This is a genomic window from Pseudomonas sp. BMS12 (assembly GCF_001592875.1).
Lineage (GTDB): Bacteria > Pseudomonadota > Gammaproteobacteria > Pseudomonadales > Pseudomonadaceae > Aquipseudomonas.
The window spans coordinates 55,629-170,971 of the sequence record NZ_LSOF01000014.1 but is presented as its reverse complement, the minus strand read 5'-3'; the positions used below and the strand labels follow the sequence as shown (position 1 = coordinate 170,971).

General features: G+C 64.4%; 101 protein-coding genes, 1 pseudogene and 1 riboswitch (1 of these 103 only partly in view). Of the genes and pseudogenes, 34 read left to right on the top strand and 68 right to left on the bottom strand.

Going from position 1 to position 115,343, the window contains the following annotated elements; translation table 11 throughout:
* Nucleotides 1–74, bottom strand: partial view of an AraC family transcriptional regulator gene (locus tag AYB31_RS14480; protein WP_068829400.1) — the start only. The gene continues 970 nt to the left of window position 1, outside the view; the window shows 74 of its 1,044 coding nt (coding positions 1–74); its start codon is at nt 72–74; the stop codon falls past the left edge of the window.
* Between the two features lie 109 nt (nt 75–183).
* Here AYB31_RS14480 and AYB31_RS14475 point away from each other — a divergent pair, with 109 nt between their 5' ends.
* A complete protein-coding gene (locus tag AYB31_RS14475; RefSeq protein WP_068829399.1) occupies nt 184–1,017 on the top strand; it encodes a metal-dependent hydrolase in 834 nt (277 codons plus the stop codon).
* On the opposite strand, the gene AYB31_RS14470 is transcribed toward AYB31_RS14475, so the two are convergent.
* The 4 genes from AYB31_RS14470 to AYB31_RS14455 form a co-directional block, all read right to left on the bottom strand.
* A complete protein-coding gene (locus tag AYB31_RS14470; RefSeq protein WP_068829398.1) occupies nt 1,010–3,733 on the bottom strand; it encodes a LuxR C-terminal-related transcriptional regulator in 2,724 nt (907 codons plus the stop codon). The genes AYB31_RS14475 and AYB31_RS14470 overlap by 8 nt on opposite strands.
* A 131-nt stretch (nt 3,734–3,864) precedes the next feature.
* A complete protein-coding gene (locus AYB31_RS14465) occupies nt 3,865–5,232 on the bottom strand; it encodes a DUF1329 domain-containing protein (protein WP_068829480.1) in 1,368 nt (455 codons plus the stop codon).
* Between the two features lie 31 nt (nt 5,233–5,263).
* Nucleotides 5,264–7,198 (bottom strand): DUF1302 domain-containing protein, encoded by a 1,935-nt coding sequence (locus AYB31_RS14460; RefSeq protein WP_068829397.1) that lies wholly within the window; start codon nt 7,196–7,198, stop codon nt 5,264–5,266.
* A 219-nt stretch (nt 7,199–7,417) separates the two neighbouring features.
* Entirely contained in the window at nt 7,418–9,100 is a 1,683-nt protein-coding gene (locus tag AYB31_RS14455) for a fatty acid--CoA ligase (RefSeq protein ID WP_068829396.1), read from the bottom strand.
* A 172-nt stretch (nt 9,101–9,272) separates the two neighbouring features.
* Between AYB31_RS14455 and AYB31_RS14450 the strand changes: the two genes are divergently transcribed.
* Complete coding sequence (locus tag AYB31_RS14450) at nt 9,273–10,448, top strand: thiolase family protein (protein ID WP_068829395.1); 1,176 nt, start codon at nt 9,273–9,275, stop codon at nt 10,446–10,448.
* A gap of 54 nt (nt 10,449–10,502) precedes the next feature.
* Here the strand turns inward: AYB31_RS14450 and AYB31_RS14445 are convergent, their stop codons facing one another.
* Nucleotides 10,503–11,132, bottom strand: a complete 630-nt coding sequence (locus AYB31_RS14445) for a LysE family transporter (protein WP_068829394.1) — start codon at nt 11,130–11,132, stop codon at nt 10,503–10,505.
* An 80-nt stretch (nt 11,133–11,212) separates the two neighbouring features.
* On the opposite strand from AYB31_RS14445, the gene AYB31_RS14440 reads away from it, so the two are divergent.
* From AYB31_RS14440 to AYB31_RS14425, 4 genes are all read left to right on the top strand, one after another.
* Entirely contained in the window at nt 11,213–12,181 is a 969-nt protein-coding gene (locus AYB31_RS14440; RefSeq protein WP_068829393.1) for a 2-hydroxyacid dehydrogenase, read from the top strand.
* A gap of 33 nt (nt 12,182–12,214) precedes the next feature.
* Nucleotides 12,215–13,213 carry a class I SAM-dependent methyltransferase gene (locus AYB31_RS14435; protein WP_068829392.1) on the top strand — a complete coding sequence of 333 codons (999 nt, stop codon included), beginning with the start codon at nt 12,215–12,217 and terminating at the stop codon, nt 13,211–13,213.
* A gap of 33 nt (nt 13,214–13,246) precedes the next feature.
* A riboswitch (yybP-ykoY riboswitch) is annotated at nt 13,247–13,362 on the top strand.
* Nucleotides 13,363–13,459: 97 nt separating this feature from the next.
* A complete protein-coding gene (locus AYB31_RS14430) occupies nt 13,460–14,041 on the top strand; it encodes a TMEM165/GDT1 family protein (protein ID WP_162493008.1) in 582 nt (193 codons plus the stop codon).
* Between the two features lie 102 nt (nt 14,042–14,143).
* Nucleotides 14,144–14,587, top strand: a complete 444-nt coding sequence (locus tag AYB31_RS14425) for an ester cyclase (protein ID WP_068829391.1) — start codon at nt 14,144–14,146, stop codon at nt 14,585–14,587.
* 32 nt (nt 14,588–14,619) lie between these two features.
* Here AYB31_RS14425 and AYB31_RS14420 read toward each other — a convergent pair whose 3' ends face one another.
* Nucleotides 14,620–15,435 (bottom strand): M48 family metallopeptidase, encoded by an 816-nt coding sequence (locus AYB31_RS14420; protein WP_068829390.1) that lies wholly within the window; start codon nt 15,433–15,435, stop codon nt 14,620–14,622.
* Nucleotides 15,436–15,545: 110 nt separating this feature from the next.
* On the opposite strand from AYB31_RS14420, the pseudogene AYB31_RS22345 reads away from it, so the two are divergent.
* A pseudogene (locus tag AYB31_RS22345) lies at nt 15,546–16,889 on the top strand (HAMP domain-containing protein); the annotation flags it as partial.
* 15 nt (nt 16,890–16,904) lie between these two features.
* Nucleotides 16,905–17,747 (top strand): methyl-accepting chemotaxis protein, encoded by an 843-nt coding sequence (locus tag AYB31_RS22340; RefSeq protein WP_442961820.1) that lies wholly within the window; start codon nt 16,905–16,907, stop codon nt 17,745–17,747.
* Between the two features lie 94 nt (nt 17,748–17,841).
* Here the strand turns inward: AYB31_RS22340 and ispD are convergent, their stop codons facing one another.
* The 23 genes from ispD to rpsB form a co-directional block, all read right to left on the bottom strand.
* Nucleotides 17,842–18,552 (bottom strand): 2-C-methyl-D-erythritol 4-phosphate cytidylyltransferase, encoded by a 711-nt coding sequence (ispD, locus tag AYB31_RS14410; protein ID WP_068829388.1) that lies wholly within the window; start codon nt 18,550–18,552, stop codon nt 17,842–17,844.
* Complete coding sequence (ftsB, locus tag AYB31_RS14405) at nt 18,549–18,830, bottom strand: cell division protein FtsB (RefSeq protein ID WP_068829478.1); 282 nt, start codon at nt 18,828–18,830, stop codon at nt 18,549–18,551. The genes ispD and ftsB overlap by 4 nt, the downstream gene beginning before the upstream one ends.
* 59 nt (nt 18,831–18,889) lie before the next feature.
* Nucleotides 18,890–20,179, bottom strand: coding sequence for a phosphopyruvate hydratase (eno, locus tag AYB31_RS14400; protein ID WP_068829387.1), 1,290 nt, complete (start codon nt 20,177–20,179; stop codon nt 18,890–18,892).
* Nucleotides 20,180–20,262: 83 nt separating this feature from the next.
* Nucleotides 20,263–21,108: a 3-deoxy-8-phosphooctulonate synthase gene (gene kdsA, locus AYB31_RS14395; RefSeq protein ID WP_068829386.1), complete on the bottom strand. Its 846-nt coding sequence runs from the start codon at nt 21,106–21,108 to the stop codon at nt 20,263–20,265.
* Between the two features lie 10 nt (nt 21,109–21,118).
* Entirely contained in the window at nt 21,119–22,747 is a 1,629-nt protein-coding gene (locus tag AYB31_RS14390; protein ID WP_068829385.1) for a CTP synthase, read from the bottom strand.
* 154 nt (nt 22,748–22,901) lie between these two features.
* The gene (gene tilS, locus AYB31_RS14385; RefSeq protein WP_177332299.1) at nt 22,902–24,221 is read right to left on the bottom strand and encodes a tRNA lysidine(34) synthetase TilS; all 1,320 of its coding nucleotides are present in this window, start codon (nt 24,219–24,221) and stop codon (nt 22,902–22,904) included.
* A gap of 58 nt (nt 24,222–24,279) precedes the next feature.
* Entirely contained in the window at nt 24,280–25,230 is a 951-nt protein-coding gene (accA, locus tag AYB31_RS14380) for an acetyl-CoA carboxylase carboxyl transferase subunit alpha (protein ID WP_068829384.1), read from the bottom strand.
* Nucleotides 25,231–25,343: 113 nt separating this feature from the next.
* Entirely contained in the window at nt 25,344–28,874 is a 3,531-nt protein-coding gene (dnaE, locus tag AYB31_RS14375; RefSeq protein WP_068829383.1) for a DNA polymerase III subunit alpha, read from the bottom strand.
* Between the two features lie 78 nt (nt 28,875–28,952).
* Nucleotides 28,953–29,555 carry a ribonuclease HII gene (gene rnhB, locus AYB31_RS14370; protein ID WP_068829382.1) on the bottom strand — a complete coding sequence of 201 codons (603 nt, stop codon included), beginning with the start codon at nt 29,553–29,555 and terminating at the stop codon, nt 28,953–28,955.
* Nucleotides 29,555–30,688: a lipid-A-disaccharide synthase gene (gene lpxB / locus AYB31_RS14365; protein WP_068829381.1), complete on the bottom strand. Its 1,134-nt coding sequence runs from the start codon at nt 30,686–30,688 to the stop codon at nt 29,555–29,557. The genes rnhB and lpxB overlap by 1 nt, the downstream gene beginning before the upstream one ends.
* A 2-nt stretch (nt 30,689–30,690) precedes the next feature.
* Nucleotides 30,691–31,467, bottom strand: coding sequence for an acyl-ACP--UDP-N-acetylglucosamine O-acyltransferase (gene lpxA, locus AYB31_RS14360; protein ID WP_068829380.1), 777 nt, complete (start codon nt 31,465–31,467; stop codon nt 30,691–30,693).
* Entirely contained in the window at nt 31,464–31,904 is a 441-nt protein-coding gene (fabZ, locus tag AYB31_RS14355; protein WP_068829379.1) for a 3-hydroxyacyl-ACP dehydratase FabZ, read from the bottom strand. Before fabZ ends, lpxA begins: the two co-directional genes overlap by 4 nt.
* 46 nt (nt 31,905–31,950) lie before the next feature.
* Nucleotides 31,951–33,009 (bottom strand): UDP-3-O-(3-hydroxymyristoyl)glucosamine N-acyltransferase, encoded by a 1,059-nt coding sequence (gene lpxD, locus AYB31_RS14350; RefSeq protein WP_068829378.1) that lies wholly within the window; start codon nt 33,007–33,009, stop codon nt 31,951–31,953.
* A gap of 4 nt (nt 33,010–33,013) precedes the next feature.
* Nucleotides 33,014–33,517: an OmpH family outer membrane protein gene (locus AYB31_RS14345; RefSeq protein WP_068829377.1), complete on the bottom strand. Its 504-nt coding sequence runs from the start codon at nt 33,515–33,517 to the stop codon at nt 33,014–33,016.
* Nucleotides 33,518–33,553: 36 nt separating this feature from the next.
* Complete coding sequence (bamA, locus tag AYB31_RS14340; RefSeq protein ID WP_068829376.1) at nt 33,554–35,944, bottom strand: outer membrane protein assembly factor BamA; 2,391 nt, start codon at nt 35,942–35,944, stop codon at nt 33,554–33,556.
* A 74-nt stretch (nt 35,945–36,018) separates the two neighbouring features.
* On the bottom strand, nt 36,019–37,371 hold the full coding sequence (rseP, locus tag AYB31_RS14335) for a sigma E protease regulator RseP (protein ID WP_068829375.1): 1,353 nt from the start codon (nt 37,369–37,371) through the stop codon (nt 36,019–36,021).
* A gap of 16 nt (nt 37,372–37,387) precedes the next feature.
* Nucleotides 37,388–38,578, bottom strand: coding sequence for a 1-deoxy-D-xylulose-5-phosphate reductoisomerase (ispC, locus tag AYB31_RS14330; protein ID WP_068829374.1), 1,191 nt, complete (start codon nt 38,576–38,578; stop codon nt 37,388–37,390).
* Nucleotides 38,575–39,390 (bottom strand): phosphatidate cytidylyltransferase, encoded by an 816-nt coding sequence (locus tag AYB31_RS14325; protein ID WP_068829373.1) that lies wholly within the window; start codon nt 39,388–39,390, stop codon nt 38,575–38,577. Before AYB31_RS14325 ends, ispC begins: the two co-directional genes overlap by 4 nt.
* Entirely contained in the window at nt 39,384–40,145 is a 762-nt protein-coding gene (gene uppS, locus AYB31_RS14320; RefSeq protein WP_068829372.1) for a polyprenyl diphosphate synthase, read from the bottom strand. The genes AYB31_RS14325 and uppS overlap by 7 nt, the downstream gene beginning before the upstream one ends.
* Before the next feature lies 1 nt (nt 40,146).
* Nucleotides 40,147–40,704 carry a ribosome recycling factor gene (frr, locus tag AYB31_RS14315; protein WP_068829371.1) on the bottom strand — a complete coding sequence of 186 codons (558 nt, stop codon included), beginning with the start codon at nt 40,702–40,704 and terminating at the stop codon, nt 40,147–40,149.
* A complete protein-coding gene (gene pyrH / locus AYB31_RS14310) occupies nt 40,701–41,444 on the bottom strand; it encodes a UMP kinase (protein ID WP_068829370.1) in 744 nt (247 codons plus the stop codon). Before pyrH ends, frr begins: the two co-directional genes overlap by 4 nt.
* A gap of 164 nt (nt 41,445–41,608) precedes the next feature.
* On the bottom strand, nt 41,609–42,472 hold the full coding sequence (gene tsf / locus AYB31_RS14305) for a translation elongation factor Ts (RefSeq protein ID WP_068829369.1): 864 nt from the start codon (nt 42,470–42,472) through the stop codon (nt 41,609–41,611).
* Nucleotides 42,473–42,598: 126 nt separating this feature from the next.
* Entirely contained in the window at nt 42,599–43,342 is a 744-nt protein-coding gene (gene rpsB / locus AYB31_RS14300) for a 30S ribosomal protein S2 (protein WP_068829368.1), read from the bottom strand.
* 267 nt (nt 43,343–43,609) lie between these two features.
* Between rpsB and map the strand changes: the two genes are divergently transcribed.
* The 3 genes from map to dapC are packed head-to-tail and all read left to right on the top strand — an operon-like array spanning nt 43,610 to nt 48,364.
* Entirely contained in the window at nt 43,610–44,410 is an 801-nt protein-coding gene (gene map / locus AYB31_RS14295) for a type I methionyl aminopeptidase (protein ID WP_068829367.1), read from the top strand.
* 27 nt (nt 44,411–44,437) lie between these two features.
* Nucleotides 44,438–47,140, top strand: coding sequence for a [protein-PII] uridylyltransferase (locus tag AYB31_RS14290; RefSeq protein ID WP_068829366.1), 2,703 nt, complete (start codon nt 44,438–44,440; stop codon nt 47,138–47,140).
* Between the two features lie 30 nt (nt 47,141–47,170).
* Nucleotides 47,171–48,364, top strand: coding sequence for a succinyldiaminopimelate transaminase (dapC, locus tag AYB31_RS14285; RefSeq protein WP_068829365.1), 1,194 nt, complete (start codon nt 47,171–47,173; stop codon nt 48,362–48,364).
* A 1-nt stretch (nt 48,365) separates the two neighbouring features.
* Here dapC and AYB31_RS14280 read toward each other — a convergent pair whose 3' ends face one another.
* Nucleotides 48,366–49,031 carry a polysaccharide lyase family 7 protein gene (locus tag AYB31_RS14280; protein WP_068829364.1) on the bottom strand — a complete coding sequence of 222 codons (666 nt, stop codon included), beginning with the start codon at nt 49,029–49,031 and terminating at the stop codon, nt 48,366–48,368.
* Nucleotides 49,032–49,265: 234 nt separating this feature from the next.
* Between AYB31_RS14280 and AYB31_RS14275 the strand changes: the two genes are divergently transcribed.
* The 5 genes from AYB31_RS14275 to AYB31_RS14255 all read left to right on the top strand — a co-directional run bounded on the left by AYB31_RS14275 (nt 49,266) and on the right by AYB31_RS14255 (nt 53,221).
* Nucleotides 49,266–49,613 carry an ArsC family reductase gene (locus AYB31_RS14275; protein WP_068829363.1) on the top strand — a complete coding sequence of 116 codons (348 nt, stop codon included), beginning with the start codon at nt 49,266–49,268 and terminating at the stop codon, nt 49,611–49,613.
* Between the two features lie 58 nt (nt 49,614–49,671).
* A complete protein-coding gene (gene dapD, locus AYB31_RS14270) occupies nt 49,672–50,706 on the top strand; it encodes a 2,3,4,5-tetrahydropyridine-2,6-dicarboxylate N-succinyltransferase (RefSeq protein ID WP_068829362.1) in 1,035 nt (344 codons plus the stop codon).
* Between the two features lie 296 nt (nt 50,707–51,002).
* Nucleotides 51,003–52,208, top strand: coding sequence for an aminotransferase class V-fold PLP-dependent enzyme (locus AYB31_RS14265; protein ID WP_068829361.1), 1,206 nt, complete (start codon nt 51,003–51,005; stop codon nt 52,206–52,208).
* Nucleotides 52,205–52,627: a SufE family protein gene (locus AYB31_RS14260; RefSeq protein WP_068829360.1), complete on the top strand. Its 423-nt coding sequence runs from the start codon at nt 52,205–52,207 to the stop codon at nt 52,625–52,627. The genes AYB31_RS14265 and AYB31_RS14260 overlap by 4 nt, the downstream gene beginning before the upstream one ends.
* A gap of 48 nt (nt 52,628–52,675) precedes the next feature.
* On the top strand, nt 52,676–53,221 hold the full coding sequence (locus AYB31_RS14255) for a hypothetical protein (RefSeq protein WP_068829359.1): 546 nt from the start codon (nt 52,676–52,678) through the stop codon (nt 53,219–53,221).
* Here AYB31_RS14255 and AYB31_RS14250 read toward each other — a convergent pair.
* The 3 genes from AYB31_RS14250 to tcdA form a co-directional block, all read right to left on the bottom strand.
* Nucleotides 53,124–53,993, bottom strand: coding sequence for a substrate-binding periplasmic protein (locus AYB31_RS14250; RefSeq protein ID WP_236715560.1), 870 nt, complete (start codon nt 53,991–53,993; stop codon nt 53,124–53,126). The genes AYB31_RS14255 and AYB31_RS14250 overlap by 98 nt on opposite strands.
* A gap of 94 nt (nt 53,994–54,087) precedes the next feature.
* Nucleotides 54,088–54,549: a DUF1456 family protein gene (locus tag AYB31_RS14245; RefSeq protein WP_068829357.1), complete on the bottom strand. Its 462-nt coding sequence runs from the start codon at nt 54,547–54,549 to the stop codon at nt 54,088–54,090.
* A 102-nt stretch (nt 54,550–54,651) separates the two neighbouring features.
* The gene (gene tcdA / locus AYB31_RS14240) at nt 54,652–55,461 is read right to left on the bottom strand and encodes a tRNA cyclic N6-threonylcarbamoyladenosine(37) synthase TcdA (RefSeq protein WP_068829356.1); all 810 of its coding nucleotides are present in this window, start codon (nt 55,459–55,461) and stop codon (nt 54,652–54,654) included.
* 95 nt (nt 55,462–55,556) lie between these two features.
* Between tcdA and AYB31_RS14235 the strand changes: the two genes are divergently transcribed.
* The 5 genes from AYB31_RS14235 to AYB31_RS14215 all read left to right on the top strand — a co-directional run bounded on the left by AYB31_RS14235 (nt 55,557) and on the right by AYB31_RS14215 (nt 61,870).
* Nucleotides 55,557–56,690 (top strand): iron-containing alcohol dehydrogenase, encoded by a 1,134-nt coding sequence (locus AYB31_RS14235; RefSeq protein WP_068829355.1) that lies wholly within the window; start codon nt 55,557–55,559, stop codon nt 56,688–56,690.
* Between the two features lie 152 nt (nt 56,691–56,842).
* Nucleotides 56,843–59,440, top strand: coding sequence for a glycosyltransferase (locus tag AYB31_RS14230; RefSeq protein ID WP_068829354.1), 2,598 nt, complete (start codon nt 56,843–56,845; stop codon nt 59,438–59,440).
* A 104-nt stretch (nt 59,441–59,544) separates the two neighbouring features.
* On the top strand, nt 59,545–60,684 hold the full coding sequence (dapE, locus tag AYB31_RS14225; protein WP_068829353.1) for a succinyl-diaminopimelate desuccinylase: 1,140 nt from the start codon (nt 59,545–59,547) through the stop codon (nt 60,682–60,684).
* Nucleotides 60,681–61,493: a putative RNA methyltransferase gene (locus AYB31_RS14220; protein ID WP_068829352.1), complete on the top strand. Its 813-nt coding sequence runs from the start codon at nt 60,681–60,683 to the stop codon at nt 61,491–61,493. The genes dapE and AYB31_RS14220 overlap by 4 nt, the downstream gene beginning before the upstream one ends.
* A gap of 5 nt (nt 61,494–61,498) precedes the next feature.
* Nucleotides 61,499–61,870 (top strand): hypothetical protein, encoded by a 372-nt coding sequence (locus tag AYB31_RS14215; protein ID WP_068829351.1) that lies wholly within the window; start codon nt 61,499–61,501, stop codon nt 61,868–61,870.
* A gap of 88 nt (nt 61,871–61,958) precedes the next feature.
* Here the strand turns inward: AYB31_RS14215 and AYB31_RS14210 are convergent, their stop codons facing one another.
* The 5 genes from AYB31_RS14210 to AYB31_RS14190 all read right to left on the bottom strand — a co-directional run bounded on the left by AYB31_RS14210 (nt 61,959) and on the right by AYB31_RS14190 (nt 66,939).
* Entirely contained in the window at nt 61,959–62,168 is a 210-nt protein-coding gene (locus AYB31_RS14210; RefSeq protein WP_068829350.1) for a cold-shock protein, read from the bottom strand.
* Nucleotides 62,169–62,386: 218 nt separating this feature from the next.
* On the bottom strand, nt 62,387–63,367 hold the full coding sequence (locus AYB31_RS14205; RefSeq protein ID WP_068829349.1) for a DUF4340 domain-containing protein: 981 nt from the start codon (nt 63,365–63,367) through the stop codon (nt 62,387–62,389).
* 85 nt (nt 63,368–63,452) lie between these two features.
* A complete protein-coding gene (locus AYB31_RS14200) occupies nt 63,453–65,285 on the bottom strand; it encodes a GldG family protein (protein ID WP_068829348.1) in 1,833 nt (610 codons plus the stop codon).
* Between the two features lie 2 nt (nt 65,286–65,287).
* Complete coding sequence (locus AYB31_RS14195; RefSeq protein WP_068829347.1) at nt 65,288–66,019, bottom strand: ABC transporter permease subunit; 732 nt, start codon at nt 66,017–66,019, stop codon at nt 65,288–65,290.
* Complete coding sequence (locus tag AYB31_RS14190) at nt 66,016–66,939, bottom strand: ABC transporter ATP-binding protein (RefSeq protein WP_068829346.1); 924 nt, start codon at nt 66,937–66,939, stop codon at nt 66,016–66,018. The genes AYB31_RS14195 and AYB31_RS14190 overlap by 4 nt, the downstream gene beginning before the upstream one ends.
* Before the next feature lie 235 nt (nt 66,940–67,174).
* Between AYB31_RS14190 and plsB the strand changes: the two genes are divergently transcribed.
* The 9 genes from plsB (at nt 67,175) to AYB31_RS14145 (ending at nt 78,794) form a co-directional block, all read left to right on the top strand.
* Nucleotides 67,175–69,661 (top strand): glycerol-3-phosphate 1-O-acyltransferase PlsB, encoded by a 2,487-nt coding sequence (gene plsB / locus AYB31_RS14185; protein ID WP_068829345.1) that lies wholly within the window; start codon nt 67,175–67,177, stop codon nt 69,659–69,661.
* Nucleotides 69,662–69,830: 169 nt separating this feature from the next.
* Nucleotides 69,831–70,742, top strand: coding sequence for a LysR family transcriptional regulator (locus tag AYB31_RS14180; protein ID WP_068829344.1), 912 nt, complete (start codon nt 69,831–69,833; stop codon nt 70,740–70,742).
* Between the two features lie 134 nt (nt 70,743–70,876).
* The gene (locus tag AYB31_RS14175) at nt 70,877–72,331 is read left to right on the top strand and encodes a gamma-aminobutyraldehyde dehydrogenase (protein ID WP_153020721.1); all 1,455 of its coding nucleotides are present in this window, start codon (nt 70,877–70,879) and stop codon (nt 72,329–72,331) included.
* Between the two features lie 72 nt (nt 72,332–72,403).
* Nucleotides 72,404–73,555: a putative ABC transporter substrate-binding protein YdcS gene (gene ydcS / locus AYB31_RS14170; RefSeq protein ID WP_068829342.1), complete on the top strand. Its 1,152-nt coding sequence runs from the start codon at nt 72,404–72,406 to the stop codon at nt 73,553–73,555.
* A gap of 315 nt (nt 73,556–73,870) precedes the next feature.
* Nucleotides 73,871–74,899 carry an ABC transporter ATP-binding protein gene (locus AYB31_RS14165; RefSeq protein ID WP_068829341.1) on the top strand — a complete coding sequence of 343 codons (1,029 nt, stop codon included), beginning with the start codon at nt 73,871–73,873 and terminating at the stop codon, nt 74,897–74,899.
* Between the two features lies 1 nt (nt 74,900).
* Entirely contained in the window at nt 74,901–75,842 is a 942-nt protein-coding gene (locus AYB31_RS14160) for an ABC transporter permease (protein ID WP_068829340.1), read from the top strand.
* Nucleotides 75,832–76,641: an ABC transporter permease gene (locus tag AYB31_RS14155; RefSeq protein ID WP_068829339.1), complete on the top strand. Its 810-nt coding sequence runs from the start codon at nt 75,832–75,834 to the stop codon at nt 76,639–76,641. Before AYB31_RS14160 ends, AYB31_RS14155 begins: the two co-directional genes overlap by 11 nt.
* A gap of 85 nt (nt 76,642–76,726) precedes the next feature.
* The gene (locus tag AYB31_RS14150) at nt 76,727–78,151 is read left to right on the top strand and encodes a gamma-aminobutyraldehyde dehydrogenase (RefSeq protein ID WP_068829338.1); all 1,425 of its coding nucleotides are present in this window, start codon (nt 76,727–76,729) and stop codon (nt 78,149–78,151) included.
* A 166-nt stretch (nt 78,152–78,317) separates the two neighbouring features.
* Nucleotides 78,318–78,794 carry an ester cyclase gene (locus tag AYB31_RS14145; RefSeq protein WP_068829337.1) on the top strand — a complete coding sequence of 159 codons (477 nt, stop codon included), beginning with the start codon at nt 78,318–78,320 and terminating at the stop codon, nt 78,792–78,794.
* 116 nt (nt 78,795–78,910) lie between these two features.
* Here AYB31_RS14145 and AYB31_RS14140 read toward each other — a convergent pair whose 3' ends face one another.
* From AYB31_RS14140 to putA, 9 genes are all read right to left on the bottom strand, one after another.
* Nucleotides 78,911–79,579 (bottom strand): TIGR04211 family SH3 domain-containing protein, encoded by a 669-nt coding sequence (locus tag AYB31_RS14140; RefSeq protein WP_068829336.1) that lies wholly within the window; start codon nt 79,577–79,579, stop codon nt 78,911–78,913.
* A 230-nt stretch (nt 79,580–79,809) separates the two neighbouring features.
* Nucleotides 79,810–80,025: a DUF2256 domain-containing protein gene (locus AYB31_RS21180; protein WP_082805308.1), complete on the bottom strand. Its 216-nt coding sequence runs from the start codon at nt 80,023–80,025 to the stop codon at nt 79,810–79,812.
* On the bottom strand, nt 80,022–81,536 hold the full coding sequence (locus tag AYB31_RS14135) for a cryptochrome/photolyase family protein (RefSeq protein WP_236715559.1): 1,515 nt from the start codon (nt 81,534–81,536) through the stop codon (nt 80,022–80,024). The genes AYB31_RS21180 and AYB31_RS14135 overlap by 4 nt, the downstream gene beginning before the upstream one ends.
* Before the next feature lie 23 nt (nt 81,537–81,559).
* Nucleotides 81,560–81,865, bottom strand: a complete 306-nt coding sequence (locus AYB31_RS14130) for a DUF6482 family protein (protein WP_068829334.1) — start codon at nt 81,863–81,865, stop codon at nt 81,560–81,562.
* Between the two features lie 10 nt (nt 81,866–81,875).
* On the bottom strand, nt 81,876–82,568 hold the full coding sequence (locus tag AYB31_RS14125; protein WP_068829333.1) for an SDR family oxidoreductase: 693 nt from the start codon (nt 82,566–82,568) through the stop codon (nt 81,876–81,878).
* Nucleotides 82,568–83,113: a DUF3833 domain-containing protein gene (locus tag AYB31_RS14120; protein WP_068829332.1), complete on the bottom strand. Its 546-nt coding sequence runs from the start codon at nt 83,111–83,113 to the stop codon at nt 82,568–82,570. Before AYB31_RS14120 ends, AYB31_RS14125 begins: the two co-directional genes overlap by 1 nt.
* Nucleotides 83,110–83,625 carry a chalcone isomerase family protein gene (locus AYB31_RS14115; protein ID WP_236715558.1) on the bottom strand — a complete coding sequence of 172 codons (516 nt, stop codon included), beginning with the start codon at nt 83,623–83,625 and terminating at the stop codon, nt 83,110–83,112. The genes AYB31_RS14120 and AYB31_RS14115 overlap by 4 nt, the downstream gene beginning before the upstream one ends.
* Nucleotides 83,626–84,105: 480 nt before the next feature.
* A complete protein-coding gene (gene proC / locus AYB31_RS14110; protein ID WP_068829330.1) occupies nt 84,106–84,897 on the bottom strand; it encodes a pyrroline-5-carboxylate reductase in 792 nt (263 codons plus the stop codon).
* Between the two features lie 124 nt (nt 84,898–85,021).
* Nucleotides 85,022–88,957 (bottom strand): trifunctional transcriptional regulator/proline dehydrogenase/L-glutamate gamma-semialdehyde dehydrogenase, encoded by a 3,936-nt coding sequence (putA, locus tag AYB31_RS14105; protein ID WP_068829329.1) that lies wholly within the window; start codon nt 88,955–88,957, stop codon nt 85,022–85,024.
* Between the two features lie 292 nt (nt 88,958–89,249).
* On the opposite strand from putA, the gene AYB31_RS14100 reads away from it, so the two are divergent.
* On the top strand, nt 89,250–89,927 hold the full coding sequence (locus AYB31_RS14100) for a DUF4197 domain-containing protein (RefSeq protein ID WP_068829328.1): 678 nt from the start codon (nt 89,250–89,252) through the stop codon (nt 89,925–89,927).
* Nucleotides 89,928–90,084: 157 nt separating this feature from the next.
* Here AYB31_RS14100 and AYB31_RS14095 read toward each other — a convergent pair whose 3' ends face one another.
* A complete protein-coding gene (locus AYB31_RS14095; RefSeq protein WP_068829327.1) occupies nt 90,085–93,159 on the bottom strand; it encodes an efflux RND transporter permease subunit in 3,075 nt (1,024 codons plus the stop codon).
* Nucleotides 93,160–93,162: 3 nt separating this feature from the next.
* Nucleotides 93,163–94,266, bottom strand: a complete 1,104-nt coding sequence (locus AYB31_RS14090; RefSeq protein WP_068829326.1) for an efflux RND transporter periplasmic adaptor subunit — start codon at nt 94,264–94,266, stop codon at nt 93,163–93,165.
* 94 nt (nt 94,267–94,360) lie between these two features.
* Between AYB31_RS14090 and AYB31_RS14085 the strand changes: the two genes are divergently transcribed.
* Nucleotides 94,361–94,999, top strand: coding sequence for a TetR/AcrR family transcriptional regulator (locus AYB31_RS14085; RefSeq protein ID WP_068829325.1), 639 nt, complete (start codon nt 94,361–94,363; stop codon nt 94,997–94,999).
* A 16-nt stretch (nt 95,000–95,015) separates the two neighbouring features.
* On the opposite strand, the gene AYB31_RS14080 is transcribed toward AYB31_RS14085, so the two are convergent.
* Nucleotides 95,016–95,795, bottom strand: coding sequence for a class I SAM-dependent methyltransferase (locus AYB31_RS14080; RefSeq protein ID WP_068829324.1), 780 nt, complete (start codon nt 95,793–95,795; stop codon nt 95,016–95,018).
* Between the two features lie 107 nt (nt 95,796–95,902).
* Here AYB31_RS14080 and AYB31_RS14075 point away from each other — a divergent pair, with 107 nt between their 5' ends.
* A complete protein-coding gene (locus AYB31_RS14075) occupies nt 95,903–96,670 on the top strand; it encodes a hypothetical protein (RefSeq protein WP_153020720.1) in 768 nt (255 codons plus the stop codon).
* 86 nt (nt 96,671–96,756) lie between these two features.
* On the opposite strand, the gene AYB31_RS14070 is transcribed toward AYB31_RS14075, so the two are convergent.
* From AYB31_RS14070 to ppc, 5 genes are all read right to left on the bottom strand, one after another.
* Nucleotides 96,757–97,617 carry a DUF72 domain-containing protein gene (locus tag AYB31_RS14070; RefSeq protein ID WP_068829323.1) on the bottom strand — a complete coding sequence of 287 codons (861 nt, stop codon included), beginning with the start codon at nt 97,615–97,617 and terminating at the stop codon, nt 96,757–96,759.
* The gene (locus AYB31_RS14065; RefSeq protein WP_068829322.1) at nt 97,617–97,961 is read right to left on the bottom strand and encodes a hypothetical protein; all 345 of its coding nucleotides are present in this window, start codon (nt 97,959–97,961) and stop codon (nt 97,617–97,619) included. Before AYB31_RS14065 ends, AYB31_RS14070 begins: the two co-directional genes overlap by 1 nt.
* Nucleotides 97,962–98,055: 94 nt before the next feature.
* Nucleotides 98,056–98,736, bottom strand: coding sequence for a tRNA (adenosine(37)-N6)-threonylcarbamoyltransferase complex dimerization subunit type 1 TsaB (tsaB, locus tag AYB31_RS14060; RefSeq protein WP_068829321.1), 681 nt, complete (start codon nt 98,734–98,736; stop codon nt 98,056–98,058).
* 86 nt (nt 98,737–98,822) lie between these two features.
* On the bottom strand, nt 98,823–99,470 hold the full coding sequence (gene adk / locus AYB31_RS14055) for an adenylate kinase (RefSeq protein WP_068829320.1): 648 nt from the start codon (nt 99,468–99,470) through the stop codon (nt 98,823–98,825).
* Nucleotides 99,471–99,633: 163 nt separating this feature from the next.
* Nucleotides 99,634–102,270, bottom strand: coding sequence for a phosphoenolpyruvate carboxylase (ppc, locus tag AYB31_RS14050; protein WP_068829319.1), 2,637 nt, complete (start codon nt 102,268–102,270; stop codon nt 99,634–99,636).
* A gap of 194 nt (nt 102,271–102,464) precedes the next feature.
* Here ppc and AYB31_RS14045 point away from each other — a divergent pair, with 194 nt between their 5' ends.
* Complete coding sequence (locus AYB31_RS14045) at nt 102,465–102,809, top strand: pilin assembly protein (RefSeq protein WP_068829318.1); 345 nt, start codon at nt 102,465–102,467, stop codon at nt 102,807–102,809.
* 13 nt (nt 102,810–102,822) lie between these two features.
* On the opposite strand, the gene AYB31_RS14040 is transcribed toward AYB31_RS14045, so the two are convergent.
* The 12 genes from AYB31_RS14040 to AYB31_RS13980 form a co-directional block, all read right to left on the bottom strand.
* Nucleotides 102,823–103,326 carry an O-acetyl-ADP-ribose deacetylase gene (locus AYB31_RS14040; protein ID WP_068829317.1) on the bottom strand — a complete coding sequence of 168 codons (504 nt, stop codon included), beginning with the start codon at nt 103,324–103,326 and terminating at the stop codon, nt 102,823–102,825.
* Between the two features lie 25 nt (nt 103,327–103,351).
* Complete coding sequence (locus AYB31_RS14035) at nt 103,352–103,681, bottom strand: hypothetical protein (RefSeq protein ID WP_068829316.1); 330 nt, start codon at nt 103,679–103,681, stop codon at nt 103,352–103,354.
* A gap of 12 nt (nt 103,682–103,693) precedes the next feature.
* Nucleotides 103,694–104,572 carry an alpha/beta hydrolase gene (locus AYB31_RS14030; protein WP_068829315.1) on the bottom strand — a complete coding sequence of 293 codons (879 nt, stop codon included), beginning with the start codon at nt 104,570–104,572 and terminating at the stop codon, nt 103,694–103,696.
* Entirely contained in the window at nt 104,572–105,318 is a 747-nt protein-coding gene (locus AYB31_RS14025; RefSeq protein ID WP_068829314.1) for a TIGR00266 family protein, read from the bottom strand. Before AYB31_RS14025 ends, AYB31_RS14030 begins: the two co-directional genes overlap by 1 nt.
* A gap of 90 nt (nt 105,319–105,408) precedes the next feature.
* Nucleotides 105,409–106,689, bottom strand: a complete 1,281-nt coding sequence (locus AYB31_RS14020) for a flavohemoglobin expression-modulating QEGLA motif protein (protein WP_068829313.1) — start codon at nt 106,687–106,689, stop codon at nt 105,409–105,411.
* A 9-nt stretch (nt 106,690–106,698) separates the two neighbouring features.
* Nucleotides 106,699–107,253 (bottom strand): hypothetical protein, encoded by a 555-nt coding sequence (locus tag AYB31_RS14015; protein ID WP_068829312.1) that lies wholly within the window; start codon nt 107,251–107,253, stop codon nt 106,699–106,701.
* Nucleotides 107,254–107,320: 67 nt separating this feature from the next.
* Nucleotides 107,321–108,034, bottom strand: coding sequence for a TetR/AcrR family transcriptional regulator (locus AYB31_RS14010; RefSeq protein WP_068829476.1), 714 nt, complete (start codon nt 108,032–108,034; stop codon nt 107,321–107,323).
* Between the two features lie 130 nt (nt 108,035–108,164).
* The gene (gene lysS / locus AYB31_RS14005; RefSeq protein WP_068829311.1) at nt 108,165–109,667 is read right to left on the bottom strand and encodes a lysine--tRNA ligase; all 1,503 of its coding nucleotides are present in this window, start codon (nt 109,665–109,667) and stop codon (nt 108,165–108,167) included.
* A gap of 61 nt (nt 109,668–109,728) precedes the next feature.
* Nucleotides 109,729–110,824 (bottom strand): peptide chain release factor 2 gene (gene prfB / locus AYB31_RS14000; protein WP_153020719.1). Its coding sequence is split into 2 segments (ribosomal slippage): nt 109,729–110,751 and nt 110,753–110,824, totalling 1,095 coding nucleotides; the frame shifts between segments, so codons are not numbered across the junction.
* A gap of 188 nt (nt 110,825–111,012) precedes the next feature.
* The gene (locus AYB31_RS13990) at nt 111,013–111,936 is read right to left on the bottom strand and encodes an autotransporter outer membrane beta-barrel domain-containing protein (RefSeq protein ID WP_068829309.1); all 924 of its coding nucleotides are present in this window, start codon (nt 111,934–111,936) and stop codon (nt 111,013–111,015) included.
* A 29-nt stretch (nt 111,937–111,965) separates the two neighbouring features.
* Nucleotides 111,966–113,318: an exosortase Q gene (xrtQ, locus tag AYB31_RS21890; protein ID WP_068829308.1), complete on the bottom strand. Its 1,353-nt coding sequence runs from the start codon at nt 113,316–113,318 to the stop codon at nt 111,966–111,968.
* Nucleotides 113,308–115,305, bottom strand: a complete 1,998-nt coding sequence (locus AYB31_RS13980) for a VIT and vWA domain-containing protein (protein WP_068829307.1) — start codon at nt 115,303–115,305, stop codon at nt 113,308–113,310. Before AYB31_RS13980 ends, xrtQ begins: the two co-directional genes overlap by 11 nt.
* Nucleotides 115,306–115,343 lie beyond the last annotated feature (38 nt).

Here is a 115,343-nt window from a genome sequence, read left to right as displayed (position 1 = left end):
TCGGCCAGTTGCAGCAAAGCCTCGGCATAGGCTTGCGGCGCCAGCTCGGCGGTAAGAATCGAAGATCTGCTCATGTCATGCGCTGGCCGGATATGACCTGAATATTGGCTGAAGATAACCTTGTCCGTAAAAAGCCGGCAAGACCATAGTCCAGGCAAAGCATAACAACGACCGGGAGGCCGCATGCCCAGCACGACCCCGCAGGACTTGCAGATCAAGCCACGTCAGCCGGAGTTCAGCCTGCCCTCGCCCTGGGCTCGGCACTGGCACGGCGACAATGCCTTCAAGAGCCACTTCTTCGACGCCATGTCGCTGCTATTCCCCGATGGCGAACGCTTTTTCATCGACTCGGTACGCGCCTATCGCGATCAGGTAACCGATCCGCAGCAACAGGCGCAGATTCGCGGCTTTATCGGCCAAGAAGCCCACCACAGTCGCGAGCACGAACATTACAGCGACGCCCTGCGCGCCAGCGGTTACGACCTCGATTACCTGGAGCGCCGCCTGAAGCAGCGTCTGGCCTTCGTGCGCAAGCACCTGCCGCCCAAGGTGCACCTGGCAGCCACGGTGGCCGTGGAACACCTGACTGCGATCATGGCCGACGCCATTCTGCAGAACCCGGCCTGGCTGACCGGTGCCGACCCGCAGATGGCCCGCCTGTGGCGCTGGCATGCCCTGGAGGAAAGCGAGCACAAGGCGGTGGCCTTCGACCTGTACCAGCAGGTCTGCGGCGATGTCTGGCTGCGCCGCAGAGCAATGCTGCAAAGCACCTTCTTCTTCAGCCTGGATACCTTCAAAGGATTGGTGCACATGCTGCGCCGCGACGGCCAGCTGTGGCGCTGGCGCACCTGGAGCGACGGCCTGGCCTGGCTGTGGGGCAGTCGTGGAATCCTGCGGCCGCTGGTGAAGGTCTACTGCGACTTCTATCGCGCCGACTTCCATCCCTGGCAACACGACAACCTGCAGCTGATCCACTCCACCCGTCGTGAATTCGACCAGCCGGCAGAGGTCAGCTGAGCAGGCCCAGGCTCTTGGCCCGCGCCACTGCCTGCGTGCGGCGCTCCACGCCGAGCTTGCCGTTGATATGGCGGGCATGGGTCTTGACCGTGTGCAGGGAGATGAACAGCTTGTCGCTGATTTCCTGGTTGGAGCAGCCCAGGGCGATCAAGCGCAGTACCGCCAGCTCGCGACTGCTCAGGGACTCGGTGAGCCCGGTCAACGGCGCGGTCACCTCGACATCCTGAGGCAGTTGCTCACGCAGTGCCTCGGTGAGCGCCGTGCGTGGCGCGCTCAGCAGTTGTTCACGTAACCAGGCGGGTTGATGCATCAGCAACTCGTGGAATGGCAGCAGAGCACCGCCTGCCGCCGCCTCGAAGGCCGCATGCAGCTGGATTTGCGCCTCACGCTCGCGACCGGCGGCATACAGCAGCAGACTCAACTGTACCTGGGCGAAGCCGCCCAGCAGCTGCCCACCCTGGGCCTGGGCACGCAGGATCAGGGCACGCAGGCGTCGTTCGGCGGCCTCGCTTTCACCCTGACGACGTTCCAGAGCGGCACGCTGCAACTCGATATGCAATGACAGCTGCGGATGGAATTCCGGCGCTGTCGCCGGCTGCTCGCCACCATAGGTGTCGGCCAGGCGCTGCAACCAGGCATTGGCCAGCTCGGTCTGGCCCTGGCCAAGCCAAAGCTCGCACTTGGTCAGGGTAATCATCGACAGGTAGTAGACCGGCGGCACGTCCCAGATATGCATCAGCCGCTCGGCTTCAGCCAACAATGCGAATGCTTCATTGAGGCGCCCGGCACGTCCTTCCTGACTGGCCAGCAAGCAGTAGCCAACCAGCAGACTGATATCGCGGCAGCTGCGGGCCTCGGCGATACCGGCCTGCAGACGCTTGCGTGCCTCCTGCGGATGCAGACGCAGGGCCAGCAGGAAGCCCTCGTAGAGCACCAGGCGTGCCCGCACCGCGTAGACCCGTTGCGCAGGCAGAGTTCGCAGGCGCTCCAATCCGGCCTGCACCTCCTCCTGGGCACGCAGTATTTCGCCGCGCACCAGCAGCACACGGCCACGATCGTAGTGACAGAAAGACTCGAACAATGGATTGGCCTGGCGCTGGGCCAATTCCAGCGCTTCACGATTGAGCCCGCGTGCGCGCCACAAGTCGCCGCGTACCATCGCCAGATTGGCCAGGGTAGACAGGCACAGCAGACGCGAGCCGTAGTGCTCGCTCGGCATCGCCGCCAGCGCCTCGCCGCAATAGGCCTCCGCTCGCGCGCTATCGCCACGGCCGCGGGCAATCACACCGCTGACCGACAACCACTGGGCCAGCAGGGACTGCTGTTCAGCCTGAGTCGGCGCTGGCAGGAAGCGCGCCAGCTGATTGGCCAGGTCCTCCGCCGCATCCAGCTGGCAGGCCAGAGCCAGGGCCCAGCTGTACAGCAGAATCAGCCGCGGCGTGCTGCTCAGCAGACTGTCCGGAAGGTCCATCTTCCAGCGCAGCAGCAGCGCCACGTTCTGCTCGGCCAGCAGGTGCTCCTCGGAAAAGTTCTGCACCAGACTGGCGGCCACATCCGGCTGACCGGCACGCAACGCCTGCTCTACCGCCTCGTCTAACAGCCCCTGTTCGCTGAACCAACGACAAGCGCGCAGATGCAAGCGTGACGCCGGTTGCGACAGACGAGCGGGTGAGCTGGCACGTAACAGGTCGGAGAACAGATGGTGGTAACGAAACCAGCGGCCCTGCTCGTCGAGCGGGACCAGGAATACCTGGTGGGCCTGCAGATGCTGAAGCACGGCAGCGCTGTCATGACTGTCGCGCAAGGCGTCGCACAGCTCGGCGCAGAAGCGTTCCTGACAGGCGGTCTCGTAGAGAAAGGCCTGCAGCTCCTCCGGCTGACGCTCAATCACCTCCTCCAGCAGATAGTCGCGAATCATGCCCTGAGCACCATGCAGGTTGCCCTCACCCGCCCCCTCTGCAGCGGTCAGCAGCCACAGGCGCAAACCAGCGACCCAGCCTTCGCTGCGCTCCAGCAGGTTGTCCAGTATTTCATCGGGAAGATCGGCGCCCTGGGCCTCCAGCAGCTCGCGGGTTTCCTCGGCGCTCAACCGCAGATCCTGTTCCTGCAATTCGAGCAACTGCCGCGACAGGCGCAGGCGCGCCAGATGCCAGTCCGGCCGTTGCCGACTGGTGACCAGCACCAGCATGCCCGTGGGTAGATGGTTGAGGAAAAACTGTAGGCAGCGATCCAACACCGCGCCTTGGGCCAGGTGATAGTCGTCCAGCACCACGAGTAATGGCCGTTCGGGGTCGAGGCGCTCATTCAGCTCATCGAGCACGACGCCGAGCCACTCCTCGAAAGCGAAAGGCTGATGGCGCTGCCGCATCTTGAGCATGCCCATGGCCTCTTCACCGAGCCTCGGGAAGTGCTCGCGCAGGCCTTCGAGCAGGCGTTCGAGAAAGCGCCCAGGGTCACAGTCGCGGCGGCTCAAGCCCAGCCAGAGGCTCTGCCAATGCTCAGGCAGGCGCTCGCAGAACTCCACTGCCAATGAGCTCTTGCCAAAACCAGCTGGGGCACTGATCAACAGCAAGCGCCCAGACATGCCTTCTTCCAGACGCGCGCACAGACGTGGCCTGCAGACATGGCCGACAGGCAGGGGCGGACGATAGAAGCGAGCGTCGCCGGATGAGCCGGGACTTGCGGGGAACTGGGATGAGCGAGAGAGATCGGTCACAAGCAGGAGGAGTCTTCGACGGGTGCGAAATGATCGCAGCCTATCCCCTCGTCACCATTAAAAGAAGCCCACCAGGCCTGCGGAAACAAAAAAGCCGGCACAAGGCCGGCTTCTTCGTGGTGACGCAGAGCTTAGCGAACGCCAGCCTGACGCAGAGCGGCAGGGGTGTAGTCGCTGGTCGAGGCCTTGTAGTTGAAGTCGTAGGACTGCTTCTCCTCGTTTTTCAGGCCCAAAGTGAGGTAGCGACCAGAGATGATGTCGTACAGAGTCTCGGCGGTGTACCACGGCACTTGCTTGTCGTAGTAGTACTGCGAGTGAGCCTCAGCGACACGCCACAGGGAACCACGACCGTCATAGTGGTCGATAACCGCGGCTTGCCAGGTATCCTCATCGATGAACACATCACGCTTGGCATAGATGTGACGCTCGCCGGCTTTCAGGGTACCGGTCACGTGCCACACACGGTGCAGCTCGTAGCGGGTGAAGTCCGGATTCAGGTGGCCTGCCTTGATGATGTCGGCGTACTTGGCCTTCGGCGAGTCCATACGGTAGGAGTTATACGGGATGTAGATCTCCTTCTTGCCGTTCAACTTCCAGTCATAGCGGTCAGGTGCACCGTTATACATGTCGAAGTTGTCGGAAGTCCGCAGGCCGTCGGCAGCAGTACCCGGACCATCGTAGGAAACCTGCGGCGCACGACGCACGCGGCGCTGACCGGCGTTGTACAGCCAGGCCAGGCGCGGCTCCTTCACCTGGTTCAGGGTTTCGTGAACCAGCAGAACGTTACCGGCCAGACGCGCCGGAGCAGTCACACGCTGCTTGAAGTAGAACAGGATGTTGCCAGCCTTGCCCGGATCGTAGTCGGTCAGGTTGGTCGGGAAGGTGAACTCGTCCTGGAAGTACACCAGGCTGTAGGAGCCATTAGCCTGCGGCGTGGCCTGGGTGACCAGGCGACGCACGCTACCACCGCGATAGCGAGTGATCTGGTTCCAGATCGCCTCAAGACCGTTCTGCGGCATCGGGAACGGGTTGGCGGTCTTGAAATCCTCTAGACCGTTACCGCCCTCGACCAGCTTGGTGTGAGTAGCGTTGTACTTGGTGTCATCCAGTACGTTCTGCGGAAGGCTGGCCGAACGATGGGTGGTGTACACCGGCATCTTGAAGCTGTCCGGGTAACGCTTGAACATCGCCTGCTGACCTGGGGTCAGCTTGTCCTTGTACTGGTCGACGTTCTGCGCGGTGATGGTGAACAGCGGCTGCTCGCTCGGGAATGGGTCAGACAGGAAACCACGGTCATCCGCAGTTCCCGCATTCTTCGGCAGGCCACCGGTCCACTCTGGGATGGAGCCATCGGCGTTACCGGCCTTCTCTGCACCGACCGGAGTCAGGCTGGTGCCCAGCTTTGCAGCCTCATCGGCGGAAACGGCTGCCATGACGCTGGTGGCCAGCATGGACAGCGCTAGCACACCCGATTGCAACAATGCTTTTTTAGCTTTCATCTGCATAGTCATCCTTATTCTTGTTCTGCGCTTAGAAGCTCATGCCAACGCTAAAGGCCAGGAAGTCACGATCATCAACGGTGGTGTACTTACCATCGAAGAAGTTGGTGTACGACAGACTGGCGGTGTAGGTGTTCTGATACTCGGCGTCCAGCCCCAGACTGATAGCTTTACGACCTTCTTCAAAGTTGCCCCCCGGACCAGGCGAGTAGCCATCCACGTCATGCGACCAAGCCAGGTTCGGCTTGAGGTTCACACCGGCAAATACATCTGGATATTCCCAGATAGCACGAGCGCGATAGCCCCAAGAATCAGTGGTTGTGAAGCCATCTTTGTCGCACGCTTTGCCGAGCATGCTGTTACTGGCCAGACCATTGCTGGTACTTGCGTTAACAGCAGTGCACATATCGCCGGCAGTGCCAAAGATCGGATCACGACCGTAGCGAACGTCCTTGCTGCTCTCCAGGCCACCAACATGCGTCCAGCCGACCTCACCAACCAGAGTCAGGCGAGATGCACCCATGACCTGATCAAAGAAGTGGGTGAAGGTGGTCTGCAGCTGGGTGACTTCCTTGCGGCGATAACCATGCAGCAAGCCTTCGGAGTCGGCGCCGAGCGGCGAGATGTTAGCGTACGGGTTAACCACTACACCTGGAGCAACGGTCAACCCCAGATCTTTCAAGCCCGCATACAGGATATCAGTGGTATTAAGTTGTATCGGTGCATTCGGGCGATAGCTGATCTCACCCTGCCAGGCAGTACCAGTAGGAAGAGTCGTTGAGAAACTCAAGCCATACAGCTTGATGTCTTCCGGATACTCCATGAAGTAGCCGCCGTTGGCAGCCAAAACAGCAGCACCTGCACCTGCTGCAGCTGTCGCACCAAGCCCCAGAGAACCTGTCGCAATTTGGTTCGCCGTCGCAATGGCGCCAGCACTTGGAGAGACACCACTGAAGATAGGAGCGCGGCTGTGGTAGTTCATGAAGTAAGCGCCGAATTCAGTATCCAGCGGCTCAAACATATAGCGCAACGCCAAGCCCCATTGCCCATCGTCACGTGCATCACTGTCACCACGACGAGGAACAATAATTCCCTCATTGGTAGCAGTGATCAGATCAACGTTACGTCCGGGAATAGCATTTAGCGCAGTAATGGACCCGTTGAGGGTAGCCAGGTTCGCCCCTGGATTTCGCAACACATTCAGGTTGGTATCACAACCATCGGCAACGACATCCGCCTGTGCGAAGAAAGTACCGCAGTTGTCGGCAACCGTTTGATCCCACTCCAGCTGGTAGAAGGCCTCAGCGGAGAGGTTGTCGGTCAGGCTCTGCGATACGTAGAACATGTTGACCGGAATCAGGCCTTCTTTGATTTCCGCGCCAGGACGTCGAAAAGCGGCCACATCAACCGGGTTGACGGCGTTGATGCCGTTCTGAATGAACGTACTTTCACCCCAGCTCACCACCTGTTTGCCCAAACGTACAGAGCCTGGTTGCTCGCCGATTGAGTAGTTGTGGTAAACGAATGCGTCGAGAATCTCCGCGCCGGAAGCCTGGGCAGCTTCCTTACGATTGTGATCGTCGATGTCTTTGAACAGGCGACTTTCATCCTTCAGCTCAAAGTCATACCAGTACTTGCCGCGAACGAACACGCCCGTATCGCCGTAGCGCAGCTCAAGGTCGTGAATGCCTTTGAAAATCTTCGAGAAGGTCTCGCCTTTCTTGAAGTTCAGACGACCGTCGTCCGAGGTCTGGGATAAACCGCGACCGCCGTTATTGACACCGATCAGGTCCTTGTCTGCGTCAGCAGTGGACCAACTAGCGCCGACAGACAGGGAAGAGTCGAACTGACCTTCGATCTCGCCGATATCGAACGAGACAGCGAAGGCCGGGGCAGCGATGGTGGAGGCAAGGCTGACTGCCAGGGGCAGTTTGGCCAGTTGCCAGAATGGGTTGGTTTTTGTCATCGACGCTACTCCATGTGTTTTTTGTTATGGATGCGGCGGACTATAGTCACCCCCCTTTAGTGCTTGATCCCCCTAAAGTGTGATTTCAAGCCCGCAACCCCTCTAGACCGGCCAGTCACGAAAGCGCGCGACTGACTGGACGCACCTGGAACAGCAATTAACAAGCCAAGCGTTTGCTTGGCACAGGGGATTTACCCCCCGTACCAGCCCCTGCTAGCCCTAAAGAGTGGAAAGAAATGCGCTACCGGCCGCCTGCCACTGAGCGATATCCAGACGTATACGTTTCTTGTCCAGCTTCCCCACACTGGTCTTGGGAACTTCGGTAACAATCGCGATCTGACTGGGTATCGCCCACTTGTTGATGTTGCCCTGCTCGACGAATGGCTTGAGGTGCTCCTTCAACCCCCTGGCGTCCAGCTCATGGCCGTCGCGCAATACCAGCAGTGCAAATGGGCGCTCGCCCCATTGCGGGTCGGGAATCCCTACCACAGCCACCTCGCGCACGGCCGGATGACGGCTGATCAGGTCCTCGAGCTCTAGTGAGGACAGCCACTCACCGCCGGTCTTGATGACATCCTTGATGCGGTCGCGAATATCGATGAAGCCGAAGTCGTCCAGGGTGGCAACGTCACCTGTATGCAACCAGCCGTGCTCCCACAGTTCCGCGCTCTTCTGCGGCTCGTTGAAGTAACCCATGGTCAACCAGGGCGCGCGTAGCACCAGCTCACCCTGAGTCTCTCCGTCTGCCGGTAACAGCTGACCATCCGGTCCCATCAAAGCGGTTTCCACCAGCGGCACCGGCACACCGGCCTTGATGCGGTAGGTAGTGCGTTCATCCTCGCTACCTGCCAGCAGCTCTTCGTTGATATGGGCACAGGAGATCAGCGGACAGGTCTCGGACATGCCGTAAGCAGCGGTAAGCTGAATGCCACGGGCCTTGGCAGCCTCATACAAGGCACGGTTCAGGGCACTACCACCGATGATGACCTTCCAGCCGCCGAAATCGATGTTCTGCGCACTCTTGCAGTTGAGCACCATCTGCAGAATGGTCGGCACGCAGTGAGAGAAAGTGACCTTCTCGGTCTGCCACAGCTTGACCAACATGTCCGGCTCATAACGCCCCGGATAAACCTGCTTGATCCCGAGCATGGTGGCCACGTAGGGAATGCCCCAGGCATGCACGTGGAACATCGGCGTGATCGGCATGTACACATCGTTGGTGCCCAACAGGCGCACACTGTCCACGCTACCCAACACGCTGGCCTCGGCCAGGGTGTGCAGCACCAGTTGGCGATGGGTGAAGTACACGCCCTTGGGGTTGCCGGTAGTACCGGTGGTGTAGAAGGTAGTGGCCACCGAGTTCTCGTCGAAATCGGGAAAGTCGTACGCCGGGCTGGCCGCCGCCAGCAGGCCCTCGTATTCGCCCACCAGATTGGCCAGGTCGGCAGTTTTACTGGCCTCGTCAGTCAGCAGCAGGGTCTTTTCCACCGTAGTTAGCTGACCCTCGATGCTCTTGTACAACCCCACGAACTCGCTGTTGACCAGAACGAATTTGTCCTCGGCATGATTCATGGTGTAGAGGATCTGGTCGGCGGACAGGCGGATGTTGATGGTGTGCAGCACGGCGCCGATCATGGGGATGGCGAACATGCACTCAAGGTAACGATGACTGTCCCAGTCCATTACCGCTACGGTGTCACCCGCTTTTACACCAGCGGCCGTGAGCACATTGGCCAGGCGCGCCACGCGCTCGTTGAACGTCGCGTAACTGAAGCGCAACTGGTCACGATAGACGATCTCCCGGGTCTTCTCGTAGCGACTGCCCGAGAGCAGTAGGCGCTTGATCAGCAGGGGAGCCTGATTGGCGTTTTCGGTTGGCGGAATGACGCGAGTCTGCAGCATGGCGGTAACCTGATTGTTCGAAATAATTGTGGTTGCCAATCTAGAACCGCTCTGGCATCCACTTAATCAACCCAAAGAATGATTTTCCATATGACTCTTTGGCCACTTTTGGTCACGCAGTAGAATCGAGTCGTACCAGCCGTTCCGGCTTCATCAGTTAGAGGTAATACCGATGTCCGATATCGTCATCGTCAGCGCCGCCCGCACCCCCATGGGCGGTTTCCAGGGCAGCCTGTCCGGGATTCCCGCCGTCGACCTGGGCGCCGCCGCCATTCGCGAGGCCGTGGCCCGCGCCGGCATCCAGCCCGAAGACGTGCAGGAAGTGATCATGGGCTGCGTGCTGCCCGCCGGCCTCAAGCAGGGCCCGGCTCGCCAGGCCTCGCTGAATGCGGGCCTGCCAGCCGCCACGGGCTGCACCACCATCAACAAGCTGTGCGGTTCCGGCATGAAGGCCGTGATGCAAGCCTTTGACGCCCTCAAGGCCGGTAGCAACGAAGTGATGGTCGCCGGCGGCATGGAAAGCATGTCCAACGCCCCCTACATCATCGAGAAGGCCCGCACCGGCCTGCGCATGGGCCATGGCGAGATCAAGGACCACATGTTCTTCGACGGCCTGGAAGATGCCCGTACCGGCCGCCTGATGGGCTCCTTCGCCCAGGAAACCGCCGACAAGTACGGCATCACCCGCGAGGAGATGGACGCCTACGCCATCGAGTCACTCAAGCGCGCCCAGGCCGCCATCCAGAGCGGCGAGCTGGCCAGCGAAATCGTTCCGGTCACCGTTACCAACCGCAAGGGTGAGGTGGTGGTAAAGGATGACGAACAGCCGCTGACCGCCAACCTGGAGAAGATTCCCGGCCTCAAGCCGGCCTTCAAGAAGGACGGCACCATCACCGCGGCCAACGCCAGCTCGATCTCCGACGGCGCTAGCGCCCTGGTCCTGATGACCGCCGAGGAAGCCTCCAAGCGCGGCCTCAAGCCACTGGCCAAGATCGTCGCCCACGCCACCCAGAGCCAGGACCCGAGCGAGTTCACCATTGCCCCGATCGGCGCCATGAGCAACCTGTTCAAGAAAACCGGCTGGAGCAAGGACGACGTCGACCTGTTTGAAATCAACGAAGCCTTCGCCATGGTCACCATGCTGGCCATGCGCGAACACGGCCTGGACCACGCCAAGGTCAACGTCTACGGCGGCGCCTGCGCCCAGGGCCACCCGGTCGGCTCGACCGGCTCGCGCCTGATCGTCACCCTGATCAACGCCCTGCGCAACAAGGGCGGCAAGCGCGGCGTAGCTTCGCTGTGCATCGGCGGCGGCGAAGCGACTGCCGTGGCCATCGAGCTGCTGTAAACCCTGCAGCAACGAAAAGCCCCGCCTAGGCGGGGCTTTTTTATGCATCTCTGCTTATCGAAGCTCGGTAAAGGCCAGCTTAACGCCCAACCCCACCAGCACCGCGCCCATCAGCCGATCGAACCAGTGGCCCATGCGGGCGAAGCCGGCGCGCACCCGGCGCTGGCTGAACAGCAAGGCCACCAGGCAGAACCAGATCGCCGTGGCAAAAGCTAGGTACACGCCATAACCGGCCTGCACCGCCAGCGGCGTGTGCGGGTTGATCACCACGGTGAACAGCGAGAGGAAGAAGAGCGTGGCCTTGGGGTTCAGCCCATTGGTCACGAAGCCGGTCATGAAAGCGCCACGCGGCGAGCGCTCGCCGGCCTCGGCGGTGACATCTAGCGCGCCAGGCGCGGCCGGCTTGGCCCGCAGCGCCTTGATACCTATGTAGAACAGGTAAGCCGCAGCCAACCACTTCAACGCGTTGAACAGCACGATCGACTGCGACACGATCAGGCCAATGCCCAGCAACGAATAGGCCACGTGCACGAAGATGCCGGTGCCTACGCCCAGTGCCGTCCAGGTACCGGCGCGACGGCCATGGGCCACGCTCTCGCGCACCACGATGGCGAAATCCGGCCCCGGACTGGCCACGGCCAGCAGGTGGATCAGCGCCACAGTCAAAAACTCCGCCCAGTACATGCGACCTCCGAACAGTGGGAATCAAAGCGACAGGCTGGCAACCTTACGCCAGCCACCTACATTCGCAACAGGTACAACTGATGAACAACAGCGTTCGCGCGGTCTTCCTCGACCACGCCTCCCTCGATCTCGGTGATCTGGATATGTCGCCACTGCGCCAGGTATTCGACGAGCTGGTCTTGTACCCGGCGAGCACAGCCGAGCAGGTGAGCGAGCGCCTGCAGGGAGTCCAGATCGCGATCAGCAACAAGGTGCCGATCAATGCCGCCACCCTGGCCGCCTGCCCGGAGCTGAAGCTGATCCTGGTCTCCGCCACCGGCACCAACAATATCGACCTGGCTGCCGCACGCGAACGTGGCATCACGGTCGCCAACTGCCAGGGCTACGGCACCGCTTCGGTGGCGCAGCACGCGCTGACGCTGTTGCTCAGCCTGGCCACGCGCCTGCCCGACTACCAGACGGCAGTCCGCGACGGCGCCTGGCAGCGCGCCAGCCAATTCTGCCTGCTGGACTTCCCGATCATGGAGCTGGCGGGCAAGACGCTCGGCATCCTCGGCCACGGCGAGCTCGGCAGCGCCTTCGCCCGCCTGGCCGAGGCACTGAGCATGCGCATCCTCTATGGCGCCCTGCCCGGTCGCCCGGCGCGGGCCGATCGTCTGCCGCTGCAGGAGCTGCTACCGCAAGTCGATGCGCTCAGCCTGCACTGCCCGCTGACCGAGCAGACTCGCAACCTGATCGGTGCCAGCGAGCTGGCGCTGATGAAACCCCAGGCGCTGCTGATCAACACCGCGCGCGGCGGACTGGTCGACGAACAGGCACTGGCCGATGCCTTGCGTGCCGGTCATCTTGGCGGAGCCGCCTTCGATGTGCTGACCGAGGAACCACCGCGTAACGGCAACCCGCTGCTGGCGCCAGGCATCCCCCGCCTGATCATCACCCCGCACAACGCCTGGGGCAGCCGCGAAGCACGCCAGCGCATCGTCGGACAGCTGGCGGAGAACGCGGCGGCGTTCTTCGCAGGTGCGCCCAAGCGAGTGGTCAACGGGTAAACTACGCGCCCTTTTCTGCCCCGGAGAACGCCCATGGACCCACGAAGCGAAGTACTGCTGCGCCAGGTGGAATTGTTCCGGGGCGATCTGCTGCTGGCCGGCCTGCCCGCCGATGACCTGCTCGGCCAACTACCGCGTGCCCATGGCTGGAGCTGGCACGCCGGCGAGCACGGCACGCTCATCGCACGCTTCGCCGAACGCAGCCAGTTCGGCGTCAGCGCTCCCGAGCGCGCCTTCGACAGCGCCGTGCTGTTCCTGCCCAAGTCCCGCGAGCTCACCGACTACCTGCTGCAAGCCCTCGCCGCGCGCCTGGCCGGTCGCGAGCTGTATCTGGTCGGCGAAAAACGCGGCGGCATCGAGCGCGCAGCCAAGCAGCTGGCCGCCTACGGCAAGCCACGCAAGCTGGACAGCGCCCGTCACTGCCAGCTGTGGCAGGTAACGGTCGAGCAAGTACCGGCCGCGCCCGACCTGCACGGACTGGCCCAGCGTTTCGAGTTGCCCTTGGCCGACGGCCCGCTGCAGGTCGTCAGCCTGCCCGGCGTGTTCAGCCATGGCCGCCTGGATCGCGGCAGCGCTCTGCTGCTGGAGCAGCTTGGCAATCTTCCAAACGGCCATCTGCTCGACTTCGGCTGCGGTGCCGGCATACTCGGCGCCGTGATCAAACGGCGCTATCCGCACAGCACGGTAAGCATGCTCGATGTCGACGCCTTCGCCGTCGAGAGCAGCCGTCTGACCCTGGCCGCCAACTGCCTGGAGGCCGAGGTGATCGCCGGCGATGGTATCGATGCCGCGCCAACGGGCCTGGCCGCCATCGTCAGCAATCCGCCCTTCCACAGCGGCGTGCATACCGACTACCAGGCCAGCGAACAGCTGCTGCGCCAGGCCGCACGCCATCTGCAACCTGGCGGCGAGCTACGCTTGGTGGCCAACAGCTTCCTCAAATACCCGCCACTGATCGAACAGCATCTGGGCAAATGCCAGACCCTTAGCGAGGGAGATGGCTTTCGCATCTATCGTGCCGTTCGGCGCTGATGCTTGCTTCGACAAGACGGCTTGGGCAAAATGCCGCCCGTCCTAGGGGAGTAGTCTCCCGTGAGCGCCCAGCTCACCCGGCATGCGTCAACACACTTGCTCCGCAGAGCATGGCGCATGCGACCCAAGGCCCATAGCGGCCAGGGTTTGACAAGACCTATGACACGCACACCTCACCCGGGGCGGGAAGGTCGTACGTGTCATAGCTAACCGTCAAACCCGCCCCCGTAGGATCGCCTGATGATGTTGGAATCCCTGTTCGTACCCACCGGTATCGTGGCTCTCGCCGAAATCGGCGACAAGACGCAGCTGCTCGCCCTGTTGCTGGCGGCGCGCTTCCGTCGTCCCTGGCCGATCATCTGGGGCATCGTCGTCGCCACCCTGGCCAACCACGCCGCCGCAGGCGCCGTGGGCAACTGGGTTGCCGGCTTTTTCTCGCCCACCGCACTGAGCTGGATTCTCGCAGTCAGCTTCGCCGCCGTGGCCCTGTGGACACTGATCCCGGACAAACTCGACGATGACGAGGAGTCCAGCCTGCGAAAATTCGGCCCCTTCCTCACCACCCTGATCGCCTTCTTCCTCGCCGAGATGGGCGACAAAACCCAGGTCGCTACCGTGATGCTCGCCGCGCAGTACCCGGACTTCATCCTGGTGGTCATCGGCACAACCCTGGGCATGCTGATCGCCAACGTGCCCGTGGTGCTGGCCAGTCACTTCGCTGCCGATCGTCTGCCGTTGACGCTCATTCGTCGCCTGGCTGCCCTCGCCTTTGCCGCCCTGGCCATCTATGCAGCCTTTCAGGCGCTGGGCTTTGGCGAGGCCAACTGACAACCAGGAAGATGATTCACCTCACATACAGGGGGTGGCAAAAGTCTCAGTGCTGGTAATCTGTGCAACGGATTGTGAAGTACCCGTCAAAAGGAGCAGTACATGTCAGCGGATGAAATGAAAAGACGCGTGCGCCAGCACATCGACCTGACCTGGAACAAAGGCCGCCTGGCCCTCGCCGAGCAGATGCACGGCGCCGACTTCCTCTACAAGAGCTCGTTCATCGGTCACCCGCTGAACAGCAGCGCCTTCACCCAGATGGTGCAGGACATCCGCAGCGCCATGCCGGACATGGAGGTGGTCGTCGAGGAGTGCATCGCCGAGGGCTACAAGGTGGTTACCTGGAGCACCATGATCGGCACCATCGAGAAACCGGCGCTGGGCTACCCGCCCAGCGACAAGGTGCTGAGCATCTCGGCCATGGCCTTCTGGACCCTGGCACCTAACGGCGATATCCGCGAGATCTGCACCATGTTCGACATGGAAAGCTTCCGTGCCCAGCTCGGCCTGGAAACCCGCCCCTTCGCCGAGAAGGCCCTGCCCTGATATGACAACGGCGCCCTCGGGCGCCGTTTTCGCTACTTTCTGGCCTGCTGGTACAGCGGCATCACCTTGGGAATCGTCGCCTGCAAGGCCGCTATGCGGCTGCTCGAAGACGGGTGCGTGCTCATGAACTCCGGCGGCGCGCCACCACCAGCCTTGCTCATCTTCTGCCAGAGGCTGATCGCCGCATTCGGGTCGTAGCCGGCACGCGCCGACAGCTCCAGGCCGATGATATCTGCCTCGTTCTCATTGGAACGGCTGTTGGGCAAGGTCATCAGGTACTCCACGCCGGTATCGGCCATCTGCTTGCCGGCCTCGCCCAGCCCCAGCAGAGCACTGCCCAGCTGGGTCGCCATCTGTGTGCCATAGGCCTTGGACATGGCCTCACGACTGTGCTCGCGCAAGGCGTGGGCGATCTCGTGGCCCATCACCGCCGCCAGTTCGGCATCGGTCAGTTGCAGCTGCTCGATCAGGCCGCTGTAGACGATGATCTTGCCGCCAGGGCCGCAGTTGGCGTTGAGCTCGTCACTGTCGATCAGGTTGACCTGCCAGTCCCACTGCGCGGCATCGGCGCGGAACACCGGCGCCTGGGCAATCAGACGCTTGGCGATGGCCTGCACTCGCTGGGCATTCTTGCTGCTCTTGTCCAGCACACCCTTGCTCGACGCCTCGCTGAGCGTCTGCTGATAGGCCTTGGCGTACATGCTGTCGACTTCCTGGGCAGACAGCATGCTGAACATGTACTGCTTGCGCTCCACGCCCACGGCACCACCGCTGGTGGTGTTCACGGCCTGACAGGCCACCAGCAGGGACAGGCTGGCCAGGGCGGTCAGACGAAACAGGCTGTGCATAACGATCCTCCGGATAAACAAGCGCCGTATGCTAGGGCGCCACCCGACGCAGGGCAACGTCCCGCTTGCACTATGACCCACAGCCATCTTTGCTAGTTGCAGAGGCATTAATGCTTCAGCCCTCTGCGGCCGATAAGCCAGGGACAGGCAGCACCCAGCAATGCGGAGTCCCTATGCGTTTTAAATCCATCCAGTTTTCCGTGGTTATCCTGGCTGGCGCCAGCGTATTGGCCGTCGTCGTGGCGCTGGTTCTGTATGCACTGTTCGCCGGCTCGAAAACCCAGGCCCTGGTGCATGAGCGCACGCAGACGCTGCTGGAACAGGTGATCGACCAGCGTCTGATCGCCCTGGCCGACGCCCAGGTCGGCAAGCTGCAGCGCCAGTTCGAAAGCCCGATGACCGTGGCCAAGTCGCTGGCCACCCTCAACAGCCAGCTCGGTACCGGCGCCGATGGCGCGGCGCCGGTGAGTCTTAGCCGCGAGGAGCTGTCGAATCTGATCAGCGTCTACCTGCAGAAGAACCCGGCGCTGATCGACCTGTATATCGGCTGGGAAGCCAACGCCTTCGACCAGGACGACGACCTCTATGCCGGTCAGGAGGCTGCCGGCTACGACGCCACGGGCCGCTTCATGCCCTGGTGGTACCGCGATGGTGGCGAGTTCAAGGTGGCACCGCTGACCGCCGAACAGATGGAAAGCGAAAAGAAGCTGCCCACCGGTGTGCGCGAGGGCGAGTACTACCTGTGCCCGAAGACCAGCCTGCAGCCCTGCGTGATCGACCCGGCCGCCTATGACTTCGGCGGCAAACAGGTGCTGGTCGCCTCGTTCAACGCTCCCATTCTGGTCGATGGTCAGTTCAAGGGCGTGGTGGGCAACGACCTGGCCCTGGACTTCATCCAGGGTCTGCTGAACGAGGCCAAGGGCGAGCTGTATGGCGGTGCCGGCGAACTGGCCCTGATCGCCGCCAACGGCACCCTGATCGCCGCCACCAAGGACACCAAGCTGATTGGTCAGCCCGCCGAGAAGGCACTCGCGACAAGCCTGTTGGCCCAACTCAAACAGAGCAGCGACGAGCGCGTTATCACTGCACTCGACGAGCAGAGCCAGCTGTTCCAGCTGCTCCTGCCGTTCAAGGTCGCCGGCACCGATACGCGCTGGACCCTGGCCATCGAACTTCCCACCTCGGCAGTCTTCGCCGACTTGCAGCAACTGCAGGCCGGGCTGGCGGAACAGGCGCACAAGGACACCCTGGGCATGGCCCTGGTCGGCCTGCTGATCGCAGCACTCGGCTTGCTGGTGATCTGGTTCGTCGGCTACGGTATCGCCCGCCCGCTGAAGCAGATGGTCGGCATGCTCGACGACATCGCCAAGGGCGACGGCGACCTCACCGTACGCCTGCAAGTGGATCGCGCCGACGAGCTCGGGCAGATCGCCGGCGGCTTCAACACCTTCCTAGACAAGCTGCAGGTGATGATCCGCGACGTGGTCAGCTCGGTACAGAAAGTCAGCGACTCATCCGAGCACACCGCCGATATCGCCATCCGCACCAATGAGGGCGTGCAGCGACAGATGGCGGAGATCGATCAAGTCGCCACCGCCGTGCACGAGATGACCGCCACCGCCCAGGACGTGGCACGCAACGCAACCCAGGCTGCCGAGGCAGCCAACCACGCCGACCACTCGGCCAACGACGGCAAGAGCATCGTGCAGCAGACCGCCAGCGCCATCGGCGCCCTGGCCACCGAGATCGGTCGCGCCACCGGCGTGGTACAGACCCTGGCCAAGGACAGCGAGAACATCAACGCCATCCTCACCGCCATCCGCGGCATCGCCGAGCAGACCAACTTGCTGGCGCTCAATGCCGCCATCGAAGCGGCACGCGCCGGTGAGCAGGGTCGCGGTTTCGCCGTGGTCGCCGACGAGGTACGCAACCTGGCGCAGAAGACCCAGCAGGCTACCGAAGAAATCCAGTCGATGATCCAGCAGTTGCAGCACGGTACGCGCGAAGTGGTCAGCGTGATGGAGCAGAGCCAGGCCAGGACCGACGAGAGCGTGCAACAGGCCGCAGCCGCCGCCGAGGCGTTGGAGTCGATCACCCAGGCGGTGTCGGTGATCAACGACATGAACACCCAGATCGCCAGCGCTGCCGAGGAGCAGAGCGCAGTGGCCGAGGACATCAACCGCAACGTCACCAATATCGGCCAGGTTGCCGCCGAGGTGGCCGGCGGCGCCGACGAGGCCAGCCAGGCCAGTGCCGAGCTGACCAAACTGGCCGAGCAGCAGCGGCGGTTGATCAATCAGTTCCGGGTATAGAAAGAGAGCAAGCTTGCGGCGCCAGGAACGGTAACCCGGACGTCAGTCGGGGACGGGTGACAAACCCCGGACTGAAGTCCGGGCTAGACCGCTGTCAATGCTTGTTCGCCCAGCGCTGACGCAGCCACTCGAGATCTTCCGGGCGGGTGATCTTCAAGTTGTCGGCGCGCCCTTCCACCAGCTTGGGCGCCTGCCCTGCCCACTCCAGGGCCGAGGCTTCGTCGGTGATTGCCACACCCGCCACCAGGGCATCGGCCAGGGCGTGGTGCAAGGCGGCGAAGCGGAACATCTGTGGCGTATAGGCCTGCCAGATCAGGCTGCGGTCCACCGTTTCGGCAACCCGGCCGTCAGCGCCTACACGCTTGAGGGTGTCACGCGCCGGCACCGCCAGCAGCCCGCCCACCGGGTCGAGCGCCAGCTCCAGCAGCAGCTTGTCCAGATCCTCCGTCGCCAGATTGGGCCGCGCGGCGTCATGCACCAGCACCCAATCGTCCGGCTGCGCGCCGAGCTCCAGCAGGCGCAACAGCCCGGCCAGCACCGAGTCGGCGCGCTCGGCACCACCGTCGGCGCGCTGCACACGTGCATCGCTGGCAGCCGGCAACGCCGGCCAGAACGGATCATCCGCCGCCAGGCAAAGCACCAGGCCCTTGAGCTGCGGATGATCGAGAAAACAATCGAGGGTATGTTCGAGGATGGTCCGCCCAGCCAGCTGCAAGTACTGCTTGGGACGGTCGGCGCGCATGCGCGAACCGATGCCCGCGGCGGGAATCACCACCCAGAACGGGGGAGTATCGTGCTGACTCATTCGGCCAGCTGGTAGAGGGTCTCGCCCTCTTTGACCATGCCCAGCTCGTGGCGAGCCCGCTCCTCGACCGTCTCCATACCCTTCTTCAGCTCGACTACTTCGGCTTCGAGGATACGGTTGCGTTCGAGCAGGCGCTCGTTCTCGCCCTGCTGCTCGGCGATCTGTCGCTTGAGTTCGGTGACCTGGGCCAGACTGCCCTCACCCACCCACAGGCGATACTGCAGCCCCGCCAGGACCACAATGAGCGCAACGAAGAGCCAGTAAGGCGCCTTTGACATGTTTTTCAGGGTATCCATACAAAAAGGGCAGCTTGCGCTGCCCTTTTACCATTCCCGGCTTAGCCGCGGAACTCGGCACGGCCCTTGTAGGGCGCTTTCCCGCCGAGCTGCTCTTCGATACGCAGCAGCTGGTTGTACTTGGACACGCGGTCGGAGCGGCACAGCGAGCCAGTCTTGATCTGGCCGGCAGCAGTACCGACAGCCAGGTCGGCGATGGTACTGTCCTCGGTCTCACCGGAACGGTGCGAGATGACGGCGGTGAAGCCGGCAGCCTTGGCCATCTGGATGGCTTCCAGGGTCTCGGTCAGCGAGCCGATCTGGTTGAACTTGATCAGGATCGAGTTGCCGATCTTCTCGTCGATGCCGCGCTTGAGGATCTTGGTGTTGGTGACGAACAGGTCGTCGCCGACCAGCTGTACCTTCTCGCCGATCTTGTCAGTCAGCACTTTCCAACCAGCCCAGTCGGACTCGTCCATGCCGTCTTCGATGGAGATGATCGGGTAACGCTGGGTCAGGCCAGCCAGGTAGTCGGCGAAACCTTCGGCGCTGAACACCTTGCCTTCGCCGGCCAGGTCGTACTGACCGTCCTTGAAGAACTCGGAGGAGGCGCAGTCCAGGGCCAGAGTGATGTCTTCACCCAGCTTGTAGCCAGCATTGGCCACGGCCTCGGCGATTGCAGCCAGAGCGTCTTCGTTGGAAGCCAGGTTCGGCGCGAAGCCACCCTCGTCACCCACGGCAGTGTTCAGGCCACGAGCCTTGAGCACGGCCTTGAGGTGATGGAAGATCTCGGCGCCCATGCGCAGGGCATCGGCGAAGTTCTTGGCGCCAACCGGCTGGACCATGAACTCCTGGATGTCGACGTTGTTATCGGCGTGCTCGCCACCGTTGATGATGTTCATCATCGGTACCGGCATGGAGTAGACGCCTGGGGTGCCGTTGAGGTCGGCGATGTGCGCGTACAGCGGCACACCCTTGGCCTGGGCAGCAGCCTTGGCGGCAGCCAGGGACACGGCGAGGATGGCGTTGGCGCCCAGCTTGCCTTTGTTCTCGGTGCCATCCAGGTCGATCATAGCCAGGTCGAGGGCCTTCTGCTCACGAGCATCTTTGCCCAGCAGCAGGTCGCGGATCGGGCCGTTGATGTTGGCCACAGCCTTCAGTACGCCCTTACCCAGGTAGCGGCTCTTGTCGCCATCACGCAGCTCCAGCGCCTCGCGCGAGCCGGTCGAGGCACCGGACGGCGCACAGGCGCTGCCGATGATGCCGTTGTCGAGGATCACATCGGCCTCTACGGTGGGGTTGCCACGGGAGTCGAGAACCTCACGGCCCTTGATATCGACGATTTTTGCCATCGCGTATAACACTCCAAACGTTTACGGAAGAATGCCTGCCGGTCACGGCCAACGGGCGCGCACTTTACCGGAGAAATGCCCGATCAGGCAGTCTCGATCGGCGGGAAACTCTTCACCAGGTCATCCAGCTGCTTGAGCTGGCTGAGGAAGGGTTCCAGCTTGTCCAGGCGCAAGGCGCAGGGGCCATCGCACTTGGCGTTGCTCGGATCCGGATGGGCCTCGAGGAACAGGCCAGCCAGACCCTGGCTCATGCCGGCCTTGGCCAGGTCGGTGACCTGGGCACGGCGACCGCCGGCGGAGTCGGCACGCCCGCCTGGCATCTGCAGGGCATGGGTGACGTCGAAGAACACCGGGTAGTTGAACTGCTTCATGATGCCGAAGCCGAGCATGTCCACCACCAGGTTGTTGTAACCGAAGGAAGAACCGCGCTCGCAGAGGATCAACTGGTCGTTACCCGCTTCCTCGCACTTGGTCAGGATGTGTTTCATCTCCTGGGGCGCGAGGAACTGAGCCTTCTTGATGTTGATCACCGCCTGGGTCTTGGCCATGGCCACCACCAGGTCGGTCTGTCGCGAGAGGAAGGCCGGCAACTGGATGATGTCGCAGACCTCGGCCACCGGAGCGGCCTGGTGCGGCTCGTGCACGTCGGTAATTACCGGCACGCCGAAGGTCTTCTTCACTTCTTCGAAGATCTTCATGCCCTCTTCCAGGCCCGGGCCACGGAAGGAGGTCACGGAGGAGCGGTTGGCCTTGTCGAAGCTGGCCTTGAACACGTAGGGGATGCCGAGCTTCTCGGTAACCCGCACGTACTCTTCGCAGGCCTGCATGGCCAGGTCGCGCGACTCCAGCACGTTGATCCCGCCAAACAGGACGAACGGCTTGTCGTTGGCGATCTCGATGTCGCCAACCTTGATGATCTTCTGGGTCATGTCCTTTGCCTTATGCCTTGCCGGCCTGCTTCAGGGCAGCCTTGACGAAGCCGCTGAACAGCGGATGGCCGTCGCGCGGGGTGGAGGTGAACTCCGGGTGGAACTGGCAGGCGACGAACCACGGATGGTCCGGCGCCTCGACCACTTCCACCAGGGCACCGTCAGCGGAGCGGCCGGTGATCTTCAGACCGGCCTGCTCCAACTGCGGCAGCAGGTTGTTGTTGACCTCGTAGCGGTGGCGGTGACGCTCGACAATCACGTCCTTGCCGTAGCACTCGCGGACATTGGAGCCGGCCATCAGCTGGCAATCCTGAGCGCCCAGGCGCATGGTGCCGCCCAGGTCGGATGCGTCGGAGCGGGTTTCGGTGGCACCCGTCGCGTCCTGCCACTCGGTGATCAGGCCGACCACCGGATGAGTGCTGTCCTGAGTGAACTCGCTGGAGTTGGCATCGTTCCAACCGACCACATTGCGTGCGTATTCGATCACGGCGACCTGCATGCCGAGGCAGATACCCAGGTAGGGGATCTTGTTCTCGCGGGCGTACTGCACGGTCTTGATCTTGCCTTCCACGCCACGCAGGCCGAAGCCGCCGGGCACGAGGATGGCGTCGACACCGGCCAGCAGCGCAGTGCCCTGGTTCTCGATATCTTCGGAGTCGATATAGCGCAGGTTGACCTTGGTGCGATTCTGGATACCCGCGTGGCTCATGGCCTCGATCAGCGATTTGTAGGCATCCAGCAGTTCCATGTACTTGCCGACCATGGCGATGGTGACTTCGCGCTCCGGGTTGAGCTTGGCATCGACCACGCGATCCCACTCGGAGAGATCGGCCGGCTGGCACTGCAAACCGAAGCGCTCGACGACGATGTCGTCCAGGCCCTGGGCGTGCAGCACGGACGGAATCTTGTAGATGGTGTCCACGTCTTCCAGAGCGATAACTGCACGCTCTTCGACGTTGGTGAACAGGGCGATCTTGCGCCGCGAGGCCAGGTCGATCTCGTGGTCGGAACGGCAGATCAACACGTCAGGCTGCACGCCGATGGAACGCAGTTCCTTGACCGAGTGTTGGGTCGGCTTGGTCTTGGTTTCGCCGGCGGTGGCGATGTACGGCACCAGGGTCAGGTGCATGAACATGGCGCGCTTGGCACCCAGCTCCACGCGCAGCTGACGAGCCGCCTCGAGGAACGGCTGCGATTCGATGTCGCCCACCGTGCCACCGATCTCGACCATCGCCACGTCGGCATCGCCGGCGCCCTTGATCACGCGGCGCTTGATCTCGTCGGTGATGTGCGGGATGACCTGGATGGTCGCGCCCAGGTAATCACCACGGCGCTCCTTGCGCAGCACGTCTTCGTAGACACGGCCGGTGGTAAAGTTGTTGTTCTTGGTCATGGTCGTGCGGATGAACCGCTCGTAGTGACCCAGATCGAGGTCGGTCTCGGCGCCGTCGTGGGTGACGAACACCTCACCGTGCTGGAACGGGCTCATGGTGCCCGGATCGACGTTGATATAGGGGTCCAGCTTGAGCATGGTGACCTTCAGGCCACGCGCCTCCAGGATGGCCGCCAAGGAAGCCGAGGCGATGCCTTTCCCCAATGAAGAAACAACACCACCCGTGACGAAGATGTAGCGCGTCATGAAAAGTCCTAGAAGTCTGCGTTCAAGCGGTCAGGGCCGCCGGGGTATAAGCGCAGGAAGGCGCATGCCAACCTGAAATAAGCATGCCCCTGCGGGTTCCAAGGGAGCCCACAGAAGCAGTAACAAGACGGGAGCGTAGTCTACGCGAAAGGGTCTAGCAGCTCAAACCTTGTGCGCTGGTCGGCGGGCACCAGGTCAGGCGCCACTCGCCCGACGAAGGCCCATCCAATCCCGGCAGATTGGCCACCGCCAACAGCTCCTCACCGCGGTACAACAACGGCAGACGCTCACGCACGAAAGCCGGCACTCCGCGCTCGTTGAGCAACCGCTTGAGGTCGCGATGCCCACGCCCAGGCAAGAGCATGACCTCGCCACCCTGGCGATAACGCAGCTCCAGCGCCCCTTCGGGCACGGCCCCCAGCAGCTGCAGCCGACCATTGCCAGGCAGACTCAGGGATGATGTAAAAGCAGCGTTATTCCCAGGCGCTTGCGGCTTGCACAACCAGTCGCCCGCCAGCCACCACAACCGTCCGTCGGCGCGTCTCAGCTCGCCACCGGCCAGACGCCAGACAGGGGTCGAGTCGACTACCGCATCCCGCAGATCGCACCAGCCGGCCCAATGCTCGCTGTCTGGTAGTACACCCAGAGGCGCCAGCCAGTGACGCAAGGCATTGCGCTGGCGCGCCTCGCTCAGCTCCTTTAGTGGCGCCATTGCCAACGAGGGCAACCCCAACCAGTCGAACTCGCCAGGCACTCGCGCCATGGCGAGATCCTGCTCAGCCAACTCAGCCAGCAGTTCCTCTGCCTCGCGCAGATGGCTGGCGGTACGGGCTATATTCGCTGCCACCTGCGGCCAGCGCTGCGCCAAGAGCGGCAGCACCGAATGACGAAGAAAATTGCGCGCCAGCGAGGTATCGGCATTGGAGGGATCTTCGACCCAGACCAGCCCATGCTCATGGGCATAATCTTCCAGCTCGCCGCGCGAGACCTGTAACAGCGGTCGCGCCAACCAGCCGCGCCCCAGACGACGCTGCGCCGGCATACCAGCCAGGCCCCGCACCCCGGCGCCACGCAGCAGGCGGAACAGCAGGGTCTCGGCCTGGTCGTCACGGTGCTGGCCGGTCAGCAGCAGTTCACCCTCGCCCAGGTTACGTGCGAACGCCGCATAGCGTGCCTCACGCGCAGCACGCTCCAGGCTGGAACCGGTATCGACCTGCACATAATCGACGCTGAGCGGCACGCCCAACCCGTCACATAGCGTCTGGCAATGCGCGGGCCAGGTATCGGCCACCGTCTGCAGGCCGTGATGGACATGGATCGCTGACAGCGGAGGCAAGCCTTCCCGTCGCCCCAGGCACGCCAGCAGATGCAGCAGCACGCAGGAGTCCAGACCACCGGATAGCGCTACCCGCCAGGCCGGCGCATCACGCCAGGACTGCAACGCGGCGAGCAGCTTTTGTTCGAGAGAGATCATCGGCCAAGCTTAAAACAACAACGGGCCCGAAGGCCCGTTGTCTGTGCGCAGTTGGCGATCAGGCGACGCCGAAGCTCATCAGTTTTTCATAGCGACGCACCAGCAGCTGCTCGGTGTCCAGCTTGAGCAAGTCGGCCAGCTGCTCTTCCAGCGTCTCCCGGATACTGGCGGCGGCGGTTGCCGGGTCGCGATGAGCCCCGCCCAGCGGCTCGCCGATCACCTTGTCGACGATGCCCAGCCCCTTCAGCCGCTCGGCAGTGATGCCCATGGCCTCGGCCGCGTCCGGCGCCTTCTCGGAGGTTTTCCACAGGATCGAGGCACAGCCTTCCGGCGAGATCACCGAATAGGTGGAGTACTGCAGCATGTTCAGCTGATCGCAGACGCCGATGGCCAGTGCGCCGCCGGAACCACCCTCACCGACCACGGTGGCGATGATCGGCGTCTTCAGACGCGACATGACGCGTAGGTTCCAGGCGATGGCTTCGCTCTGGTTGCGCTCCTCGGCGTCGATGCCCGGGTAAGCACCCGGCGTGTCGATGAAGGTGAGGATCGGCAGTTTGAAACGCTCGGCCATCTCCATCAGGCGGCAGGCCTTGCGGTAGCCCTCGGGACGCGGCATGCCGAAATTGCGGCGTACCTTCTCGCGCACCTCACGGCCCTTCTGGTGGCCGATAATCATCACCGGCTTGTCGCCCATGCGGGCCACACCACCAACGATGGCGGCGTCGTCGGAGAAATGACGATCGCCGTGCAGCTCGTCGAACTCGGTGAAGATGTGCTCGATGTAGTCGAGGGTGTAAGGGCGTCGCGGGTGACGCGACAGCTGGGAGATCTGCCAGCTGCTGAGATTGCTGAAGATGCTCTTGGTCAGATCGCTGCTCTTGTCCTGCAGCCGGGCAATCTCGTCGGTGATGTTCAGCGCGTTGTCGTTACCGACCAGCCGCAACTCTTCGATCTTGGCTTGCAGGTCGGCGATCGGCTGTTCGAAGTCGAGAAAGTTCGGGTTCATAGGCATCCGTCTTGCGTCAGCGGCCTGGCGGCCGGGGGCGGCTGATTCCATGTAGCGCACTACCTTAAGGGATAGCGCGCCAGCGGTCGAGGCCGAGGACAGGTGTCTGCCTCTCAGCGGTATTGGAGGAAGACGTTGTCTTTGCCGAACTGGTCACGCAGGGCCTGGATCAGGTTGTCGGCCGGATCGATCTGCCACTGCTCGCCGAACTGCAGCAAGGCCCGCGCCTCGCTGCCGCTGTAGTCCAGGGTCAACGGGCAGGCGCCCCTGTGCTTGGCGAACAGCTCGCCCAGCCAGCGCAGGCGGTCACCCGCCAGCGCTTCACGCGGAACGCGGATGCGCAGGCTCTCGGCCAGACCGGTGCGTGCCTCCTCCAGGCTCATCACACGCTTGGCACGCAGGCGCAAGCCGCCGGAGAAGTCATCGTTACTCACCTCGCCCTCGACAACAACGAGCGCATCGGTCTGCAGCAAGGCCTGAGCACTGGCGAAAGCGTCGGCGAACAGCGAGGCCTCGATGCGCCCGGAACGGTCGTCCAGGGTGATGAAGCCCATCTTGTCGCCCTTCTTGTTCTTCATCACCCGCAGGGCGACGATCAGACCGGCAATGGTCTGCGTATCGCGCGCCGCGCGCAGCTCGACGATGCGCTGACGGGCGAAGCGACGTACCTCGCCCTCGTACTCGTCGATCGGGTGGCCGGTCAGGTACAGGCCCAGAGTGTCCTTCTCGCCCTTCAGGCGCTCCTTGATCGACAGCTCGCGCGCCTTGCGGTGCTTGGCGTAAACATCCAGCTCGGGCTCGGCAAACACCCCGCCGAACAGGTCCATGTGACCACTGTCGTGACTGCGCGCAGTCTGCTCGGCGGCCTGCACGGCCTCCTCCATGGACGCCAGCAACACCGCACGGTTGAGGTCGACGGACGCCTGGTAGGCCTTCAACTCATCCTGGTAGTAAGGACCGAGGCGATCCAGCGCACCCGAGCGGATCAGCGCCTCCAGGGTGCGTTTGTTGATGCGCTTGAGATCGATGCGATTACAGAAGTCGAACAGGTCCTTGAACGGCCCGCCCTCGGCGCGGCACTCGACGATGGCCTCCACCGGCCCCTCACCGACGCCCTTGATCGCGCCCAGACCGTAGACGATGCGGCCGTCATCGTTGACGGTGAACTTGAACTCCGAGGTGTTCACGTCCGGCGCATCGATGCGCAGCTTCATGCTGCGGCATTCCTCGATGAGGATCACCACCTTGTCGGTGTTGTGCATATCCGCCGACAGTACCGCCGCCATGAACGGCGCCGGGTAGTGGGCCTTGAGCCAGGCCGTCTGGTAGGACACCAGGCCGTAGGCGGCTGAGTGGGACTTGTTGAAGCCGTAGCCGGCGAACTTTTCCACCAGGTCGAAGATGTTGCCCGCCAGGTCGGCATCGATACCGTTGTTGGCGCAACCCTCGATGAAGCCACCGCGCTGCTTGGCCATCTCCTCGGGTTTTTTCTTACCCATGGCCCGGCGCAGCATGTCGGCGCCACCCAGGGTGTAGCCGGCCATCACCTGGGCAATCTGCATCACCTGTTCCTGGTACAGGATGATGCCGTAGGTGGGCTTGAGCACCGGTTCCAGGCCCGCGTACTGGTAATCCGGATGCGGGTAGGAGAGCTGCTCACGACCGTGCTTACGATTGATGAAGTCGTCCACCATGCCCGACTGCAGCGGACCAGGGCGGAACAGCGCCACCAGGGCGATCATGTCTTCCAGGCAGTCCGGCTTGAGCTTCTTGATCAGCTCCTTCATGCCGCGCGATTCCAGCTGGAACACCGCGGTGGTCTCCGCCTTCTGCAGCATGTCGTAGGTTTTCTTGTCATCCAGCGGGATGAAGTCGATGTTGACCAGCTCCTCATCCGACGCGCCGTCGCGCTTCTGGACACGGTGAATGGTCTCCATCGCCCACTTGATGATGGTCAGGGTGCGCAGGCCAAGGAAGTCGAACTTGACCAGGCCGGCCGCCTCCACGTCGTCCTTGTCGAACTGGGTGACCAGGCCGCCGCCCTCTTCATCGCAGGCGATCGGCGAGAAGTCGGTGAGCTTGGTCGGCGCGATCACCACGCCCCCGGCGTGCTTGCCGGTACCGCGACAGATGCCCTCGAGCTTGAGCGACATCTCCCAGATTTCCGCCGCTTCCTCGTCGACCTTGAGGAACTCGCGCAGCGGCTCCTCCATCTCGTAGGCCTTCTCCAGGGTCATGCCGACTTCGAAGGGAATCATCTTCGACAGACGATCCGCCAGGCCGTAGGACTTGCCCTGTACCCGCGCCACGTCGCGCACCACCGCCTTGGCGGCCATGGTGCCGAAGGTGATGATCTGGCTAACCGCATTGCGCCCGTACTTCTCGGCCACGTAGTCGATCACCCGGTCGCGGCCGTCCATGCAGAAGTCGACGTCGAAGTCGGGCATGGATACACGTTCGGGGTTGAGGAAGCGCTCGAACAGCAGGTCATAGGCCAGCGGGTCGAGGTCGGTGATCTTCTGCACGTAGGCCACCAGCGAACCGGCACCCGAACCCCGGCCCGGGCCGACCGGCACGCCGTTGTTCTTGGCCCACTGGATGAAGTCCATCACGATCAGGAAGTAACCGGGGAACCCCATCTGGATGATGATATCCAGCTCGAAATTCAGGCGATCGATATAAACCTGCTTCTTCGCCTCGTAGTCCGGGGTGTCCTTGGGCAGCAGCACCTCCAGGCGCTCATCCAGGCCATCGAAGGAAACCTTGCGGAAGTAGTCGTCGATGGTCATGCCTTCCGGCACAGGGAAATCCGGCAGGAAGTACTTACCCAGCTGCACTTCGATATTGCAGCGTTTGGCGATTTCCACCGTGTTTTCCAGCGCTTCGGGAATGTCGTTGAACAGCTCGGCCATCTCGGCCGGAGTCTTCAGGTATTGCTGGTCGGAATAAGTGCGCGGTCGGCGCGGGTCGTCCAGGGTGCGGCCTTCGCCAATGCAGACGCGGGTCTCGTGGGCCTCGAAGTCGCCCTGCTTGAGGAAGCGCACGTCGTTTGTCGCCACCAGCGCCGCGCCACAGCGCTCGGCCAGGGCCACGGCGGCATGCACATGCTCTTCGTCATTGACCCGGTTGCAACGATGCAGCTCAAGGTAGAAACGCTCGGGGAACACCGCCTGCCACTCGGCCAACAGCGCCTCGGCCCGCGCCTGCTCGCCGGCCAGCAAGGCATGACCGATCTCGCCATCGCGCGCGCCGGACAAGGCGATCAGGCCCTCGGCCGCCTCCTTCACCCAGTCGCGCTGGATGATCACCAGGTCGTTGCTCTGCCCGTCGCTCCAACCCCGCGAAACCAGTTCGGTGAGGTTGCGGTAACCCTTGGGATTCATCGCCAGCAGAGTCATGCGCGTCAGCGGGCCATCTTCCTGTTCGCTGGCCAACCAGATGTCAGCCCCACAGATCGGCTTGATCCCTGCGCCCAGGGCAGCCTTGTAGAACTTCACCAGCGAGCACATGTTGCTCATGTCGGTGACCGCCACCGCCGGCATGCCACCCGCCGCCACAGCCTTGACCAGGGGCTTGACCCGCACCAGCCCGTCGACCAGGGAAAACTCGGTGTGCAGGCGCAAATGGATAAAAGTGGCGGTCATGGTGATCTCGTTGGCGACACAAAAACGATAAGGCCCGGATTGTACCGGGCCTGACTGCAAAGGACAGCTTGCGACTGGCTACCGACCCGCTTCCAATACCGCACGCACCGGCGCGAACGAGCGCCGATGGATCGGCGTGGCGCCCAGACGCTTGAGCGCTTCCAGGTGCACAGGGGTGGGATAGCCCTTGTGCCCGCCGATGCCATAGCCGGGGTACAGCGCCTCCAGCGCCTGCATCTCGCGGTCGCGGCTGACCTTGGCCAGGATCGAGGCGGCAGCGATGGCCGGCACCTGACTATCGCCCTTGACTACCGGTGCGCTGGGCACCGCCAGCTTGGGACAACGATTGCCATCGATCAGCGCCAGACGCGGCGTGACGCTGAGCCCTTCGACCGCACGCTGCATGGCCAGCATGGTGGCATGCAGGATATTCAGGCGGTCGATCTCCTCCACCTCGGCACGAGCAATGCACCAGGCCAGGGCTTTCTCGCGAATCTCGTCAAACAGCTTCTCGCGGCGCGCCTCGGTGAGCTTCTTCGAGTCGTTGAGCCCGGCAATCGGCCGGGCCGGATCGAGGATGACCGCTGCGGTGACAACCGGGCCGCAGAGCGGGCCGCGACCGACTTCATCGACCCCGGCTACCAGCTCCTCGACCAGCGTGAAATCCAGACCGAACTGCATCAGATGCCCTCAATCAGCTTGAGCACCGCATCAGCGGCCTGCTCGGAGGCGTCCTGGCGCAGCGCGCGATGGATCACGTCGAAGCCCTCGGTCTGCACCGCGCCGTCTTCCAGCAGCGGCGCCAGGGACTGGGCCAGCGCGTCCGGGGTCGCGGCATCCTGAATCAGCTCAGGCACCAACAGACGTTCGGCCAGCAGATTGGGCAGGGAAATGTAGGGGCTGCTCACCAGGCGTTTGAGAATCCGGTAGGTCAGCGGCGCCACCTTGTAGGCCACCACCATCGGCCGCTTGAATAGCAGTGCCTCCAGGGTCGCGGTTCCAGACGCGATCAGCACCGCATCGCAAGCGGCCAGGGCCTCGTGCGAGCGCCCATCAAGCAGGCGCAACGGCAGATTGCGCGAACCCAGCATGGCTTCCAGCTGAGCCCGGCGCTCGACGCTGGCGCAGGGCAGAACGAACTGCACTCCGGGGCGCAGCGCGCGCAGACGTTCGGCCGCATCGAGGAACAGCTCGCCCAGACGCGCCACCTCGCCACCACGGCTGCCCGGCATCAGCGCCACCACCGGCACATCCTGCTCCAGGCCGAGCGCATCGCGCGCGGCGGCGCGGTCTGCCTGCAACGGGATGGTATTGGCCAGCGGATGGCCGACGAACCGCACTGGCACCTGGTGTTCCAGGTAGAAGCGCGCCTCGAAGGGGAACAGGGTCAGCATCAGGTCGCAGGCGTCGCGGATTTTCAGCACGCGCTTCTGTCGCCAGGCCCAGACCGACGGGCTGACGTAGTGCACGGTCTTGATTCCAGCCTGGCGAAGCTTCAATTCCAGAGTCAGATTGAAGTCCGGGGCATCGATGCCGATGAACACATCCGGCCGTGCGGCGAGCAGATCCTTGATCAGACGCTTGCGCCGAGCCAGCAACTCGCGCAAACGCCCGAGCACCTCGACCAGTCCCATGACCGCCAGGCGCTCCATGGGAAAGTAGGACACCAGGCCCTCGGCCTCCATGCGCGGACCACCGACCCCGATGAACTCGACCTCGGGATGGCGAGCCTTGAGCGCCTGCATCAGACCGGCGCCGAGGATATCGCCAGAGGCCTCGCCGGCCACCAGCGCGACACGTAGCTTGCCAGCCATGGTCAGCGGGTGATGCCGCGGGTCGAAGCCTGGATCGAATCGCGGAATACCGCGACTTCGGGAAACTGCGCAGAGGACTCGGCCAGCTCGGCCAGCGCCTGCTCCACGGTCAGTCCCTGACGGTAGACCACCTTGTAGGCACGACGCAGGGCGGCGATAGCCTCGGCGCTGAAGCCACGCCGGCGCATGCCTTCGAAGTTCATGCTGCGTGCTTCGGCCGGGTTGCCGAACACGGTGACATAGGCCGGTACATCCTTGCCTATGGCGGTGCCCATGCCGGAGAAGCTGTGCGCGCCGATGCGGCAGAACTGATGCACCAGGGTGAAGCCGGAAAGGATGGACCAGTCGTCCATATGCACATGGCCGGCCAGGGCAGTGTTGTTGACCAGAATGCAGTGATTACCGATCACGCTGTCGTGACCGATATGCACATAGGCCATCAGCAGGTTGTGGTCGCCAATGGTTGTCTCGGAACGATCCTGCACCGTGCCACGGTGAATGGTCACGCCTTCGCGAATCACGTTGTGGTCGCCAATGACCAGGCGCGTGGGCTCACCCTTGTACTTGAGGTCGGGGGTGTCCTCGCCGACCGAGGAGAACTGGTAGATGTGGTTGTGCTTGCCGATGCGTGTGGGGCCCTTGAGCACCACATGCGGGCCGACCACGGTACCCTCGCCGATTTCCACATCGGGCCCGATGATCGACCAAGGGCCGACCTGGACATCCGCAGCCAGCTTGGCCGAAGGATCGATGATGGCGCGAGGGTCAATCAAACTCATAGTTTGCGTTCCGCACAGATGATTTCAGCCGAGCAGACTTCCTTGCCATCGACGCTGGCCTTGCACTCGAACTTCCAGATGCTGCGCTTGCTGCTCAGGTATTTGGCTTCAAGGACCAACTGGTCGCCCGGCACCACCGGCTGGCGAAAACGCAGCTTGTCCGAACCGACGAAGTAATAGAGCACGCCATCGGCAGGCTTCACATCCATCATCTTGAAACCGAGAATCCCTGCGGCCTGAGCCATGGCTTCGATGATCAGCACTCCCGGCATGATCGGATGCTCAGGGAAGTGGCCATTGAAGAAAGGCTCGTTGATGCTGACATTCTTGTAGGCGCGAATGCTCTTGCCTTCGATATCCAGCGCGGCAACCCGGTCTACCAACAGGAAAGGGTAGCGGTGCGGCAGATATTCGCGAATCTCGTTGATGTCCATCATGTGCGGAAAGCCTGTACTGAAAAGTGGGGGCGTGCCTCAGGCACGATCAGGCTTCTGATGAAGCCTGATCGTCCGGGGTCACGGCGGCGAGGCGCTTTTCCAGCTCGCGCAAGCGCTTCGCCATGTCGTCCAGCTGACGAATTCGGGCAGCGCTCTTTTTCCACTCGGCCGCCGGTTGCATGGCCGTGCCGGAAGAATAGGCGCCCGGTTCGGTAATCGAACGGGTAACCATGGTCATGCCGGTGACGAATACGTTGTCGCACACTTCGATATGACCAACCATGCCGACACCGCCGGCGATCATGCAGTGACTGCCGATCTTGGTGCTGCCGGAAATACCGACGCAGCCGGCCATTGCCGTGTGATCGCCGATCTGCACGTTGTGCGCGATCATGATCTGGTTATCCAGTTTCACGCCGTTGCCGATCACGGTATCGGCCAGGGCGCCGCGGTCGATGGTGGTGTTGGCGCCGACTTCCACATCGTCACCCAGCACCACACCGCCGATCTGTGCGATCTTCTGCCAGACACCCTTCTCGTTGGCGAAACCGAAACCTTCACCACCGAGCACGGCACCGGACTGGATGACCACGCGCTTGCCGAGCTTGACGGCGTGGTACAAGGTCACGCGTGGCGCCAGCCAGCTACCTTCGCCTATTTCGCTACGCGCACCGATCACGCAATGCGCGCCGATGCTGACGCCTGCACCAACCCGCGCACCGCTCTCGATGACCACATAGGCACCGACAGAGGCACTCGGGTCGACCAGAGCATCGGCCGCGATCACCGCGCTCGGATGCACGCCTGCAGGCGACACGGGCTTGGGATCGAACAGATGAGAGACGCGGGCAAAGGCCAGGTAGGGGTTAGCCACCAGCAACGCATCGCCGGCATACCCCTCTGCATCGGCCTCGGTCAGCAGCACAACACCGGCACGGGTCTCGGCAAGAAACTTGCGATATTGGGCATTGGCCAGAAAGCTCAGCTGTTCCGGGCCAGCGTCCTGCAAGGTCGCCAGACCGCGGATCGGCTTGTCCGCAGCGCCACGCAGCGTGGCGCCGAGACGCTCGGCCAGTTGACCGAGAGTGAAGACGGGAGCGCTCATGTGATCAGCGCAGCGAATTCATGCGCTCGATGACCTGACGAGTAATCTCGTACTGCGGCTTGACGTCGACAACGGCGCCACGCTCCAGTACCAGGTCGTAATTGCCCTGCTTGATCACTTCCTCGACGGCCTTGTCCAGCTTCGGCTTCAGCTGCTTGAGCATGTCACGATCGGAGATGGCCTTGGCCTCGTTCAACTCCTTGGACTGGAACTGAAAATCACGGGCTTTCTGCTTGAATTCCAGCTCAAGGCGCTCACGCTCGGCCTGCTGCATCTTCTCGCCATCTTTGACCAGGCGGTCCTGAATGCGCTTGGCGTCGCTTTCCAGCTGCTTGAGCTTGCTCAGCTGCGGGCCGAACTTCTTCTCGGCATCCACGGCGTACTTCTTGGCGGCATCCGACTCAAGCAAGGCCATCTGATAGTTCATCACCGCGATCTTCATCTCGGCGAAGGCCGGGGTTGCCATGAGGGCGGCGGCAACCAGAACCAGTTGAGTCAACTTACGCACGATGCACTCCTGCAACAAACACTGTTGTCTAGCAAATTAGAAAGTTTGGCCCAGGGAGAACTGGAATACCTGGGTATCCGCGTCATCCGGTTTCTTGATCGGCATCGCCAGGCTGAAGCTCAGCGGGCCGAGCGCAGTAATCCAGGTCACGCCGACACCCACCGAGCTGGCCAGATCGCCAAAGTCGATATTGTTGCAGCTGGGCGACGAGGAAGAGCAGGAGGTGTCGAAGACATTACCCACATCCCAGAACAGCGAGGTACGCAGCGAGCGCTGATCCTTGACGAACGGCAGCGGGAACAGCAGCTCCGCACCACCCTGGATCAACACGTTGCCACCGAAGGGAAGCGGGTCCTGATCCGGATCGGTAATACGCCCGTACTTATCTCGCAGGCCAGAGGTGTTAATGCTTCCATCAGGGTTGCGCACTACGCTCGGCGTACTGCGCGGCCCCAGGCTGCTGTCTTCGAAACCACGTACCGAGTTGAAACCACCCGCATAGTAGTGTTCGTAGAACGGCAGTTCCGACGTCGAGCCGTAGCTGTCGCCATAGCCCAGCTCACTGTGGAAACGCAGGGTGTAATCCTTCGACAACGGCGCGAACACCTGGCCACGGTAATCCAGCTTGAAGAACGACAGATCGCTGCCCGGCACGGTGCTTTCCAGTACCACGCTCTGCGAATGACCACGATTGGCCAGCACGCCGCGGTTGAGGGTCGACTCGGACCAGCCGATGGAGGCTTTCAGGTTGAGGTAGTCATCACCCTCTTCCTCCATGAAATCGACGATCTCATCGACGGTGTAAAAACCGGTGTCGATGCTGTCCTGCTGAATGGTCAGACCATAGGTCAGGCGCGAAGTCTCGCTGATCGGGTAGCCGATGCTGACGCCGGCACCGTAGCTGTCCACCGAGTAACTGGAAACATCGACATCCAGCTCGTCGTAGTCGGTGGTGCGGTAGAAGGCGTTGTAGCCGAGGCTAACACCATCGACCGTCCAGTAGGGGTCAACGAAACCGAAGCTGTAGCGAGTCTGGTATTCCGAACGAGTCAGCCCGAGGCTGACCTTGTTGCCGGTACCCAGGAAGTTGTTCTGGCTGATCGAGCCGCCGAGGATCAGGCCGGCGTTCTGAGCGAAGCCGACGCTGGCGGTGATGGAGCCGGACGGCTGCTCTTCGACGCTGTAGTTGACGTCGATCTGGTCATCGCTGCCAGGAACCTGCGGAGTTTCGACGTTGACTTCCTTGAAGTAACCGAGGCGCTCCAGACGTGTCTTGGACTGATCGATCAGGTAGGTGGAAGCCCAACCACCTTCCATCTGACGCATTTCACGGCGCAGTACTTCGTCTTCAGTCTTGGTGTTGCCACGGAAGTTGATGCGGTTGACGTAGGCACGCTTGCCCGGATCGACCACGAAGGTGATGGCGACGGTCTTGTCTTCTTCATTGGCCTGCGGCACACCGTTGACGTTGGCGAAGGTATAACCCTCGTTACCCAGGCGACGGGTGATCAGTTCGGACGTGGTGGTCATCACCTTGCGCGAGAACACCTGCCCCTGCTTGACCAGCAGCAGCTTCTTGATCTCTTCCTCCGGCACCTTCAGGTCGCCGGACAGCTTGACCTCGCTGACGCTGTATTTCTCGCCCTCGTCGACGTTGACGGTGATGTACACATGTTTCTTGTCGGGCGTAATGGATACCTGGGTGGAGGAGATATCCATGTTGATGTAGCCGCGATCCAGGTAGTAGGAGCGCAGACGCTCCAGGTCACCGGACAGTTTCTCGCGGGCATACTTGTCGTCATTCTTGAAGAAGGACAGCCAGTTGGTGGTCTTCAGCTCGAACAGGCCGACCAGGTCCTCGTCGGGGAAGACGCTGTTGCCCACCACGTTGATGTGCTGGATCGCGGCGACCGAACCTTCGTTGATATCGATCTTCAGCGCTACACGATTGCGCGGCTGCGGGATAACTTCCGCTTCGATCTCGGCAGAGTAACGACCCTGGGCGACGTACTGACGCAGCAACTCGTTGCGCACACCCTCGAGGGTGGCACGCTGAAAGATCTCGCCTTCGGCCAGACCGGACTGCTCCAGCCCTTTCATCAGGTCTTCGGTGCTGATGGCCTTGTTGCCTTCGATCTCGATGGTGGAGATCGACGGACGCTCGACCACGCTGATTACCAGCACATCGCCATCGCGACCCAGTTGGATATCCTGGAAGAAACCGGTCTTGAACAGGGAGCGAGTCGCCTCCACCAGACGACTGTCATCGACCTGATCACCCACGTTCAGCGGCAGCGCACCGAACAGGCTGCCAGCGGAAACCCGCTGCAGGCCATTGACCTGAATGTCAGTGATGGTGAAGGACTCGGCGTGAACTTCGGCGATCATCAGTGCGGCGAGCACCGCAGGTAGCAGCAGACGTTTCATGAAGTCCTTTCTTATTCCAACTGATAATAAAGAAACTGCCGCGAAACGCGGCAGATTCGGAATTCAGCTATTCGTTACAGACGACTCAGATCATTCACCAGGGCCAGCAACATCACCCCCAGCACCAGACTGATGCCAATCTGAATACCCCAGCCCTGTACCCGCTCGGACAACGGGCGACCACGCACCCATTCGACCAGGTAAAACAGCAAATGCCCCCCATCCAACACTGGGATGGGCAACAAATTGAGAACCCCCAGACTTATGCTCAGATAGGCGAGGAAATTCAGGAAATCCGCGACACCCGACTGAGCCGAAGCGCCCGCCACTTTAGCAATGGTTATCGGCCCACTCAAGTTTTTTACCGAGAGCTCGCCGAACAGCATTTTCTTCAGCGAATCAAGGGTTAGCATCGTCATGCCCCAGGTCCGCCGCAGCCCCTCAAGCACCGCCTCACCCGGGCCGTAGCTGACCTCGTGCAACATGTGCGCAGGCCACTCGCCGCCTTTTACCCCCACACCCAGATAGCCGCTTCGCTCATCACCCTCGCCCCGTGCAGCCAGTGTCAGCGGCAGCTCAAGCCGGCGGCCATCACGCTCCAGGCGCAACCGGACCGACTCGGCCGGACGCTGACGCACCCAGTCGACCACCTGCTGCCAGTCATCCAGCGCCTGTTCATCGAGTGCGAGCAAGCGATCGCCGAGCTGCACACCCGCAGCCTTAGCCGGACCTTGCGGGTCCAGTTCGCTGACTACCGGCAGTACCGCCGGGCGCCACGGCACGAGTCCAAGCGAAGCCAGAGGTTGCGGCTCATCCACGCCTTTCAACCAGTCACGCAGAACCACTTGGCGCTCCTGCACCAAGGACATCCCCTGCTCGCGGACTTGCAACTGCAGCGTGCCACTCTCACCCAGCCTGCGTACCAATTGCAGATTGACTGCCGCCCAGCCGGGCGTCGCCTCGCCATCGACCGCGACTATTTCCTGCCCCGCCTGCAGACCGGCGGTGGCCGCCAGACTGTCCGGTTCGACCTTGCCGATCACCGGCCGCACCTGCTCGCTGCCGAGCATGGCGATAGCCCAGAAGAAAACAATGGCGAGCAGGAAGTTGGCAATCGGCCCGGCCGCCACTATGGCGATACGCTGCAAAACCGGCTTGCGATTGAAGGATTGATCGAGCTGCTCGACGGGCACATCACCCTCGCGCTCGTCGAGCATTTTGACGTAGCCACCCAGCGGAATGGCGGCCACCATGAATTCGGTACCGTGGCGATCATGCCAGCGCAGCAACGGACTGCCGAAGCCCACGGAAAAACGCAGCACTCGCACACCACAACGCCGCGCCACCCAGAAGTGGCCAAACTCGTGAAAGGTCACCAGCACCCCGAGCGCGATCAGGGTACCGAACAGCATGTACAGCGCGCTCATTGCATCTCCTCCGAAATCAGCCCCCGCAACGACTCAGACAGTCGTTGGCCAGGGCCCTGGCCTGGGCATCTGCCGCAAACACGGCATCCAGGGATTCGACCGCGACAACCGCCTCGCGCTCCAGAACGTCTTCGATGATAAGCGCGATATCGGGAAAGCGGATGCGCCGCTCGAGAAACGCCGCCACCGCGACCTCGTTGGCCGCATTGAGCATGGCCGGCGCACTGCCGCCCGCCTCGGCCGCCTGCCGCGCCAGGCGCAGGCATGGGAAACGCTGCTCGTCGGGCCGCTGAAAATCCAGGCGCGCGACCGCGAAAAGATCCAGCGGCGCCACACCGGAATCGATGCGTTCAGGCCAGGCCAGGGCGTTGGCGATAGGCGTGCGCATATCCGGATTGCCCAACTGGGCCAGCACCGAGCCATCGACATAATCGACCAGAGAATGAATCACGCTCTGCGGATGAATCACTACCTCGACCTGATCCGGGCGCGCGGCGAACAGCCAGCACGCCTCGATCAGCTCCAGACCCTTGTTCATCATGCTCGCCGAATCCACCGAGATCTTGCGCCCCATGGACCAGTTCGGATGAGCGCAGGCCTGCTCGGGCGACACATGCGCCAGCTGGGCCAGTGGCGTCTCGCGAAACGGCCCACCCGAAGCCGTCAGCAGAATGCGCCTGACCCCGACAGACTGCAGGCCACGCGCATAGTCGCCCGGCAGGCACTGGAAGATGGCGTTGTGCTCACTGTCGATCGGCAACAGGGTCGCACCATGTTCACGCACGGCCTGCATGAAGAGGTCGCCGGACATCACCAGCGCCTCCTTGTTGGCCAGCAATACCTTCTTGCCCGCCCGCACAGCCGCCAGCGTAGGCTTGAGACCGGCGGCACCGACGATGGCGGCCATCACCGCATCCACCTCGGGATGCCCCGCCACTTCGCACAAACCGGCCTCACCGGCCAGCACACGCGTTTCCAGGCCTGCAGCCTGCAGGGCTTCGCGCAACACCCGCGCCGACGCCTCGTCGGCGGTGACGGCGAACTCGGGCCGATGCTGCAGACAGAGCCCTTTCAGCTCGGCAATGCGCGAGAAGCCAGTCAGAGCAAAGGCGCGGTAGCGCTCGGGATGACGAGCGATGACATCCAAGGTACTGAGACCGATGGAGCCGGTCGCACCCAGCACGCAGACCTGCTGCACCGTGCTCACAGGGCGCCCCAACCAGCCAGCCAGAGCAGTACGGCGAACAGCGGAATGGCAGCGGTCAGGCTATCGATACGATCCAGCACACCGCCATGACCCGGCAGCAGATTGCTGCTGTCCTTGATCCCGGACTGGCGCTTGAACATGCTTTCGGTCAGATCACCGATCACCGACCCGGCCACCACCAGGGCCGCACCGCCCAGGCACAGCAGCAGCGCACCGCTCTGCCAGCCCTGCTGCAAGCCAACTACCAGCGTCAGCAACAAGCTGGTAGCCAGGCCGCCAAAGAACCCCTCCCAGCTTTTACCCGGGCTGACCTTGGGCGCCAGCTTGCGCTTGCCAAAGGTCTTGCCAGCGAAATAGGCGCCGACATCGGCCCCCCACACCAGCACCATCACGGCGATGATCAACGCATTGGCCTGCGGCCACTGCTTGAGCAACACCAGCCCCTGCCAGGCCGGCAACAGGATCAGCAGACCGATCAGCAGCTTGCCGACCAGACCGCCCCAGAAACGACTGCTGTCCGGATAACTCATCACCAACAGAGTCGCTAGCCCCCACCACAGCACCGCAGCCCCCAGCAACCAGGGTGCCAGCGCAGGTAGCAGATAGAGACCATAGAGCAGCGCCGCTACCGCCGCCGCATAGGCCACGCGCCCGACCTGAGCCGAGAGGCCTGCCAGACGCGCCCACTCCCAGGCCCCGATAGCGACCACCGCTGCGATGAACAGGGCAAAAGCCCCACCATCGAGCAGAAAGAAGCCACCCAGGGCAATGGGCAACAGAATCAGCGCAGTAATCACGCGTTGTTTCAGCATTGACTGCGAGCCTCGGCTTCTACCTGATCACCGGTCTTGCCGAAACGGCGCTGGCGGGTAGCGAAGTCGGCCAGCGCCTTGCGCATGGCCTCATGTTTGAAATCCGGCCAGAACAGGTCGGAGAAATACAGCTCGGAATAGGCCAACTGCCAGAGCAGGAAGTTGCTGATGCGATGCTCACCACCGGTACGAATGCACAGGTCCGGCAGCGGCAGATCACCAGTGGCCAGACAACCCTGCAACAGACCAGGCGTGATATCCTCGGGCTGCAGATGCCCTGCCTGGACCTCGCGAGCCAGGCGCTGGGCGGCCTGAGCGATATCCCACTGACCACCGTAGTTGGCAGCGACCTGCAGCACGAAGCGGTTGTCGCCGGCGGTCTGCAGCTCGGCCTCGCGCATCGCGGCCTGCAGCTCCGGATGGAAGCGCGATCGATCACCAATGATGCGCAGACTGATGGCATTGTCCTTCAGCTTGCGCGCCTCGCGACGCAGCGCACTGAGAAACAGCTCCATCAACGCACCGACCTCCTCGGCCGGGCGCTGCCAGTTCTCGCTGGAGAAGGCAAACAGGGTCAGCACCTCGACACCCGCCTCGGCACACACCTCGATCACCGCACGCACTGCGTCGACACCGGCCTTGTGCCCAGCCACACCAGGCAGCAGACGCTTCTTCGCCCAGCGATTGTTGCCATCCATGATGATGGCGACGTGACGCGGTATCGCCGCCGGGGCTTCCTGCTTGGCCTTGCTCACATCACACCGCCATCAGGTCGGCTTCTTTGGCTTCCAGAGCCTTGTCGACTTCGGCGACGAACTTGTCGGTGAGCTTCTGCACCTCATCGGCTGCACGACGCTCTTCGTCTTCGCTGATTTCCTTGTCCTTGGACAGCTTCTTTAGCTCGGCCAGCGCATCGCGACGCACGTTGCGCACCGCCACCTTGGCATCTTCGGCAACGCCACGCGCCTGCTTGGTGTAGCCCTTGCGGGTCTCTTCGGTCAGAGCCGGCATCGGCACGCGGATAGTGGTACCGGCACTGCTCGGATTCAGACCGAGGTCGGACGTCATGATGGCCTTTTCGATCGCGGCGCTCAGGGTCTTGTCATGCGCGACGATCTTCAGCGTACGGGCATCTTCCACGCTGATCGCAGCCACCTGATTCAGTGGCATCTCGCTGCCGTAGGCGGGAACCTTGACGCTATCCAGAATGCTGGGGTGCGCGCGACCGGTACGAATGGAAGCCAGGTTGCGCCCCAGGGATTCCAGGGACTTGACCATGCGTTCCTGGGCGTCTTTCTTGATCTCGTTGATCATTGTGCATCCTCCTCGATCAGGGTTCCTTCGGCGCCGCCAACCACGATATTCAGCAGCGCGCCCGGCTTGTTCATGTTGAAGACCCGCAGCGGCATCTTGTGGTCGCGCACCAGGCAGATGGCCGTCAGATCCATCACGCCCAGCTTGCGATCGAGCACCTCGTCATAGGTCAAACGCTCGAACTTTTCCGCATTGGGGTCTTTGAAAGGATCGGCAGTGTACACGCCATCGACCTTGGTGGCTTTCAGCACCAGGTCGGCATCGATCTCGATGGCACGCAGACAGGCTGCCGAGTCGGTAGTAAAGAAGGGATTACCAGTGCCAGCGGCGAAAATCACCACCTCACCGGTACCCAGATGACGCATGGCCTTGCGGCGATCGTAGTGATCGGTCACGCCAACCATGGAAATGGCCGACATCACGATGGCCGGGATATTCGAGCGCTCCAGGGCATCGCGCATGGCCAGGGCATTCATCACGGTAGCCAGCATGCCCATGTGATCGCCGGTAACGCGATCCATGCCGGCGGCGGACAGTGCCGAACCGCGGAACAGGTTGCCGCCACCGATCACCAGACCGACCTGCACGCCGATGCCGACCAGCTGACCGACCTCAAGCGCCATGCGATCCAGGACCTTGGGATCGATACCGAACTCTTCCGAGCCCATCAGGGCCTCGCCGCTGAGCTTGAGTAGAATGCGTTTATAGCGAGGTTGACGACCACTCACCTGCTGAGCCATTGCTTGTCTCTCCTGCGGCGTTGTTATTTGGCTAATCAGTTTACCCGGCAGTCAGACCACTGCCCGGTGAATTGGTGCTGCACGCGGCAATTACGCCTCGCGCTTTGCAAAAGAGGCTGCACGCAGGAGCGGGCAGCCTCTTCTTTACTGCAGTACCAGTCGCCTTATTGCTTGGCGGCTGCTACCTGAGCGGCAACTTCGTCAGCGAAGTTGTCGACCGGCTTCTCGATGCCCTCGCCCACTTCGAAGCGGATGAAGGAAACGATCTCGGCACCGGCCTTCTTGACCAGGTCACCGACCTTGACTTCCGGATCCATGACGAAGGCTTGCTCGACCAGGCTGGCTTCGGCCAGGAACTTGGCGATACGGCCCTTGACCATGTTCTCGACGATGTTTTCCGGCTTGCCGGCGATCTTCTCGGCGTTCAGCTGCAGGAAGATCTCCTTCTCTTTGGCAACCAGCTCTTCGGAAACATCAGCCGGGCTCAGTACCGCCGGATTGGAAGCAGCGACGTGCATGGCGACGTGCTTGGCCAGCTCCTCGTTACCGCCTTTCAGGACAACCAGAACACCGATGCGGTGGCCGTGCAGGTAGGAACCGACGACATCACCCTCAACAGCAGCCAGACGGCGGATGTTGACGTTCTCGCCGCACTTGGCAACCAGTGCCTCACGAGCGGATTCACGGGAAGCGATCAGCGGAGCGGCTTCGGTCAGTTTCTGAGCAAAGGCTTCGTCCAGGCTCTCCTTGACGAAGTTCTTGAAGTCGTCCTGCAGAGCCAGGAAGTCGGTCTGCGAGTTGACTTCGATCAACAGGCCACGACCACCCTCGACGCGAGCAGCGATGGCGCCTTCGGCGGCAACGTTGCCAGCCTTCTTGGCGGCCTTGATGGCGCCGGAAGCGCGCATGTCGTCGATGGCCTTCTCGATGTCGCCACCGGCGGCAACCAGAGCCTTCTTGCACTCCATCATGCCTTGGCCGGTACGCTCGCGCAGTTCTTTAACCAGGGCCGCAGTAATCTCTGCCATGTTCACAATCCTCTTGAAGTGGTGTTCAACCATTCAACCCGGCCACGCCGGGCACAAAATTCGCAAGTGGCAAAAAGGGGGCCTAGCCCCCTTCTTGCGTAACGGGAAACTGGAAGTTGCCCGTTATCAGCCTTCGCTGGCCTCGGAAGCAGCAGCTTCTTCGACGAACTCGTCGGTGCCGCCGCCGGCATTGCCACGACCACGGATCACGGCGTCAGCCATGGCACCCATGTACAGCTGGATGGCGCGAATGGCGTCATCGTTGCCCGGGATAATGTAGTCAACGCCTTCCGGGCTGCTGTTGGTATCGACGATGCCGATAACCGGGATACCCAGCTTATTGGCTTCGGTGATAGCAATGCGCTCGTGGTCAACGTCGATCACGAACAGTGCGTCCGGCAGGCCGCCCATGTCCTTGATACCGCCCAGGCTGCGATCCAGCTTCTCCAGATCGCGCGAACGCATCAGAGCTTCTTTCTTGGTCAGCTTGGTGAAGGTACCGTCCTGAGCCTGGGTTTCCAGATCGCGCAGACGCTTGATCGAGGCACGGATGGTCTTGTAGTTGGTCAGCATGCCGCCGAGCCAACGGTGATCAACATAAGGAGAACCGCAACGTGCTGCTTCTTCAGCAACGATCTTACCGGCGGAACGCTTGGTGCCTACGAACAGGATCTTGTTCTTGCCGGCAGCCAGCTTCTCAACGAACGACAGGGCGTCGTTGAACATCGGCAGGGTTTTTTCCAGGTTGATGATGTGAATCTTGTTGCGAGCACCGAAAATGAACTTGCCCATTTTCGGGTTCCAGTAACGGGTCTGGTGGCCGAAGTGCACACCGGCCTTCAGCATATCGCGCATGTTGACTTGGGACATGATAGTTCCTTGATAAGTCGGGTTAGGCCTCCACGCATCCCGCTATCCAACCCTTGCGGGCACCCAGGATAAACGTGTCGATACGTGTGCGGATTTATGCCCTGCAGGCAGCACTGCCCACAAAGCGGCGCGTTTTATACCACACAAGCCGCCACGACGCTACAGAAAGGCACTACCGCCCATACCCCTGCCCATTTATTCCAGCTTCAAGCAGGCGCCCCGCAGCTGTTACCATTGCCACCTTTATGGATTCGCCCGAGAGCCGCTATGACCGTCACCATCAAGACTCCCGCTGAAATCGAGAAAATGCGCATCGCCGGCCGCCTGGCCGCCGAGGTGCTGGAGATGATCGGCGAGTACGTCAAGCCGGGCGTCACCACCGAGGAGATCGACCGCATCTGCCACGACCATATCGTCAACGTGCAGAAGGCCATCCCCGCCCCGCTCAACTATGGGGCCGCCCCTGGGCGCCCCGGCTTCCCCAAATCGATCTGCACCTCGATCAACCACGTGGTCTGCCACGGCATCCCCAATGACAAGCCACTGAAGGACGGCGACGTGCTGAACATCGACGTCACCGTGATCAAGGACGGCTACCACGGCGACACCAGCAAGATGTTCATGGTCGGCAAGGTGCCGGAGTGGGCCCAGCGCCTGGCCCAGGTCACCCAGGAATGCATGTACAAGGGCATCGAACTGGTCAAGCCAGGTGCACGCCTGGGCGATATCGGCGAAGTGATCCAGAAGCACGCCGAGAAACAGGGCTTCTCCGTGGTGCGCGAGTACTGCGGCCACGGCATCGGCGCAGTGTTCCACGAGGAGCCGCAGGTACTGCATTACGGCCGCGCCGGCACCGGCATGGAACTCAAGGAAGGCATGACCTTCACCATCGAGCCGATGATCAACCAGGGCCGCCCGGAAACCCGCCTGCTCGGCGACGGCTGGACCGCCATCACCAAGGACCGCAAGCTCTCCGCCCAGTGGGAGCACACCGTACTGGTCACCGCCGACGGCTACGAGATCCTTACCCTGCGCAGCGACGACACCCTGCCGCGCACCTCCGCCTGAGTACTCCTCTATATAAGGTAGGCCCGCATGCCGCAGATGGACCCGGAGCTGTTTGATCGCGGCCAGTTCCAGGCGGAACTGGCGCTCAAGTCCAGTCCCATCCCCGCCTTCAAGAAAGCCATCAAGCAGGCGCGCGAAGTGCTCGACGGGCGCTTTCGCGAAGGCCGCGACATCCGCCGCCTGATCGAGGACCGTGCCTGGTTCGTCGACCAGATACTGCAGGAAGCCTGGAAACGCTTTGCCTGGAGCGAGGACGCCGACATCGCCCTGCTGGCCGTCGGCGGCTACGGCCGCGGCGAGCTGCACCCCTACTCCGACATCGACCTGTTGATCCTGCTCGACAGCGCCGACCACGAGGTCTTCCGCGAACCGATCGAAGGCTTTCTCACCCTACTCTGGGACATCGGCCTGGAGGTCGGCCAGAGCGTGCGCAGCGTCAGCGAATGCGCCGAGGAGGCCCGCGCCGACCTGACGGTGATCACCAACCTGATGGAAAGCCGCACCATCGCCGGCCCCGAGCGTCTGCGCCTGCGCATGCAGGAAGTCACCGACAGTACGCAGATGTGGCCGAGCCAGGAGTTCTTCCTGGCCAAACGCAAGGAAAGAAAGGCCCGCCACGCCAAGTACAACGACACCGAGTACAACCTGGAGCCCAACGTCAAGGGCTCACCGGGCGGCCTGCGCGATATCCAGACCATTCTCTGGGTAGCGCGCCGCCAGTTCGCCAGCCTCGACCTGCATGCCTTGGTCAAACAGGGCTTCCTGGTCGACAGCGAGTACAGCATGCTGGCCTCCAGCCAGGAGTTCCTGTGGAAGGTGCGTTATGCCCTGCACATGCTCGCCGGCCGCGCCGAGGACCGCCTGCTGTTCGACCACCAGCGCAAGATCGCCAACATGCTCGGCTTCGAGGACGGCGACGGCAAACTGGCCGTCGAGCGCTTCATGCAGAAGTACTACCGGGTGGTCATGGCCGTGGCCGAGCTGTCCGACCTGATCAACCAGCACTTCGAGGAAGTGTTGCTGCGCATCGACGAACCGACGCCGGCCCAGCCGCTGAACAGCCGCTTCCAGGTTCGCGACGGCTACATCGAGGTAACTCACCCCAACGTCTTCAAGCGCACCCCCTTCGCCATCCTCGAAGTCTTCGTACTGATGGCCCAGCACCCGGCTCTCAAGGGTGTGCGCGCCGACACCATTCGCCTGCTGCGCGACAGCCGTCACCTGATCGACGACGATTTCCGCAGCGATATCCGCAACACCAGCCTGTTCATCGAGCTGTTCAAGTCACCGCAGGGCATCCACCGCAACCTGCGGCGAATGAACCGCTACGGCATCCTCGGCCGCTACCTGCCCGAGTTCGGGCACATCGTCGGCCAGATGCAGCACGACCTGTTCCACATCTATACGGTCGACGCGCACACGCTGAATCTGATCAAGCACCTGCGCAAGTTCAAGTGGCCGGAACTGGCGGAGAAGTTCCCCCTGGCCAGCAGCCTGATCGACAAGCTGCCCAAGCCCGAGCTGATCTACCTGGCCGGCCTCTACCACGATATCGGCAAGGGCCGCGGCGGCGACCACTCCGAACTGGGCGCCGTGGATGCAGAGGCCTTCTGCGTACGCCACCAGCTGCCGACCTGGGATACCCAGCTGATCGTCTGGCTGGTGCAGCAGCACCTGGTGATGTCCACCACCGCCCAGCGCAAGGACCTTTCCGACCCGCAGGTGATCCTCGACTTCGCCCGCCTGGTCGGCGACCAGACTCACCTCGACTACCTCTACGTACTGACCGTGGCCGACATCAACGCCACCAACCCCAGCCTGTGGAACTCCTGGCGCGCCAGCCTGTTGCGCCAGCTCTACACCGAGACCAAGCGTGCCCTGCGCCGCGGCCTGGAGAACCCACTGGACCGCGAGGAGCAGATCCGCACCACGCAGAGCGCCGCCCTCGACACCCTGGTGCGCAACGGCATCGACCAGGACGACGCCGAACAGCTATGGAGCCAGCTGGGTGACGATTACTTCCTGCGCCACACCGCCGCCGACGTCGCCTGGCACACAGAGGCCATCCTCCAGCACCCGGACAGCCGAGGCCCGCTGGTACTGATTCGCGAGACCGCCCAGCGCGAGTTCGAGGGTGCCACGCAGATCTTCATCTACGCCCCGGACCAGCACGACTTCTTCGCCGTGACCGTGGCCGCGATGAGCCAGCTCAACCTGAACATCCACGACGCTCGCATCATCACGTCCACCAGCCAGTTCACCCTCGACACCTACATCGTGCTGGATACCGAAGGCGGCCGTATCGGCGACAACCCGGCGCGCATCAAGCAGATCCGCGAGGGCCTGATCGAAGCGCTGGAGAACCCCGACGCCTACCCGGACATCATCCAGCGCCGCGTGCCGCGCCAGCTCAAGCACTTCGCCTTCGCACCGCAAGTCAGCATCCACAACGACGCGCAGCGCCCGGTGACCGTGCTGGAAATCATCGCTCCGGATCGTCCGGGCCTGCTGGCGCGGATCGGCAAGATCTTCCTCGACTTCGACCTGTCGCTGCAGAACGCCAAGATCGCCACCCTCGGCGAACGGGTCGAGGACGTGTTCTTCATAACCGACGCCAACAACCAACCCCTTTCCGACCCGGAGCTGTGCGCCCGCCTGCAGGACGAGATCACCCGGCAGCTGTCGCCGTCCGGCGGCGAAACCGCCACGCCCAGCTCGCTGAGCCTCTGAATCCGCTCCGCACGCGCAAGTAGAGACGCCATGAATCACGCCCTGAACCAGTTGCAGCCCTACCCCTTCGAGAAACTGCGCGCCCTGCTCGCCGGCATCACCCCGCCAGCGGACAAGCGCGCCATCGCCCTGTCCATCGGCGAGCCCAAGCACAAGTCGCCAGACTTCGTCGCCAAGACCCTGGAGGACAACCTGGCACAGCTGGCTGTGTACCCGACCACCCTGGGCATTCCGGCCCTGCGCGAAGCCATCGCCACCTGGTGTGAGCGCCGTTTCGGCGTGCCGAACGACTGGCTGGATGCCGCGCGCCACGTGCTGCCGGTCAACGGCACCCGCGAGGCCCTGTTCGCCTTCACCCAGACCGTGGTGCAGCGCGACGTCGGCGGCCTGGTGGTCAGCCCCAATCCGTTCTATCAGATCTATGAAGGTGCAGCCCTGCTGGCCGGCGCCGAGCCGCACTACCTGCCCTGCCTGGAAAGCAACGGCTTCAACCCGGATTTCGACGCCGTACCGGCAGACGTCTGGCAGCGCTGCCAGATCCTCTTCCTCTGCTCGCCGGGCAACCCCACCGGCGCGCTAGTCCCCCTCGCCGAATTGAAGAAACTCATCGCCCTGGCCGACGAGCATGATTTCGTGATCGCCGCCGACGAGTGCTACAGCGAGCTGTACTTCGACGAGGACAACCCGCCGCCCGGCCTGCTCACCGCCTGCGCCGAGCTGGGTCGCAGCGACTTCAAGCGCTGCGTGGTGTTCCACAGCCTGTCCAAGCGCTCCAACCTGCCCGGCCTGCGCTCCGGCTTCGTCGCTGGCGACGCCGACATCCTCAAGGCCTTCCTGCTGTATCGCACCTACCACGGCTGCGCCATGCCCGTGCAGACCCAACTGGCCAGCGTTGCAGCCTGGCAGGACGAGGCCCACGTGCGTGCCAATCGCGACCAGTACCGCGCCAAGTACGACGCCGTGCTGGAGATTCTGCAGCCGGTGCTGGACGTACAACGTCCGGACGGTAGTTTCTACCTCTGGGCCAAGACCCCGGGCGACGATGCCACCTTCACCCGCGAACTGTTCGCCCGCGAGCACGTAACCGTGGTACCGGGCTCCTACCTGTCACGCGAGGTGAACGGTGACAACCCGGGCGCCGGGCGCGTACGCATGGCCCTGGTCGCACCGCTGGCCGAATGCATCGAGGCGGCGCAGCGGATTCGACAGTTCGTTCAGGGCTGATCTACTTGGGCTGGTGGCTGACCTGGATATCGTGGAAGGTCACCCGCCCACCTTCGGTAGCCGGCCCCTGATTGTCGGGCACATAGTTGCCCGCCTTGAAGTAGAAGTCCTTCTTCGCCCAAGCGCTGTTGACCGTCGTGCTATAGGTCTTACCTGCCACGCTGACATCCAGGCGGCCATTGGCTGCGACCTTGAAGCTGTAATCGAAGACGGTATTCATCGGCATGTTCTGGTAGGTCAGCACCACCGGGCTCGCCGTATCCGTCGGTTTTTTGCGCAGGGTGACGTCCAGGTACCCCACCCCCTTCACCAGGCGGTAACTCAGTTTGACGAAGGGGTAGGCATTATCCTTGGCATGGATCTGGCCGATGATCACCCCACCGACCGAAGGCAGCTGATTCACTTCCACTTGCGCGCTGAGGTGTGCCGTACCCGCGGTGTAGTTCCAGTTGCGCGGCTGGCCGTCGGCATAGGCTTCACGCAACTCGGTGCGCGGGTAATCGCTTAATTTGGTACTAGTGCCGCTGACCGGCGCCCAGAATTCGATGGAGCCGCCGCTCGGCTTGAAATATTGGTCGTTGTACCCTGCTACCAGCTGCGGGCTGGTGATGACGATGACTGGATTCCCCTCAGGGATCGACAGATCCCAGTTGCTTAGATCGATCATGGTGTGCACCTCTCTATGTCGCACGCTGCGCAGGATAGGGAGTGCCCATCGATAGATTTTTCGATTGCGTCGCATAAAGACGTGTCATTCGTCAGGCGCCATTTCTATGACGAAACATGGGCAAGCGTTTCCAGCACCGCCACGCCGAGCGGCTCGTGGCATAATCACCGCCCTCTTTAATCAGGGCTAGTTGAGGCAGCACGCGGAAAATCCCGGTGCTTATCAGGAATATCAATGTCTTACGTTCTTTACGGCATCAAAGCCTGCGACACCATGAAGAAGGCACGCACCTGGCTCGACGAGCAGGGCGTGGATTACAGCTTCCACGATTACAAAGTTTCCGCCATCGACCGTGCTCACCTGCAGAAATGGTGTGCCGAACATGGCTGGCAGACCGTGCTGAACCGCGCCGGCACAACCTTTCGCAAGCTGGACGAAGCACAGAAAGCCGATCTCGATGAAGCCAAGGCCATCGAACTGATGCTGGCCCAACCATCGATGATCAAGCGCCCGGTTCTCGATCTGGGCGACAAGACCCTGGTCGGCTTCAAGCCCGACCTCTACACCGCGGCAATGAAGTAAGTCGCCCGAACTGGCGCGCCGCCCGTTCTCCACATTTTCGCGTTACGAGGAACACATCATGTCGCAATCCCTGTTCAGCCTGGCCTTCGGCGTCGGCACCCAGAACCGCCAGGGCGCCTGGCTGGAAGTCTTCTATGCCCAGCCACTGCTGAATCCGGCCGCCGAACTGGTCGAAGCCATCAGCGCCAAGCTGGGCTACAGCGGTGGCAACCAGGCCATCGCCATCAACACCAACCAGGCCACCGAACTGGCCAATGCCCTGAAGAGCATCGATCCGGCCCAGTCCGCCCTGCTCACTCGCCTGGCCGAGAGCCACCGCCCGCTGGTCGCCACCCTGCTGGCCGAGGACAAGGAGCTGGGCTCCACCCCGGAGGCCTACCTCAAGCTGCACCTGATTTCCCATCGTCTGGTCAAGCCGCACGGCCTGAGCCTGGCCGGCGTGTTCCCGCTGCTGCCCAACGTGGCCTGGACCAGCCAGGGTGCCGTGGACCTGAGTGAACTGGCCGAGCGCCAACTGGAAGCGCGCCTGAAGGGCGAGCTGCTGGAAGTATTCTCGGTGGACAAGTTCCCCAAGATGACCGACTACGTGGTGCCGGCCGGTGTACGTATCGCCGACAGCGCGCGCATTCGCCTGGGTGCCTACATCGGTGAAGGCACCACCGTGATGCACGAGGGCTTCGTCAACTTCAACGCCGGTACCGCCGGCCCGGGCATGATCGAAGGCCGCGTGTCCGCCGGCGTATTCGTCGGCAAGGGCTCGGACCTCGGCGGCGGCTGCTCGACCATGGGCACCCTGTCCGGCGGCGGCAATATCGTGATCTCCGTGGGCGAAGGCTGCCTGATCGGCGCCAACGCCGGTATCGGTATTCCGCTCGGCGACCGCAACACCGTGGAATCCGGCCTGTACATTACCGCCGGCACCAAGGTGGCGCTGCTCGACGAAGCCAACAACTTGGTCAAGGTGGTCAAGGCCCGCGAGCTGGCCGGCCAGGCCGACCTGCTGTTCCGTCGCAACTCGCAGAGCGGTGCAGTGGAGTGCAAGACCAACAAGACCGCCATTGAGCTGAACGAGGCACTCCACGCCCACAACTGAAAATCGGTCTGAAGCTGCTGCGCTAGGCCATGCGGCGTTGAAATCAGGCTGGATCGCCAGCCCGGTCGGGCTGCTCATTTACACTCAGTAAACTCCGCGCCCTCGCCTGATTTACTCGCTGGCGCTCGCCCTTCGGACCAGCCATTGGCTGTTACTCCCGCTGGTCGTTGCGCCTTGCCTGACCGTCGCTCGCGACGCTTCAGCTCCGATTTTCGGCCGCGAGATGGTTAAGAGGCCGGGCTCATGCCCGGCCTCTCTATTTATACTCAGCCCATTTCCTAGCAGTGCCACAGACCATGTCCCTGAACTCCCCATGGCGCGCCGACTTTCCTGGCATCCTCGCCCTCGCAGCCGAAGGCCAGACCTACCTGGACAGCGCCGCCACCGCGCAGAAGCCCCAGGCCGTGCTGGACAGCCTGCTCGGCTACTACGCCAGCGGCGCCGCCAACGTACACCGCGCCCAGCACCTGCCGGGCGAGCGTGCCACCCGCGCCTTCGAGGCGACCCGGGAGAAGTCCGCTCGTTGGCTGAATGCGGCTAGCAGCGAGGAAATCGTCTTCACCCGCGGCAGCACAGAGTCACTGAACCTGTTGGCCTACGGCCTGGAGCACCTGTTTCAGCCCGGCGAGCAGATCGTCATCAGCGCCCTGGAGCACCATGCCAACCTGCTGCCCTGGCAGCAATTGGCCGAGCGCCGCGGCCTGGAGCTGGTGGTATTGCCGCTGGACGAGCAGGGTCAGATCGACCTGCCCCAGGCCCAGCAACTGATCGACCCGCGCACCCGCCTGCTGGCCGTCAGCCAGCTGTCCAACGTGCTCGGTCGCTGGCAGCCGCTGCCGGAGTTGCTGGCCCTGGCCCGCACCCAGGGTGCGCTGAGCGTGGTCGACGGTGCCCAGGGCGTGGTGCATGGCCGGCATGACGTCCAGGCGCTGGGCTGCGACTTCTACGTCTGCTCCAGTCACAAGCTGTATGGCCCGGACGGCGTCGGCCTGCTCTATGGCCGCCGCGCCGCCCTGCAGCAACTGCGCCCCTGGCAGTTCGGCGGCGAGATGGTGCTGGAGGCCGACTACCAGCATGCCCGCTTTCGCCCCGCGCCTTTGGGCTTCGAGGCCGGCACCCCGGCGATTGCCGCAGTCATCGCCTTGGGCGCTACGCTGGATTACCTGGAACAACTGGACCAGGCCGCCGTCAGCGGCCACGAGACGGCCTTGCACGCCAAGCTGCTGGCCGGCCTGAATGCGCGCGACGGCATCCGTCTGCTCGGCGCGCCGCAGGTGGCCCTGGCCAGCTTCACCGTGGCCGGCGTGCATGGCGCCGATCTGGCCCACCTGCTCACCGAACAGGGCATCGCCGTGCGCAACGGCCATCACTGCGCCATGCCACTGCTCAAACACCTCGGCCTGAGCGGAGCCATCCGCGTCTCGCTGGGTCTGTACAACGACAGCAGCGACCTCGAGCGTTTCTTCGCCGCCCTGGACAAGGCCCTGGAGCTGCTGCGATGACCACGCCCCTGCCACCTTCGGCTCAGGAAGCCATGGAAGCCTTCAGCGCCTGCCCCGGCTGGGAACAACGCGCGCGCCTGCTGATGCAGTGGGGCGAACGCCTGGCGCCACTGAGCGACACCGAGCGCAGCGAGGCCAATCGCGTCAGCGGCTGCGAGAGCCTGGTCTGGCTGGTCGGCGAATACCGCGATGACGCCTGGCGCTTTCGCGCCGCCAGCGATGCCCGCCTGATCCGCGGCCTGCTGGCCGTATTGCTGGCGCGGGTCGACGGCCTGGATGGTCCGGCCCTGCAGGCCCTCGACCTGGCCGACTGGTTCAGCCAGCTGGGGCTGGGCCGGCAGCTCTCCCCTTCGCGCAGCAATGGCCTCAACGCCGTGCTGCTGCGTATGCGCGAGTTGGCAGAAACGGCTGCACACTGACCACCAGCAGCACTATGCTGGCGGCCCGTCCTGCTCAAGGAGAGAGCAATGTTCATCTGGATACGCGTTAGCCTCAGCTGCCTGGCCTGCACGGCCCTGCTGTCGGCGCTGCTGCAACTGCTGCCCTATCTGCTGCAGTGGCTGCCGGAGGCCCTGTTCGATGTGCTTCCCGCCTTCTACAGCAACCTGTTCCTGGCTGCCGGCCTCAGCGGCCTGACCCTGGCCTGGCTGCTGCCAGAGCGGCGCCGGACCGGCGTTCTGCTGACCCTCGCCATGCTCGTGGTCGTAGCGCTGCTGCGCCTGCAGCTCGGCCTGTGCAGCCAGGAGGAGACCGCGCGTATCGAAGCGGAACTGGCCGCCATGCCCAGCTACAACCTCGGCCAGCCCTGGGCCGAGCAGCCCGTAGCCAGCGCCGGCCCCAGCAGTGTCAGCTGGGAGTGCACCCCGCCCGAGTACCTCGCTGACAGTCTGATCGCCATCGCTGGCGACCTGCTGCTCAGCGGGGTAGCGCTGGCGCTGGGCGCCCTGCTCCTGCCACGTCGTCGACGAGTTGGGGGGAACCAGGCTGCCAGCCATCCGCATCGCCGCTGTTGAGTGCGCGCTGCAGGCTGCGCAATTCACCGCGCTCGGCAAAACGGGCCAGCTCCCGATTGAACAGGCTGAGCAGCTTGGCACCCTGAGGGTCATCCTTGCGGAACAGCAAACGCAGCGGTTCGCTGCTGACCGGACGCGGATGGTGGGTAATGACCTTGCGCCGCTCGCCAGGAAAAAGGCGGCGCATGATGGCGTAGCCGACCGCTCTATCCTGAGGGTGCAGGTCTATACGGCCTAACTCCAGCAGGCGAAAGGCGGTGTTTTCCTTGTTGTAGCGCTCGATATGCAGTCGCCCCGACTGCAGTTGCTGATCAAACGCCGGGCCGTAGGAATAGCCCAGGTTGACGCCGATGCGATACTGCAGCAGATCGTCGTACCCACGCCAGTCGAACACCAGGTCGGTACGGTGGAACAGAACGATCTCTCCATCGACCAGTGGCTCGCTGCACAGCCCATAGTCCTGACGCATGGGGCTGCAGCTGTAGGGCATGATGGCGTCCAGCTCCCCTTGCTGCAGCAACAGGACATTGCGGTCCCAGGGATAGAAGACGTACTCGACTCGGTAGCCCGCTTCGGCAAACACCGCGCTGACCAGACGCCCAAGGGCTCCGGCGTCAGGGCGCCGCTGCTCGACATAGGGCGCCCAGTCGCCGGTGCCCACGCGCACCACTTCCTGAGCGCGAAGCAGAGGGCTGGCCAGCAACGACAGCAGGCACAACAGCGCACAACACAATCCACCCGGAGCGGGGCAGCGGCAAAACGCGTGGAACACCTGAGCACCTCATGCTACTGAGTACTGCGTGCCTCCCTGCCGACTTCCATTGCCTGCAGCTTAGTCGAACCCGAGCCAGGCGGCAGTGCGCGCCTCAGCCACGCTGACGCAGGGTCAGGCCGCGCAGGAAGTTGCGCAGCAACTGGTCGCCGCAGGCGCGGTAGTTCTTGTGCTCGGGACTGCGGAACAGGGCACTGAGTTCGGCCTTGGTCATCGGCAGGTCGGCGGCACGCAGGATCTCGTGCATATCCTCGTCGCGCAGCTCGAAAGCGACCCGCAGCTTCTTCAGGATGATGTTGTTGGTCAGGCGCTTTTCCACCGGCAATGGCGGGCGGCTCTCGTCGCGACCGCGCTTGTACAGCACCAGGCCGGCGAGAAAGTGCGCCAGCACTTCGTCACTGCAGGGCTGCAAACCCTCTTCGTCATCCTTCTTCAGCAGGGCCGGTACCGCCTCGGGGTCGAGGCTGTAGTTGGCCAGTTGGCAAATTCCGGCCAGCTCGGTATCGCTGATATCCAGCAGGTAGCGCAGGCTGCGCAGTACATCGTTGTTGTTCATCAGCAGACTCTCGGGAGAATGGGGTGGGAGCGGCTGGGCGGCACTGCGCTTCAGTCGCGATGAAGGCGATTGCAGGGCAGCCGCCCAGGCATGGACGCCTAGCTAGGAAGCCTTGCCGGCACGTTCTGCCGGGCGCCGTGCACCGGCGACCAGCTTGTCAATGATCCTAGCGGCGGCAGCCATGCCGAAGCTGGCGGTGACCATCATCACCGCGCCGAAGCCACCAGCGCAGTCGAGCTTGACGCCCTCGCCGACGAAGCCCTTGGCCTGGCAGACGGTGCCGTCCGGCTTGGGGTAGCGCAGCTGCTCGGTGGAGAACACGCAGGGTACGCTGTATGTGCGCCCCGGCGTACGGGAGAAGTTGTAGTCGCGGCGCAGGGTGCTGCGCACCTTGGCGGCCAGCGGGTCGTTGAAGGTCTTGTTGAGATCGGCGACCTGGATCTGTGTGGGATCGACCTGGCCACCGGCGCCGCCGGTGGTGACGATCTGGATCTTGCGCCGTTTGCACCAGGCGATCAGCGCGGCCTTGGCCGCCACGCTGTCGATGCAGTCGATCACTGCGTCGAGCTGCTCGGTGATGTATTCGGCCATGGTCTCGCGGGTGACGAAGTCGGCTACCGCGTGCACTGTGCAAGCCGGGTTGATGGCGTGGATGCGCGCGGCCATCTCGTCGACCTTGGCCTTGCCCACTGCGCCGTCGATGGCATGTACCTGGCGGTTGGTGTTAGTAATACAGACATCGTCCAGGTCGAACAGCGAGATCTCGCCGACCCCGGAGCGGGCCAGGGCCTCGGCCGCCCAGGAGCCGACGCCGCCGATGCCGACCACCGCCACATGCGCCGCCGCCAGGCGTTCCAGCCCCTCGCGCCCGTAGAGCCGGGCGATACCGCCGAAGCGCTGTTCGTCTGTCATCTCGTCACACCCTCAAAAACCGGCCGGCATTATAAGCTGCCGAAGGCCTGCGCGGACCTTGTCTATAGTGCACAGACGCCCGCGGAGGCCGCGCCATGCGCAACTTCAGCTACTACAACCCGACCCGCATCCTCTTCGGCGCCGGGCAGATCGCCAGCCTGGCGCAACTGATTCCCAGCGACAGCCGGGTGCTGGTCACCCACGGCGGCGGCAGCATCCTGCAGAACGGCGTATGGCAGCAGGTCGAGCAGGCGCTGTCCGGCCACTGGCTCAGCCGCTTCGCCGGCATCGAAGCCAACCCGCAGTACAGCACCCTGCTGCGCGCGGTCAAACAGGCGCGCCAGCAGCACTGCGACTTCATCCTTGCCGTCGGCGGCGGTTCGGTGATCGACGGCAGCAAGTTCGTGGCCGCCGCAATGGCCTATCCGGGCGAGCCGTTCGACCTGCTCAGCGGCACACCGATCCGCCGCGCCCTGCCGCTGGGCTGCGTGCCGACCCTGGCCGCCACCGGTTCGGAGAGCAACGGCCGTGGCGTGCTCAGCCATGCCGGCCTGCAGGCCCGCCTGGCCTTCTCCGCCCCCTGCCTGTTTCCCCGCTTCGCCATTCTCGACCCTTGCACCACCTTCAGCCTGCCGGCACGGCAGATCGGCAATGGCGTGGTGGCCGCCTTCGCCCACGGCCTGGAACGCTACCTGGCCAGCCCCGCCGATATGCCACTGCGCGATCGACAGATCGAAGGCCTGCTGCTGACTCTGCTGGAGCAGGGTCCGAAAGCCCTGGCAGAGCCACGGAACTACGCCACCCGGGCCAACCTGATGTGGTGCGCCAGCCAGGCACTGAACGGCCTGCTGACCTGCGACGACACGGACGACGACCTGCAAAGACTCAGCCATGAACTCAGCCTGCTCTACCACCTCGATCACGCACAGAGCCTGGCAGTCCTGCTGCCCGCCCTGCTCGAAGAGCGCCCACGCCAGCGCAGACTGCTGCAGTACGCCGAGCAGGTCTGGGGCCTGCGTCGCGGCTCGCCAGGGCAGCGCATGGATGCGGCCATCAACGCCACCGAAGGCTTCTTCCGCCGCATGGGTCTGGGCACCCGCCTGTCGGCCCATGGCCTGGACGCCGAAGCCATTCCGGCGATACTCGCCCAGCTGCAGCGCGAGGGCCCGGAGCAGCGCCGCGAGTTCGATCTGGACGCCTGCGAACGCCTGCTCCTGCGCGCCCTCTGAGGCGACAGGCGGCGAACTTTAGCGCGCCTCGACGGACCAAGCGAAAGGCGCTCCAGGCGCCGCTATACAGGTACCGAGCGGCGGAGTAGCATGCGCGCCGACCGGTGTTCACCGGGCCTTTCCCGTTCCTCCCTACGGAACCTCTGAGCAACATGCCAACGCGCAAATTCGGAATCAATCTGGTGATCATCGTCGCGGTCGCCGCGTTGTTCACCGGCCTCTGGGCGCTGTACAACCGCCCGGTCAGCGCCCCGGACTGGCCGGAGCAAATCTCCGGCTACTCCTTTTCCCCCTTCCGCGCCGGGCAGAACCCGCAGACCGGCGTCTATCCGAGCGATGCGCAGATCCGCGCCGACCTGGAGCTGCTCACCCGCCAGACCGACAACATCCGCACCTACTCGGTGGACGGCAAACTGGCCGATATCCCGCGTATCGCCGAGGAATTCGGCCTGCGCGTGACTCTGGGCATCTGGATCAGCCCGGATCTGGAGCGCAACGAGCGGGAAATCGCCAAGGCCATCGAGATCGCCAACGCGTCGCGCAGCGTGGTGCGCGTGGTGGTGGGCAACGAGGCGCTGTTCCGCCGCGAAATCACCGCACCGGCGCTGATCGACTACCTCGACCGGGTACGCGCCTCGGTCAAGGTCCCGGTCACCACCTCCGAGCAGTGGCATATCTGGCAGGAACACCCGGAGCTGGCCGATCACGTCGATCTGATCGCCGCCCACGTGCTGCCCTACTGGGAATTCGTGCCGATGGAGGACTCCACCGAGTTCGTCCTCGAACGCGCCAAGGACCTGAAGAAGCTGTTCCCGAAAAAGCCGCTGCTGCTCTCCGAAGTCGGCTGGCCGAGCAACGGTCGCACCCGCGGCGGCGCCGAAGCGGACCAGGCGGAACAGGCCATCTATCTGCGCACCCTGGTCAATGCGCTGAACGCCAAGGGCTACAACTATTTCGTCATCGAAGCCTTCGACCAGCCGTGGAAGGCCAGCGACGAGGGCTCGGTCGGGGCCTACTGGGGCGTCTACAACCTCAATCGCCAGCCCAAGTTCGCCTTCGAGGGCCCGGTGGTGGCCATCCCGCAGTGGCGCATGCTGGCGGTGGCCTCGGTGGTCATGGGCCTGCTGGCCCTGGCCCTGATGCTGATCGACGGCAGCTCGCTGCGCCAGCGCGGGCGCACCTTCCTCACCTTCGTCGCCTTCGTCGGCGGCTCGGCCCTGGTGTGGATCGCCTACGACTACAGCCAGCAGTACAGCACCTGGTTCAGCCTGACCGTCGGCGGCCTGCTCGGCATCGGCGCGCTGGGCGTGTTCATCGTCCTGCTGACCGAGGCCCACGAACTGGCCGAAACCGCCTGGGTGCGCACGCGTCGCCGCGCCTTCCTGCCGGTGCTGGGCGACAGCGCCTATCGGCCCAGGGTGTCGATCCATGTGCCCTGCTACAACGAACCGCCAGAGATGGTGAAGCAGACCCTGGATGCCCTGGCTGCGCTGGACTACCCGAACTACGAAGTCATCATCATCGACAACAACACCAAGGACCCGAAGGTGTGGGAGCCGGTCGAGGCCTACTGCCAGCAACTCGGCGAGCGCTTCCGCTTCTTCCATGTGGCGCCCATCGAGGGCTTCAAGGGTGGCGCGCTGAACTACATCCTGCCGCACACGGCGCCGGATGCCGAAGTGGTGGCGGTGATCGACTCCGACTACTGCGTCGACCCGAACTGGCTCAAGCACATGGTGCCGCACTTCAGCGACCCGAAAATCGCCGTGGTACAGTCGCCGCAAGACTACCGCGACGGCGACGAAAGCACCTTCAAGAAGCTCTGCTACGCCGAGTATAAGGGCTTCTTCCATATCGGCATGGTCACCCGCAACGACCGCAATGCGATCATCCAGCACGGCACCATGACCATGATCCGCCGCAGCGTGATGGACGAGCTGAAGTGGGCCGACTGGACCATCTGTGAAGATGCCGAACTGGGCCTGCGCGTGTTCGAAAAAGGCTATGCCGCCGCCTACGCCCACCAGAGCTACGGCAAGGGCCTGATGCCGGACACCTTCATCGACTACAAGAAGCAGCGTTTCCGCTGGGCCTATGGCGCCATCCAGATCATGAAGGGCCACGCCCGCAGCCTGTTCCGTGGCGAAGGCTCGCAACTGAGTCGCGGCCAGCGCTACCACTTCATTGCCGGCTGGCTGCCGTGGATCGCCGATGGCCTGAACATCTTCTTCACCATCGGCGCCCTGCTCTGGTCGGCGGGCATGATCATCGTGCCGCAGCGGGTCGACCCGCCGCTGATGATCTTTGCGATCCCGCCGCTGGCCCTGTTCTTCTTCAAGTTCGGCAAGATCCTGTTCCTCTATCGCCGCGCGGTAGGGGTGGATCTGGTGCGCTCGTTCCAGGCCGCCATCGCCGGCCTGGCCCTGTCGCACACCATCGCCAAGGCGGTGCTGTACGGCACCTTCACCAAGACCATACCGTTCTTCCGCACGCCGAAGATGGCCAGCAACCACGGCATCCTGGTGGCGTTGGCCGAGGCCCGCGAAGAGGTATTCGTCATGCTCCTGCTGTGGGGGGCCGCGATTGGCATCGGCTTCGCCCAGGACATCGGCAACGCCGACGTCAAGTTCTGGGTCGCCACCCTGCTGGTGCAGTCGCTGCCCTACCTGGCCGCGCTGTGCATGGCGCTGCTGTCATCCCTGCCCAAGCCCCAGGAGCAGGACGTGGCGGAGCCCGCCAGCGCAGCCTGATCCACAGCGTCCAGCCGAAACGGCGGCCCAGCGTCTGCGGACCCTGCGTCGCCGTTTTGCTTTAGAATGGCGACCTTTTCGCCTATCGCCGCACCGGAGCCGCAATGACCGCCCTCTCCCCCACCCTCGAACTGGCCTGCGACCTGATCCGCCGCCCCTCGGTAACTCCCGTGGACGAAGGCTGCCAGGAACTGATGATGCGCCGTCTGGCCGCATGCGGCTTCGAGGTCGAGCACATGCGCATCGAGGAAGTGGAGAACTTCTGGGCCAAGCGCGGCGGTGAAGGCCCCGTGCTGTGCTTCGCCGGCCACACCGACGTGGTACCGACCGGGCCGCTGGACGCCTGGCAGTACCAGCCGTTCGATGTGCGCGTAGATGACGAAGGCATGCTCTGCGGCCGTGGCGCGGCGGACATGAAAGGCAGCCTGGCGTCGATGATCATCGCCGTGGAACGCTTCGTCGCCGACCACCCGAACCACAAGGGTGCCATCGCCTTCCTGATCACCAGCGACGAGGAAGGCCCGGCCCAGCACGGCACCAAGGCCGTGGTCGAGCGCCTGCGCGAGCGCAATGAGCGCCTGGACTGGTGCATCGTCGGCGAACCTTCCAGCACCACCCTGCTCGGCGACGTGGTGAAGAACGGCCGCCGCGGCTCGCTCGGCTGCACCCTGACCGTCTACGGCAAGCAGGGCCACGTGGCCTACCCGCACCTGGCCAAGAACCCCATCCACTTGGCCGCCGGCGCCCTGACCGAACTGGCCGCCGAGCACTGGGACAATGGCAACGCCTACTTCCCGCCGACCAGCTTCCAGGTGTCCAACCTCAACTCCGGCACCGGCGCCACCAACGTCATTCCGGGCGAGCTGAAGGCGGTGTTCAACTTCCGCTTCTCCACCGAATCCACGGTTGAAGGCCTGCAGCAGCGGGTAACCGCGATACTCGACAAGCACGGCCTGGACTACCACCTGGAGTGGGCGCTGTCCGGTCTGCCGTTCCTGACTCAACCGGGCAACCTGCTCGATGCCGTGGCCGCCAGCGTCAAGACCGTTACCGGCCGCGAGACCACACCGTCCACCTCCGGCGGCACCTCGGACGGACGCTTTATCGCCACCCTGGGTACCCAGGTGGTAGAACTCGGCCCGGTCAACGCCACCATCCACCAGATCAACGAGCGCGTGCTGGCCAGCGATCTGGACCTGCTCACCGAGGTCTACTACCAGACGCTGGTGAAACTACTCGCATGAGTCTGATCTGCCCGATCTGCCAGGAACCGCTGAGCACCAGCGAAAGCGGCCTGGCCTGCAGCAACCGGCACAGCTTCGACCGTGCCCGCCAGGGCTACTACAACCTGCTGCCGGTGCAGCACAAGAATAGCCGCGACCCGGGCGACAACGCCGCCATGGTCGAAGCCCGCCGCCGCTTCCTCGGCGCCGGCCACTATGCGCCGCTGGCCGGACGTCTGGCCGAACTGGCCGCCGAGCGCCAACCGGCCAGCTGGCTGGATATTGGCTGTGGCGAGGGCAACTACACCGCACAGCTGGCCCAGGCCCTGCCCGATGCCCGCGGCTATGCCCTGGATATCTCCCGCGAGGCGGTCAAGCGCGCCGCGCGCCTGGCCCCGCAACTGACCTGGATGGTCGCCAGCATGGCCCGCGTGCCCCTGGCCGATGCCAGCTGCAACCTGCTCGCCAGCGTATTCAGCCCGCTGGACTGGGCCGAAGCCAAACGCCTGCTCGCCCCTGGTGGCGGCTTGCTGCGCATGGGACCGACCCGCACGCACCTGATGGAACTACGGCAGAAGCTGTACGACGAAGTGCGTGACTACGACGACCAGAAGCACCTGGAGCTGATTCCCGAGGGCATGCACCTGGCCCACAGCGAGACGCTCAGCTTTCCCCTGCAACTGGCCGATGCCCAGGCGCGCGCCGACCTGCTGGCCATGACCCCACACGGCTGGCGCGCCAGCGCCGAGCGCCGCGCCGCGGTGATCGCCGAAGACTTCGAAGTTACCGTCGCCATTCGCTACGATTGGATCGTAAAGGACCAGGACTGACCGCCATGCGCCAACCCGATATCGAGATCTACCTCAAGGACGCCAGCCAGCAGGCCATGACCGAGTGGCTGAGCGAGGCCATCGGCCCCTGCAGCGAATGGCAGCAGCGCGGCCAGACCTACAAGTGCCACGCCGGCGATGTACCGGTGACCTGGCTGCCCAAGGCCGTGGGCAAGTGGCACAGCCTGCTGCTGGAAAGCGACGCCACGCCCTGGGCCGACGACGTCGCCTGCGCCGAAGCCGCCTTTGCCGCCCTGGGCGTGGAAGTGCGCTGCGCGCCGGGTGGCTGGAGCGAGGAACAGGGCGAGGAAAACGCCGACCTGTGGATCAAGGTCAACGCCGAGGGCACGCAGGAATTTATCTGGCAAACCGACTAAGACGCTCGCGGACAAGGCCCCTCCTACAAAGGCCCCAAAACAAAAGGCCCGTCATTCGACGGGCCTTTTGTTTTAACCGCGCGGGTCTTCAGACCTTGGACACGTCTTCCGCCTGCAGGCCTTTCTGGCCCTGAATCACGGAGAACTCCACCTGCTGACCTTCGATCAGCGAGCGGTGACCTTCGCCACGGATGGCGCGGTAGTGGACGAACACATCCGGACCGCTTTCGCGTTGAATGAAGCCATACCCCTTGGAATCATTGAACCACTTGACGGTTCCGACCTCACGATCAGCCATTACCACTTCCCTCGATTCTCGATTTTATTTTTTGCCCCGCAGGGCTTCGACGGTTCGGCGCGAACGTTCTTCTTTCCGACCACAGCAACGAGACTGGGACGGCGCTCAGAATGACGCCCTGATACGACCGCCGGTCGAGTATAAAACAAGTGTTCGCCGTGCCAAGGGATATTTTCGGCCAGCTGCAAGCCCCGTCACACAAGGCTTGCAGCCTGTTCTCAGGGCTTTTCCGCGAGCAGATCGGTCAGCTTTTTGGCCAGGCTCTGGTACTGATACGGCTCGACACGGTAGGCCCAATCGCTGCGTCCCGGCAGCTCGGCAGCCGGCAGATCGCTGCCTTGCTCCAGCAGCAACCAGTGCTGATCGGCCTTGGTGTAGAAGCGCCCTTCGAGCGTGTTACCGGCGAAAGTTTGCAGACTGAAAGTCAGACTCGGCTTGCCGTCGAAGGTCAGCTGGTCGAGCGGTGCAGCGTCGGCGAACTGCAGGTCGGCGAACAACCGCGCCATGCCGTCGGCGGCACCGTCGAAGGCCAGCTTGCCGCCCTTGGGCAGGTCGCGCACCTGCAGGTTGGGTTCTTCGGCCTTGTCACGAAACAGCTGCACTTGCTTACCGTCGGCGTGCACCACCTGCAACGTCTTGATCTCGCTGAACGGCATCACAGTCACCCGTCGATCCAGCCAATCCAACTCGGTGGCCGGCAGTACGATGCGCTGGCTGACCAACCAGCTCTGCGCCTCACCGGCACCGCGCACCAGTTGCCCGTCCTGCTGGCCGGGGTTGCCGATCAACAGTTGCAGCGCGGGTGCTTCGCCACGCTCCAGCTTCAGGCGTACCGCCTGCTGATTGGCCTCCCCCTGCTCGGCCAGGCCGAGGCGACCGTAGAGATCCGGGTTGCTGGTACGCGGCTCGACCTTGCGCGCCTCGCCCAGAGCCTTGAGCACGCCAGCCACCAGCCCCTGGTTGGCCGGGTAGTCGGCCTTGGCCGGCAGCACCCAGCCCTGTTCCTTGCGCTGCAGACGCACCAGCGGCTGGCCCACGCGCTGCACCTCGATGGCCTCGACCTGCGCCGGTTGCAATTCCGGCAACCAGCGTTGCGCTTCAGGCAGCGCCTGGGGCTGCTCGGCCTCGCGGGTGAAATGCCAGGCGGCCAACAGCGCCACCACCAGCACTGCCAGGATGATCAGAGTCTTGCGATTCATAAGCGTGTTTCTCCTCGATCAAGGAGTCGGTGAATACGGGGGGAGAAGCACAGGGGAAAGGGCCATGCCCTCTCCCCTGCCTGCATCAGGCCGACTTGCGTCGACGCCACAGCCACAGGGCCAGCACGCCCAGGGTCAGCAGCAGCGGTACCAGGAGGATGTTGGCCAGTTTCAGGGTACGGCCGAGGTCCTCGATATTGGCGTTGAGCTGGAAGCGCACCTCGCGCAGCTCCTTGCGGATGCGCAGCTTCTCGGCCACGAACTGCTGCAGGGCGGTCTGCTGCTCGGGGGTCAGCTCCAGCGGCTTGCTCGGGTCCTGCTGCTGCAGGGCGGCGAGCTTCTGCTCGGTGTCCGCCAGGCGCTTCTGCAGGTCTTCTTCCTTGACCCGGAACTGCGCCTCGGCCTCGCGCTGCAGCGCCTCGACCACCTCGAACGGGCGACTGAAGCGGCCGCGCGAACGCACGCTGATCAGTGCATCGCTACCGGACAGGTTGTCCAGTGCGTTGATGGCGAAGCCGGCGTTGTCGGCGAACGGCTGCGGCACGCGCTGGCCGAAGAAGTCCTGCACCTGCACCCACATGCGGTCGCCCAGCAGGTCGGTGTCGGCCACGGCGATAACATTGATGTTATCGGCGGACTTCAGACCATCCTTCTGCCCCTCGATGCCGTCGGGGAATGCCGACTGCGCCGGGCCGCTGATACGTGCAGCAATCGCATAGCGCTCACCGGTCGGGTTGAGGTCGCGCATCAGCTCTTCCGGGTTGGCCAGCATGGCGAAGCGTGCGGCATCGAACGGCATGGCGTACTCGGAGCTCTGCAGCAGCGGGGTGAACTGGGTCTTGGCGCCCTCCACCTGTTCGAGGATGCCGCTGGTGGCGACGTTGATGCTCTCCAGGCCGGAGGTGACCACGTCATCCTGGCTCATGGCACGCTGCGGCAGCGCCAGCCAGGCGGCGTGGCGAACCGGCCGCTGGCCCTGGCCCATGCCCACGGACAGTGCGTAGGAGCCGTCACCGAGGACCTTGTTCGGCACCATGCGCAGGCCCCAGGCCTTGAACAGCGGCTCCAGGTCGCTGGCCTTGTCCATCTCGTCGCCCGGCATCATCGGCGCGGCGTTGTCGGCCTCGGCGAACGGATCGACGAACACCAGCAGCTTGCCGCCGCGCAGGACGAACTGGTCGATGGCGTAGAGCGTCGCCTGCGGCAGGCTCTTCGGATGCACCAGCAGCAGCACCGAGACCTCGTCCGGAATCTTGTCGACCCCGGCCTTGAGACTATCGATCTTGAACAGCTGGCGGATTTCCTCCATCACCATCCACGGTGCGGTGGGCTGGCGCGCAGCCATGTCGAAGCCGCCGTTGATCTGCAAACCGCTGAGCAGGCCGATCACCGGCTTCTGCGGCTTGGCCAGACCCTGCACCAGCTGGCTGATCTGGTATTCGAGGAACTCTTCCTGGTCCAGCGGGAAGAACGGGATCACCTGCTTGTCGTCCACCGAGTTGGTGCCGGCCAGGCCGAAGTAGATCGAGTCGCCGTTCTGGCTCGCCGGCACGGCCTGCAGGCCGAAGGCCGCGGCCTTGTCCTCGTCCTCAGAGAACGGCTCGGGGTCGACGATGTGCAGCTTGATCTTACCGTTCGCCGCACGCTCGTAGGCCTTGAGCATTTCCTCCACGCGGGTGGCGTAGTTGCGCAGCACGGCCAGGTCACGGGCGCTCTTGTCGGAGTAGAAGAAGTACAGGTTGATCGGCTCGTCCAGCTCACCAAGGATGCGCTCGGTGCCTTCGGAGATGGTGTAGAGCTTCTGCTCGGTCAGGTCCAGGCGGGCATTGCCCAGGCCGAGGCTGGTGAGCATGTTGAAGGCCAGGAAGGCCACGGCGATCAGCAGCAGGCCGACGCCGGAATACATCAGTTTCTTCATCGTCAGTCAGCCTTCTTCAGATCGACCACGATGGCGGTGGCGGCAAGCCAGGCGGCCATCAGGGAGATGAAATAGAGCAGGTCACGCAGGTCGATCACGCCCTTGCTGATCGCGTCGAAACGGGTCAGGAAGGACAGCGAGGACACCGCGTCGATGGCCCACTGCGGCGCCCAGGCCAGGGCGTCGAGCACCATGGGGAAGCCGCTGACGATGAACAGGAAGCAGGCGCTGACGGCGAGGATGAAGGCAATCACCTGGTTCTTCGCCAGGGCCGACATGCACGAGCCGATGGCGAGGTAGGAGCCCGCCAGCAGCCAGCTGCCGAAGTAGCCGGTGAAGATCGCGCCGTTGTCCGGCTGGCCCAGGTAATTGACCGTGATGATCATCGGGAAGGTCAGCAACAAGGCGATACCGGCGAACACCCAGGCCGCGAGGAACTTGCCCAGCACCGCCTCGGTACGGGTGATCGGCAGGGTCATCAGCAGCTCGATGGAGCCGGACTTGCGCTCCTCGGCCCACAGGCGCATGGCGATGGCCGGCACGAGGAACAGGTACAGCCAGGGGTGGAAGTTGAAAAACGGCGACAAATCCGCCTGACCGCTCTCGTAGAAGCCGCCGAGGTAGAAGGTGAAGACCCCGGACAGCACCAGGAAGATCAGGATGAACACGTACGCCAGCGGAGTGGCGAAGTAGCTGCGCAGCTCGCGCTTGAAGATGACCGGCAACTGCGTCATGCCGCTTCTCCTCGGGTCAGGGTGCGGAATACCTCATCGAGGCGGCCACGCTCCACGTCCAGTTCCTTGACCTGCCAGCCGCGCTGGCGGATCAGCTCGTTGACCTGGCTGAAGATCACTTCGCCAGGCTTGGCCAGCAGGGTAATGCTGTGCTCGCGCTCGTTGCGCTCGACGCCCGCAACACCCGGCAGCGCGCCTAGCGCCTCGGTATCCAGTTCACCCTCACCGACCAGCGTCACCGCCTGGTGGTAGCGCGAGCGGCTCTCCAGCTCCAGCGGGGTGGCATCGGCCACCAGCTTGCCGCCAGCGATCACCACGGCGCGGGTGCACACGGCCGAGACCTCTTCGAGGATATGGGTGGAGATGATGACGATCTTGTCCTTGGCCAGGCTCTGAATCAGCTGGCGCACCTGATGCTTCTGGTTGGGATCGAGGCCATCGGTGGGCTCGTCGAGGATCAGCACCTTGGGATCATGCAGGATCGCCTGGGCCAGGCCGACGCGGCGCTTGAAGCCCTTGGACAGGGTCTCGATGCTCTGCTCCAGCACCTTCTCCAGTTCCACCAGGGACACCGCACGCTGCACTCGCTGCTGCTTCTCGGCACCGCGATAGCCACGAACTTCGGCGATGAATTCGAGGAAACCGCGCACGCTCATGTCGCCATAGCAGGGTGCACCTTCGGGCAGGTAGCCGATCAGGCGCTGCGCGGCGAGCGTATCGCTCTGCACATCGTGACCGAGAATGCTCGCCGTTCCCGAGGTTGGCGCCAGGAAGCCGGTGAGCATCTTCATGGTGGTGGATTTACCGGCCCCGTTGGGACCGAGAAAGCCCAGCACTTCCCCTTGCTGGACGTTGAAGCTGAGGCCGTCGACGGCCGTGTGCCCCGGAAAACGCTTGGTCAGGTTTCTTATTTCTATCATGGCCTCTCACCATCGCGATGGAAGCCCGCAGCCTGCGATACAACTGCGGGCCTGACAAATGCCGGCCGGACTATAAGTAGTGGGTCGACGGCTATGCAAGACCGCGGTAGCCGGGGAAAGTTTCGGCATGTTCCGCAAATTCGCGCCCATCGTTTCGGTTTTGCCGCGGGGCGGCGCTTGCGGCACACTAGCGCCCCCGAGCAACTGCTCGCTTTTAGTGCCGTCAAGAGCCCGTATGACCCGCTCCCCGTTCCGCCGCCTCGCGTTTGGCGCCCTTCGCCGCCTGTTGTTTCTCTGGGTCCGCTCGGAAACCATCAACCAGTCGTCCTTCAACCTGCGCCTGGATCGCTCCAAACCGGTGTTCTATGTGCTGCAGCAGCCCTCGGCGGCGGACCTCGCGGTGGTCGACCGCGAATGCAGCAAGGCCGGCCTGCCGCGCCCGGTACTGCCGGTGGCGATCGGCGACCAGTTGGAGCCGGCCGGCTTCTTCTACCTGACCCGCGAGCCCAGCTGGTTCGGCGGGCATGACAAGCGCGGCGCCCCGCCGGCGCTGCAGCGCATCCTCGCCAGCCTCGACGAGCAGGCACTGGACGACGCGCAGATCATTCCGGTCAGTGTGTTCTGGGGCCAGTCACCGGACCGCGAAACCAGCCCGTGGAAGCTGCTGTTCGCCGATTCCTGGGCCGTCACCGGGCGCCTGCGCAAGCTGGTCAGCATCCTGATTCTCGGGCGCAAGACTCGCGTGCAGTTCGCCGCGCCGATCCACCTGCGCGAACTGCTCGACCAGGGCAAGGGTCGCGAACGCACCCTGCGCATGGTGCAACGCATCCTGCGCGTGCACTTCCGCAACCAGAAGGCCGCGGTGATCGGCCCGGACGTGTCGCACCGGCGCAACCTGGTCAAGGGTCTGGTGCATGACTCGCTGGTGCGCCAGGCCATCGCCGAGGAAGCCGAGCGCGAGGGCATCAGCCTGCAGAAGGCTGAGGCCAAGGCTCTGCACTACGGCAACGAGATCGCCTCGGACTACACCTACACCGCCATCCGCTTCCTCGAAGTGGTGCTCAGCTGGTTCTGGAACAAGCTGTACGAAGGCATCCAGGTCAACCACCTGGAGGCGGTACGCGACCTGGCTCACGACCACGAGATCATCTACGTGCCGTGTCACCGCAGCCATATCGACTACCTGCTGCTGTCCTACCTGCTGTTCCGCAACGGCCTGACGCCGCCGCACATCGCCGCCGGCATCAACCTCAATATGCCGGTCGTGGGCAGCTTGCTCAGACGCGGCGGCGCCTTCTTCATGCGCCGCACTTTCAGGGGCAACCCGCTGTACACCGCGGTGTTCAACGAATACTTGCACACCCTGTTCAGCAAGGGTTTCCCGGTCGAGTACTTCGTCGAGGGCGGCCGTTCGCGTACCGGGCGTACGCTGCAGCCGAAGACCGGCATGCTGGCCATCACCCTGCGCAGCTTCCTGCGTTCCAACCGCCTGCCGATCGCCTTCGTGCCGGTGTATATCGGCTACGAGCGCGTGCTGGAGGGTCGCACTTATCTGGGTGAACTGCGCGGCGCGGCGAAGAAGAAGGAGTCGATCTTCGACATCTTCAAGGTCATCGGCGCCATCCGTAAGCAGCGCTTCGGCAGCGTGCGGGTCAACTTCGGTGAGGCGATCAAGCTGGCCGACTTCCTCGACCACGAGCAGCCCGGCTGGCGCACTCAGGATCACGGTGAGCAGTTCCGCCCGGACTGGCTGAACGCCACCACCAACCGCCTCGGCGAGAAGGTGGCCCAGCATTTGAACGAGGCGGCGGCGATCAACCCGGTCAACCTGGTGGCCCTGGCCCTGCTCTCCACCAGCAAGCTGGCCCTGGACGAACAGGCCCTGGCGCGCGTGCTCGACCTCTACCTGGCGCTACTGCGTCAGGTGCCCTACTCGCCCCACGCCACCCTGCCGGACGGCAACGGCCTGGACCTGATCCGCTACGTGCAGAGCATGGACCTGCTGGCCGAGCAGAAGGATGCACTCGGCAAGATCCTCTACCTGGACGAGCAGAACGCCGTCCTGATGACCTACTACCGCAACAACGTGCTGCACGTGTTCGCCCTGCCGGCGCTGCTGGCCAGCTTCTTCCTCAGCAGCTCGCGCATGAGCCGCGAGCAGATCCTGCGCTACAGCCACGCGCTGTATCCCTACCTGCAGTCCGAGCTGTTCATTCGCTACTCGGTCGAGGAGCTGGAAGGCGCCATCGACCAGTGGCTGAACGCCTTCGTCGAACAGGGCTTGCTGCGCCGCGAAGACGACATGTTCATCCGCCCCGCGCCCAGCTCGCGCCAGTACGTGCTGCTCAGCCTGCTGGCCCGCGCCATCGTGCAGACCCTGCAGCGCTTCTACATGGCCACCGCCCTGCTGCTCAACGCCGGCCAGTACGCACTGTCCGCCGAGGAGCTGGAGAACCTCTGTGTGGTCATGGCCCAGCGCCTGTCGATCCTGCATGGCCTCAACGCCCCGGAATTCTTCGACAAGAGCCTGTTCCGCCACTTCATCCAGAGCCTGCTGGACCAGGGCGTGCTGCGCCAGAACGGCGAAGGCAAACTCAGCCATCACCCGCAACTGGCCGGCCTGGTGGAAGGCGCCGCCAAGCGCGTGCTGCCGGCGGAGATCCGCCTGTCGATCCGTCAGGTCGCGCTGGAAGGCGGCGAGGATTCGGCCGAAACGATCTGATGGCTTCGCCACCCCCAAAGGGCCGCACATGCGGCCTTTTTTATGGCGCAATGGATCGCAGGGCCCCAGCCGCGCGACAGCGGAAACTCCTGCCATTCAGTTAAAAAGAACGAAATAACCCAAATTCGATAAACCATAATGCTGGCAGCCTCGTTTGGGATGCCCAGCCATGATGACCCTGCGTCAGATCCGCCACTTCATCGCCGTTGCCGAGACCGGCTCCATCTCCGCCGCCGCCCAGGCGGTATTCATTTCTCAGTCGACCCTGACCCTGGCCATCCAGCAGCTGGAGGAAGAGATCGGCGTCAGCCTGTTCAACCGCCACGCCAAGGGCATGAGCCTGACGCACCAGGGCCACCAGTTCCTGCGCCAGGCGCACCTGATCCTGGCCACCGTGGAGAACGCCAAGCGCAGCCTGCAGCAGAGCACCGACCAGGTCGCCGGCCAGCTGACCATCGGCGTGACCAGCCTGGTCGCCGGCTACTACCTGGCCGACCTGATCACCCGCTTTCAGCGCGCCTACCCCAACGTGCAGACCCGCGTGGTCGAGGACGAGCGCCCCTACATCGAGCATCTGCTGGTGGCCGGCGAGATCGACGTCGGGGTGCTGATCCTGTCCAACCTGGAGGACCGCCACGCCCTGCAGACCGAAGTACTGACCCACTCGCCGCACCGCCTGTGGTTGCCGGCCCGCCACCCGCTGCTGGAACGCGACAGCATCAGCCTGGCCGATGTCGCCGGCGAGCCTCTGATCCAGCTCAACGCCGACGAAATGGGCCTGCACACCCAGCGCATCTGGAGCCGCGCCGGCCTCAACCCCAACGTCACCTTGCGCACTGCCTCGGTGGAAGCCGTGCGCAGCCTGGTCGCCGCTGGCCTGGGCGTGTCGATCCAGCCGGACATGACCTACCGCCCCTGGTCGCTGGAAGGCGACATCATCGAGGCCCGGCCGCTGGTGGATCTGGGCGAGCCACTGGACGTCGGCCTGGCCTGGCGCCGGGGCACGGCGCGACCGGCACTGGTCGATCCCTTCCTGACTCTGGCCCGCGAACAGCCGAACGCCCGCAAGGTTTCGATTTAATCGAACGCTGCTTTCAGTATTTAGAATTTGTAGAAGACCCGACCGCGCTCTAGCCTCCAAGACTCACGAGCGCGGCGCCCAACTCAAGTGGAGCCGCCATGCCAGCCGTCGCGAACAATAGAAGAAAGGCGAAGATGAGCATCCCAACCCTGCACAGCGCATTGCTGATCGACGGCCAACTGGTCGCCGGGGAAGGTGCCGCCGAAGCCATCCTCAACCCGGCCACGGGCGAAAGCCTGTGCCAAATTGCCGATGCCTCGCTGGACCAGCTCGAGGCCGCCGTGCAGGCCGCCCACCGGGCTTTTCCCACCTGGGCACGCACCACCCCGGCACAACGCGCCAGCGCCCTGCTGGCGATCGCCGATGCCATCGAGAGCAACACCGAACAGCTCGCCGCCCTGGAAGCGCTCAACTGCGGCAAGCCGCTGCACCTGGCACGCCAGGACGACATTCCGGCCTGTGCCGATGTGTTCCGCTTCTTCGCCGGTGCCGTGCGCTGCCAGCAGGGTCAGCTGGCCGGTGAATACCTGCCCGGCCACACCAGCATGGTGCGGCGCGACCCGGTCGGTGTCGTGGCCTCCATCGCGCCGTGGAACTACCCGTTGATGATGGCGGCCTGGAAGATCGCCCCGGCCCTGGCCGCCGGCAACTGCATGGTGTTCAAGCCCTCCGAACACACTCCGCTGTCGATCCTGGCTCTGGCCCCGGCGCTGGCCGAGATTCTCCCGGCCGGTGTGCTCAACATCGTCTGTGGCGGCGGCGAAGGCATCGGCAGCAGCCTGGTCGGCCACCCCAAGGTGCGCATGGTGTCGCTGACCGGCGATATCGTCACCGGGCAGAAGATCCTGCAAAGCGCCGCCCGCACTCTCAAGCGCACGCACCTGGAACTGGGCGGCAAGGCGCCGGTGATCGTCTGCAACGACGCCGACCTCGATGCCGTGGTGCAGGGCATCCGCACCCATGGCTACTACAACGCCGGGCAGGACTGTACCGCCGCCTGCCGCATCTACGCCCAGGCCGGCATCCATGATCGCCTGGTGGCGGAGTTGGGCGACGCCGTGGCGAGCATCCGCTTCGCCCGCAAGAAAGATGGCGACAACGAGATCGGCCCGCTGATCAGCGCGCGCCAGCGCGACCGCGTGGCCAGCTTCGTCGAGCGCGCCCTCGGCCAGCCGCATATCGAGCGGGTCACCGGCGCCGCCGTGCATTCCGGCCCCGGTTTCTATTACCAGCCGACCCTGCTGGCCGGCTGCAAGCAGCACGACGAGATCGTCCAGCGCGAAGTGTTCGGCCCGGTGGTCACCGTCACCCGTTTCGACGGGCTCGACCAGGCACTGGACTGGGCCAACGACTCCGAGTACGGCCTGGCCAGCTCGGTGTGGACGCAGAACCTGGACAAGGCCTTCCAGCTGGCGGGCCGCCTGCAGTACGGCTGCACCTGGATCAACACCCATTTCATGTTGGCCAGCGAGATGCCACACGGCGGCCTCAAGCGCTCCGGCTACGGCAAGGACCTATCCAGTGACTCGTTACAGGACTACAGCGTGGTGCGCCACATCATGGCGCGCCACGGACAACAACTAGAGTAACAACAAGGTTCGGCAGAGGTTTCGCCGACATTTAGCTGCCCCCATAACAGCCCATAAGAAGAGGGAAACACGATGTCCGCGCAGAAAATCGCAGTGCTCAGTGCACTGACCACCGCCCTGCTCGCCACTGGCGCCGTCCAGGCAGCAGAGCCACTCAAATCCCTGGGCAAGGCCGAAGGCCAGCTCGACATCATCGCCTGGCCCGGCTACATCGAGCGCGGCGAAACCGACAAGGCCTACGACTGGGTCACCCAGTTCGAGAAGGACACCGGCTGCCAGGTCAACGTCAAGACCGCCGCCACCTCCGACGAAATGGTCAGCCTGATGGCCAAGGGCGGCTATGACCTGGTCACCGCCTCCGGCGACGCCTCGCTGCGCCTGATCGCCGGCAAGCGCGTGCAGCCGGTCAATGTCGACCTGATCCCCAGCTGGAAGAGCGTCGATGACCGCCTCAAGGACGCACCCTGGCACACGGTTGCCGGCCAGCACTACGGCACGCCCTACCAGTGGGGCCCGAACGTGCTGATGTACAACACCAACGTGTTCAAGGAAGCGCCGACCAGCTGGAAGGTACTGTTCGAGCAGCAGGACCTGGCCGACGGCAAGAGCAACAAGGGCCGCGTGCAGGCCTACGATGGCCCGATCTACATTGCCGACGCTGCCCTCTACCTGAAGGCGCACCAGCCGGAACTGGGCATCACCGACCCCTACCTGCTCAACGAGGAGCAGTACGGCGCGGCACTCGAACTGCTGCGCAAGCAGCATGAACTGGTGCACCGCTACTGGCACGACGTCACCGTGCAGATGAACGACTTCAAGAACGAAGGCGTGGTCGCCTCTGCGGCCTGGCCGTACCAGGTCAACGCCCTGCAACTGGAGAAGCAGCCGATCGCCTCCACCGTGCCGAGCGAAGGCGCCACCGGCTGGGCCGACACCACCATGCTGCACGCCGAAGCCAAGCACCCGGTGTGCGCCTACAAGTGGATGGACTGGTCGCTGCAGCCCAAGCTGCAGGGTGATCTGGCCGCCTGGTTCGGCTCCGTACCGGCCGTGCCCAGCGCCTGCCAGGGCAACGAACTGCTCGGTGCCGAAGGCTGCAAAACCAACGGCTTCGAAAACTTCGACAAGATCGCCTTCTGGAAAACCCCGCAGGCCGAGGGTGGCAAGTACGTGCCCTACAGCCGCTGGACCCAGGACTACATCGCCATCATGGGCGGTAGATAAGGAGGCCGCGCTGGCTGCGCGGTCCGTGGGCGGCGTTGTGTCCTCGCACGAAGCTCGCCTACCCGGCGGTATGTCTCGCTTCGTGCTGCGGGACGCCTTGCCCACGAACCGCTCGCTCAGCGCTGCTTCAACGCTGCCCAGGAAGAAGCCTCTCCCCGGGCCGATCTGAACGGCGGCTGGCTACCAGTTTTCCAGCCTCTCATTCCAAGCCATTGGTTTCACCGCTGTACATCCACCACCGGCGCTCCCGGCTCGTGTCGGCAAACCCTGACGGGACTGACGGTGGTGGATGGCTTTCTTCCTGGAGCGTTTGAAATGACTTTTGCTGTGCAATTTACCGATGTCTCCCGCGTGTTCGGCGAGGTCAAGGCCGTCGACCGGGTGTCCATCGACATCCAGGAAGGCGAATTCTTCTCCATGCTCGGCCCCTCGGGCTCGGGCAAGACCACCTGCCTGCGCCTGATCGCCGGCTTCGAACAACCCAGCGCCGGCTCGATCCGCATCCACGGCGAGGAAGCCGCCGGCCTGCCGCCCTACCAGCGCGACGTCAACACGGTGTTCCAGGACTACGCGCTGTTCCCGCACATGAGCGTGCTGGAGAACGTCGCCTACGGCCTCAAGGTCAAGGGCGTGGGCAAGACCGAGCGTCTGGGCCGCGCCGAGGAAGCGCTGGCCATGGTCGCCCTGGCCGGTTTCGGCAAGCGCAAACCTGCGGAGATGTCCGGTGGCCAGCGCCAGCGCGTGGCCCTGGCCCGCGCCCTGGTCAATCGCCCACGGGTACTGCTGCTCGACGAACCGCTCGGCGCGCTGGACCTGAAGCTGCGCGAGCAGATGCAGGGCGAGCTAAAGAAGCTGCAGCGCCAGCTCGGCATCACCTTCATCTTCGTCACCCATGACCAGGGCGAGGCGCTGTCCATGTCCGACCGCGTGGCGGTGTTCAACAAGGGCCGCATCGAGCAGGTCGATACCCCGCGCAACCTGTACATGCAGCCGGCCACCGCCTTCGTCGCCGAATTCGTCGGCACCAGCAACGTGCTCAAGGGTGACCTCGCCCGCCAGCTTACCGGCGACAGCCGTCCGTTCTCGATCCGCCCGGAGCATGCGCGCCTGGCCAACGGCAGCGCGCTCGGCAGCGACGAGATCGAACTCAGCGGCGCGCTGTTCGATATCCAGTACCTCGGCGCGGCGACCCGCTACGAGTTGCAGCTGGACAACGGCCAGATCTTCTCGGTGAGCCAGGCCAACAGCCAGTGGGACCAGGCCGAAGTGGCGCTGCAGCCCGGCCAGCAGGTTCGCGTGCGCTGGTCGCGGGCGGCCATGGTCGGCCTGCGCCAGGAGGCCTGAGATGAGCACCCTGACCCTCGAAACCCGCACGGACGGGCCACTGCGGCGCCTCTCCGGCCTGCTCTACCGCAAGCCCACCCTGTACCTCTCGCTGCTGCTGGTGCCGCCGCTGCTGTGGTTCGGCGTGATCTACCTGGGTTCGCTGCTGACCCTGCTGTGGCAGGGCTTCTACACCTTCGACGACTTCAGCATGACGGTCACCCCGGACCTCACGCTGGGCAACTTCGCAGCGCTGTTCCAGGCCGCCAACTTCGACATCATCCTGCGCACCCTGAGCATGGCCATCGCCGTGTCACTGGCCAGCGCGCTGATCGCCTTCCCCATCGCCTACTACATGGCGCGCTACACCAGCGGCAAGACCAAGGCGTTCTTCTACATCGCGGTGATGCTGCCGATGTGGGCCAGCTACATCGTCAAGGCCTACGCCTGGACCCTGCTCCTGGCCAAGGGCGGCGTGGCCATCTGGTTCCTTCAGGCACTGCACCTGGAATGGCTGCTCAACCTGCTGCTGCAGGTACCGGCAGTTGGCGGCAACACCCTGTCGACCTCGCACCTGGGGCGCTTCCTGGTGTTCGTCTACATCTGGCTACCGTTCATGATCCTGCCGATCCAGGCCTCGCTGGAGCGCCTGCCGCCGTCACTGCTGCAAGCCTCAGCCGACCTCGGCGCGCACCCGGCACAAACCTTCTGGCAGGTGGTACTGCCGCTGTCGATCCCGGGTATCGCCGCCGGCTCGATCTTCACCTTCAGCCTGACCCTGGGCGACTACATCGTGCCGCAGCTGGTGGGGCCGCCCGGCTTCTTCATCGGCACCATGGTGTATTCGCAGCAGGGCGCCATCGGCAACATGCCCATGGCCGCCGCCTTCACCCTGGTGCCGATCGTGCTGATCGCTATCTACCTGTCCATCGTCAAACGTCTGGGGGCCTTCGATGCACTCTGAGAAAGCGTCCTGGGGTCTGAAGGCCGCCGCCTGGGGCGGACTGGTGTTCCTGCACTTCCCGATCTTCATCATCTTCCTCTACGCCTTCAACAGCGAAAGCGCCGGCTTCAGCTTCCCGCCGCAAGGGCTGACCCTGCACTGGTTCAGCGTTGCCTTCGCCCGCGCCGACGTGCTCGAAGCGATCAAGCTGTCGCTGAAAGTGGCGTCGGTGGCCACGCTGATTGCCATGTGCCTGGGCACCCTGGCCGCGGCCGCACTGTGGCGCCGGGACTTCTTCGGCAAGGAAAGCGTGTCGATGATGCTGATCCTGCCGATCGCCCTGCCTGGCATCATCACCGGTATCGCCCTGCTGGCGGCGTTCAAGACCTTCGGCATCGAACCGGGCCTGCTGACCATCGTCATCGGCCACGCCACCTTCTGCGTGGTGATCGTCTACAACAACGTCATCGCCCGCTTCCGCCGCACCAGCTACAGCCTGATCGAGGCCAGCATGGACCTCGGCGCCGACGGCTGGCAGACCTTCCGCTACGTGATCCTGCCCAACCTCGGCTCGGCCCTGCTGGCCGGCGGCATGCTGGCCTTCGCCCTGTCGTTCGACGAGATCATCGTCACCACCTTCACCGCCGGCCACGAGAAGACCCTGCCGATCTGGCTGCTCAACCAGCTGTCGCGCCCGCGCGATGTACCGGTCACCAACGTGGTGGCCATGCTGGTGATGCTGGTGACCATGATCCCGATCCTCGGCGCCTACTACCTGACCAAGGGTGGCGAAGGCGTTGCCGGTAGCGGCGGGAAATAACTTCGCCATGTGGGAGCGGCTTCAGCCGCTCCCACGGGGCCGACCCATATCTCAACACCGACACCTGAATGACGAGGTTTACGTGATGCAAACCAAACTGCTGATCAACGGCGAACTGGTCGCCGGCCTGGGCGCCGCCCAACCCGTGCTCAACCCCTCTCTGGGCAGCACCCTGGTGGAGATTACCGAGGCCAGCGCCGAGCAGGTCGATGCCGCCGTTCGCGCGGCCGACGCCGCCTTCGACGGCTGGTCACAGACCACTCCTGGCCAGCGCGCCGCCGCCCTGCTGGCCGTGGCCGAGCGCATCGACGCCAACGCCGAGGAGCTGGCCCGCCTGGAGTCGCAGAACTGCGGCAAGCCCTACAGCGCCGCGTTGAACGACGAACTGCCAGCCATCGCCGACGTGTTCCGCTTCTTCGCCGGCGCCGTGCGCTGCCTGCAAGGTTCCGCCGCCGGTGAATACCTGCCCGGCCACACCTCGATGATCCGCCGCGACCCGCTCGGCGTGGTCGCCTCCATCGCGCCGTGGAACTACCCGCTGATGATGGCCGCCTGGAAGCTGGCCCCGGCCCTGGCCGCCGGCAACTGCGTGGTGCTCAAGCCGTCCGAGCAGACCCCGCTGACCGCCCTGCGCCTGGGCGAGCTGATCGCCGATATCTTCCCCGCCGGCGTGGTCAACATCGTGTTCGGCCGTGGCCCGAGCGTCGGCGCGCCGCTGACCAACCACCCGAAGGTGCGCATGGTCTCGCTGACCGGCTCCATCCCCACCGGCTCGGCAATCATCAGCAGCACCGCCGACACGGTGAAGCGCATGCACATGGAGCTGGGCGGCAAGGCCCCGGTCATCATCTTCGACGACGCCGACATCGACGCCGCGGTCGAGGGCATCCGCACCTTCGGCTTCTATAACGCCGGCCAGGACTGCACCGCCGCCTGCCGCATCTACGCGCAGAAGGGCATCTACGACAAATTCGTGGCCAAACTCGGCGAAGCCGTGGCCAGCATCAAGTACGGCCTGCAGGATGACGAAGGCACCGAACTCGGCCCGCTGATCACCGAACAGCACCGCCAGCGCGTGGTCGACATGGTCGAGCGGGCCAAGGCCGTGCCGCATATCCAGGTGGTCACCGGCGGCAAGGCGGTCGACGGCCCCGGTTTCTTCTTCGAGCCGACCGTGCTGGCCGGCGCACGCCAGGACGACGAGATCGTCCGTCGCGAGGTGTTCGGCCCGGTGGTCTCGGTCACCGCGTTCGACGACGAAGCACAGGTGCTGGCCTGGGCCAACGACTCCGAATACGGCCTGGCCTCCTCGCTGTGGACCCGCGACGTAGGCCGTGCCCATCGCCTGTCGGCGCGCCTGCAGTATGGCTGCACCTGGGTCAACACCCACTTCATGCTGGTCAGCGAGATGCCGCATGGCGGCGTCAAGCAGTCCGGCTACGGCAAGGACATGTCGATGTACGGCCTGGAGGATTACACCGCAGTCCGTCATGTGATGTTCAAACACTGATCTGAACGCCGCGCACTTGGCCGGGCGTTGTTGGCCAGCACCTCGAAATGCTCATGTACTCCAGTACATTGCGCTTTCTCGGTGCAGGCCGCCTAGCCCTGCCGGCGCGCGCGACGCCCAGATCGCTCCGATGTTTCTCAATCGAAAGTCAGCTGGAGCAACAACAATGAAAACCGCACTACGCAGCATCGCTTTCCTCGCTCTCGGCACCCTCGCCGGCCTGGCCCAGGCCGCCGATGACGCCAAGGCGCTCGTAGACGGCTACATGGCCGCCTGGAACGCCCATGACGCCGACAAGGCGGCCACTTACCTGGCCGATGACGCGGTGTACTTCGACGCCACCGTCGGCACCCCGCAGGAAGGCAAGGCGGCGGCCCGTGACAACGTGATCAAGGTGTTCATCGGCGCCGTGCCGGACCTCAAGTGGGAGATGACCAGCGCGCCCATCGTCAGCGCCGACGGCATCGCCTTCCAGTGGAAGTTCAGCGGCACCAACAGCGGTGCCTGGGGCGCGGAAACCCCGGCCACCGGCAAGCCGCTGTCGTTCGAAGGCGTGAGCTTCGTGCGCATCAAGGACGGCAAGATCGCCTACCAGGGCGACTACTACGACGCCCTCGGCTTCAACAAGCAGCTGGGCTGGTAGTCGGATCGAAAGGCTATCAACTCACAGGCTCACCCATAGGCCCATGGCCATTTGTTGGATCAAGCCCCTGCAGCACCGGGCATTGATCCAACAAAGCCTGACAGGCTGATAGAGCACTACAGCCACTGGTCGTTGCGCTTGCGCCGCACCCGCAGCATGGTCGGCAGGATCAGGCCGGCAAGCAGCCCGACGCCGGCGATGCCGCCGCCGTAGACCATGTAGCTCATCAGCACCTGCTGGCGCTCTTCGCCCAGTTGCGCCTGGGCTTCGCGCAGTTCGGCCTGGGCCTGGTTCAGCTGGGTGTCCAGCGCGGTACGCGCTACCTGCAGCTCGTCGATCAACGCCTTGCGCGAGTCCAGGGTCTCCTGCATGCCCTGCACGCGGGTCTTCCAGGTGTCGTCGATGCCTTTCAGCTCGGCGCTGAGATCGGCCACTTTCTGTTCCAGTTGCGGCAGACGCTCGGCCTGGCCGGGCATCTCCTGCAGATCACGGGTGGGAATCCACACCGCACTGCCATTCTCGCCGCGTACCTGGCTGTAGTCGCCCTGGCTACGCAGCAGTTCGACCTTCTGCCCAGAACTGAGCGTACCGACGATGCGATAGCCATCGGTGGGGCCACTGCGCACATAGGTATTCAGGCTGTCGCTGACCCAGCGTGCATTGCCGCCAGACTCCTCCGCCCACGCAGGAGTGCTGGTGGCCAGCAGACCGCCGAGCAGGCTGGCATAGAGGGCGCGAAGCTGGAACGAGGAGGAATTGGCGAGAAAACGGCAGGATCGGGACATTGGACAATCTTCACTTGGCGGGAACACAACACCCGAGCAACGGGCACGACACTCGCCGACCATACGCAATGCTGCGACGGGATGGGTACGCTACCTGACGGCGGCAAATGGCCATGCCACCCTCCCCGTTCGGGCCGACAGCAGACAGACCCGAGGGAGCGCGTCGAGTTCACTGCGCAGGGCCAATGCGATGCCCAGATGTGAAAGAGTTGTGACTATCCAGTAAGCACTCAGGTGCTTGCTGGGCGTTGTGCGGAGACAGAACTGGCACCCGCGAGACGCACTGCTCGCGCATCCGTTGCCTCATGCGCCCTGGCTCCACGCACGCAGCGACAGCGCTGCGAGCAGTAGCGCACCTGCTCCCAGCACCGCGCCCATTTGCGCCGCCAACTGAAGGGTCGGCCGCAGACCGCGCAGAGCTTGCTCGGCAAATCGGCCTTTTTCATAACGACTGTCCCGCATCCAGGCGCGCCAGCAGATCCTCGCCACGCTGCCACAGGGCCTCGCGCCGGTCTTCGTCCATGCGTTCGAGGTTGCGGTAGACCATGGCCAGGCGTGGATTGCTACCCAGGCGGTCGCGGTGCCGGCGCAGGAAATGCCAGTACAGGGCATTGAACGGGCAGGCCTGCTCGCCCACGGCCTGATCGACCCGATAGGCACAGTCGCCACAGTAGTCGGACATGCGCTGGATATAGCGACCGCTGGCGCAGTAGGGCTTGGAACCCAGGTAGCCGCCGTCGGCATGCATGACCATACCCAGGGTGTTGGGTAGCTCCACCCAGTCGAAGGCATCCAGGTAGATCGCCAGGTACCACTCGCAGATCGCCTTGGGCGCGATGCCGGCGAGCAGGGCGAAGTTGCCGGTCACCATCAGCCGCTGGATATGGTGGGCGTAGCCCAGTTCCAGACTCTGGCCAATGGCCTGGGCCATGCAGCGCATCGAGGTCTCACCGTTCCAGTAGAACTCCGGCAACGCGCGGCGGTTGCCGAAGGCATTCAGCTCGGCGTACTCCGGCATGCGCAGCCAGTAGATGCCGCGTACGTATTCGCGCCAGCCGATCAGCTGGCGGATGAAACCCTCGGCCGCGTTCAGCGGTGCCCTGCCCTCGCGATAGGCCTGCTCGACATCGGCGCACAGCTGGCGCACATCGAGCAGGCCGATGTTCAACGCGGCGCTGATGCGGGCGTGGAACAGATAGGGCTCGCCCTGGGCCATGGCGTCCTGATAGTCGCCGAAGGCGGCCAGGCCGAAGTCGAGAAAGTGCTGCCACAGCGCCTGGGCCTCGGCGTGGGTCACCGGGTAGTCGAAGCCTTCGAGGCTGCCGTAATGCCCGGCGAAGCGCTGCTCGACCAGTTGCAGCACCTCGCGGGTCAGCTCATCGGTGGCGAAACGCGCGGCGAAGGGACCCCGTAGCCCCTTGGGCAGCGACTTGCGATTGTCCTCGTCGAGGTTCCAGGTGCCACCGACCGGGCTGCCGTCGAACGCCATCAGCAGGCCGGTGCGCTTGCGCATGTCGCGGTAGAAGTTTTCCATGCGCAGTTGCCGGCGCCCGCTCGCCCAGGCGGCGAAACGCTGCCGCGAGCAGAGAAAGCGCCGGTCCTCGTGCCACACCAACGGCCGACCGCACTGATTCAAGGCCTCCTGCAAGCGCCATTCGCCGCACTCGGTCAGGTGCACCTGCTCCACGCCCAGGCGCTCGGCCCAGCGCAGCAGCTCACCAGTCAGGCTGCCGCTGTTGCCGGCATCGTCCAGGCGCACGTAGATCACCCGCCAGCCCCGCTCGCCCAGGGCCTGGGCGAAGTGGCGCATGGCGCTGAAGATCAGCGCGATCTTCTGCGGGTGATGGGCGACGTAGGTGGCCTCGTCCATCACCTCGGCCATCAGTAGCGCATCCTGCGCCGGGTCGAGCGCGTCGAACAGGCTGAGGTCGAACGACAGCTGGTCGCCTAGCAGCACACCGAGTCTGCGCGCTGGCGTCACTACCAGGGCTCGCTCAGGCCGACTGGCACCCGCAGCGGCTCCACCGGACCATCGCGCATGCCGCACATCTCGTCATGCACCACCTGCTGCACCATCACGCACGGCACTGGCGGCGTGAAATGCAGCAGCTCACGCAGGTGGGTGATCGAGCGCACCTGCACGGTATCGCCCGAGGCATCGAGCAGCGGTTTGGTGCCCTCCTCGGTACGGGCGAGCAACACATAGAAACCGCCTTCTAGCGAGCACAGCTCCAGCTCGTTGATGGCCCCTTGGGCGGCCATCTGATTGAGTTCTTCGAGGGTCATGGCGCATCTCCTACCAGGGTAAAGGCTCGCCGTCATAGGCGAAGAAACCGCCACTGTCGGCGGGGTCCAGTCGGTCGATCAGGTTGAGCAGCTGCGCGGCCGCCTGAAGTGGCGGACGACCTGCGGCAGCGCCGCGAAAGGGTTGCGAGAGCGCTGACAGCACGGTGCCCGGGTGCAGGCTGAACAGCCGGGCCTGCGGCCGGCTGCGGGCCAGTTCGATGGCCGCGGTCTTGACCAGCATGTTCAGCGCCGCCTTGGAGGCGCGGTAGGCGTACCAGCCGCCGAGGCGGTTGTCGCCAATGCTGCCGACCTTCGCCGACAACACAGCCATGACGCCACGCGGTGCCAGCAGCGGCAGGAACTGCTGTAGCACCAGCGCCGGCCCCAATGCATTGACCTGGAACACCGCCTGCAACGCCTCGGCCTGCACGGCCGCCAGGCTCTTCTCGGGACTGACGCCCGCGCGGTGCAGCACGCCGGTGGCCAGCAGGATCAGCTGCAGCGGCCCCTGCAGGCCGATCTCGGCGGCGGCGCTGGCGATGCTCTGCGGGTCTTCCAGATCCAGCGCCGGTGTGGTCGAACGCCCCAACTCAAGCAACTGGGCGCAACGCGGGTCCGCACGCAGCAGCTGACAGAAGGCGCCGCCCAGCGCACCACCGGCGCCGATCACCAGCGCCCGATAGCCATCCTCCAGGGAGTCCATCAGGGCCTGCGTTCGGCGGGAATGCGGCGGAAGAACAGGGTGACCTGACCCAGCTCGACGCCGAATTTGCTCATTGCCGAGCGGTTGATCAGGGTGTCTTCGTCCATCAGGTACATCCAGTCGTCGAAGCTCACCACATAGGTGGTGTCGTCGACCGGCAGGTTCAGCTGGTAGCGCCAGCGCAAGGCGTTGCCGGCGACCTCACCCTGCGCCTCGCCCAGCACGTCATCGGCGCGGCCACGCCAGCGCCCGTCGCCATCGGGCGTCAGGGTCCAGACCCGGCGCTGGCGCGTGCCGTCGCTGTACAGGAAGCGCTCGTCGAGAATCAGCCGCTCGCCTTCACGGCGACTGTTGATGTCCACATGAAAGCGTTTGATCACCTCGCCGGAGCGGTCCTCGAAGATGCCCCAGGCCTCGACCGGGCCGTCGAAGAAGGTCGGCAGATCGAGGCGCGGCTGTTGATCGGCATAGTGCTCGACCTCGACCCCGCTGCAGCCACCGAGCAGCATCCCGGCCAGCAACAGCGCCAGCAATCTACGTTTCATGGCGAGGTCTCCGTGTTGAGGCCGAGCAGCGCCCGGCGCAGCTCCGGACTGCGTGTGCCAGGCCCCAGCCAGATGGCGAAGAAGGCCCTGGCCAGTGCCGGGTCGGCAATCTCGTGGCGCAACTGGCCATCCAGATAGAAACGACAGCCCCGCCCCGGCAGGTACTCACCGGTAATGCGCTGCCCTGGCGCAACATCGGCAAAGGCTCGCTGCAGCTCCTCTGCCCAGCGGGCAAGCGTGGCTTGGTCTGCTTGCCGGCCGCCGATGCGACGCATCTCGTCCAGACTGGCGTCCACCAGCGTTTCCCGCTGGATGGACCGGTGGTAGATCAGCTCCAGGGCGAATGGCTGCTCGAAACCTGCCGGCGTGACGGGGCTCCAGAGTCGTGCCGTGTAGACGCGCAAGCCGAACCAGCGGAAGTCGCCGCTGCCGACCAGGCGCGCATCGGGCATGGCGCTGCGCCAGTCGGCCAGCGCGGGCGAGGAAAGGCAGGCCAGAAACAATGCCAGCATCAGGCCGGGCCAGCATCGCAAAGCACTCGATCGGGTCTGCATCAGCGGTTCTCGGTCAAGGTGCAAAAGCCCTGGCTCGCTGAGCGGTGCCAGCCGCCCTCAAGGTCGATACCCGGGCAAGAATAAAAAGTCCGACAGCCGAAATGCGGGGAGATGGCTGCCGGATTGCGCAGAGCCACAACGATAATCCACACACAAAAACTATACAAACACTATAGATGTACAACTATCGACAAGAAAAGCACAACTGCCGACAACCCCACTCAGACAGCCGGCAGATCGCCGGGATGCACGCCCAAGCCCAGAGCCTGCCCACGCAAAAGCAAAAGCCCGGCATGTGCCGGGCTTTCTGGGTGGCTGGGCTTGTGGCCTGGCCGGGTGCCGAACGAGCCGGCTAAAGGTAGGAAGCGCCAGATACCGGGCGGGTAGCCCCCTTGCGGTGTATCCGGCGTGGCCGCGGGCTTGCCGCCCTGGGCCGGGTCAGGCGCCCTGGGAGAGCTCCTGGGAGCGGACAAAGGCCGCCCGGGCTGCTGCTTCGACCAGTTGGCGCAGGGCCTGGTCCTGTTCGAAGCGGGCAATCGCGGCCGCCGTGGTGCCGTTAGGCGAAGTCACGGCAGTACGCAGTTCGACGAAATCGGCTTGCGGCTGCACCTGCAGCGAGGCGGCACCGAAGGCGGTCTGCGCGGCGAGGGCCTTGGCCAGTTCGACCGGCAGGCCCAGGGCCACACCAGCGTCAGCCAGCGCCTCGCTGAACAGGTGGTAGTAGGCCGGACCGCTGCCGGACAGCGCGGTAACGGCGTCCAGCAGGCCTTCCTGCTCGACCCAGTAGGCCTTGCCCACGGCTTCGAACAGGTGGGCGATCTGCTCGCGGCGTTCGCCGTCCAGCGCATCGGCGCTGAACATGCCGGTGCAGCCGGCGCCGACCAGCACCGGCGTGTTGGGCATCACCCGCACCACTGGGCAGCGCTGGCGCAGGGCGTGGCTGAGGCTTGCACAGGTCACTCCGGCCGCCACCGAGATCACGACGGCGCCCTGGCACAGAGCGTCGGGCAGCGCCGCCAGTACTTCGCAGGCGTAACCGGGCTTGGTGGCGACCACGATCAGGTCGAACGGCTGCTGCGGCAGCGCCTCCAGGCTGGAGTACAGGCTGGCGCTGGCGGAAGACTGCAGGTAAGGGTCGACGGCACAGATGCTGTCCACCAGCTTGCCGGCCAGCCAGGCCTCACCAATGGCACTACCCATGCGGCCGTAACCGAGAAAGAGTGCGTTCATGCTGTTCCTTTCAGGCGTTGGCGCCCTTTTGCGGGCGAAGCATGCCCGGGAAAGCTTTCAGGCAGCTTTCCAGAGCCATGTTTTCTGAGGGTCCCGGCCGCCTTGCGGCGACCGGGCAAGGCCATCAACCGATGGTCATCAGACTGGCGTTGCCGCCGGCTGCCGCGGTGTTGACCGACAGCGCGTGCTCGATCAGCAGACGTTCCAGCGGAATGTCGCTCTCGCCCTTGTTCAGGCCATGCACGCTGACGATGGCGCCCTTGCGCTGGGCGGCCAGCTGGCAGACTTCGCGCAGTTGGTCGGAATCGCCGTGATGCAGGATGGCGTCGAACTCGGCATCGACCGTGCTCCAGTCGGCAACCAGCTCGATGCGCTTCTGCACCTCTTTCGGCAACTCGGCGTACAGCGCGCGCTGGCTTTCCAGCCACAGCGCGTGGCTGCCCACGGCCAGGGTCGCGGCCAGTTGCGCCAGCAGGTCGCTGCGCTCGTCGGCCAGGCCCAGCACACGCTCGCGCGGCAGCAGGGTGTAGCTGTTGCGCTCGCCGGTCGGGCCGGTCAGCAGGTAGCTGCTGTAGCTCTGGGTCAGCTCCAGGTACTGCTCGAACAGGGCAGCTGCGGCCGGCTCCTGCTTGGCCGCCCATTCGGCGAACGCACTGCGCGCCTTGGCCAGCTCGGCCGGCACATCCAGCGCCTGCACGTTGTCGCCCTTGAGTTGCTGGGCCACGGCTTCCTGCGGACGGGTCGACAGCAGGCGGTACAGATACAGCGGGCCGCCGGCCTTCGGACCGGTGCCGGACAGGCCTTCGCCACCGAACGGCTGCACGCCGACCACGGCGCCAACCACGTTGCGGTTGACGTAGAGGTTGCCGACCTTGGCGCTGTTCACCACCTGGTTGATGGTCTCGTCGATGCGGGTGTGCACGCCGAGGGTCAGGCCGTAGCCGCTGTCGTTGATCTGCTGCAGCAGCTTGCCGAGGTCGGCGCGCTGGTAACGCACCACGTGCAGCACCGGGCCGAAGATCTCGCGCTTGAGCTCGTCGAAACTGTCCAGCTCGATCAGGGTCGGTACCACGAAGGTGCCGCGCTTGATCTCGTCGGCCTCGAAGCGGGCGCACTGGAACACCTTGCGGCCCTTCTCGCGCAGCTTGGCGATGTGGTTGTCGATGTTGTCCTTGGCCTCGCTATCGATCACCGGGCCGATGTCGGTGTGCAGGCGCTCCGGCGCACCGACGCGATATTCGGCCATGGCGCCCTTGAGCATTTCCACCACGCGGTCTGCCACATCGGCCTGCACGCACAGCACGCGCAGGGCCGAGCAACGCTGACCGGCGCTGTCGAAGGCGGAGTTGACCACGTCGACCACCACCTGCTCGGCGAGCGCCGAGGAGTCGACGATCATGGCGTTGAGGCCGCCGGTTTCGGCGATCAACGGAATGCTGCGGCCCTGGGCGTCCAGGCGGCCGGCGATGTTGCTCTGGAGGATGCCGGCCACTTCGGTGGAACCGGTGAACATCACACCACGCACGCGCTCGTCACCCACCAGGCGCGCACCGACCGTTTCACCACGGCCCGGCAGCAGCTGCACGGCACCGCCGGGCACACCGGCTTCCAGCAGAATGCGCACAGCTTGCGCTGCGATCAACGGAGTTTGCTCGGCCGGCTTGGCCAGCACGGTGTTACCGGCGGCCAGCGCGGCGCAGACCTGACCGGTGAAGATCGCCAGCGGGAAGTTCCACGGGCTGATGCACACCACCGGCCCCAGCGGGCGGTGGCTGTCGTTGCCAAAGCTGCGCGCCTGGGCGGCGTAGTAACGGAGGAAGTCGACCGCCTCACGCACCTCGGCGATGGCGTTGGCGAAGGTCTTGCCGGACTCACGCACCAGCAGGCCCATCAGTTGCTGCATCTCGCCTTCCATCTGGTCGGCAGCGCGCTCCAGTACAGCGGCACGCTCGGCCGGCTGGGTCGACTGCCAGATCTGTCCGCTGGACAGGGCGCAGAGAATGGCGCTCTTGACGTCGGCCTCGCTGGCCTCATGCACATGGCCAACCACATCGCGGTGGTCGGCCGGGTTGCGCACCGGCTCGGCCGGGCCCGGGTTAGGCGTGTCGCAGCCGAGGATCGGGCCGGCAACATAGACGGTGTTGGTCGACGACAGCAGCGCCGAGGACAGCGAGCCCAGGCGATGTTCGTTGGCCAGGTCGATGCCCTCGGAGTTCAGGCGCACCTCGCCATACAGATCACGCGGCAGCGGAATGCGCGGATGCGGCAGACCGAGGGTGCCTTCCTGCGCGGCCATCTGCTCGACCTGCAGTACCGGGTCGAGCACCAGGTCCTTGAGCGAGATGCTGTGGTCGGCGATGCGGTTGACGAAGCTGGTGTTGGCGCCGTTTTCCAGCAGACGACGCACCAGGTAGGCCAGCAGCGTTTCGTGGCTGCCAACCGGCGCGTAGATGCGGCACGGACGCGCGTACTTGCCGTCCTTCACAGAGCCGACCACCTGCTCGTACAGCGGCTCGCCCATGCCGTGCAGGCACTGGAACTCGTACTGGCCCGGGTAGTAGTTCTGCCCGGCCAGCTGGTAGATGGCCGACAGCGAATGCGCGTTGTGGGTGGCGAACTGCGGGTAGATGGCTTCCGGCACGGCCAGCAGCTTGCGCGCACAGGCGACATAGGAAATGTCGGTGTACGGCTTGCGGGTGTAGACCGGGTAGCCTTCCAGGCCGTTGACCTGGGCCAGCTTGATCTCGCTGTCCCAGTAGGCGCCTTTCACCAGGCGGATCATCAGGCGGTGACGGCTGCGCTTGGCAAGGTCGATGACAAAGTCGATCACATAGGGGCAGCGCTTCTGGTAGGCCTGGATGACGAAGCCGATGCCGTTCCAGCCGGCCAGCTCGGGAGCGAAGCACAGGCGCTCGAGCAGGTCGAGGGAGATTTCCAGGCGGTCGGCTTCCTCGGCGTCGATATTGATGCCGATGTCGTACTGCTTGGCCAGCTTGGTCAGGTTCAGCAGGATCGGGAACAGCTCGTCCATCACCCGGTCGTACTGGGCGCGGCTGTAGCGCGGATGCAGGGCGGACAGCTTGATCGAAATGCCCGGGCCTTCGTAGATACCGCGACCGTGCGAGGCCTTGCCGATGGCGTGGATGGCTTGTTCATAGGACGCCAGGTAGCGCTTGGCGTCTTCCTCGGTCAGCGCGGCCTCGCCAAGCATGTCGTAGGAGTAGCGGAAGCCCTTGGCCTCCATGTTGCTGGCGTTGGCCAGGGCCTCGCCGATGGTCTCGCCGGTGACGAACTGCTCGCCCATCAGGCGCATGGCCATGTCCACGCCCTTGCGGATCACCGGCTCGCCGCTCTTGCCGATCAGGCGGTTGAGCGAAGAGGACAGGCCTTCTTCATTGTGCGTCGACACCAGTTTGCCGGTGATCAGCAGACCCCAGCTGGCGGCGTTGACGAACATCGACGAGCTCTGGCCCAGGTGCTGACTCCAGTTGCCATTGGCGATCTTGTCGCGGATCAGGGCGTCACGGGTGGCCTTGTCCGGGATGCGCAGCAGCGCCTCGGCCAGGCACATCAGCGCCACGCCTTCCTGCGAAGACAGCGAGAATTCCTGCAGCAGCCCCTGCACCAGGCCCTGACGGCCACCGGCGCTCTTCTGGTTGCGCAGCTTCTCGGCAATGCCCAGAGCCATCTTGTTGGCCGCCTCGGCTTGCTCGGCCGGCAGACGAGCCTGCTCCAGCAGCATCGGCAGCGCCTCGGTTTCCGGGCGGCGATAAGCGGCGGTGATAGCCGCGCGCAGGACCGATTGCGGCAGGATGCTCTCGGCGAAATCGAGGAAGACCTGCAGGCCCTGCTCGGTCAGATTCTCCACCGCCTCTTCGCCGGCGGCAGCCGCCAGGCCCGAGTGCTCGGCCGGGGTCAGGCCACCTTCGACCTGTTCCAGGTAGTTGAAGATCGCCTGCTTGATCAGCCAGTGAGGGGTGCGATCCAGCGACTGGGCAGCCAGTTTCAGGCGGTCGCGGGTGGCGTCGTCGAGTTTTACGCCAAGGGTGGTGGTGGCCATCTGGGTATTCCTATCTGGTGGAGCGTCATGACGCGTGGCGGGAGATTACTCTCCCTTCAAGCAAAGGTGCAACCAGGTGCAACCCGGCAGAAATCTACCTCTCGAACCCGAATACCAGGCCGCGTCCGTTTGAAGTAGCGCCACGATCAGCATAGAAGCTCAGTGCATTCCCGAACCCGAGCGGCCGCTGACACCGCAGCGCCCGACGAACGGGAGATGCCCGCAAAAGACTATGGGCCTGGTGACCACTCCGTTAAGCTCGCTCCACTACACCGCAATAAGGAAGTCCGCCATGCTCCGCCTCACTACCCTGACCGCCGGCCTGCTGCTGTCGGCCAGCGCCTTCGCCCTGTCCCTTGCCGACCTGACCCAGAGCGACGCCAGCGGCGGCCTCAAGGATGCCCTGACCCAAGGCGCGCAGCTCGCCGTCAAGCAACTCGGTCGGCCAGGCGGCTTCAGCAACAACGACGAAGTGCGCATCGAGCTGCCCGGCAAGCTGGGCAAAGCCGCGAAGACCATGAAGATGATGGGCATGGGCGCCGAAGTGGAAGAGCTGGAAGCCAGCATGAACAAGGCCGCCGAAGCAGCCGTGCCGCAGGCCCAGGCGATTCTGGTCGACTCGGTGAAGAAAATGACCGTCACCGATGCCAAGGCCATCCTCGCCGGCGGCGACGACTCGGCCACCCAGTACCTGAACAAGAGCAGCCGCGAGGCGATTCGCGCCAAGTTCCTGCCTATCGTCAAGCAGGCTACCGACAAGGTCGGCCTGGTGCAGCAATACAACAGCTTCGCCGGCCAGGCCGCGGCCTTCGGCGTGGTCGACGCCAAGAGCGCCAAGGTCGAGGACTACGTGACCGAGAAGGCCCTGGACGGCCTGTTCAAGATGATCGCCGAACAGGAAGCCAGCATTCGCCAGAACCCGGCCGGCGCCGCCACCAGCCTGGCCAAGAAGGTGTTTGGCGCGCTCTGAGGGCTGAAGTAATTGTCATGTGTGAGCGGCTTTAGCCGCGATGCTCTGCAGCAGCCTCATCGCAGCTAAAGCCGATTGCCGCCCAGTCGATCCCACACAAGCCCACCCCCAACAAAAAGCCCGGCAACCAGTGCCGGGCTTTTCATTAGCGTCGCGTTTAGCGCGCTTCCGTTTCCTTGACCCTGAACCAGGCCGCGTAGAGCGCCGGCAGGAACAGCAGGGTCAGCGCCGTGGCGACGATCAGGCCGCCCATGATGGCGACCGCCATCGGCCCGAAGAACACGCTGCGCGACATCGGGATCATCGCCAGCACCGCCGCCAGGGCAGTCAGTACGATGGGCCGGAAGCGCCGCACCGTAGCCTCGATGATGGCGTGCCAGCGGTCCTGGCCGGCGGCGATGTCCTGCTCGATCTGATCGACCAGGATCACCGAGTTGCGCATGATCATGCCGCTCAGGGCGATGGTGCCAAGCATGGCGACGAAGCCGAACGGCTGCTGGAAGATCAGCAGGAACAGGGTCACGCCAATCAGCCCCAGTGGCGCGGTGAGGAACACCATGGCCGTGCGCGACATGCTCTTGAGCTGCAGCATGAGCAGGGTCAGCACCACCAGAATGAACAGCGGCACACCGGCGTTCACCGACTTCTGCCCGCGCGCCGAATCCTCCACCGTGCCACCGACTTCCAGCAGGTAGCCGCTGGGCAACGCCGCGCGGATCGGCTCCAGGGTCGGCAGGATCTGCTTGACCAGACCGGCCGGTTGCTCGCCGCCATAGACATCGCCATAGACGGTGACGGTCGGCAGGCGATCGCGACGCCAGATCACGCCTTCCTCGAAGCCATATTCCAGAGTCGCCACCTGCGACAACGGCACGTTCTTGCCGCTGCTGGTGGGCACCGCCAGGCTCGGCAGCAGCTCCAGCGCCTGACGCTCACGGACGGTGCCTCGCAGGAGGATTTCGATCAGTTCGTTGTCCTCGCGGAACAGGCTGACGCTGGAGCCGGTCAGCGAGCTCTGCAGGAACTGCGACAGGTCGGCACTGCTGATACCCAAGGCACGCGCGCGCTCCTGATCGATGTTCAGGTAGACCACCTTGCTCGGCTCTTCCCAATTCAGGTGCACGTTGGTGACGTGCGGGTTCTCGCGCACCTTGGCCGCCACCTGACGGGCGTAGTCACGCACCTCGCTGATGTGTTCACCACTGACGCGGAACTGGATCGGGAAGCCCACGGGCGGGCCGTTCTCCAGGCGCGAAATACGGGTACGGGCCTGCGGGAAGTCCTCGTTCATCACCTTGATCAGCCAGCTGCGCACCTCTTCCCGATCCTTGATGGACTTGGTCAGGATGACGAACTGGGAGAAGCGCGTGGCCGGCAGCTGCTGATCCAGCGGCAGGTAGAAACGCGGCGAACCGGTACCGACATAGGCCACGTAGTTGTCGATGCCCGGATGGTCCTTGAGCTTGGCCTCCAGGCGCTTGGCCTGCTCTTCGGTGGCCTTCAGCGACGAGCCCTCGGTGAGCTTGATGTCGACCATCAGCTCCAGGCGCCCGGAGGCGGGGAAGAACTGCTGCGGCACGAAGCGGAACAGCCCAAGGGAAACGATGAACAGACCGATGGTCACCAGGATCACCGTCTTGCGCCGACGCACGCACCACTCCACCACCTCGCGTACGGATTGGTAGAAGGTGGTCGAGTACGGGTCATGCCCCTCGGCGCTGCCGCCGTGTTTCTTGGCATGCAACTTGGCCAGATCCGGCAGCAGACGGTCGCCCAGATAAGGCACGAAGAGCACGGCGGCGACCCAGGACACCAGCAGGGCGATGGTCACCACCTGGAAGATCGAGCGGGTGTACTCGCCGGTCCCGGACTGCGCGGTGGCAATGGGCAAGAAGCCGGCGGCAGTGATCAGGGTGCCGGTGAGCATGGGAAAGGCCGTGCTGGTCCAGGCGTAGCTGGCTGCACGGAACCTGTCGTAGCCCTGCTCCATCTTGATCGCCATCATCTCCACGGCAATGATCGCGTCGTCCACCAGCAGGCCGAGCGCCAGCACCAGGGCGCCGAGGGAAATCTTGTGCAGGCCGATGCCGAAGTAGTTCATCAGGGCAAAGGTCATCGCCAGCACCAGCGGAATGGAGAGTGCCACCACCAACCCCGTGCGCAGACCGAGCGAGAAGAAGCTGACCAGCAGTACGATGACCAGCGCCTCGACCAGCACCTGAATGAATTCGCCCACGCCGGTCTTCACCGCCGCCGGCTGGTCGGACACCTTGCGCAGCTCCATGCCCACCGGCAGGTCGTTCTGCAGGCGGGCGAACTCGTGCTCGAGCGCCTCGCCCAACTGCAGGATGTCACCACCCGCCTTCATCGACACGGCCAGGCCGATGGCGTCCTCGCCCATGAAACGCATGCGCGGCGCGGGCGGGTCATTGAAACCGCGATGCACCTCGGCCACATCGCCGATATGGATGGTGCGTTCACCGATGCGAATGGGGAAATTGCGAATCTGCTCGACCGTCTCGAAGCGCCCGGACACGCGCAACTGCACGCGATCGGTGGCGGACTCGAAGAAGCCGGAGTAGCTCACCGCGTTCTGCTCATCCAGCGCCTGCTGCACGGCCGCCAGGGGCAGGCCCAGGTTGGCCAGCTTGACGTTGGACAGCTCGATCCAGATCTTCTCGTCCTGCAGGCCGAGCAGTTCGACCTTGCCCACGTCCTTGACTCGCTGCAGCTGCAGCTGCAGGCGGTCGGCGTAGTCCTTCATCACCGCGTAGTCGAAGCCCTGGCCAGTCAACGCATAGATGTTGCCGTAGGTGGTGCCGAATTCGTCGTTGAAGAACGGCCCGCGAATGCCTGGCGGCAGCGTGTGGCGGATGTCGCCGACCTTCTTGCGAATCTGGTACCAGAGCTCGGGAATGTTCTTCGACACGATGTCGTCGCGAGCCATGAAGGTGACCACCGACTCGCCGGGCCGCGAGTAGGACATGACGAACTGGTAGTCGCCCGTCTCCATCACCTTCTTCTCGATGCGCTCGGTGATCTGCCGCGAAACTTCCTCGGCGGTGGCGCCAGGCCAGTCGGTGCGCACCACCATGGCCTTGAAGGTGAAGGGCGGGTCTTCGCTCTGGCCCAGCTTGGTGTAGGACAGCGCGCCGATCACCGCCAGCACGATCATGAAGTAGCGCACCACGCTGCGGTGGCGCAGTGCCCACTCGGAAAGGTTGAAGGACATGGCTTACTCCTTGCCCGCCAGCGCAACCATGCGGTTGTCGCGATCCACCGGGCGCACCTTCTGCCCGTCGAGCAGCATCTGCACACCGGCGGCGACAACCCAGTCGCTATCCTTCAGCCCTTCCAGAATCGAAACCCGCTCCTGGCCGTAGGCACCTACCCGCACCGGCGTACGCACCACCTTGGATTCCTTGGGATCGACCACCCAGACGTAGGGGCTGCCCTTCTCGGCCGTCAGCGCCGACATCGGCACCGATAGCGGCACCTCGCCTTCGCTTCTGATCGACACTCGGGCGCTCTGCCCGACATCGGCCTTGACCTTGGCATCGCTGAACGTCACCCGCGCAGCAAAGGTACGCGACTGCGCGTCGGCCGCCTGGGACAGCTCGCGGATGGTGCCGGGGAACTGCTTGTCCGGCTGCGACCACAGCTCGATGCTGACGTCCTGACCGATGCGGAAACGCTCCAGAGCCTGCTCCGGCAGGTTGATCAGCACCTCGCGCTCGCCATCGGCGGCCAGGGTGAACACCGTCTGCCCCGCCGCAACCACCTGACCGACCTCGCCCAGCCGCCGCGCAATCAGGCCATCCTGCGAAGCCCGCAGCACGGCATAGCCGGCCTGGTTGCTGGCCACGTCAAACTCGGCGCGGATCTGCTTAACCCGAGCTTCGCCGGCGCGGTATTGATTCTCCACATTGTCGTATTGCGACTGACTGATCAGTTGGCGCGCCAGCAGGGTCTTGTAGCGATCACGCTCGGAGCGCACCAGCTTGAGATTGGCTTCGGCGGCATGCACCTGGGCACGGGCGGCCTCCAGCTGCAGCTTGACGTCCTGCGGGTCCAGCTCGGCCAGCGGCTGGTCCTTGCGCACCCGGTCACCGGCATCCACCAGGCGCTTGGCGATCTTGCCGCCGATGCGGAAAGCCAGCTCCGGCTCGTAGCGCGCCCGTACCTCACCCGGGTAGGTATCCACCGCATCCGCCGCAGGGACGGGATGCACCACCATCGCCGGACGCACCGGCACCTCGACGGTTTCGCCATTGCCGCAAGCGGCCAGCAAGGTGATCAGGGACAGCGGCACAGCGAGGGACAAGGCATGGCGGTACATGGAGGATGACCTTTCGCAAAAAGAAGCTTGGAATACTTATACTGCCGGGTATAGTAAAAATAGCAAACTCGCCAGTCCAGTATTAAAAACGCGAATGTCCGACAAACTGTTACAGCCCACCAGCGGCCCCGGACGGCCCAAAGATCCTGCCAAACGCCTGGCCATCCTCGAGGCAGCCAAGCGCCTGTTCATGCAGAACGGTTATGACGGCAGCAGCATGGACGCCATCTCCGCCGAGGCCGGAGTCTCCAAACTCACGGTGTACAGCCACTTCACCGACAAGGAGACGTTGTTCGCCTGCGCGGTGGAGTCCAAATGCGAGGAGCAGCTGCCGCCGCTGTACTTCGAGCTGAAGGCGGACGCCGCCATCGACACGACGCTGCTGGCCATCGGTCGCGGCTTCAATGCGCTGATCAACAGCGAGGAGTCGGTGGCCATGATGCGCCTGGTGATGAGCCAGGGTGCCCAGGGCACACGGCTGTCGCAACTGTTCTACGACGCCGGGCCGAAGCGCATGCTGCAGGCTATGGTGCACCTGCTGGAACAGGCCGACCGACTCGGCCAGCTGCGCGTCGAGCATCCACAGAGCGCCGCCGAGCACTTCTTCAGCCTGATCAAGGGCGGTTGTCACTTCCGCCGCCTGATCGGCTGCAGCGAGCCGCCCAGCAACCAGACTGCCGACGAGCATGTGCAGGAAGTGGTGCAATTGTTCGTGCGCGCCTACCGGCCCTGAGAACCGGTTTAAAACCTCAGGCCTTGAGCGCCTTCTTCGGATAGATGTCGTAGCGGCTGGACTTGCCCTCCAGTGCATAGCTGGGCTTGGCCCCCTCGATGATCGGCGCCTTGCGCGGGCGCTTGACCACCACACGGTGGCTGGCCAGGGCCAGTGCGGCCTGCAGCAACGCAGGGGCATCCATATCGTCACCAACCAACGGGCGGAACAGGCGCATCTCCTTCTTCACCAGCGCGCTCTTGTCGCGGTGCGGGAACATCGGGTCGAGGTAAATCACCTGCGGCGGCTCGCCTTGCCAGCCCTGCATCAAGTCGATGGCGTTGCCCGTCAGCAAACGCATCTGCGCAGCAATCGGCGCCACTTCGCTATCGCGTGCGGCACGGCCCAGGCCATCCTCCAGCAGGGCGGCAATGATCGGCTGGCGCTCGATCAGGGTCATGCCGCAGCCCAGGGTGGCAAGGACGAAGGCGTCACGCCCCAGGCCAGCCGTGGCATCCAGCACGCTCGGGCGCACGCCCGGCTGAACTCCGACCGCCTTGGCGATCATCTGCCCGCTGCCGCCGCCATACAGGCGCCGGTGAGCCACGGCGCCCTCGACGAAATCCACCCGCACCGGCCCTGGCGCCTGCGGCCCGAGCTCGGCCAGCTGTAGGCCACCCTCATCCAGCTGCAGGGCAAATTCAGCTTCGCCGCTCAATGGCAGCCCCAGGCGCCCGGCCCATTGCCGCGCAGCGTCGGCATAGCCAGGCTGCAGAGCTTCGACTCGAATTCTGGTTATAGGCCGTTCGTCGTTCATCAGGAAATATGCTCAAAAAATGCTCAATAGGTCCGGCATCGGGCCGATAACCCGTCATCGCCCTATTCTGCCAGACGCGACCCACGCCGGTCGCAGCGAGCCACAGCATGTTCGACGCCCTCTCCTCCCCTCGCTCCAGCGATCTGGACAAACGCCTGGACGCCGGCCTGCGCGATTCCCTCGACTACCAGATCCTGCGCCGCACCCTGATGCCCAAGGGCGAACAGCCCGATCCCGAGCAAGCCGCCCAGGCCATCGAGGAGGCTCACAACACTTCGTCCGAAACCACGACGACGGTAGATAGCGCCACCCAAGCCGCCAGCTTCCAGCAGGTGCTGCAGCAACGCGAGCTGGAACTGACCGTGACCGCCAACCCCGAACCGCAGAAGACCGATCCGCTGGTGCTCGACCTGGCCGGCAACGGGTTCGCCACCCGCGGGCTACAAAACGCCGTGCGCTTCGACCTCGACGCCGACGGGCGCCGCGACAGCATCAGCGCGCCCAGCGGCGACGATGCCCTGCTGGCACTGGACCGCAACGGCAATGGCCGCATCGACGACGGCCGTGAGCTGTTCGGCGATCAGAACGGCGCCGCCAATGGCTTCGCCGAACTGGCCAAGTACGACGATAACGGCGATGGCCGCATCGATACCCTGGACAGCGTGTTCGAGCGCCTGCGCCTGCTGCGTTTCGATGCCGACGGCCGTCAGCAGAGCCAGAGCCTGAGTCAGGCCGGCGTCGCCGCCATCGAGCTGCGGGCGCAGGATGTCAGCATCGCCCTGGGGGCCTATGACGAGATCGCGCAACTGGGCCGCTTCGAGTTCACCGACGGCCGCAGCGGCCAGGCCGCCGACCTGTTGCTGGCGCGGCGCTAGCAGCACCTGACTGCGCTCCGGAGCGGCTGAAGCCGCTTCCTCACGCCTCGGCGCATCGGCGCTTATCGAGGACAGGGCCTTCTCCCCTAGATCAATCCCAGCTGCTCGACCTCGGCCCGGGGCTCGACAAACGCCAGCGCCGGCAGGCCAGGCAGACGCTCCATCAAGGCAGCGTGAAAGCGCAGCGCCTGCGCTGCGGCCAGATGATTGTCCGGTGTATGCAGAAATACATGAGGTGTCAGCCCCTGCTCTATCCAGCCGGCCACCTTGTCCAGCCAGGGCTCGAGGAAAGGCTGGTTGGCCAGCAGATCCGGGCCACCGATGAAACGCAACTGCGGACTCGCGCTGAATGCAGTCGGGCGCACCGGCAGACGCGGCTTCTTGGCCTGCGCATGCAGTACCGCCGCATCGCGGGAGGTGCAGCTGAACAGCGCTCGCGAATCCAGGCAGATACGTTCCACCCCGCGCTCCTGCAGGCTGCGGTTGAGCAGGCGCTCCTCCTCGCCACGGGCAAAGAAGGCGGGATGGCGTAGCTCTACGGCGACCGGACGCGCAGCGAACTCATCCAGCCAGCACAACAACTCGCCCAGGCGCGCCGGACCGAAGCTGGCCGGCAGCTGCAGCCAGAGCGGCGCAACCCGCTCACCCAGCGGCGCCAGCAGCTGGAGGAACTCTGCAGTCGCCGCGAAGTGTTCGCGCAGGTCGCCGGCATGGCTGATATCGCGCGGCAGCTTGGCACAGAAGCGAAAGCCCGCCGGCATCTGCGCGGCCCAGCGCGTCACGGTCTGCGGGCTGGGTCGGGCGTAGAAGGTGGTATTGCCCTCGACCGCGTTGAACACGGCCGAGTAGTGACTCAGGCTCGCGGCGGGGCGCAGATCGTCCGGGTAGAAGGAGCCGCGCCAGGCCGGCTCGTTCCAGGACGGGCAGCCAAGAAAATACGGCAGCATCAGGCGTAGAGGTCGAGCCCGAGGACTTCGCTGGCGTCGAGATCGCTGGTGTAGCTGGCGGTATTGCCGTAGGCGGCTAGCGCCTGATTGGCGCGGGCGCTGAGGTTGCGCGGCTGGGTGTATGCGTCCTGACTGCGCGCCGGCAGGTTTTCGCTGGAAGCCGCACCGGCCTGCACACGACGAGGCTGGGCAACCTGCTCGAAACCCTGACTGGCGGAGGTGGAACTGGGTTGTTCACGGCGCTCCTCTACCTCGCGCTGACTCTCGCGCAGGGGCGTGACCGCACTGCCCGGGCGAGGGTTGCGGTCCAGCGGATAGGAGGAAGTGAAGCCGTCGATACGCATCGGTTACTGCTCGGATTACGTGCTGGCAATGTAGCGGCGGTGGATACAAATGGCAATTTCCCGACGCCAGACTACGGACGAAAGGCGAGCGGCCTCAGACCGATTGTTTCGGCGTCGCAACATTGTCACGCAGATAGACCGGCTGGGCCTGGTCGGCCGGCAGCGCTTCACCGCGCTGCCAGGCGAAACCGGCCAGCGCCAGCAGGTCCAGGGCATGCGGCAGCATGCCGGGGTCGCTTGCCACAGGGGCCAACGCGATACGTGAGCCATAGGTGCCCCAGCCGGTGCCGGCGGCGAACCAGCCACCCGAACTGCCGCGTGGCAGCTGGGCCTGCTCTGGCGCCAGCACGGCCTCGGCGCCCTGCAGGCGCATTTCGCCCAACTCGGCCCGGTAACAACCCCAGTAGACCTCATCCATACGCGCATCGATGGCCGCAGCCACCTGCTGTGCGCCATGCTCGCGCAGGGCACGCTGGGCCAGTACGGCAAGGTTGGAAATCGGCAGCACCGGCTTGTCCAGGGCAAACGCCAGGCCCTGCACCACGCCGATGGCGATGCGTACGCCAGTGAAGGCGCCCGGCCCGCGACCGAAGGCGATGGCGTCGACGCTGGGCAGATTCACCCCGCCCTCGACCAGCAGCTGCTGAATCATCGGCAGCAGACGCTGGGCATGCAGGCGCGGGGCCACCTCGTAATGGCTGAGCACCTCGCCGTCATGCAACAGGGCGACGGAGCAGGCTTCGGTGGCGGTATCCAGGGCCAGCAGTGTGGTCATCGGTGTATCCGGCAGGCAGAAAAAGGCGGGCATTATAAACGCCAACGGCCCGCAATGGCGGGCCGTTGGACTGCGCGATCAGCCGATCAGCTGAGGGCGGCGAACACCTTGGCAGTGATCTCATCCACCGAACCGACACCGGCGATGGCGGTGTATTTCGGAGTGCCTTCCGCGGCCGACAGCTTCTGGTAGAAGTCCACCAGCGGCTTGGTCTGCGAGTGGTAGACGGACAGGCGATGACGCACGGTTTCTTCGGTGTCGTCCTTGCGCTGGACCAAGTCTTCACCGGTCTCGTCGTCCTTACCCTCGACTTTCGGCGGGTTGTAGACCACGTGGTAGACGCGGCCGCTGGCCTCGTGCACGCGGCGACCGGCGATGCGCTGGACGATCTCCTCGTCATCGACGGCGATTTCGATCACGTTGTCGATGGTCACGCCGGCTTCCTTCATGGCCTCGGCCTGGGGAATGGTGCGCGGGAAGCCGTCGAACAGGAAACCGTTGGCACAATCCGGTTGAGCGATGCGCTCCTTGACCAGGTTGATGATCAGGTCGTCGGAGACCAGACCACCGGCATCCATCACACTCTTGGCCTGCAGACCAAGCTCGGTGCCCGCCTTCACGGCGGCGCGCAGCATGTCGCCGGTGGAGATCTGCGGAATACCGAACTTCTTGGTGATGAAACCAGCCTGAGTACCTTTGCCGGCACCGGGCGCCCCCAGCAGAATCACGCGCATCGAAGTGCTCCTCAAAAAATGACAGAAAGACGTCGGACTCGCCTCGTGGGGCCAATCTCGTTGAATTCAGGGTTTCGGCGTCACTGAGCAGCCAAAAGGGTGATCACGATACACAGCGCCCCGGCATGGCACAAGCCACCGAAAGTCGGAGATGGCGAGGGCCTCAGCCGGTGTTGCGCAGGCCCGCCGCAATGCCGGCGACACTCACCAGCAAGGCCTGCTCCAGGGGGCTGTCCACCTCATCCTGGCGCAGTCTGGAACGGGCCAGAAGCTCGGCCTGCAACAGGTGCAGCGGGTCCAGATAGATGTTGCGCACGGTGATCGCCTCACGGGTCTCCGGGCTATGGGTGAGCAGCTCGGACTGACCGGTCAGGGCCAGCACCAGATCACGGCACTGCGACAATAGGTCGCGCAGTCCTGCACCCAATGGTCGCAGTTGTGCATCGACAAGGCGCTCGTCATACAGGCTGGCGATGCTCAGGTCGGCCTTGGCCAGCACCATTTCCAGCATGTCGATACGGGTGCGGAAGAACGGCCAGCCCTCGCGCATTTCCTCCAGCAGGGCCATTTCCCCGCGCTGCCGGGCGTTGTCCAGAGCGCGCTCCCACCCCAGCCAGGCAGGCAGCATCAGGCGCGTCTGGGTCCAGGCGAATATCCACGGAATCGCCCGCAGGCTTTCCACACCGCCGGCGCGGCGCTTGGCCGGCCGACTGCCCAGCGGCAGGCGGCCAAGCTCCTGTTCCGGCGTGGCCTGGCGGAAGTACTCGACGAACTGCGGATGCTCGCGCACCACCTCGCGATAGGCCGTCACGCCCTCCTCGGCCAGGCGATCCATCGCCGCGCGCCAGGCCGGCTCCGGCGCAGGCGGCGGCTGCAGGGTGGCCTCCAGCACAGCGGCCAGATAGAGGTTGAGGTTCTGCTCGGCCAAGCGCGGCAGGCCGAACTTGAAGCGAATCATCTCGCCCTGCTCGGTGATGCGGAAGCGCCCCGCCACCGAGCCCGGCGGCTGCGAGAGGATGGCCGCATGCGCCGGGCCACCGCCGCGCCCGACCGTGCCGCCACGGCCATGGAACAACAGCAGCTCGACCTGATGCTGGCGGCACACCTCGACCAGGTTCTCCTGGGCCCGGTACTGGGCCCAGGCGGCGGCCGTGGTACCGGCATCCTTGGCCGAGTCGGAGTAGCCGATCATCACCTCCTGCGGCCCGTGCAGGCGCGCCCGATAGCCGTGCAGGCCGAGCAGGCGGTCGATAGCCGGGCCGGCGTTATCCAGGTCGGCCAGGGTCTCGAACAGCGGCGCAACCCGCATCGGGCGTTGCAACCCGGCCTCCTTGAGCAACAGTTGCACCGCCAGCACATCGGAAGGCGCACCGGCCATGGAGATCACATAGGTGCCGAGCGAGGCAGCCGGTGCTTCGGCAGCTACCCGACAGGTCGCCAGCACTTCCGCCGTTTCCGCCGAAGGGCGATGCTGCGCCGGCAGCAGCGGGCGGCGATTGTCCAGCTCGCGCAGAAGAAACTCGATGCGCCGCTCTTCATCCCACTCGACGTAGTTGCCCAGGCCGAGGAAATCGGTGATCTCGCCCAGGGCCGCGGCATGCCGGGCGGCATCCTGGCGAATGTCCAGGCGTACCAGGAACAGGCCGAAGCAGGCCGCGCGACGCAGGCAGTCGAGCAGCGCCCCTTCGGCGATCACGCCCATGCCGCAGGCGTGCAGCGAGTGATAGCAGAGCTCCAGCGGGGCGAGCAGTTCACGGTTGTCGTGCAGCACCTCGTCAGCGGCCGGCACGGCGCCGTGCAGCGCCGCCTCGGCCCAGGCACGAGTGGCCCGCAGGCGCTCGCGCAACTGTTTCAGCACCGCACGATAGGGCTCGGGATGCACGCCCACGGCCAGGCGCAGCTCGTCGCTGGCCTGCTGCATGGACAGCTCGGCGGCCAGCCGGTCGACATCGCGCAGATACAGGTCGGCGGCCATCCAGCGCGCCAGCAGCAACACTTCGCGGGTGACGCTGGCGGTGACATTGGGGTTGCCGTCGCGGTCACCGCCCATCCAGGAGGCGAAACGCACCGGCGCCGCTTCCAGCGGCAGGCGCAGACCGCTGGCGTCCTGCAGGGCCTGGTCGGCCTTGCGCAAAAAGTCCGGTACGGCCTGCCATAGCGAGTGCTCGATCACGGCAAAGCCCCACTTGGCCTCATCCACCGGCGTGGGCCGGCTACGGCGGATCTCCTCGGTATGCCAGGCCTCGGCGATCAGTCGGCGCAACCCGAGTTGCACCTCGGCGCGCTCGGCCGGCAGCAGGTCGCCGTGGTCCAGCTCGGCCAGACGCGCGGCGATGGCATCGTACTTCTGGATCAGAGTGCGGCGTGCCACCTCGGTGGGATGCGCGGTGAGCACCAGCTCGATATCCAGGCGGGCGATCTGCCGGGCCAGTTGCTCCGGCTTGTGCCCGGCGGCGACCAGGCGCTGTAGCAACTCGCTCAGCACCCGGTCGTCGAAGGGTTGCGCCTCCTCCGGGCGGCGCCGACGAATGCGGTGGTACTGCTCGGCGATATTGGCCAGGTTGAGAAACTGATTGAAGGCCCGCGCCACTGGCAGCAGCTCGTCATCGCCCAGGCTGGCGAGTGTCTCGCGCAGTTGTTGCTCACCGGCCGAGGAGCCCTGACGGCCGGCCTTGGCGCCCTGGCGGATCAGCTCGATCTTGTCGAGAAAGGCCGCACCACGCTGGCTGCGGATGCAGTCGCCTAGCAGCTCGCCGAGCAGGTGAACCTCTTCGCGCAGACGCGCATCGATTTCCGCCATGACCGTCCTCTCCCACTTGAGATAGAGCCCCAGCTTGCACAGCGCGCCCTGTTCTTTCAAGCAAGCGACAAAGCCAGCTTGCCAGCGCCATGCCGAGCTAGGCTGTTAACAGCGGGGTTACAAGCCCTGCGGATCGGGATGCAGCCGTACCCGACCGGATAACCGCCCACCACGAATGGGCAACCGAGGTGACTATGAAGATCAGGGAACTCGCCCGCCATTGGGAGCAGAACGCCAAGGGTCGCCTGACCCGCAGCCAATTTCACATCCACCTGGACCTGGAAGCCGCCGCGCGCCTGGCGGCACTGGCCGAGATGTACCCCAAGCGCGGTACCGAAGAACTGCTCGGCGAGCTGATCGGCGCGGCCCTGGAGGAACTGGAAGCCAGCCTGCCTTACGTCAAGGGCAGCAAGGTGGTGGCCACCGATGAACAGGGCGACCCGCTGTACGAGGACATCGGCCCCACGCCACGCTTTCTCGCCCTGTCTCGGCGCTACCTGCAGGAACTGGTCGCCCAGCAGGACAGCGCCAAGCACTGAGCCGCAGCATGCCTCAGGTGGCGAGCAGGCGCCGGTAGCAGGCGACCATATCTGCCGAGAAGGCCACCAGCAACGCCCGGCGCAGGCTGCTGCCGGCAGGCCGCGGTTGGCGCAGGCAGTCGACTGCGATGGCCGCTGCAGCTTCCAGTGGGTAACCGTAGACGCCGCAACTGATAGCCGGGAAAGCGATCTCGGCCAGCGCATGCGCCTCGGCCAGGGCCAGGCTGTTGCGGTAGCAGGCGGCCAGTAACGCGGCTTCGCCCTGACCACCACCGTGCCAGACCGGCCCGACCGTGTGGATCACCTGACGCGCCGGCAGACGAAAGCCTGGCGTAATACGCGCCTCGCCGGTGGGACAGCCGCCCAGGTCGCGACAGACGGCCAGCAGCTCAGGGCCGGCGGCGCGATGAATGGCGCCATCCACCCCGCCGCCGCCGAGCAGGGAGCTGTTGGCGGCGTTGACGATGGCATCCACCGCCAGTTGGGTGATGTCGCCGTGGAAGACCTCGATCTGCATCGTTCTCTCCCTCGGCGCTCGTGGCTTACTGCTGCGGCGCCTGCGGAGTGTCCTGCCCCATGCAGCGCACCGCCTGCTTCTTGCTGTCCACCAGCACGCCGGTCAGGCCCTTCTGCTGGGTATCGAACAGCACCAGTACGCCATCGATGCAATGCGCCACCTGGTCGGCCGGCTTCAGCGAGACCTTGTAGTCCTCGCCGGGAACGGTCTTGAGCATGGTGAAGTCAGCGAGCAGCAGGGCATCCTCTTCCTTGGCGAAATGCACGTAGCCGTAGTACCAGAGCACCGCCACGGTGCCAACGATGCTGGCAATGCCGGTCAGGATCATGGGGATGACGTTACGTTCTTCACTCATGGGAATCTTCACTTACTGGGGAGACTGGGGATCGGGAACTTCGGCCAACCGGCGCAGGCCAACAAAGCCACGCGGGTCTTCCAGGTAACGCAGCATCACCTCGCGCCAGGTGGCATCGGCGAATGTCTGCACATGGCCGCCACGGGTCGGCTGGAACACCCTTGGTGGGGGCGCAGCCTGATACAGGCGCACGCCATTGGCAAGGGGCACCACATCATCATCCAGGCTGTGATAGATCAGCATGGGCAGGCCCTGCAGTTGCGGCATGGCGTGGATGGCGCTATCCGCGTCCGGCACCAGCCAGGACAGCGGCACCTGCAGCGGCCAGGTCAGCCAGGCATTGCTCAGCGCATAGCGGGCGACCTCGCGATAGCTGGCCGGAACGCCGTCGAGCACCAGGGCCTGCAGCCTGGCACGATTGTCGCCATGCTCGGCCAGGTAATGCACCGCCAGCGCGCCGCCCAGGCTCTGGCCGAGCAGCACCAGCGGCCTGCCCTGGGTTTCCGGTGCCGTGGCCAGCCAGGCGAAGGCGGCATCGATGTCCTGGTAAATGTCCGGCAGCAGCGGTTCGCCCTGCGACAGGCCATAACCGCGATAGTCCAGCATCAGCACCTGGTAGCCCTGCTCCGGCAGCCAGGCGGCACCGCCCAGGTGCCAGGCCAGGTTGCCGCCGTTGCCGTGCAGGTGCAACACGGTGCCACGCACCTCAACACCCGCCTTTGCCGGCAACCACCAGGCATGCAGACGGGTACCATCGGCGGCCTGCAACCAGACGTCGCGGTAGGCCAGACCGGCCCGCTCTGGGGTGATCGGCAGGCCTTTGACCGGGTAGAACAGCCAGGTGCTGCAGCCCTGCAGGCTCAACAGCAGCACCAGCAGCACGGCGCGCATCACTCGCCCCCGGCGCGCACTTCCTCGCGCGCCTTGTACGTCGCCTCGTAGATGCGCTCGGCCAGGCGCGAGAACGGCAGGCTCTGGATCCACACCGTGCCAGTGCCCTTGAGCGTGGCCAGGAGAATACCTTCACCGCCAAACAACATGCTTTTCAGCCCGCCGGCCAGACCGATGTCGTAGTCGATGCCGCTGGTGAAGGCCACCAGGCAACCGGTGTCCAGGCGCAGCGTCTCGTCGTTCAGCTCCTTGCGGATCACCGTGCCACCGGCATGCACGAAGGCCAGGCCGTCGCCTTCGAGCTTCTGCAGGATGAAACCCTCGCCGCCGAAGAAGCCGGCGCCGATGCGCTTGTTGAAGCTGATGCCGATCTCGGTACCGTAGGCGGCGCAGAGGAAGGCGTCCTTCTGGCAGACCAACCGACCGCCGATCTGGCCGAGGTCGATGGGTACCACCGTGCCCGGATAGGGCGCGGCGAAGCCAACCCGCTGCAGGCCTTTGCCAGCGTTGGAGAAGTGGGTCATGAACAGCGACTCGCCGGTGAGCAGGCGCTTGCCGGCGCCCCACAGCTTGCCCAGAACGCCGCTGGCAGAGCCGTCGCCCATACGGGTTTCGAAGCGGATGCCCTCGGTCATGTAATTCATCGCGCCGGCCTCGGCAATCACCGTCTCGCCCGGATCGAGAATGATCTCCACGGTTTGCGCCGAGGCGCCGAGGATTTCGTAGTCGAGTTTGTGGCTGGGCATGAGGACTCCTGACATTGCACAAGACGAAGCAGGCGCGAGCTCTGCTCGCGAACGAGCCCGCTTGAACCCCTTCGCGAGCAGAGCCGACTCCTAGAGGATGTTCGCGTAATCCGCCTCGATACGATCGAGGCTGAGGTGATTGAGGAAGTTGGAGAAACACATCCAGGCCGACAGCGCGTTGAGGTCGCTGAACTGCGGCGGCAGGTACTTGGGCGGCACCACCAGTCCCTCGTCCACCAGCTGACGCAGTGTGCGCATGTCTTCCAGGGTGGTCTTGCCGCAGAACAGCAGCGGAATCTGCTCCAGCTTGCCTTTGCGCACGGCCAGCTGGATGTAGTTGTAGATCAGGATGAAGCCCTTCAGATAGGACAGGTCCTTGGTGAACGGCAGCCCCGTCGGCGACGAGCCGCGGAAGGCGCGGCTGGCGTTGCTGTAGCTGTATTCCAGGCTGAAGCCCTGGTCGCGATAGAACTGGCAGACCTCGATGAAGTCGGCGCCCTCCTCGGCCATGTGGATGGCGCGGGTACGGTTGGTCAGCTTGCGCAGGCGGGTCGGGTAGGAGGCGAAGGCGATCACCTCCATGAGGATGGCCAGGCCTTCCTGGGTCACGGTCGACGAGGGCGGGCCCTTGGACAGGAAGGTGCAGATCGGCTGATTGAGACCGTTGAGGGTCGTGCCGACATGCACCAGCCCCTCATGCACCTCCAGCGCGCGCACGTCCCGCTCGTTGAACAGGGCATCGGCGCGGATCTTGATGTAGTCGGCACCGGCGGCGGCATCGGCGACTATGCCGTCGGACTCGAAGACACGCACGGTATCGTCACCAAACACCCGCGCCAGGCGTTGCTGGAGGATATCCACGGCATCCTTGGCGGTGAGCGTCTTGGGCTCGGCCTCGAGGTCGCCGCGTTCAGCGATGTTGTTCAGGTACTCGGAGAGCATCACGCCAAGGTCGGCCAGAGTCGGGTCGCCGGCATGGAAGGCATCCGAGGCGGCGCCGTACAGTTCCTGGGAGATCAGGCCGAAGTCGGCGGTGCCGCGCGCCTCGAGCATGCGGATCACCATGCGGTATTCCTTGCACATGCGCCGCATGATCTGCCCGGCCGGGTTGAACTGGCCGAGCTGGCGAGTGATGTCGCGCTCGATGTTCTGGAATTCCAGCTTCTTCTCGGTCGGATCGAAGGCCAGCGGGCGGTTCTCGTAGTAAGCCCGATCCACAGGCGGCAGGACCTTGCCCTTGCCGGCGATAAAGGCCTGGCGCACGCCATCGTCCCACTTCACCGCATCGAGCACGCGAATCGGCGTCTGCGCCTCGACCAGGCGCCCGGACAGCGCGCGGATGATGTCGTGGTAATCCTCCTGACGACTCATGCGCGGCCCTTATTCGGCGCTGCGCTGGTAGCGCGCCACTTCGACGAAGACATCCGCATTGGCCTGGTCATCCAGATAGGCGAACACCTTGTCCAGCGGACTGGTAACCAGCACGGCCTCGCCATCCGGGGTCTCCACCGGCTGGCCCTGGAGTACGCCACTCTCCATTTCCTGCAGGATGCGCTCGACGTCCAGGTTATAGATCACCAGTTCGTTCTTCACGGTCAGCTCGAAGCCGGCGATGGCGAAGTTGGCCCCCAGGCGCTTGGGCAGGCCGGCCGAAACGTACCAGCGGCGACCGTGGTGGGCGACCGTGAAACCATATTCATCGGCGGGTTCGACTTCCGCGTCGACCTCACTCCAGACCTTGGCACGGTAGAGATTGGAGCCGGCGCGAGCGATGCTCAGGAACTGCTGGTCGCCCCACTCGTCCTGACGCTCCCAGTCGCCGAGCAGCGGTATGGGCGCAGCCTCGTTGGCCGGAATAGGGTCCTTGAAGGTCACCAGACAACCGTTCAACAGCAGGCAACTCAGGGCGACTAGCGCCACACGCCAGGCTTTCATTCCGCACTCCTTGTGAGAATTCGTTCGGGGCCATAAACGCAAAGCCCCGCCGAAGCGGGGCCGGGGCTCAACGCCCGATGACCAGGTCCAGGAAGCGCTGCAGAACGGCGCGCTGGGCCTCTAGGTCAAAGTCTTCCACCCCATCGACGATGGCATGATATTCCATCCGCAAAATAAGCGTAGTCAACACCTGGGCATCCTCGACCGGCGCTGCGGAACCCATTACACGCAACGCCCGTTCGGCAAAATGGAAGCGCAGGCGCTGATGGGCCAGCGCCAACGCACGCAACTCCGGGTTGGTCAGTGCTTCCTGGCGAAAGGCCAGTTCCACCAACAGCTCATCGTCGCGCCCGCGTGCCTTGCTTTGCACATGGACCACGGCCAGGTCGATGACGTGGGCCGCCATCTCGTGGCGCGCGGCAGGGTTGAGTTCGACGGCGGCGGCAATGCGCTGGAAGTCCTCATCGACCCCGGCCCACAGCGTCGCCAGGTTGGCCGCGCTGCGCTGCACGAACAGCGCAAAGCTGTCGGCGATCAGGTCGCCGATATCCTTGAAGTAGTAAGTGGTCGCCGACAGCGGCACCCCCGCCTCGGCAGCCACCGCCCGGTGGCGTATGCCGCGCGGGCCCTCGCGCACGATGATGCGCAGAGCCGCTTCGAGAATGCCCAGGCGACGCTGTTCACTGCCCTCGCGGCTGGCCTTGCGGCCGCGATACTGCACAGTGGCGGCTAATTCACCGGCGAGCTGAGCCGGCGACTCCAGGGCAGCACTGACTTTCACCAAGGGTATTCCTCGCACAAGCGGTTGATAGAAAACAGGGGCCTGCCTCGACGGCAGCCCCCTGACTTTCAGGCAGACAAATGGCCATGTGCCACTTCTGCCGCAACGTTGCCTTGTGACCCGCGCGCAATCAAGCCTGCGGGCGCATGTGCGGGAACAGGATCACATCGCGGATCGACGGCGAGTTGGTCAGCAGCATCACCAGACGGTCGATACCGATGCCCTCACCGGCGGTCGGCGGCATGCCGTACTCCAGGGCGCGGACGAAGTCGGCGTCGTAGTGCATGGCCTCGTCGTCGCCGGCGTCCTTGTCGGCCACCTGCTGCATGAAGCGCGCGGCCTGGTCTTCGGCGTCGTTGAGCTCGGAATAGGCGTTGGCGATTTCGCGGCCGCCGATGAACAGCTCGAAGCGGTCGGTGACGCTCGGATCATCGTCGCTGCGACGGGCCAGTGGCGAGACTTCGAACGGGTAGCGGGTGATGAAGTGCGGCTGCTCCAGCTTGTGCTCGACCAGCTCCTCGAAAATCATCACCTGCAGCTTGCCCAGGCCTTCGAAGCCGAGCACCTTGGCGCCAGCCTTCTTGGCGATCTCGCGGGCGCGGTCGATGTCGTTGAGGTCGGCGGCGCTGATCTCCGGGTTGTACTTGAGGATCGAGTCGAACACCGACAGGCGCACGAACGGCTCGCCGAAGTGGAATACCTTGTCGCCGTAAGGCACGTCGGTGCTACCCAGGACGGCCATGGCCAGCTCGCGGAACAGCTCCTCGGTCAGGTCCATGTTGTCTTCGTAGTCGGCGTAGGCCTGGTAGAACTCGAGCATGGTGAACTCGGGATTGTGCCGGGTCGAAACACCTTCGTTACGGAAGTTGCGGTTGATCTCGAAGACCTTCTCGAAACCACCGACCACCAGGCGCTTGAGGTACAGCTCCGGAGCAATACGCAGGAACATCTGCATGTCCAGGGCATTGTGGTGGGTTTCGAACGGCTTGGCCGCGGCACCGCCGGGAATGGTCTGCAGCATCGGCGTTTCGACTTCGAGGAAGTCGCGCTTCATCAGGAAGCTGCGGATGTGCGCGATCACCTGGGAACGTACGCGGAAGGTCTGGCGCACGTCTTCGTTGACGATCAGGTCGACGTAGCGCTGACGGTAGCGCTGCTCGGTGTCGCTCAGGCCGTGGTGCTTGTCCGGCAGCGGGCGCAGCGACTTGGTCAGCAGGCGCACGTCGGTCATTTCCACGTACAGGTCGCCCTTGCCGGAACGGGCCAGGGTGCCTTCGGCGGAGATGATGTCACCCATGTCCCAGGTCTTCACCGCGGCCAGGGTTTCTTCGGACAGGGTCTTGCGGTTGACGTAGACCTGGATGCGCCCGGTCATGTCCTGAATCACCATGAAGGCGCCACGGTTGAGCATGATGCGCCCGGCAACCTTGACCGGAATGGCAGCGGCTTCCAGCTCTTCCTTGGTCTTCTCGGCGTACTGTTTCTGCAGGTCGGCGCAGTAGTTGTCGCGGCGGAAGTCGTTGGGGAAGGCGTTGCCCTGCTCACGGATGGCAGCAAGCTTTTCCTTGCGCTGGGCAATCAGCTTGTTCTCTTCCTGCTGCAGTTCGTGTTGGTCGAGTTGTTGGTCGCTCATGGTCGTCGGTTTCCGTCACGGGTTCGTCACCTCCCCCGTACGGGAGAGGAACTGAAAGGTCTTACAGGCCCTGTTTCAGGCTGGCTTCGAGGTACTGGTCGAGGTCGCCATCGAGGACTTTCTGGCAGTCGCTACGCTCGACGCCGGTACGCAGATCCTTGATACGCGAGTCATCGAGCACGTAGGAGCGAATCTGGTGGCCCCAGCCGATGTCCGACTTGGAGTCTTCCAGGGCCTGCGAGGCGGCGTTGCGCTTCATCATCTCCAGCTCGTACAACTTGGCCCGCAGCATCTTCATGGCGGTGTCCTTGTTGGCGTGCTGGGAACGTTCGTTCTGGCAAGCCACCACGGTATTGGTCGGCACGTGGGTGATACGCACCGCCGAGTCGGTGGTGTTGACGTGCTGACCACCGGCACCGGAGGAGCGGTAGGTGTCGATGCGCAGGTCGGACGGGTTGATCTCGATCTCGACCTTGTCGTCGATCTCGGGCGATACGAACACCGCCGAGAACGAGGTGTGGCGACGGGCGCCGGAGTCGAACGGGCTCTTGCGCACCAGGCGATGCACGCCGATCTCGGTACGCAGCCAGCCGAAGGCGTATTCGCCCTTGATGTGCACGGTGGCGCCCTTGATCCCGGCGACTTCGCCTTCGGACAGCTCGATGATGGTGGCATCGAAGCCACGCTTGTCGGCCCAGCGCAGGTACATGCGCAGCAGGATGTTGGCCCAGTCCTGCGCCTCGGTGCCGCCGGAACCGGCCTGGATGTCGAGGTAGGCGTTGTTCATGTCCATTTCGCCGCTGAACATGCGGCGGAATTCCAGCTTCTCGAGGATGCCGCGCAGGCGCTCGATTTCGCTGACGATGTCGTTCACCGCGCCTTCGTCATTTTCTTCGACGGCCATGTCCAGCAGGTCGCGGGAATCGGCCAGGCTGCCGGTGAGGTCATCGATGGTTTCGACGATCTGCGCCAGCATGGCGCGCTCGCGCCCCAGGTTCTGGGCGTATTCGGGGTTGTTCCAGACGCTGGCGTCTTCGAGTTCGCGGTTTACTTCGACCAGACGATCATGCTTGTGATCGTAGTCAAAGATACCCCCGAATGGTCTGGGTCCGCTCGGACAGGTCCTTGATGCTGTTGAGGATCGGATTGATTTCCATGGTGGGCAGCACTCTCGGGCAAGGTGGGCGCAAAGCTGTCGCGTGCAGCCAGCCAGAGGGCATCTGCCCAGGCCGGGCGGCGAACGGCGCGCCAGAGTTTCAGAAAAGCCGGCGAGTATACCTCAGCGCAACCCAGGCTTGCAGCCCGCTGCAGCATCGGCGCGGTGAGGTCTGACCGGCGGCCCCGGCTAGAACTTCAGGCTCAGGCGCGCGGCCAGAGCATTGTCGCGCGCATCGTCAGCGTACTGGCCGGCGTAGGTGAGGCCCAGGTAGAGCTGGCGGCTCAGTTCGTGATCCAGGCTCAGGTCCAGGCGCAGGGTGCTGCGCTCGAACTCGCGACTGCTCAGGCTGAGTGGCTCACCCTGCTCGCTCCAGGCCCGACTGTTCAGGCTGTCGCTGCCCAGGTCCTGGCGCAGGGCCAGGCTGGCGTGGCCAACCCACTTGCGCGCGCCCAGGTACCAGGGCGCGGTCAGGCGCCAGCCCAGGCTCAGGTAGCCAGCCTCCTCATCCGCGCCTGGCAGGCGCAGGCCGGCGCCGCGCGTGCTGCCGGCATCCAGACGCTGCAGCGCCAGGCCGGCAAAGGGCTCCAGGGTGAAATCGCGGAAATCCAGGGCGAAGCTGCTTTCGCCGAACACTTGCTGGCTGCGCGCGGAGCCATGCTCCAGGTCATGCCAGCCATGAATGAAACCCAGCTTGAAGCCGAGCTGGTAGTACACCCGCGTGGCTGCGTAGACGCCCAGATACTGGCTGTCGTCATGACTGTGCGCCGCGCCCTGATCCAGCCGACTGCGCGATGTGCCCAGCAGCGCGCCAGCGACCCACTGCCCGCCCAGCGCGCGATCCAGCCCCAGCAGCAGGCCTTCGCCATCGCGCTCCATACCACCGTCCCAGCTACCGTGCTGGCCGTAGGCCCGCGCCCAGAGCGGCCACTCGCCGTCCTCGGCCGCCGCCTCGCGAAAGGCGAAACGCACCTGCTGCAGGCGATCCAGCGCCGCCTCGCGCGGCAGGCGCGCGTCATCCAGCAGCAGGGCACGCTGGTTTAGCAGCAGCTCATCGGCCTGGACCGCCGGCACGGCCAACAGCAGGGCACACAGTGTTGTGCGTAGTTTCATGACATCTCCCGAGATCGCCGGGCAGTCTATCAAGGCAACGCCTGCACCGTGGTCACCGCCAGCCAGGGGCCCGAGGAATCGCCCGCCAGGGCGCTCCAGTACCAGGCCGAATGGTCGCTGAAGCTGCGCCCCCCGGAGTCCTCGATAAATTCGCAGACTCGCAAGCGCTCATCTCCGCTGGTGGCGACAAAGCAGCGCTGCAGGCCCGCGCCCTCCTCGCGTCGTTCCAGGGCAATCGCCTGGATTCGGTAGCCCAACCCGCGAAAACAATCCGCTGCCGGATGCAGCAGGCGTGTCGGACGCCGCACATGGCGCAGGCTGAGCACCCGTTGGCCATCGCTGAAACGGCCTATGGCACCGGGAAACTGCGCGGCGAAACGCTGCTCCACCGCCGACAGTGCCAGCGGTCGCAGCTGCCGACCGGCGAAATGCTGCGGCCACTCCAGCGCCAACACGGGCGCGACCGGCGCCGGCTGCGCCCGTGGCAGCAGCGGCCAAGCGGCAAGCACGACGAACAGCGCCAGCAGCCCGACCTGAAACGGCGTTGCCAGCACCTGCGCCCGATACGCCTGCCGCGGTACGGGGCGCTGCGCGCCTACCCCAGGGCCCGCCACCAGTCGCAACACCAGCAGGCAGACCAGGGCAAACACCGCCAGGCCGATCACTTCATGCAACCAGGCCGGCCCGCCCAGGCGACCGGTTTCCAGCAGCACCAGCAGGCCATTGCGCAGAATGTTGCCCGCCAGCACCAGCACGCCGAGCAGCGGGATGCGCCGCAGCAGGAGGCGGTCCTCCAGGCGCATCCAGGCGGCCGTGGCGAAGGCGACGAAATAGGCGATCCAGGCCATCTGCACCCCGGAACAGGGCGCGTCGACCATCACCAGCTGGCCATTCACCTCCAGCGCCGTGCCCTGGCGCAGCACCAGCAGGCCCAGGCCACGCAGCAGCCAGACGCTGGCCTCGGCAGTCACCAGGCGCAGCGGATAGCCCAGGTAGAACTGCAGCGACGACAACAGCGGCAATGCCAGCAGGCCCAGGCCGAACCAGGCCAGGCAGGGCTGGCGCGGCTCGCGCAGGGCCATGGCCGCCGCCAGCACCGCCAACACGCCGAGAGCAGCGCGCGGCAGGGTTGGCCACAGTCCCTGGCTGAAGCCGGCCAGGGCACCGAGCAGCCCGCAGGCCAGCAGCCAGCCGAGACGCGGCGTAGCGCGCAGCCCGGAGCGCTCGCGCCACAGGACCAGCAGCAACATGGCCAGCGCGATGATGCCGAAGGGGTCGTCGGAACCATCGCTCAGGCGCTGCGCACTCCACAGCCACAGCGGCCACAACGCCAGCAACGGCAACAGCAGCCAGATGCAGCTCGGCAGGCGCTCAGCGCGCATGGGCGGAACGCCGCGCCAGCCAGGCCATGCCGAGCAGGCCCAGCAACAGCATGCTCCACAGCGGCGGCTCCGGCGTGCTCGGCACCGGGCTACCGATGGCCTGGTGGCTGACGCCCTGCGGCAGGGGCAGCGGCTGCTGGACGCTGGCCGACTCACCCGGACTGGGATTGCGTACCTGCTGGTCCACGGCAATAAAGGAGGTATAGGGGGTCAGCAGGCCGTACTTCAGCCCCAGGTCGAGGATCGCCTGACTGTATTGCGTATCGCCTTCCAGAGTTTCCTGATCGACCAGGCTGGCCACCCGCTGGCGCGCCCACAGATGGCTCAGTGCCTGGCTGCCACGCGCAACCGCGCTCGCCTCGACCAGCACCTCGGCATGGTAGGCGCCGGTGCTGCCATGGCCGTCCACCAGCAGGCGCCCGTGTGGCCTACCGCGCCATTTGCCAAACACCGCCAGGGGACGCTCGGCGAACAGGTCCGGCAATTTTTCCGGGGTCAGGTCATAGACGTCCAGCCCCTCGAAACGCAGACGCGGACTGGCCAGCAGCGGCGCCTCGATCATCTTGCGCAGACGCTCGGCCTCCTCCTCCGCGGAGGCCTCGTCCAGCGCAACGAAGGGCTCGCCCTGGCCGGCCCGGGCCAGCCCCTCGATCAGCTGGCGATTGACCGAACTGCCGATACCGAAGGCGAACAGGTTGGCCTTGTCCAGATTCTCGCGCACCAGCTTGAAGGCATCGCGTTCCACCGTGACAAAGCCATCGGTCACCACCACGAAGCTGCGCGAGCGTTCGGCGTCCACCGGCAGCGCCAGTGCCCGGCGCAGGGCCGGCAGCAGCTCGGTGCCACCGGAGCCCATCTGCGTGTCGAGCATGGCCAGGGCCGTTTCGATATTGGCCGCGCTGGCCGGCTGCGAGCGTTCCGCCAGCAGGCTGCTGCTGCCGGCGAAAAGCATCACATTGAAGCTGTCGGCCGGGCGCAGACCTCCAATCAGTTTGCGCAGCAGCTGTTTGGCAGTATCCAGGGGGAAACCGTGCATGGAGCCGGAAATATCCACCACGAAGATGTACTCGCGCGGCACGATCAGGCTGCTCGGCGCACGCTTGGGCGGCGCCACCAGAGCGAGGAAGAAGTTCTCCTGTTCGCCCTCGCTGAGCAGCACTCCGCTCTCGAAACCGTCGCCGGCCAGGCGGTAATCCAGCACGAAGTCACGGTTGTTCGCGGGGCGCCCGTCGTCGCCCAGGCTCAGGCGCATGCGTTTGTCGTCGAGCACCTCGCGCCGCAGCGGGTGAGTGGGCGAAGCAACGTCGCTCAGGCGGGTTGGTGCCAGCAGCTCGACGCTGAGTTCGAAGTCGCTGCCCGGCGCCGCGCCCTCGCGCAGGTAAGGCGTGGCGATCCAGGCCGAGGCCTTGTGGCTGGGCGTGCCGGCCTGGCCGTTGTAGCGCGGCCCGACCACGGTCGGGTAGACGAAGCGGTAGAGCCCGTCATTGGGCAGCAACAGCTCGGTGTAGCGCAGCTCCACGTCGACCTGGTCGCCGGGCATGATGTTGGCGACATTCATCTGGAATACGTTGTCGCGTTGCTGCTCCAGCAGCGCCGTGGTCTTACCCTCGCCCTTGGCCTGCTGGTACTCCCGCCGCGCCTTCTGCTTCTCGCGAATCTGCGCCTGCAGCAAGCGCTCGCCCAGGCGCACCTGCATGGCATAGACCGCCGCGCGGGTCGAGGCAGGGAACACGTAGCGTGCCTCCAGCGCTCGGCTGCCCAGATTGCGGTAGCGCTGCACCACTCGCACATCGGCCATCATGCCGAGAATGCGCACCTCCACCCGAGTGGACTCCAGGGGTAGGCCATCCACCTGCGGATCGGCGCCTTCGACGACGAAGTAAGGGCTCAGGCTGTGTTCCTGCTCCGCCCTGGCCTCGACCAAGCCCACCAGCATTACCAGGCCGAGCGCCAGGCGGATGCCCTTGCCACAGATTGTCGACCACATACGCACCTCCATCTGCATTCGATGGAGGCATGCTCGGC

Bases quoted from the DNA above. Each gene is read 5' to 3' on its own strand.
- AYB31_RS14205 (WP_068829349.1), bottom strand. From the start codon at position 63,367: ATGAATCGCAAGACTCTGATCATCCTGGCAGTGCTGGTGGTGGCGCTG.
- adk (WP_068829320.1), bottom strand. From the start codon at position 99,470: ATGCGCGTGATTCTGCTGGGGGCGCCCGGTGCCGGCAAAGGTACTCAG.
- lpxA (WP_068829380.1), bottom strand. From the start codon at position 31,467: ATGAGTTTGATTGACCCTCGCGCCATCATCGATCCTTCGGCCAAGCTG.
- AYB31_RS14095 (WP_068829327.1), bottom strand. From the start codon at position 93,159: ATGTCCTTCAACCTTTCCGAGTGGGCACTGCGCCACCGCAGCGTGGTG.
- AYB31_RS14080 (WP_068829324.1), bottom strand. From the start codon at position 95,795: ATGAACGACGAACGGCCTATAACCAGAATTCGAGTCGAAGCTCTGCAG.
- AYB31_RS14015 (WP_068829312.1), bottom strand. From the start codon at position 107,253: ATGAAAGCCTGGCGTGTGGCGCTAGTCGCCCTGAGTTGCCTGCTGTTG.
- AYB31_RS14085 (WP_068829325.1), top strand. From the start codon at position 94,361: ATGTCCGACAAACTGTTACAGCCCACCAGCGGCCCCGGACGGCCCAAA.
- AYB31_RS14230 (WP_068829354.1), top strand. From the start codon at position 56,843: ATGCCAACGCGCAAATTCGGAATCAATCTGGTGATCATCGTCGCGGTC.
- bamA (WP_068829376.1), bottom strand. From the start codon at position 35,944: ATGAAACGTCTGCTGCTACCTGCGGTGCTCGCCGCACTGATGATCGCC.
- AYB31_RS14435 (WP_068829392.1), top strand. From the start codon at position 12,215: ATGGACCCACGAAGCGAAGTACTGCTGCGCCAGGTGGAATTGTTCCGG.
- tilS (WP_177332299.1), bottom strand. From the start codon at position 24,221: ATGATCTCTCTCGAACAAAAGCTGCTCGCCGCGTTGCAGTCCTGGCGT.
- AYB31_RS14120 (WP_068829332.1), bottom strand. From the start codon at position 83,113: ATGAAACGTAGATTGCTGGCGCTGTTGCTGGCCGGGATGCTGCTCGGT.
- dapE (WP_068829353.1), top strand. From the start codon at position 59,545: ATGACCGCCCTCTCCCCCACCCTCGAACTGGCCTGCGACCTGATCCGC.
- AYB31_RS14190 (WP_068829346.1), bottom strand. From the start codon at position 66,939: ATGATAGAAATAAGAAACCTGACCAAGCGTTTTCCGGGGCACACGGCC.
- ppc (WP_068829319.1), bottom strand. From the start codon at position 102,270: ATGGCGGAAATCGATGCGCGTCTGCGCGAAGAGGTTCACCTGCTCGGC.
- AYB31_RS14255 (WP_068829359.1), top strand. From the start codon at position 52,676: ATGTTCATCTGGATACGCGTTAGCCTCAGCTGCCTGGCCTGCACGGCC.
- accA (WP_068829384.1), bottom strand. From the start codon at position 25,230: ATGAACCCGAACTTTCTCGACTTCGAACAGCCGATCGCCGACCTGCAA.
- ydcS (WP_068829342.1), top strand. From the start codon at position 72,404: ATGTCCGCGCAGAAAATCGCAGTGCTCAGTGCACTGACCACCGCCCTG.
- ftsB (WP_068829478.1), bottom strand. From the start codon at position 18,830: ATGTCAAAGGCGCCTTACTGGCTCTTCGTTGCGCTCATTGTGGTCCTG.
- AYB31_RS14030 (WP_068829315.1), bottom strand. From the start codon at position 104,572: ATGCGCGCCGTGCTGCTGGTGCTGCTGTTGAGCCTGCAGGGCTGCAGC.
- tsf (WP_068829369.1), bottom strand. From the start codon at position 42,472: ATGGCAGAGATTACTGCGGCCCTGGTTAAAGAACTGCGCGAGCGTACC.
- frr (WP_068829371.1), bottom strand. From the start codon at position 40,704: ATGATCAACGAGATCAAGAAAGACGCCCAGGAACGCATGGTCAAGTCC.
- tcdA (WP_068829356.1), bottom strand. From the start codon at position 55,461: ATGACAGACGAACAGCGCTTCGGCGGTATCGCCCGGCTCTACGGGCGC.
- AYB31_RS13990 (WP_068829309.1), bottom strand. From the start codon at position 111,936: ATGAAACTACGCACAACACTGTGTGCCCTGCTGTTGGCCGTGCCGGCG.
- AYB31_RS14425 (WP_068829391.1), top strand. From the start codon at position 14,144: ATGTCAGCGGATGAAATGAAAAGACGCGTGCGCCAGCACATCGACCTG.
- AYB31_RS14065 (WP_068829322.1), bottom strand. From the start codon at position 97,961: ATGCGTATCGACGGCTTCACTTCCTCCTATCCGCTGGACCGCAACCCT.
- AYB31_RS14275 (WP_068829363.1), top strand. From the start codon at position 49,266: ATGTCTTACGTTCTTTACGGCATCAAAGCCTGCGACACCATGAAGAAG.
- putA (WP_068829329.1), bottom strand. From the start codon at position 88,957: ATGGCCACCACCACCCTTGGCGTAAAACTCGACGACGCCACCCGCGAC.
- AYB31_RS14195 (WP_068829347.1), bottom strand. From the start codon at position 66,019: ATGACGCAGTTGCCGGTCATCTTCAAGCGCGAGCTGCGCAGCTACTTC.
- AYB31_RS14265 (WP_068829361.1), top strand. From the start codon at position 51,003: ATGTCCCTGAACTCCCCATGGCGCGCCGACTTTCCTGGCATCCTCGCC.
- AYB31_RS14465 (WP_068829480.1), bottom strand. From the start codon at position 5,232: ATGAAAGCTAAAAAAGCATTGTTGCAATCGGGTGTGCTAGCGCTGTCC.
- AYB31_RS14130 (WP_068829334.1), bottom strand. From the start codon at position 81,865: ATGACCCTCGAAGAACTCAATCAGATGGCCGCCCAAGGGGCCATCAAC.
- AYB31_RS14200 (WP_068829348.1), bottom strand. From the start codon at position 65,285: ATGAAGAAACTGATGTATTCCGGCGTCGGCCTGCTGCTGATCGCCGTG.
- map (WP_068829367.1), top strand. From the start codon at position 43,610: ATGACCGTCACCATCAAGACTCCCGCTGAAATCGAGAAAATGCGCATC.
- AYB31_RS14215 (WP_068829351.1), top strand. From the start codon at position 61,499: ATGCGCCAACCCGATATCGAGATCTACCTCAAGGACGCCAGCCAGCAG.
- pyrH (WP_068829370.1), bottom strand. From the start codon at position 41,444: ATGGCTCAGCAGGTGAGTGGTCGTCAACCTCGCTATAAACGCATTCTA.
- AYB31_RS14420 (WP_068829390.1), bottom strand. From the start codon at position 15,435: ATGCACAGCCTGTTTCGTCTGACCGCCCTGGCCAGCCTGTCCCTGCTG.
- AYB31_RS14040 (WP_068829317.1), bottom strand. From the start codon at position 103,326: ATGCAGATCGAGGTCTTCCACGGCGACATCACCCAACTGGCGGTGGAT.
- AYB31_RS14020 (WP_068829313.1), bottom strand. From the start codon at position 106,689: ATGAGTCGTCAGGAGGATTACCACGACATCATCCGCGCGCTGTCCGGG.
- AYB31_RS14150 (WP_068829338.1), top strand. From the start codon at position 76,727: ATGCAAACCAAACTGCTGATCAACGGCGAACTGGTCGCCGGCCTGGGC.
- AYB31_RS14235 (WP_068829355.1), top strand. From the start codon at position 55,557: ATGCGCAACTTCAGCTACTACAACCCGACCCGCATCCTCTTCGGCGCC.
- AYB31_RS14045 (WP_068829318.1), top strand. From the start codon at position 102,465: ATGAAGATCAGGGAACTCGCCCGCCATTGGGAGCAGAACGCCAAGGGT.
- AYB31_RS14145 (WP_068829337.1), top strand. From the start codon at position 78,318: ATGAAAACCGCACTACGCAGCATCGCTTTCCTCGCTCTCGGCACCCTC.
- AYB31_RS14220 (WP_068829352.1), top strand. From the start codon at position 60,681: ATGAGTCTGATCTGCCCGATCTGCCAGGAACCGCTGAGCACCAGCGAA.
- AYB31_RS14160 (WP_068829340.1), top strand. From the start codon at position 74,901: ATGAGCACCCTGACCCTCGAAACCCGCACGGACGGGCCACTGCGGCGC.
- dnaE (WP_068829383.1), bottom strand. From the start codon at position 28,874: ATGACCGCCACTTTTATCCATTTGCGCCTGCACACCGAGTTTTCCCTG.
- lpxB (WP_068829381.1), bottom strand. From the start codon at position 30,688: ATGGCTGGCAAGCTACGTGTCGCGCTGGTGGCCGGCGAGGCCTCTGGC.
- AYB31_RS14115 (WP_236715558.1), bottom strand. From the start codon at position 83,625: ATGCTGGCATTGTTTCTGGCCTGCCTTTCCTCGCCCGCGCTGGCCGAC.
- AYB31_RS14100 (WP_068829328.1), top strand. From the start codon at position 89,250: ATGCTCCGCCTCACTACCCTGACCGCCGGCCTGCTGCTGTCGGCCAGC.
- AYB31_RS14450 (WP_068829395.1), top strand. From the start codon at position 9,273: ATGTCCGATATCGTCATCGTCAGCGCCGCCCGCACCCCCATGGGCGGT.
- AYB31_RS14035 (WP_068829316.1), bottom strand. From the start codon at position 103,681: ATGAGTGAAGAACGTAACGTCATCCCCATGATCCTGACCGGCATTGCC.
- tsaB (WP_068829321.1), bottom strand. From the start codon at position 98,736: ATGACCACACTGCTGGCCCTGGATACCGCCACCGAAGCCTGCTCCGTC.
- dapD (WP_068829362.1), top strand. From the start codon at position 49,672: ATGTCGCAATCCCTGTTCAGCCTGGCCTTCGGCGTCGGCACCCAGAAC.
- AYB31_RS14210 (WP_068829350.1), bottom strand. From the start codon at position 62,168: ATGGCTGATCGTGAGGTCGGAACCGTCAAGTGGTTCAATGATTCCAAG.
- AYB31_RS14475 (WP_068829399.1), top strand. From the start codon at position 184: ATGCCCAGCACGACCCCGCAGGACTTGCAGATCAAGCCACGTCAGCCG.
- AYB31_RS14290 (WP_068829366.1), top strand. From the start codon at position 44,438: ATGCCGCAGATGGACCCGGAGCTGTTTGATCGCGGCCAGTTCCAGGCG.
- AYB31_RS14070 (WP_068829323.1), bottom strand. From the start codon at position 97,617: ATGCTGCCGTATTTTCTTGGCTGCCCGTCCTGGAACGAGCCGGCCTGG.
- ispD (WP_068829388.1), bottom strand. From the start codon at position 18,552: ATGAGTCAGCACGATACTCCCCCGTTCTGGGTGGTGATTCCCGCCGCG.
- AYB31_RS14090 (WP_068829326.1), bottom strand. From the start codon at position 94,266: ATGTACCGCCATGCCTTGTCCCTCGCTGTGCCGCTGTCCCTGATCACC.
- AYB31_RS14445 (WP_068829394.1), bottom strand. From the start codon at position 11,132: ATGTACTGGGCGGAGTTTTTGACTGTGGCGCTGATCCACCTGCTGGCC.
- AYB31_RS14390 (WP_068829385.1), bottom strand. From the start codon at position 22,747: ATGACGCGCTACATCTTCGTCACGGGTGGTGTTGTTTCTTCATTGGGG.
- AYB31_RS14280 (WP_068829364.1), bottom strand. From the start codon at position 49,031: ATGATCGATCTAAGCAACTGGGATCTGTCGATCCCTGAGGGGAATCCA.
- rpsB (WP_068829368.1), bottom strand. From the start codon at position 43,342: ATGTCCCAAGTCAACATGCGCGATATGCTGAAGGCCGGTGTGCACTTC.
- rnhB (WP_068829382.1), bottom strand. From the start codon at position 29,555: ATGCAGTTCGGTCTGGATTTCACGCTGGTCGAGGAGCTGGTAGCCGGG.
- AYB31_RS14165 (WP_068829341.1), top strand. From the start codon at position 73,871: ATGACTTTTGCTGTGCAATTTACCGATGTCTCCCGCGTGTTCGGCGAG.
- AYB31_RS14025 (WP_068829314.1), bottom strand. From the start codon at position 105,318: ATGCCCAGCCACAAACTCGACTACGAAATCCTCGGCGCCTCGGCGCAA.
- AYB31_RS14155 (WP_068829339.1), top strand. From the start codon at position 75,832: ATGCACTCTGAGAAAGCGTCCTGGGGTCTGAAGGCCGCCGCCTGGGGC.
- AYB31_RS14125 (WP_068829333.1), bottom strand. From the start codon at position 82,568: ATGGACTCCCTGGAGGATGGCTATCGGGCGCTGGTGATCGGCGCCGGT.
- AYB31_RS14325 (WP_068829373.1), bottom strand. From the start codon at position 39,390: ATGCTGAAACAACGCGTGATTACTGCGCTGATTCTGTTGCCCATTGCC.
- AYB31_RS14140 (WP_068829336.1), bottom strand. From the start codon at position 79,579: ATGTCCCGATCCTGCCGTTTTCTCGCCAATTCCTCCTCGTTCCAGCTT.
- AYB31_RS14260 (WP_068829360.1), top strand. From the start codon at position 52,205: ATGACCACGCCCCTGCCACCTTCGGCTCAGGAAGCCATGGAAGCCTTC.
- AYB31_RS14175 (WP_153020721.1), top strand. From the start codon at position 70,877: ATGAGCATCCCAACCCTGCACAGCGCATTGCTGATCGACGGCCAACTG.
- eno (WP_068829387.1), bottom strand. From the start codon at position 20,179: ATGGCAAAAATCGTCGATATCAAGGGCCGTGAGGTTCTCGACTCCCGT.
- proC (WP_068829330.1), bottom strand. From the start codon at position 84,897: ATGAACGCACTCTTTCTCGGTTACGGCCGCATGGGTAGTGCCATTGGT.
- AYB31_RS13980 (WP_068829307.1), bottom strand. From the start codon at position 115,305: ATGTGGTCGACAATCTGTGGCAAGGGCATCCGCCTGGCGCTCGGCCTG.
- kdsA (WP_068829386.1), bottom strand. From the start codon at position 21,108: ATGACCCAGAAGATCATCAAGGTTGGCGACATCGAGATCGCCAACGAC.
- plsB (WP_068829345.1), top strand. From the start codon at position 67,175: ATGACCCGCTCCCCGTTCCGCCGCCTCGCGTTTGGCGCCCTTCGCCGC.
- AYB31_RS14440 (WP_068829393.1), top strand. From the start codon at position 11,213: ATGAACAACAGCGTTCGCGCGGTCTTCCTCGACCACGCCTCCCTCGAT.
- AYB31_RS14455 (WP_068829396.1), bottom strand. From the start codon at position 9,100: ATGCTGCAGACTCGCGTCATTCCGCCAACCGAAAACGCCAATCAGGCT.
- dapC (WP_068829365.1), top strand. From the start codon at position 47,171: ATGAATCACGCCCTGAACCAGTTGCAGCCCTACCCCTTCGAGAAACTG.
- AYB31_RS14245 (WP_068829357.1), bottom strand. From the start codon at position 54,549: ATGAACAACAACGATGTACTGCGCAGCCTGCGCTACCTGCTGGATATC.
- lpxD (WP_068829378.1), bottom strand. From the start codon at position 33,009: ATGAGCGCTCCCGTCTTCACTCTCGGTCAACTGGCCGAGCGTCTCGGC.
- AYB31_RS14460 (WP_068829397.1), bottom strand. From the start codon at position 7,198: ATGACAAAAACCAACCCATTCTGGCAACTGGCCAAACTGCCCCTGGCA.
- rseP (WP_068829375.1), bottom strand. From the start codon at position 37,371: ATGAGCGCGCTGTACATGCTGTTCGGTACCCTGATCGCGCTCGGGGTG.
- AYB31_RS14180 (WP_068829344.1), top strand. From the start codon at position 69,831: ATGATGACCCTGCGTCAGATCCGCCACTTCATCGCCGTTGCCGAGACC.
- xrtQ (WP_068829308.1), bottom strand. From the start codon at position 113,318: ATGCGCGCTGAGCGCCTGCCGAGCTGCATCTGGCTGCTGTTGCCGTTG.
- lysS (WP_068829311.1), bottom strand. From the start codon at position 109,667: ATGAGCGACCAACAACTCGACCAACACGAACTGCAGCAGGAAGAGAAC.
- AYB31_RS21180 (WP_082805308.1), bottom strand. From the start codon at position 80,025: ATGAAAAAGGCCGATTTGCCGAGCAAGCTCTGCGCGGTCTGCGGCCGA.
- AYB31_RS22340 (WP_442961820.1), top strand. From the start codon at position 16,905: ATGATCCGCGACGTGGTCAGCTCGGTACAGAAAGTCAGCGACTCATCC.
- AYB31_RS14075 (WP_153020720.1), top strand. From the start codon at position 95,903: ATGTTCGACGCCCTCTCCTCCCCTCGCTCCAGCGATCTGGACAAACGC.
- fabZ (WP_068829379.1), bottom strand. From the start codon at position 31,904: ATGATGGACATCAACGAGATTCGCGAATATCTGCCGCACCGCTACCCT.